At 72.1% G+C, this 85,280-nt stretch carries 64 protein-coding genes and 1 pseudogene; 32 read left to right on the top strand and 33 right to left on the bottom strand.

Features of this window, described 5'->3' with window-relative positions; translation table 11 throughout:
- Nucleotides 1-125 precede the first annotated feature (125 nt).
- Nucleotides 126-1,124, bottom strand: coding sequence for a winged helix-turn-helix domain-containing protein (locus ABZ714_RS22795; RefSeq protein ID WP_358827133.1), 999 nt, complete (start codon nucleotides 1,122-1,124; stop codon nucleotides 126-128).
- A gap of 91 nt (nucleotides 1,125-1,215) precedes the next feature.
- On the opposite strand from ABZ714_RS22795, the gene ABZ714_RS22790 reads away from it, so the two are divergent.
- Nucleotides 1,216-2,544, top strand: coding sequence for an MFS transporter (locus ABZ714_RS22790; RefSeq protein ID WP_358827132.1), 1,329 nt, complete (start codon nucleotides 1,216-1,218; stop codon nucleotides 2,542-2,544).
- Here the strand turns inward: ABZ714_RS22790 and ABZ714_RS22785 are convergent.
- Both ABZ714_RS22785 and ABZ714_RS22780 read right to left on the bottom strand, forming a co-directional pair.
- Nucleotides 2,534-3,043, bottom strand: coding sequence for a DUF5949 family protein (locus ABZ714_RS22785; protein ID WP_358827131.1), 510 nt, complete (start codon nucleotides 3,041-3,043; stop codon nucleotides 2,534-2,536). The genes ABZ714_RS22790 and ABZ714_RS22785 overlap by 11 nt on opposite strands.
- A 45-nt stretch (nucleotides 3,044-3,088) precedes the next feature.
- Entirely contained in the window at nucleotides 3,089-3,688 is a 600-nt protein-coding gene (locus ABZ714_RS22780; RefSeq protein ID WP_358827130.1) for a hypothetical protein, read from the bottom strand.
- A gap of 377 nt (nucleotides 3,689-4,065) precedes the next feature.
- On the opposite strand from ABZ714_RS22780, the gene ABZ714_RS22775 reads away from it, so the two are divergent.
- Nucleotides 4,066-4,332: a hypothetical protein gene (locus ABZ714_RS22775; RefSeq protein WP_358827129.1), complete on the top strand. Its 267-nt coding sequence runs from the start codon at nucleotides 4,066-4,068 to the stop codon at nucleotides 4,330-4,332.
- Between the two features lie 45 nt (nucleotides 4,333-4,377).
- Here the strand turns inward: ABZ714_RS22775 and ABZ714_RS22770 are convergent, their stop codons facing one another.
- The 6 genes from ABZ714_RS22770 to ABZ714_RS22745 all read right to left on the bottom strand — a co-directional run bounded on the left by ABZ714_RS22770 (nucleotide 4,378) and on the right by ABZ714_RS22745 (nucleotide 11,007).
- The gene (locus tag ABZ714_RS22770; RefSeq protein ID WP_358827128.1) at nucleotides 4,378-5,523 is read right to left on the bottom strand and encodes a serine hydrolase domain-containing protein; all 1,146 of its coding nucleotides are present in this window, start codon (nucleotides 5,521-5,523) and stop codon (nucleotides 4,378-4,380) included.
- 204 nt (nucleotides 5,524-5,727) lie between these two features.
- Nucleotides 5,728-6,327, bottom strand: a complete 600-nt coding sequence (locus ABZ714_RS22765; protein ID WP_358827127.1) for a hypothetical protein — start codon at nucleotides 6,325-6,327, stop codon at nucleotides 5,728-5,730.
- A 16-nt stretch (nucleotides 6,328-6,343) separates the two neighbouring features.
- Nucleotides 6,344-7,828 carry a hypothetical protein gene (locus ABZ714_RS22760; RefSeq protein ID WP_358827126.1) on the bottom strand — a complete coding sequence of 495 codons (1,485 nt, stop codon included), beginning with the start codon at nucleotides 7,826-7,828 and terminating at the stop codon, nucleotides 6,344-6,346.
- 18 nt (nucleotides 7,829-7,846) lie between these two features.
- The gene (locus ABZ714_RS22755) at nucleotides 7,847-8,236 is read right to left on the bottom strand and encodes a hypothetical protein (protein ID WP_358827125.1); all 390 of its coding nucleotides are present in this window, start codon (nucleotides 8,234-8,236) and stop codon (nucleotides 7,847-7,849) included.
- Between the two features lie 189 nt (nucleotides 8,237-8,425).
- On the bottom strand, nucleotides 8,426-9,694 hold the full coding sequence (locus tag ABZ714_RS22750) for an FAD-dependent oxidoreductase (protein ID WP_358827124.1): 1,269 nt from the start codon (nucleotides 9,692-9,694) through the stop codon (nucleotides 8,426-8,428).
- A gap of 44 nt (nucleotides 9,695-9,738) precedes the next feature.
- Complete coding sequence (locus ABZ714_RS22745; RefSeq protein ID WP_358827138.1) at nucleotides 9,739-11,007, bottom strand: ATP-grasp domain-containing protein; 1,269 nt, start codon at nucleotides 11,005-11,007, stop codon at nucleotides 9,739-9,741.
- Between the two features lie 182 nt (nucleotides 11,008-11,189).
- On the opposite strand from ABZ714_RS22745, the gene ABZ714_RS22740 reads away from it, so the two are divergent.
- Nucleotides 11,190-12,596: a glycosyl hydrolase gene (locus tag ABZ714_RS22740; RefSeq protein ID WP_358827123.1), complete on the top strand. Its 1,407-nt coding sequence runs from the start codon at nucleotides 11,190-11,192 to the stop codon at nucleotides 12,594-12,596.
- On the opposite strand, the gene ABZ714_RS22735 is transcribed toward ABZ714_RS22740, so the two are convergent.
- The 9 genes from ABZ714_RS22735 to ABZ714_RS22695 form a co-directional block, all read right to left on the bottom strand.
- Nucleotides 12,593-14,053 (bottom strand): GNAT family N-acetyltransferase, encoded by a 1,461-nt coding sequence (locus ABZ714_RS22735; RefSeq protein WP_358827122.1) that lies wholly within the window; start codon nucleotides 14,051-14,053, stop codon nucleotides 12,593-12,595. The two genes, ABZ714_RS22740 and ABZ714_RS22735, sit on opposite strands and share 4 nt — an antisense overlap.
- Complete coding sequence (locus tag ABZ714_RS22730) at nucleotides 14,053-14,775, bottom strand: lipopolysaccharide biosynthesis protein (RefSeq protein WP_358827137.1); 723 nt, start codon at nucleotides 14,773-14,775, stop codon at nucleotides 14,053-14,055. Before ABZ714_RS22730 ends, ABZ714_RS22735 begins: the two co-directional genes overlap by 1 nt.
- A 158-nt stretch (nucleotides 14,776-14,933) precedes the next feature.
- A complete protein-coding gene (locus ABZ714_RS22725; RefSeq protein ID WP_358827121.1) occupies nucleotides 14,934-16,151 on the bottom strand; it encodes a glycosyltransferase in 1,218 nt (405 codons plus the stop codon).
- Nucleotides 16,148-16,825: a polysaccharide deacetylase family protein gene (locus ABZ714_RS22720; protein WP_358827136.1), complete on the bottom strand. Its 678-nt coding sequence runs from the start codon at nucleotides 16,823-16,825 to the stop codon at nucleotides 16,148-16,150. The genes ABZ714_RS22725 and ABZ714_RS22720 overlap by 4 nt, the downstream gene beginning before the upstream one ends.
- Before the next feature lie 331 nt (nucleotides 16,826-17,156).
- A complete protein-coding gene (locus ABZ714_RS22715) occupies nucleotides 17,157-19,028 on the bottom strand; it encodes a lipid II flippase MurJ (RefSeq protein ID WP_358827120.1) in 1,872 nt (623 codons plus the stop codon).
- Nucleotides 19,025-20,527 (bottom strand): O-antigen ligase family protein, encoded by a 1,503-nt coding sequence (locus tag ABZ714_RS22710; protein ID WP_358827119.1) that lies wholly within the window; start codon nucleotides 20,525-20,527, stop codon nucleotides 19,025-19,027. Before ABZ714_RS22710 ends, ABZ714_RS22715 begins: the two co-directional genes overlap by 4 nt.
- A gap of 1 nt (nucleotide 20,528) precedes the next feature.
- Nucleotides 20,529-22,085 (bottom strand): exopolysaccharide biosynthesis polyprenyl glycosylphosphotransferase, encoded by a 1,557-nt coding sequence (locus ABZ714_RS22705; RefSeq protein ID WP_358827118.1) that lies wholly within the window; start codon nucleotides 22,083-22,085, stop codon nucleotides 20,529-20,531.
- The gene (locus ABZ714_RS22700) at nucleotides 22,082-23,320 is read right to left on the bottom strand and encodes a glycosyltransferase family 4 protein (RefSeq protein ID WP_358827117.1); all 1,239 of its coding nucleotides are present in this window, start codon (nucleotides 23,318-23,320) and stop codon (nucleotides 22,082-22,084) included. The genes ABZ714_RS22705 and ABZ714_RS22700 overlap by 4 nt, the downstream gene beginning before the upstream one ends.
- Nucleotides 23,321-23,381: 61 nt before the next feature.
- Entirely contained in the window at nucleotides 23,382-24,491 is a 1,110-nt protein-coding gene (locus ABZ714_RS22695; protein WP_358827116.1) for a DUF3344 domain-containing protein, read from the bottom strand.
- A gap of 280 nt (nucleotides 24,492-24,771) precedes the next feature.
- Between ABZ714_RS22695 and ABZ714_RS22690 the strand changes: the two genes are divergently transcribed.
- The gene (locus tag ABZ714_RS22690) at nucleotides 24,772-25,071 is read left to right on the top strand and encodes a hypothetical protein (RefSeq protein ID WP_358827115.1); all 300 of its coding nucleotides are present in this window, start codon (nucleotides 24,772-24,774) and stop codon (nucleotides 25,069-25,071) included.
- 162 nt (nucleotides 25,072-25,233) lie between these two features.
- Here ABZ714_RS22690 and ABZ714_RS22685 read toward each other — a convergent pair whose 3' ends face one another.
- Nucleotides 25,234-25,473, bottom strand: coding sequence for a chaplin (locus ABZ714_RS22685; protein ID WP_358827114.1), 240 nt, complete (start codon nucleotides 25,471-25,473; stop codon nucleotides 25,234-25,236).
- Nucleotides 25,474-25,739: 266 nt separating this feature from the next.
- Here ABZ714_RS22685 and ABZ714_RS22680 point away from each other — a divergent pair, with 266 nt between their 5' ends.
- From ABZ714_RS22680 to ABZ714_RS22645, 8 genes are all read left to right on the top strand, one after another.
- Nucleotides 25,740-26,144 carry a rodlin gene (locus tag ABZ714_RS22680; RefSeq protein WP_358827113.1) on the top strand — a complete coding sequence of 135 codons (405 nt, stop codon included), beginning with the start codon at nucleotides 25,740-25,742 and terminating at the stop codon, nucleotides 26,142-26,144.
- Nucleotides 26,145-26,807: 663 nt separating this feature from the next.
- Nucleotides 26,808-27,218 (top strand): rodlin, encoded by a 411-nt coding sequence (locus ABZ714_RS22675; RefSeq protein ID WP_358827112.1) that lies wholly within the window; start codon nucleotides 26,808-26,810, stop codon nucleotides 27,216-27,218.
- 234 nt (nucleotides 27,219-27,452) lie between these two features.
- The gene (locus ABZ714_RS22670) at nucleotides 27,453-27,686 is read left to right on the top strand and encodes a chaplin (protein WP_358827111.1); all 234 of its coding nucleotides are present in this window, start codon (nucleotides 27,453-27,455) and stop codon (nucleotides 27,684-27,686) included.
- A 191-nt stretch (nucleotides 27,687-27,877) separates the two neighbouring features.
- Nucleotides 27,878-29,089: a pyridoxal phosphate-dependent aminotransferase gene (locus tag ABZ714_RS22665; protein ID WP_358827110.1), complete on the top strand. Its 1,212-nt coding sequence runs from the start codon at nucleotides 27,878-27,880 to the stop codon at nucleotides 29,087-29,089.
- 99 nt (nucleotides 29,090-29,188) lie between these two features.
- Nucleotides 29,189-29,572 (top strand): hypothetical protein, encoded by a 384-nt coding sequence (locus ABZ714_RS22660; RefSeq protein ID WP_358827109.1) that lies wholly within the window; start codon nucleotides 29,189-29,191, stop codon nucleotides 29,570-29,572.
- A 173-nt stretch (nucleotides 29,573-29,745) separates the two neighbouring features.
- Nucleotides 29,746-30,204, top strand: coding sequence for a hypothetical protein (locus ABZ714_RS22655; RefSeq protein WP_358827108.1), 459 nt, complete (start codon nucleotides 29,746-29,748; stop codon nucleotides 30,202-30,204).
- A gap of 7 nt (nucleotides 30,205-30,211) precedes the next feature.
- Nucleotides 30,212-32,011 (top strand): alpha/beta hydrolase, encoded by a 1,800-nt coding sequence (locus tag ABZ714_RS22650; RefSeq protein WP_358827107.1) that lies wholly within the window; start codon nucleotides 30,212-30,214, stop codon nucleotides 32,009-32,011.
- 58 nt (nucleotides 32,012-32,069) lie between these two features.
- Nucleotides 32,070-32,540: a hypothetical protein gene (locus ABZ714_RS22645; RefSeq protein ID WP_358827106.1), complete on the top strand. Its 471-nt coding sequence runs from the start codon at nucleotides 32,070-32,072 to the stop codon at nucleotides 32,538-32,540.
- Nucleotides 32,541-32,723: 183 nt separating this feature from the next.
- On the opposite strand, the gene ABZ714_RS22640 is transcribed toward ABZ714_RS22645, so the two are convergent.
- Nucleotides 32,724-34,562: a phosphoenolpyruvate carboxykinase (GTP) gene (locus ABZ714_RS22640; protein ID WP_358827135.1), complete on the bottom strand. Its 1,839-nt coding sequence runs from the start codon at nucleotides 34,560-34,562 to the stop codon at nucleotides 32,724-32,726.
- Between the two features lie 260 nt (nucleotides 34,563-34,822).
- Here ABZ714_RS22640 and ABZ714_RS22635 point away from each other — a divergent pair, with 260 nt between their 5' ends.
- The 3 genes from ABZ714_RS22635 (at nucleotide 34,823) to ABZ714_RS22625 (ending at nucleotide 38,007) form a co-directional block, all read left to right on the top strand.
- Nucleotides 34,823-35,518, top strand: coding sequence for a hemolysin III family protein (locus ABZ714_RS22635; RefSeq protein ID WP_358827105.1), 696 nt, complete (start codon nucleotides 34,823-34,825; stop codon nucleotides 35,516-35,518).
- 172 nt (nucleotides 35,519-35,690) lie between these two features.
- Nucleotides 35,691-37,307 (top strand): MFS transporter, encoded by a 1,617-nt coding sequence (locus tag ABZ714_RS22630; RefSeq protein ID WP_358827104.1) that lies wholly within the window; start codon nucleotides 35,691-35,693, stop codon nucleotides 37,305-37,307.
- 4 nt (nucleotides 37,308-37,311) lie between these two features.
- A complete protein-coding gene (locus ABZ714_RS22625) occupies nucleotides 37,312-38,007 on the top strand; it encodes a TetR family transcriptional regulator (RefSeq protein WP_358827103.1) in 696 nt (231 codons plus the stop codon).
- Nucleotides 38,008-38,034: 27 nt separating this feature from the next.
- On the opposite strand, the gene ABZ714_RS22620 is transcribed toward ABZ714_RS22625, so the two are convergent.
- The 5 genes and pseudogenes from ABZ714_RS22620 to ABZ714_RS22600 all read right to left on the bottom strand — a co-directional run bounded on the left by ABZ714_RS22620 (nucleotide 38,035) and on the right by ABZ714_RS22600 (nucleotide 47,421).
- Nucleotides 38,035-40,569: a galactose oxidase early set domain-containing protein gene (locus ABZ714_RS22620; RefSeq protein WP_358827102.1), complete on the bottom strand. Its 2,535-nt coding sequence runs from the start codon at nucleotides 40,567-40,569 to the stop codon at nucleotides 38,035-38,037.
- 343 nt (nucleotides 40,570-40,912) lie between these two features.
- A pseudogene (locus tag ABZ714_RS22615) lies at nucleotides 40,913-41,740 on the bottom strand (polyprenol monophosphomannose synthase); the annotation flags it as partial.
- A complete protein-coding gene (locus ABZ714_RS22610) occupies nucleotides 41,737-43,587 on the bottom strand; it encodes a glycosyltransferase family 39 protein (protein ID WP_358827101.1) in 1,851 nt (616 codons plus the stop codon). The pseudogene ABZ714_RS22615 and the gene ABZ714_RS22610, both read right to left, overlap by 4 nt.
- A complete protein-coding gene (locus ABZ714_RS22605) occupies nucleotides 43,584-44,906 on the bottom strand; it encodes a glycosyltransferase (RefSeq protein WP_358827100.1) in 1,323 nt (440 codons plus the stop codon). Before ABZ714_RS22605 ends, ABZ714_RS22610 begins: the two co-directional genes overlap by 4 nt.
- Nucleotides 44,907-45,408: 502 nt before the next feature.
- On the bottom strand, nucleotides 45,409-47,421 hold the full coding sequence (locus tag ABZ714_RS22600) for a thioredoxin domain-containing protein (protein ID WP_358827099.1): 2,013 nt from the start codon (nucleotides 47,419-47,421) through the stop codon (nucleotides 45,409-45,411).
- Nucleotides 47,422-47,914: 493 nt separating this feature from the next.
- Between ABZ714_RS22600 and ABZ714_RS22595 the strand changes: the two genes are divergently transcribed.
- Together ABZ714_RS22595 and ABZ714_RS22590 are read left to right on the top strand one after the other, a co-directional pair.
- Nucleotides 47,915-49,780, top strand: a complete 1,866-nt coding sequence (locus ABZ714_RS22595) for a DNA/RNA helicase domain-containing protein (protein WP_358827098.1) — start codon at nucleotides 47,915-47,917, stop codon at nucleotides 49,778-49,780.
- Between the two features lie 423 nt (nucleotides 49,781-50,203).
- Nucleotides 50,204-53,464 (top strand): tetratricopeptide repeat protein, encoded by a 3,261-nt coding sequence (locus ABZ714_RS22590; RefSeq protein WP_358827097.1) that lies wholly within the window; start codon nucleotides 50,204-50,206, stop codon nucleotides 53,462-53,464.
- A gap of 212 nt (nucleotides 53,465-53,676) precedes the next feature.
- Here ABZ714_RS22590 and ABZ714_RS22585 read toward each other — a convergent pair whose 3' ends face one another.
- Together ABZ714_RS22585 and mca are read right to left on the bottom strand one after the other, a co-directional pair.
- A complete protein-coding gene (locus ABZ714_RS22585) occupies nucleotides 53,677-53,997 on the bottom strand; it encodes a hypothetical protein (protein ID WP_358827096.1) in 321 nt (106 codons plus the stop codon).
- Nucleotides 53,990-54,871, bottom strand: coding sequence for a mycothiol conjugate amidase Mca (mca, locus tag ABZ714_RS22580; RefSeq protein ID WP_358827095.1), 882 nt, complete (start codon nucleotides 54,869-54,871; stop codon nucleotides 53,990-53,992). The genes ABZ714_RS22585 and mca overlap by 8 nt, the downstream gene beginning before the upstream one ends.
- Nucleotides 54,872-54,977: 106 nt before the next feature.
- Here mca and ABZ714_RS22575 point away from each other — a divergent pair, with 106 nt between their 5' ends.
- Both ABZ714_RS22575 and greA read left to right on the top strand, forming a co-directional pair.
- Complete coding sequence (locus tag ABZ714_RS22575; RefSeq protein ID WP_358827094.1) at nucleotides 54,978-55,382, top strand: DUF4307 domain-containing protein; 405 nt, start codon at nucleotides 54,978-54,980, stop codon at nucleotides 55,380-55,382.
- A gap of 312 nt (nucleotides 55,383-55,694) precedes the next feature.
- Nucleotides 55,695-56,192, top strand: a complete 498-nt coding sequence (greA, locus tag ABZ714_RS22570) for a transcription elongation factor GreA (protein WP_358827093.1) — start codon at nucleotides 55,695-55,697, stop codon at nucleotides 56,190-56,192.
- Nucleotides 56,193-56,298: 106 nt separating this feature from the next.
- Here the strand turns inward: greA and ABZ714_RS22565 are convergent, their stop codons facing one another.
- The 3 genes from ABZ714_RS22565 to ilvA form a co-directional block, all read right to left on the bottom strand.
- Nucleotides 56,299-57,159 (bottom strand): ABC transporter permease, encoded by an 861-nt coding sequence (locus ABZ714_RS22565; protein WP_358827092.1) that lies wholly within the window; start codon nucleotides 57,157-57,159, stop codon nucleotides 56,299-56,301.
- Nucleotides 57,156-58,166 carry an ATP-binding cassette domain-containing protein gene (locus ABZ714_RS22560; RefSeq protein WP_358827091.1) on the bottom strand — a complete coding sequence of 337 codons (1,011 nt, stop codon included), beginning with the start codon at nucleotides 58,164-58,166 and terminating at the stop codon, nucleotides 57,156-57,158. Before ABZ714_RS22560 ends, ABZ714_RS22565 begins: the two co-directional genes overlap by 4 nt.
- Before the next feature lie 327 nt (nucleotides 58,167-58,493).
- The gene (gene ilvA, locus ABZ714_RS22555; RefSeq protein WP_358827090.1) at nucleotides 58,494-59,732 is read right to left on the bottom strand and encodes a threonine ammonia-lyase; all 1,239 of its coding nucleotides are present in this window, start codon (nucleotides 59,730-59,732) and stop codon (nucleotides 58,494-58,496) included.
- Nucleotides 59,733-59,945: 213 nt separating this feature from the next.
- Here ilvA and ABZ714_RS22550 point away from each other — a divergent pair, with 213 nt between their 5' ends.
- The 4 genes from ABZ714_RS22550 (at nucleotide 59,946) to ABZ714_RS22535 (ending at nucleotide 62,014) form a co-directional block, all read left to right on the top strand.
- The gene (locus tag ABZ714_RS22550; RefSeq protein WP_358827089.1) at nucleotides 59,946-60,449 is read left to right on the top strand and encodes a MarR family transcriptional regulator; all 504 of its coding nucleotides are present in this window, start codon (nucleotides 59,946-59,948) and stop codon (nucleotides 60,447-60,449) included.
- Nucleotides 60,450-61,008: 559 nt separating this feature from the next.
- Nucleotides 61,009-61,443: a sigma factor-like helix-turn-helix DNA-binding protein gene (locus tag ABZ714_RS22545; protein ID WP_358827088.1), complete on the top strand. Its 435-nt coding sequence runs from the start codon at nucleotides 61,009-61,011 to the stop codon at nucleotides 61,441-61,443.
- The gene (locus ABZ714_RS22540) at nucleotides 61,440-61,691 is read left to right on the top strand and encodes a hypothetical protein (RefSeq protein WP_358827087.1); all 252 of its coding nucleotides are present in this window, start codon (nucleotides 61,440-61,442) and stop codon (nucleotides 61,689-61,691) included. The genes ABZ714_RS22545 and ABZ714_RS22540 overlap by 4 nt, the downstream gene beginning before the upstream one ends.
- 131 nt (nucleotides 61,692-61,822) lie before the next feature.
- A complete protein-coding gene (locus ABZ714_RS22535) occupies nucleotides 61,823-62,014 on the top strand; it encodes a DUF1059 domain-containing protein (protein WP_358827086.1) in 192 nt (63 codons plus the stop codon).
- A gap of 104 nt (nucleotides 62,015-62,118) precedes the next feature.
- Here ABZ714_RS22535 and ABZ714_RS22530 read toward each other — a convergent pair whose 3' ends face one another.
- Nucleotides 62,119-63,273 carry a cystathionine gamma-synthase gene (locus ABZ714_RS22530; RefSeq protein WP_358827085.1) on the bottom strand — a complete coding sequence of 385 codons (1,155 nt, stop codon included), beginning with the start codon at nucleotides 63,271-63,273 and terminating at the stop codon, nucleotides 62,119-62,121.
- 141 nt (nucleotides 63,274-63,414) lie between these two features.
- On the opposite strand from ABZ714_RS22530, the gene ABZ714_RS22525 reads away from it, so the two are divergent.
- The 8 genes from ABZ714_RS22525 to ABZ714_RS22490 all read left to right on the top strand — a co-directional run bounded on the left by ABZ714_RS22525 (nucleotide 63,415) and on the right by ABZ714_RS22490 (nucleotide 80,927).
- Nucleotides 63,415-64,524 carry a hypothetical protein gene (locus ABZ714_RS22525; RefSeq protein ID WP_358827084.1) on the top strand — a complete coding sequence of 370 codons (1,110 nt, stop codon included), beginning with the start codon at nucleotides 63,415-63,417 and terminating at the stop codon, nucleotides 64,522-64,524.
- 198 nt (nucleotides 64,525-64,722) lie between these two features.
- Nucleotides 64,723-65,388, top strand: a complete 666-nt coding sequence (gene msrA / locus ABZ714_RS22520; protein WP_358827083.1) for a peptide-methionine (S)-S-oxide reductase MsrA — start codon at nucleotides 64,723-64,725, stop codon at nucleotides 65,386-65,388.
- Nucleotides 65,389-65,539: 151 nt separating this feature from the next.
- Nucleotides 65,540-66,373, top strand: coding sequence for a TIGR03620 family F420-dependent LLM class oxidoreductase (locus tag ABZ714_RS22515; protein ID WP_358827082.1), 834 nt, complete (start codon nucleotides 65,540-65,542; stop codon nucleotides 66,371-66,373).
- A 187-nt stretch (nucleotides 66,374-66,560) separates the two neighbouring features.
- Nucleotides 66,561-69,896: a S8 family serine peptidase gene (locus ABZ714_RS22510; protein WP_358827081.1), complete on the top strand. Its 3,336-nt coding sequence runs from the start codon at nucleotides 66,561-66,563 to the stop codon at nucleotides 69,894-69,896.
- 240 nt (nucleotides 69,897-70,136) lie between these two features.
- A complete protein-coding gene (locus ABZ714_RS22505) occupies nucleotides 70,137-73,499 on the top strand; it encodes a S8 family serine peptidase (RefSeq protein WP_358827080.1) in 3,363 nt (1,120 codons plus the stop codon).
- Nucleotides 73,500-73,786: 287 nt separating this feature from the next.
- Nucleotides 73,787-77,032, top strand: a complete 3,246-nt coding sequence (locus tag ABZ714_RS22500; RefSeq protein WP_358827079.1) for a S8 family serine peptidase — start codon at nucleotides 73,787-73,789, stop codon at nucleotides 77,030-77,032.
- 277 nt (nucleotides 77,033-77,309) lie between these two features.
- Nucleotides 77,310-79,109 (top strand): ABC-F family ATP-binding cassette domain-containing protein, encoded by a 1,800-nt coding sequence (locus tag ABZ714_RS22495; RefSeq protein ID WP_358827078.1) that lies wholly within the window; start codon nucleotides 77,310-77,312, stop codon nucleotides 79,107-79,109.
- 33 nt (nucleotides 79,110-79,142) lie between these two features.
- Nucleotides 79,143-80,927, top strand: coding sequence for a hypothetical protein (locus tag ABZ714_RS22490; RefSeq protein ID WP_358827077.1), 1,785 nt, complete (start codon nucleotides 79,143-79,145; stop codon nucleotides 80,925-80,927).
- 96 nt (nucleotides 80,928-81,023) lie between these two features.
- Here ABZ714_RS22490 and ABZ714_RS22485 read toward each other — a convergent pair whose 3' ends face one another.
- Nucleotides 81,024-82,268: an Ig-like domain-containing protein gene (locus ABZ714_RS22485; RefSeq protein ID WP_358827076.1), complete on the bottom strand. Its 1,245-nt coding sequence runs from the start codon at nucleotides 82,266-82,268 to the stop codon at nucleotides 81,024-81,026.
- A gap of 525 nt (nucleotides 82,269-82,793) precedes the next feature.
- On the opposite strand from ABZ714_RS22485, the gene ABZ714_RS22480 reads away from it, so the two are divergent.
- A complete protein-coding gene (locus ABZ714_RS22480; protein WP_358827075.1) occupies nucleotides 82,794-83,126 on the top strand; it encodes a hypothetical protein in 333 nt (110 codons plus the stop codon).
- Nucleotides 83,127-83,178: 52 nt separating this feature from the next.
- On the opposite strand, the gene hutH is transcribed toward ABZ714_RS22480, so the two are convergent.
- Nucleotides 83,179-84,723: a histidine ammonia-lyase gene (gene hutH / locus ABZ714_RS22475; protein WP_358827134.1), complete on the bottom strand. Its 1,545-nt coding sequence runs from the start codon at nucleotides 84,721-84,723 to the stop codon at nucleotides 83,179-83,181.
- Nucleotides 84,724-85,280 lie beyond the last annotated feature (557 nt).

Below are 85,280 nucleotides of genomic sequence, written 5' to 3'. Positions count from 1 at the left end.
CGGGCGGTTCCCCCGCGCCGCGTTGCCGGACCACGCGAGTACGTCCAGTACGAGCCGTGGACCTCCGCCTCGCGACGCACCGCACCTGACGCCGCTGGCCCCGGCAAACCCTTCCGGCCACAGCACTAGCTGCGCTGTCCCGCCGCGCCGGGCCCCACCCCCGCCGCCTCCAGCAGGACCTCGCCCGCCGCCGTGCGGACGTACAGCACCGACCGTCCGGCCCGGCGGCGTTCCAGCAGTCCGGCGTCGAGCAGGACCCGCAGATGCCCGCCCACCGAGCCGAGGCCCTGTCCGGTCACGGCGACCAGCTGGGTGGTGCTCATGGGCGTGCCGAGCAGGGTCAGCACCCGGGCCCGCGCGGTGCCGAGGAGCGCCGCGAGCCCGGCCGGGACGGGGCGCCGGTCGTGGTCCTCGGCGAGTACCCCGAGACAGGGGTAGACGACGGCGTACCGCTCCCGCCCCTCCCAGGAGACCCAGCCCTTCCTCGGGGTGACCGGCATGAACAGCAATTCGGCGTCGGGGGCGATCTCGCGCGGCGGATAGGCGTTCCGGTTGACCTGGAAACCCCGCTCGCCCAGCCACCGCGTGCCCGGCCGCAGCGAGTCCAGTACGGCCGCCCAGCCACCCCGGCCGACCCCGGCGGTGCGGGCGACCATATCGGCCTCCAGGACCCTCCGCCGCCGCTCCCAGTAGGGCCGTACGGTCTCCGTCCAGACCCAGGTCAGCAGTTCGACGGCGCGTTCGGGCAGCCGGTCGGCCCGTTCGAGCACGGCGGGGAGCGGGCCGCCGACGGAGACCCGGAGATCGGCCCTGGCCCGGTCGGGCGCGATCTCCCCGACCCGGGCCACGGTCTCCTCGAAACTCTCCCCGACGCGGGAGGTGGGGCAGACGAAGTCGGCGATCCAGGAGGTGCCGACCGCCGCCCCGACCAGCGGTACGACCACCGGATCGGCCCCGGCCAGGGCGCGGTAGCCGGGCAGATGGGTCCGCAGCCACTCCTGCTCGCCGGGGTGGGTGCCGGTCGCCGAGTGCAGCAGTTGCAGGCTCGCGAAGGTCTCGGCGAACGGCGAGAGCGTGAACCGGCTGCGGGCCAGGGTGTCGGTGTCGATCTGCCACAAGCCCATGCGTAGGACCTTTCACGTGACCTTGCGCGTGACCTTTCGCGTGTCGGCGAAAGAGTAACCGTCTCCGGTCGGCGCTCCGAGACTTCGACGCATGCGCAGCTACCGCACCCTGCTCCGGACCCCCGAGTTCACCCCGTTCCTGCTGTCCTTCGCCGTGTCGGCGGCGGCCCAGACGATCGGCGGACTGGCCCTCGGCACCCTGGTCTTCCGGGCCACGGGCTCGCCGCTGCTGACGGCGATCAGCATGTTCGGGCCGCATCTGGCGCAACTGCTGGGGGGCGCGTTCCTGCTGTCGGGCGCCGACCGGCTGCCGCCGCGCGCGGTCCTGACCGGGCTCTGTCTCGTCTTCGCGGCCGGCACGGCGGTCCAGGCGGTGCCCGGACTTCCGATGGGCGCCGTCTTCGCCGTCGTACTGCTCCAGGGTCTGGTGTCGTCCCTGGGCGCGGGGGCCCGCGGCGGGCTGCTGACCGAGCTGCTGCCCAGGGGCGGCTACGTACTGGGGCGTTCGGTCTACAACATGCTCTGGGGGCTGACGCAGATGGGGGGCTTCGCGACCGGTGGCGCGCTGCTGACCCTGCTCTCCCCCCGGCAGTGTCTGCTGCTGGCGTCGGCGCTCTACCTGGTGGCGGCGGTGGTCACCCGGCTCGGTCTGACCGCCCGCCCGGCGCGGACCACCGGCCGCCCGTCGGCGGCGGCGAGCCGGCGGGCCAACGCCGTGCTGTGGTCGTCGCGCCCCCGGCGGCTGACGTATCTGGCCCTCTGGGTACCCAACGGCCTGGTCGTCGGGGGCAACTCGCTGTACATCGCCTACGCCCCCGGAGCCGCCGGGCCGCTGTACGCCTGCGGGGCGCTGGGTATGTTCCTGGGCGATCTGCTGGTGGGGCGGCTGATACCGCCCGGCCCGCGCCGCCGGCTCCTGATTCCGCTGCGGCTGCTGCTGGCGGCCCCGTACCTCCTCTTCTTTCTGGAGCCGGGAGTGGCCGTGGCGGCCGTGGCGGTCACCGTCTCGTCGGTGGGCTTCGCGGCGGGGCTGATCCTTCAGGAGCGGCTGATGGCCCATACGCCCGACGGGCTCGCGGGGCAGGCCCTCGGGCTGCACTCGACGGGGATGGCCGCGTTGCAGGGGCTCTGTGCCGTCGTCGCGGGCGGGGTCGCCCAACTGGTCGCCCCGGCGACGGCGATGACGGCGATGGCGGTGGCGTCGGTGGCCGTGACGCTGAGCCTGGCGGCGCTGAGCAGGGGCCTGAGCGGGGGCCCGACCACGGAACCGGAGCGGGGGGCGATACCGGTGCCGGGGCCGACGCCGGAACCGGGCTCGGCACCGGGCCCGGCACCGGTCCCGGAATCACCCGCCCCGGGCCCGGCTTCGGACGCGCCCGCGTCGGACGGGGTGCCGCCCGCTCCCCCCGCTAGGACCTGAGCTGGGAGATCCGGACCAGGACATGGCCCGACGACAGCAGGGTGTCCTCGTCCCCGAGGTACCGCTGAAGGGTCTCCTCGGTCACCGGCTCGCCGGGCGCGGCCTCCGGCCAGGGGCGGGAGGCGATGATCAGATGGACATGGCCCCGGCCGTCGGCGGCGGTCAGCCACTCCGGCGGGACCGGGCACTGGGCGCTGAGATGGGGCATGTTGAGCACGGCCTGGCCGCCCTCGACCAGCAGCCTGATCGGGGAATTGACCGAGGTGGGAGTGGCGTCGGAGAGATCACCGATCCGCAGGCCGCATTCCTCGACCATGCCGACCAGGGCGGCCTCGCCCTCCTCGGCGCTGCCGGTGCCGTCCCCGAGGGAATAGACCAGGAGATAGGGCATGTCGTGTCCGGCTTCGGGGTCGCCGGTCCAGGCCAGTACGGAAAGCGTGCCCAAATGGGCGCGGACCACGGAATTCTTCGCGGGCGTGGTGGTGTTGGCAGTCGTCATGGCTCGGCACCCTAGTGCCCCGACCGGCCCCGTCACCTTCGCGATTCACCTGCTCGGCGGAGCCTGAAGCCGCCACTCGACGGCCGATTCCCCCAGGTCACCGTGGAATTCGGTGATATAGGCGGAATCCGGAACGTCGAACAGCAGCCAGCCCCGCTCGGATTCACCCGCCGCAAGAATGTTCCATTCCACCGGGGAGCCCGTGGTGATTTCCCCGCCGGTGACGGCGGGGTGGCGGCCGCCCTTCGTATCGGTCACCCAGGTTCTGGTCCTGCGGGCGTCATAGCGATTTCCGCCGACATTGAGCAGGGCGACCGACACACCGATCCGGCGCCGGCCGTCCGGGGGGCCGGCGACCGCCGCCTTTCCGCCCTTGGCGGGTACGGCGACGGCGGGATCGACATAGGCCCGGACCGACATCCGCAGATGCTCGCCGGAGGCCCGGCCGCCGAGGTCGACGGCGTCACCGAGCCCGGCGACCGCCGCTCCGCCGCCCTTGGTGTCCTGGACCGGGCGGGCGACGGCGGGCGGGTGCACGGGTTCACCGGCGGTACGGTCCGCCCCGGACGCCTGGCAGCCCGTCACCGCCGCGCCGCCCAGCGCGCATACCGACAGCAGTACCAGCGGCCATGCGTTCCGTCGCATCAGTCGCATCATCGGTCCCCTCGTCAAGCCCGTCGCGTGGTCCGGCAGCCCGTTGGCCGTTGCCCGTAAGGCCGCTTTCCGTATGATCACGCCCTTCCGCCCGGGATACCGCCGTACGGACCCTCCACAGGGGTCGTGTCGCGTCACGTGCACCCCAACGAGCCATCGCGCGCTCCCCCGGCGTACGCGGTCCGCGCGCCGACGGGGCGCACGCCCCTCCCCCTCACCCCGTTTCACGCGCCTTTCCGGCGCCGGTGCGCGGAGGCGGAGCCCCCGGGCACCGGCTCACACCGCGCGCCTCGAAAAACCGTTCCTGCGCTACTCCGCGTAGGGGTGTGCACAGTGACTTCGACGGGTGAGCCGCCGTTTGCTGTCGTATGGCAAGGACATCCTCGACTCCCCGATGGCAGCGCGTCCCGACCATTCCGGCCCCCCACGCGTACCCGGAGCAGCCCGCCCACCCGGCGGCACCGACGACCGGCGCGACCCCCATCTACGAAGAACTGCTCCGCGAATGGTCCGCGGCCAACCGCACCCTCCCGGGCGGCCCGGACCTGGAGTGGGCCCGTACGACCCGGTTCCCGCCCCCGCACCCGGACCACCTGCGCTCCTCCTGGCTCCGGCCCACGCCCCGTCCGGCGTGACGTTCCGCCGCCGCCCGGCGCGTTCCCGGCCGCGCCCGCGCACGGTCAGGGCCGACCGGTGACCGCCCGGATCTCCCGCTCGATGAGTTCGTGGAACGGCACATCGTCGTAGTTGGAGAGAATGACCCCGACCCAGCCGGTGTCCGGATAGACGTTCCAGCTGGCGACGCTCCCGGGGTTGGCCCCCGCCCGCCCCTTCAGCCACGCGCCGCCGACCAGGGCGACCGGCATCGTGTAACTCCCGAACGCGGCGTCGGCGGGCACCGGGGCAGAGGCGGTCCGGGCAGTGAGGCCGCCCCCCTGCGGCGGCAGCGGGCGCTGCGGCGCGGTGGCCAATTCGGCGTAGGGCCGGGACAGGACGGTCCCCTCCGTCAGCGCACGGGCGAACCGGACCAGATCCGGCGCGGTGGCGAAGCCGCCGTCGCCCGGGGCGTCGACAAAGCTCCGGCCGGGGTTCTTGCCCGGGTGGAACGGATCGGGGCTGCCCTTGTCCAGATTCCGTACGGCATCCACCCGGGTGCCGTCGGCCTGCCGCATGTAGGAGTGCGCGATGTGCTCATCGGTCAGCCACTGCGGCCGGGTGTAGAACCCCGTACCGGTCATACCGCACCGCGCGAAGATGTTCTCCCGGACGTAGTCCCAGTACGTCATACCGGTCACGGCCTCGATGATCTGCGCCGGTACGACCACCTCGACACCGGCGTGATCGGTGGGCGTCCCGGGCGCGGCCACCGCCTTCGACCGCCGGGCCCACCGCCCGTAGAACTCGCTCACCTCCTCGCGGCTCCGGAAGATCCGTGCCAGTTCCTCGGGCGGGCTCTCCAGACCGGACGTTCCGGTGAGCAGATGATGGATGGTCACCTTGTCGGCGATCTCCGGCGGAAATCCCGTCAGATACCGGCCGACCGTGTCCCAGAGCCGTACCTCGCCCCGCTCCACCAACTGCAACAGGGCCACCGGCCCGAACGGCTTCCCCGCCGACGACAGATTGAACGCGACCCCCTCGTGGTTGCGGATCCCCCGCTCCTTGTCGGCCATCCCGTAACTGCGCGACAGCACGGTCCGCCCCCGGTATGACAAAAGCACCACCCCGGAGAACTTGTCCTCCGCCGCGAGCCGCGCCACATACCGGTCGTACGCCCCACCGGGCCGGGCGCCCGGCGGAATCGACACCGCCTCGGCCCGTGCCACGCCACCACCGCCTACGACGGCCCCTACGACCCCCACCCCACCCCACCCGAGCGCCCGCCGCCGCCCGACACCACGTACGGATTCCCTGCCCATGTCACGCCCCTCGCATCGCCCAACCGGCCGCCGGAGCGCGGCCGTTGATGACTCCACTGAAGACGGTGGGCCGTGACATGGGCGTGAGCGGGTCGCGGTTGACCCGCCGGATCACTTCGGCAGCGGACTGACTCCGGGCTCGAAGTGGGCCCGGACGTAGATCCGGGTCTTGCCGGGCGCGTAGGCGTGGGAGAAGAAGTCCGCGCAGGTCCGAAGATGCTTTCCCTCGACTGTTTTTCCTTCACCATCGGGACAGAGACCAATACGCTGGACACCGGTCTTGAGGGTCTCCGGATCCGGTAGGCCCAACTTCTCGAAAGTATCAGACGGACCGTACTTTTCGGGCGGGGCGATGTTCGCCACCATCGTCAGGTGATCGGGTACCAGCCGTTTCAGATACGCCCCCGCCTCGGCGCCTGGCAGAGTAAAGGCGAGGATACCTTTATCCCAACGCTCCCCCACCCGATAGCCGGCTCGGAGGTCAGTGGCCCCCTCGGGGACTCTGACGCCGATCTCTCCGCTCAGCCACTCCGGAGTCGTGGGCTTGTGCCAACAGCACGCCGGTCCACTCGTATCGGAATTATCCGTTACCTGATCTCCCCACCAGAACAGGAGTCCGATGATTCCCAAGGCGGTACCGAGACAGAAGAGGGAAGCAATGAGCAGGGCACGGAGGGTTCTCGGTGCAACCGTAGGCATATGGTCGGGCATTGAGCGGAACCTTCTGTCAGGGGGTGTCTTTTCGGCCGGAATCGGAGCGTTCCCCCGCCCTCTCGGGGTCGGTCGGCGGTGGTGGCAACGGTTCGCCGCCCGGCGTCACCCCACCCAGGGAGTGGCGCTGCACCGAACCGGACCCCGCCATGTCGAACTCCCGCGCCAGGCCCACCGTATGCTGGCGCCCCATCTCACCGTCCGGAATCTCAAGTCCCTTGATATTTACACCTTTACCCTCGTCCCAGTTGTATCGGTCCCAGACATTGACCTGATATTCGAGATCCACGACCGGCCTTCCCTCCGCATCAGGCGCTACGGTGACCACTCCGGTAGCGTTGAATTGGGTGGAGCCGACGGCGTAGAACCAGTTGGGGTTCTCGTCCTTGTCGAACGAGAAACCCTTCGGCTCGGATTCCACTCGTATCGAGACAGGCTTTCCGCCGTTCTCACGGAACTCCTCCAACGCCTGCTTCCGCCAGCCTTTCCCATGAGCGCCGACGTCAGTCTGGACGGTCTCCAGCAACCGTGGATCATCCCTGAGCATTTTATCGACGGGCAGCTTGAGATCGTCCCCGGAGTTGCCGAGGTAGTGGCGGAAATGGCGAGCCGCGTCAGGGCGATCGAGCAGATCCGCGCCATCGGCCAGGAGGAGCATCTTTTGATTAGTGACGCGCTCACTCCATCCCGCGTCAGCAATCCCGTGCGACCCCATACCCCGGTCCGGCGCCACCTGCTTGGACCTCGGGTCCAGCAGCCCCGCGGCCAGCAGGTCCGTCCGGTGGCGGCCCCACAACTCGGCCCTGGCGTCGGGGCTGAGAGAGTCCCAGAGGCGGCCCAGTTCGGCGCGTTGTCCGGGGTTCGCCTTGTCGCCGAGGGCCGCGAGGCGCATCGCGCGGGGCAGTTGGTCCTCGTCCAGTGACGAGTAGCGGACGTGGCCCGCGTTGTGCGGATCGCCGCCGTGGCTCGCCTTCAGGGCGCGGACCGTCGCGGCGTCGACCTCGGCGGCATGGCTGACGAGGGAGGTGAGGGCGTCCGCGTAGTACCGCTTCAGGTCCTCGGTCCGGGTGGACGGGCCCTCGGCGTCGCAGACCGACTCGGTGACGACCACCGTGCCGTTTCCGCCGTCGCTGACCAGGAGTCCGATATCGGGTTCGGCATTGCGCCGGTCGGGGTTGCCCGCCTTGGCCTCGGCGGTCAGTTCCCTGGCCCTCTTCTGGATCCGGGTCAGCTCGGAGTGGGCGTCGCCGAGGACGGCGTGGATGCTGCGCGCCTGGAGGGAGAGGTCCCCGATCTCCTTGGCCGTCTTCCGGACGAAGTCGCGGGTGACAGAGGCGTTCACCCCCTGCCACCGGGCGTCTTCGGACTTCTTCAGCAGCCCGTCCCGGCTGTCACCGGTCAGTTCCGTGAGCTTGGTGACAACGGTCTTCCAGTCGGAGACCGCGGCCGCGAGGCGCCCGAGGTCCAACTCCATCAGATCGGTATAGGTGAACTTGCCCATGGTGATACGGACCCCTCCCTACCGCACCAGCTTCGAGATCTCCGAGACCGGCAGGGCGGCCCCCGCCCGGTCTCGGATGACGGCCTCGATGTGGGCGTCGTCCGAGGCATGGGACTTCTTGGAGTAGTCCAGATGGTTCGAGATATGGGCGCACATCTGAAGCACCGTCTTGACCTGGGACGTCCATACGGACAGCGTGTTGTACAGCTCACCGCCCGAATCCAGGTTGCGGCCCGACAGCTCGCGCGCGGCCAGGGCCGTGGAGCCCTCACCGCTTCTGCCCGCGCCCTTACCCGCCAGGTCGGCGCCCTTGCGCAGCCGGTCGTGCAGAACGAACGCCTCGTGCCCGACGGCCCCGAGGTCGTCCTGCGTCACCACCAGATCTTCCGAACCCTTGCCCGTGGTCATACCCGCCCCCGTTTCGTCCGCACCGGCTGATCCCCGGCTTGGTTCCAGTGGTTCCAGCACACGGCATGGGAGGCGGGAGTGCCAGTGGATTCCGGTCGAAATGACGGCGGGATCGGTGAGCCGGGAGCCGCCGCCGTCCCCGGGGCCGGATGCGGTACGGCCCCGGGGAGACGGTCTGGAGGAGTCCCCTCAGCGGTCCCGGGCCGGTGCGCGGTCCGTCGGGGCAGGTGTCGGGGCCTGTGACGGGGGCGGGATCCTGCCGGTGGTGGGGCGGAGGTGGTGGAGGACTCCTCGGGTCACCCGGTGGGCCGTGTACGTCGCGCCGTGGATGAAGCGCATCGCCGGGCCGAACGCCGGGGCGCTCAGCAGGCCGGTGAAGAAGAGGCCGGGGCACGACGAGCCGAAGTGGGCGGTCAGGTCGGGGGATCCGCCGGTGCCGAGGGTCGTCAGGCGGGTGCGGAGGGCGGGGTCGAGGAGGGGGAGGCGGTCGAGTTCGGGGACGAAGCCGGTGGCCGCGACGACATGGTCGGCCGTGAGGGTGGCCGGGCCGGTGGCGGCGTCGAGGGTGAGGTGGATCCGGCCGTCGCGGAGGGTGGCGCCCCGGAGCCGGTGGGCGAGGAGTTGGGGGACCGTGTCCTCGTACCGCTCGCGCAGCCACCAGGCGCCCGCCGGGCCGAGGGCGGTCCGGATGATGTGTTCCCGGCGGGGGGCGGGCAGCCGCCGTACGGCCCAGGGCGCGTCGGCGTAGATCCGGCCGCGCCAGCCGGAGCCGAGGGCTGTGACGGGGGTGCGCAGCCGCTTGAGGAGGGGGCGGTCCAGGTCGAGGGGGACGGTGTTCCAGCGGATCCCGGGGGCGCGGGCGACGAGGGTGGGGCGGGCGCCGGACTCGGCGAGCAGGGTGGCGGTCTCCAGGGCGGCCTGGCCCGCGCCGACGACGGTGACGTCCAGGTCGCGGAAGCGGCTCAGGTCGTGGTGGGCGGTGCTGTGGGTGACGTACTCCTTCGGCAGCCGGGCCAGCGGGCCGGGGATCCGGGCGAACGGCAGTACCCCGACGGCGACGACGACGGTCCGGGTGCGGACCGTGTCGCCGTCGAAGGTGGTGACGGTGAAGCCGTCGGCGGCGGCCTCGACCCGGGTGACGGTCCGTTCGTCGAGCTCCGGTACGGCGTGCCGGGCGAACCAGAGCCCGTAGTCGGCGAAGGAGCCGATGGGGATCGGGTGGCCGTGTTCGGTGCGGAAGCCCGCCTCGGCGCCGTATCGGGCGAGGGTCCGGGCCGCCGCCGGGTCGGACAGGTTGGACGCCCACGGCTCCGACTTGAGGAACATCCCGCCGGGCATGTGGTCGCGCCAGGACTCCATCGCCCGGCCGAAGATCTTCGTCCGGGCGCCGGCCGCGCTGAGGTGCGCGGCGGCGGAGAGCCCGTACGGCCCGGCGCCGATGACTACCACGTCGTACATGTAGTTCCTTTGCTTCCTTAAGAGGGGAGGGAACGGGAGAAGGGTCAGGGGAGGACAGTGCGGGCGCGGCGGATCCCTTTGGCCAGGCCCCGGGCGAGCCAGGAGCCCGTCATCGCCAGGAACGGGCGGGGGTCGTCCCCGGCGAACCAGGCGGTCTCGAATCCGGCCGGGTCCGGGGTCCGCCGGATCCCCGGCCCGGCCCGGCGGCCCGGGCCCAGGGCGGCGGTCGCGGCGGCCGCCGCCGACAGCAGGGCGTAGTTCTCGGCGACGAACACCCGGCCCGGCCGCTCCGCCCGGGGCGGCGGCTGCTGGCCGGTCAGATCGCGGTAGAGGGCCCGGACCACATCGGTGCCGTCCGGGTCGGTGAAGAGCCGGAACTGCGCGCCGGGACGGGGGTTGGCGTCCAGCAGGCGGTACGTGCCGTCGGCCCGGTCGCGCCGGAAGTCGAGGTCGATGACGCCCCGGTAGCCGACCGCGTCGACGAGTCGGCGGGCCGCCGCCGCCACCCGTTCGTTGGGCCACCAGCGGCCCTTCGCGGTCAGTCCGGCGCGCGGCGGCCAGGAGAGTTCCTTGCGTCCTGTGCCCCCGGCGAGCAGCCGGCCGTCCCCGGTGGCGAAGCAGCCGTGGAAGAACCAGTCCGCGTCGGGCGCGTCCGGCAGATACCGCTGGAGCAGCAGCCCCGCGCCGCCGGGCGCGCCCCCGGCGTACCGCTCGCCCCTGGCGTACAGCTCGCGGACGGCCGCCGCCGAGCCGACCAGGGTCGTACTGCGCAGTCCGGACGCCGGGGGCAGCAGCCACGGCCGGCTCCATTTGGCGACCAGCGGCACGCCGAGGGCCCGTACGGCCGCCGCCGCTTCGGCCGCGCTCGCGGGGACGACGGTCGGCGGCTGCGGGACGCCCGCCCGTTCGCAGACCGCCGCCAGCGCCGATTTGTCGGCGAGCGATCCGGGCACCCCGGGGTCCTGCCGGGGGAAGAGATAGCGGTCCGCGAGCCGGTTCGCGTACCGGGCGGTGAGGATGGCGCCGAGGTCGTCCATCGGGACGAGGACGGCGGGGGCACCGATCAGGTCCGAGACCCGGAGCAGCAGCTCGGTGAAGCCCGTACCGTCCCGGCCGACCGTGCCGGGGCGGACGGGGTGCGCCCGGTGGAGATGGCGGGAGCGGACCACCGGGCTGGTGGCCGATTCGACGACGGCGTGGACCTCGATCCCGGCCCGCCCGAGGGATCTGACGGCGCCGAGGGTGCCGTGGTGAAAGGGGTTCCGGTCGAGGCGCAGTACGAGCGCGGGGACCCCGGCGTCGAAGGGTGGCATGGACGTCACAACTTTCACCTGGATGGTCGCGCGTATCGCGGGTCTGTTCGCGAATGGCCTACCGGGGGTCGCCCGAGCTGCCTATTCGTAGGACTTTCTTCCTACGGCCGGGCACGGCTGGCGTTTCCGACAGAGCGTCAGTCCGACGGGCCGCCAGTTCACGCCCCGCGCAAGGAGGAGCCATGGTCCGAAGGCACCGACTGACCGGCACCACCGTCGGAACGGTGGCCGCGAGTCTGCTGGTCTCCACCGGCGCCGCCGCGGCGGCGATGGGCGCGGCCCGTACGGACGGGTCGGGGGGCGGCGGGGAGCGGGCGGGCGGTTCCGTCGCCGTCGGCGCCTATGTCGACTACGGCCCGGCGGGTCCGCGCCGGATCGCGGAACTGTCGCGCTGGCTCGGCGGTACGGACCTACGGGTCGGTCATACGTATCTCCCCGGCGACCGGTGGGCCGGGATCGAGGGGCAGGTCGGCTTCCTCGCGGACTGGGCCCGCTGGCGGCTCGCCCGGAGCGACCGGATGTTCGTCCTCAATGTGCCGATGCTGGAGCGGAACGAGGCCCGTGTCCCCGACTACGAGGTACGGCGGCTGCTCCGGGCGGGCGCGCGCGGGCAGTACGACGAACACTTCAGGGCACTGGCCCGGCGGCTGGTCGAGCTGGGTGTCCCGGACACGATCGTGGTCCTCGGCTGGGAGATGAACGGCACCACCTACACCCACCGCTGCGGCCCGGACCCGGAGGCGTGGAAGGCGTACTGGAACCGGATCGTGGCGGCGATGCGCTCCGTCGACGGGCAGGCCTTCCGGTTCGACTTCGCGCCGAACCGGGGGAAGGACGCGGTTCCGTGGACCGCCTGCTACCCGGGGGACGACACGGTCGACATCATCGGCATGGACTCGTACGACCAGGCTCCCGGCCGGACCTTCGAGGAGCAGGCGTCGGCGGAGTACGGGCTCAGGGCGCAGGTCGCCTTCGCGCGGGAGCACGGCAAGGAGATCTCGTACCCGGAGTGGGGGCTGTTCCGCAACGGGGACAACCCGGAGTACATGCGGGGCATGCTCGACTGGATCGACGAGCACCGGCCGCTCTATCAGACCATCACGGACTACTGTCCGCACGGCGTCTGGCAGTGTGATGACAACCCCAAATCGTCGAGTGTGTTCCGTGCCCGGCTGTCCGGCCAGGGGCCCGTTGTGCCTACCGCGCCGCCTGTGCCTTCCGTTCCTCCGGTGCCGTCCGTACCGCCTGTGCCGTCGGCCGCGCCGGAGCCGCCCGCTCCGCCCGTGCCCGCGGAGACCGCGACCCCGGCGCCGACGCCCGTGCCCACGCGGACCCCGGCACCGCCGCCGGTGACGCAGCCGGAAGAACCAGCACCGGCCCCGAAGCCGTCTCCGGCACCTGTGCCGCAGATCGCCCCGCCCGTCCGGTTCAACATGGTCGAGTGGTGCGTCCCGGCACCGCTGAGGCAGTGGGCCGGGCCGTGGGCGCCGAACGGCAAGTTCTGTGTGAAGGTGCCGTGGCCCGTCGGCTGGGGCGCGCCCCGGCACACCGGCGCCGGTACGGGGGCGGCGGAGCGCCCCGCGCGCTAACCGGCATCGCCCCGGTCCACGGCCGCCGCCTGCCAGTCCTTCAGCCGGTCGCGCCATTCGCGCGCGGCCGGGAACCGTTCGGCGACCGTACGGGCGGTACGGTCCCGGAGCCCGGCCTGGGCCGTCCGGAGCCGTAGCAGCGGCTCCAGCGCGGCCGGGGCCATCAGCAGCCGCCGGTTGGTGACCGCCTCCGGCCGCCACTGGTTCTTGTACGGCTCCGCTCCGCGCAGCAGGCTCACCACCCGGCGGCCGGTCCCGGCGGCGAAACCGGTCTCGTGCCGCAGCAGCATCGTGGCGACGTCGACCCGGCGCTCCCGGAGCCCCGGGTCGGCCCCGTAGAGATAGCCGCCGGTCATCCGCTCGGACGCCAGGGTCAGACCGACCGCGACGACCTCCCCGGCCAGCCGGTACTCGGTGAGGGCCGCGTCGCCGTCCCGGACCATCCGGCGGGCCGCGCGGACCAGGTGTTCCGCGAACCGGGGCCGGAGGTGTTCCACGGTCACGCCCCGGCCGCGCCACTGGAGTTCGTGGAGCCGCAGCAGCCGCGCGACCGCGTCCGGTACCTCGTCGGGCCCGGCGGGCACGGCCTCGATCCCCAGCGCGTCGATCTTCCTCAGCTTGGCCCGGGCCCGCTGCGCGCGGGGTGTCGGCAGCCGTTCGACCAGGTCGGTGAGGGGGGCGGCGGGCAGCTCCAGACAGACGGAGTCGGCGAGGGCGCCCCGGGCCCCGGTCCACCGCTCGTACAGCCGCTCGGCGGCGGCCCCGGGTCTGACCTCGCGCAGCTCGACCACGGCGTGCCGGGCGGCCCGTCGCAGCCCCCGCTCCAGCGCGTCGAAGACGGCGTCGGTATCCGAGGGACCGGTGTCCGGGTCCGTGTCGGCGACGAGGACGTCGGTGTAGTCGGAGATCCCGCCGCCGAGCCCGACGAGCAGCGGCATCGGCCGGTGGACCAGCGTCAGCGGCGCGGCGGCCACCAGCCGGCCGTCCCGGCGGACGAGGACGACCCGCAGCGGCCCGCCCCCGCCGTACGACCGCCACCAGGACTCCAGCCAGGCATGGCTCTGGAAGGGGGTGGCGGTGGAGCAGCGCCGCCGGAGGTCGTCCCACTCGTCCCGCAGCCGGGCGAAGTCCCGCCCGTCCCGGCAGAGGGTGACGGCGAACCCCGCCGGAGTGCCGGAGCCGGTACCGGAGCCGGTACGGGTACGGGCGGTGTCGGAGGTACGGCCCGGGGCCGCCGGTCGGGCCGTCCGGCAGCACCCGGCCGCCGGTTCGGAGTCCGGCCCGGACCGCGGCGTACAGCACCCGTCGGCGGGGCCGCCCCCCGAGCCGTCCGACAGGACGCGAAGGCCCGTCCACTCCCCCGTCCCCCACCGGATGCCGTCCGGGGCGCGCCACGGCGGACCGGCCGGGCCCGGGGTCGTACGGGCCGGGCCGGGGCCGCCGGTGGCTTCGGGCATCAGACGCGCTCCAGCCCGGCCGCGGCCGACGGCGCCGCCGCGCCCTCGGTCGCGGGCGCGGGCACCGTCGCGGCGGCCGACGCCGGCCCGGCCACGGAAGCGGTGGTGCCGTCGGCGCCGGGGGCCGCGCGCCGAACCCGGGGGCGTACCAGCAGGACCAGGCCGCCGAGCAGACCACCGGCGGACCCGCCGACCGCGGCACCGACCCGGATCGACGGGGAGACCGTCTCGGCGGGCGGGATGGCCCGGGAGAAGCTCAGCAGCCGTACGCCGGTGTTCTCGGCGACCTGATTGCTGCTCACGAAGACGGCGTCGGCGACGGCGTTGGCGATGTCGGCGGCCTCGCCGCGCCGGTCCGACGTACCGGTGATCGCGATCATCGGCGAGTCGGGGGAGGTCTCCGTACGGACCCGGTCGCGCAGTTCGGCGGCGGGCATCCCGGCGGCCACCCGGGCGTAGGCGATCGTGGAGTCGCTGGTGGCGACCCGTCCGTAGGCCTGGGCGAAGCCGATGGCCGCGCCCGGCTGGGCGTCCTTGCCCTCGGCGACCGCGACGATATAGCTGGTGGCCGCGTACTGGGGGGTGGCCAGCGCGCCGTACGCGCCTCCGGCCAGCGCGCCGGTGACGGCGAGGGCGGGCAGCGGCCACCAGACGGGGAGCCTCCGTACAAAGGACCGCCGCGGACCGGACTCCGGCTCCTTCTCAGGAGTGTCCTGCCCCATATCGTCGGACCGTTCGGCCTTCCCGGCCTTCCCGGACTTCCCGGTCCGGTCCGGCTTTCCGGCGTTCTCGGCCTGCTCGAGCCTCACGGTCTGCTCCGGCTTCCCGGTCCCCTCGTCCGGCTGTTCGGACCGGGGCTCCCGGGGTTCGTGGGACTTCCTCATCGCTGGACTCTCCCGATCGGATCGTGGTCGTGGTCGTGGTGGGACTGCTGCTGCGGAAGGTGCTCGTCGGGGCGCCCGGCACCGACGCCGACGCCGAGCAGACGGTCGTAGAGGGCGGTGACGCGTTCGGCGGTCCGCCGGATGTCGTAGCGGTCGACGCCCGGCGCCGGTACGCGCCCCGGCGGCGGGCCCGCCTTCGCGTCCCGTACGGCCGCGATCAGTCCGGCGTCGTCCGGGCCGACCCGCCGCGCGCCCGGCACCTCGGCGGGCGGCAGATCGGCGACGGCGGGACAGGCCCGGTGGACCACCGGCAGCCCGGCGGCCAGCGCCTCCACGACCGCCAGCCCGAACGCCTCGTCCCGGGACGGGGAGACGAAGAGATCGAGCGCCCCGAGCACCCCGGGCACGGTGAGACCCGGCGCCTCGCCTTCGAAGGCCCCGCAGTCGCCCGGCAGCAGGACCCGGTCCGCCACGCCCAGTCCGGCGGCGAGCCGCACCAGCCGGGCGCGTTCGGGTCCCCCGCCCGCGATCAGGGCGACCGTGCCGGGGACGGCGGCGACCGCCCGGACCACCGAGTCGAAGCGCTTTCCGGGGACGAGCCGGCCGACCCCGCCGATCGCGTACGCCTCCGGGGCGATCCCGAGCCGGGCCCGTACCGCCGCCCGGGCCGCCGGGTCGGACCGGAACAGCGCCGCGTCGATCCCGTTGGGGACCGTCTCGATCCGGGACGGCGGTACGCCCCATCGCGCGAGCCGGGCCGCGACGGTCTCCGAGACCGCGACCGTGGTACCGCCGAGGCGTTCCGTACCGAGGTAGAGCGCGCGGACGCCCCGGGTCAGGGCGCGGCCCTCGATCGCGTCGGCGCCCAGGGAGTGTTCGGTCGCCACGACCGCGCGGACCCCGGCCGCCCGGGCCGCGAGCCTGCCGTAGACGCAGGCCCGGTAGAGATGGGTGTGGACGAGGCCGTAACCGCCGCGCCGGATCAGCCCGGTCAGCCGGGGCAGTGCGGCCAGATCCCGGTTGCCGCGCATCCGGAGGTCCGTGACACGGACCCCGTCGGCCCGCAGACCGGCGGCGACCGGGCCCGGTTCGGTGAGGGTCACCACGTCGCAGGCGTACGGCAGATGGCGGAGCAGCAGCCGCAACTGCTGCTCGGCGCCGCCGGTGCCGAGGCCCGTGATGATCTGGAGCACCCGGGGCCGTACGGCGCTCATCGCAGCCCCGTCCGGTGGCCGATCCGCTTGGCCCAGAGCCGGGCCGAGCGGTCGGCCTGGCTGATGTGCGTACGGGCCAGGGCGTACGGCCCGCCGAGCCCGGCGGGCGGCCGGATGGCGCAGCCGTAGGCGTATCCGGCGGCCCGGACCGCCGCCGCGACCCGGCCGTCGACCGTGCCGTACGGATAGCAGAAGCCCTCGGGGGCGCGGCCGGTCAGCTCGGACAGCCAGGCCCGGCTGCGGGTGGTCTCCTCGCGCAGCGCCTGCCCGTCGAGCCGGGTGAGGTCGACGTGGTAGAGCCCGTGGGAGGCGATCTCGGTACCGGCGGCGACGGCGGTACGGATATCGGCCTCGTCGACCAGGGGGCGGCGCGGTCCTTCCGGGTCCCAGGCGTTGTCGCCGCCGAGCCTGCCGGGCAGGACGAAGAGGGTCGCGGTGCAGCCGTGGCGGCGGAGCACCGGCAGCGCGGCGGCGGCGAAGTCGGCGTAGCCGTCGTCGAAGGTGAGACCGACGAGGCCCCGGCCGCGGCCCTCCGCGCGGGCCCGCAGCAGGGTGGCGACGGACACCCCGGTCAGGCCCCGGGCCGCCAGCCAGCGGAGCTGGAGGTCGAGCCGGTCGGGGGCGACGGTGATGCCGTACGGGTCATGGGCCGGGTCGGCGACCGAGTGGTACATCAGGATCCACGGCGCTCCGGTGGCGTCCCGGCGCGGGGACTGCGTCCGGGTCCCGTCCGCACGGGACGGGCGGGAGCTGTCCGCGTAGGACGGCCGGGTGCTGTTCGCGCAGGCCCCCGCGCCCCTGAGGGCCCGTCCGCCGGGCCCCGTGACGGGTGCGGTCGGGGTTCCTCCGACGGCGGGCGGGCACGGCGGCTCGGCCCGGAACCGGAGGGACGCGGGAAGCAACCGTACGATCCGCCACGGACGGCCCGCCGCCCGGTGCCGGGCCCGCTCGGCGGACGGGACCGGGCGGGCGGCGATCGTCTGGTGGCGCGACGGCGGCGCCGTGTCAGCTGACATGTCGGGCGATCCTCTGTCGGGTGAGAGCCAGCAGATGGACGACTTCGGGGGCTCGGACCGCGAGCCCGGTGACGGCGAAGACGGCGGGGACGAGCAGACAGCCCACGGCCAGGCTCGGCAGCGCCGAGTCGATCGTGCCCGCGGCGAGGCGTCCGGCGGTGGCGGCGCACCCGGCGGCGAGCGCGAGCCGCCCGAGTGCCGGAGTGATGGCCCTGACCCGGATGGCGACGACCCGGGAACCGAGGCCGCGCAGCAGGAGCAGGGCGGTGGTGCTGATGCCCGCCGCGTTGGCCGCGGCGATGCCGTAGACACCCCAGGGGCCGACGGCCGCCGCGCCGACGGCCACGGTCACCGCCAGACCGGCGGCCATCGCGGCGGCCGGATACCAGGTGGGCCGTCCGGCGGAGAAGAACGGCCGGCACAACGCGCCGACCAGGGTGTGGCCGAGGAGCCCGGCCGCGTACACCCGCATCACGGTCGCGGTCGCCTCGGTGTCCCCGGCGCCGAAGGCGCCCCGCTGGAACAGGACCTCGATGATCTGCGGGGCGTAGCCGAGGATCAGGGCCGTACCGAGCAGGACGACGAGGCCCGCGAGCGCGAGATCGTTCTCCACCCGGCGGCGGGCCCGGTCCCGGTCGCCCTCGGCCATGGCCTGCGCGACGGCCGGAAAGGTGACGGTGCAGAACATCAGCGACAGCACCATCGGCATCTGGGCGACCTTCTGGGCGTAGTTCAGATGCGAGATGGCGCCGCTGGGGAGGGACGAGGCGAGAAAGCGCTCCACGAGGACCTGGGACTGGCGGCTGACGGCGAACAGGACGACGGGCGCGAGCAGGGCGAGTCCGAGCCGGATGTGGTCGGGGGCCTCGGGGTCGTCCGGCCGGTCGTCATGGGCGCGGTGTCCCGGCCCCGGGGTGGGGGCCGTGGGGCAGCGCTTCGACTGCGGGCCGTCCGTGGTTGCTCGCGCGGTTCCTCGCGCCCCCGGGTGCCCGGCGTCGGACCCGTCGTCATGGGATCCGGGCCCCGGCGCAGGCGGATGCGGGCCGTCCGTGGTGGCTCGTGTCCCTGAGGGCTCCGCCGGGACGCCCTTGCGGGGACGGGGGAAGGACGTGCGAGGAGGTGCGGCGCGGCGGGGGGTGACCCGGCGGGCGAAGGACGGGAGCTGGACCAGGATCATCAGCGCGCCGCCGAGCGCGACCCCGGCCGCCGCCGCGCGGACCCCCCACAGGGAGTGCAGGGCGACGGTGGTCGCGATGATGCCCGCGTTGTACGCGACGTAGACCCCGGCGGGCGGTACGAAACTGCCGTGGGCCCGCAGCGCCGCGCTGAAGTAGCCCGCGACCCCGAACGTCAGCACCGTCAGGGCCGTCAGCCGGGTGCAGTCGACCGCCAGTCCGGGATCGGCGAACCCGGGCGCGAGGGCGGCCACGAACTGCGGGGCGAAGGCCACCAGGAGCAGGGTCGCCGCGGCGAGTACGGCGAACAGCCGGGGGAAGGTGTGGCGGACGAGTTCGCGGACCGGGTCCTCCGGGCCCGGTGGGGGGAGCGCCCCAGCGGCCGGGCCGACGGCCGTACGCCGGGCCAGGGCGTGGCTGAACGCCGGTACCAGCAGCAGCGCCATCGCGTCCTCGATCAGCAGGGTCGCCGCCATCTCGGGCACGGTCCAGGAGATGAGGAAGGCGTCGCTTTCGACGCTCGCGCCGTAGATCCGGGCGATCGCCTGGTCGCGGACGAGACCCAGCAGGGCGCCCGCCAGGGTCAGTCCGGCGGTGACGGCGGCGGCCCGGGCGAGCGCGTTGCCGAGCCGGGAGGGCTCGGTCCGGGTGGTGGACGTACCGTCGCGGGTATCCACGCCCGTCATCCGGCCGTCCCGGACGCGGACACCCCGGCGGGCGGCGGCGGTACGGAAGGCCCGGACGCGGCGGCCGTACGGTCACCCGCGCCCGGCTGCGGCACCCGCGCGCCACCCGAACCGACACCCGGGCCTGCGGCTTCCCCGCCCGTGCCCGCCGGTTCCGGCTCGCCCAGCGGGGCCAGCGCCCACCGGGCCGCCAGGCCGAAGACGATGCCGGTGAGGACCGTGGAGGGGCCGCCGATGTCCGCGTAGAGGAAGTCCACCGTCTGCCAGAGCGTCAGCGCCACCGCCGCCAGGCCGCAGTCCAGCGCGCCGCGCCGGGCCACCAGCCGGCGGACGCCGCCGACCAGCAGGGCGGCCCAGCTGCCCGCGAAGGCCGTCGCCCCGATCAGGCCCTGTTCGCTCAGGACGAGGAGGTACATGTTGTGCGGGGAGAGCAGCGGCTGGCGCAGGAACTCCCGGCCCGCGCCCGCCGTGTCGCTGCCCGAGGAGAGGCCGATCCCGGCGTGCGAGTCGCGGTGGTCGGGGAAGCCCTTCAGGCCGACGCCGGTGAGCGGGCGCTCCCGCCACATGCTCCCGGCCGCCGCCCACATGGTGTACCGGTCGGTGACCGAGCGGTCCGGGGTGTCCGTGACGCGGGTGATGCTGCCGAGCCGGTCGCCGATCATCGCGGAGCCGACCCCGAGGCCGCCGACCAGGACGACGGTCGCGGCGGCGGCGACCGCGAGCACGGTCAGGGCCCGCCGCACCCCGGCGAGCAGCAGCATCGCCAGCGCCGCGACGGCGGTGGCGATCCACGCGCCGCGGCTGAAGGAGAGCCCCAGGGGGACGACGAGGAGGACCGCGGCGCCCGCGGCGGCCGGGCGGAGCCGGACCGGGGCGCCGGGGGGCGTCCGCAGGGCGAGGGCGGCGGCGGCGAGGAGCCCGTAGGCGACCACCGTGGCCATGCCCATGACGTCGGTGGGGCCGAAGGTGCCGACGGCCCGGACGTCCTCGCCCATATAGGAGGCGCCGGTGCCGGTGGCGTACTGGTGCACCCCGATCGCGCCCTGGACCAGGGCCAGGACGACCAGCGCGCCGGTGACCGCGCGGAAGTCGCGGGCGTCGCGGACCAGCAGGACGACGGCGGCCGGGACGAGGACGAAGACCTGGAGGTAGCGGACGAAGCCGGGCAGCGCGGCGGTCGGGTCGACGGCGGTGACGGTGGCGACGGCGATCGCCGCGGCGGGCGCGCCGACGACGAGCGCGGCGGTACGGCTCAGGGGCCTGGCCCTGGTCCGCAGCACCCGGGCCAGACAGCAGACGACCAGGACGCCGGAGGCGATGTCGGCGGGTCCGACGCCCCCGCCGCCGGAGGCGCCCGAGGGCAGCGGGACGGCGAGCAGGAGCACCGTCACGATCAGCGGCAGCAGCTCCCACGGAATCGGCCTGGGGCCCGGGGGTGGCGGCGTCGGGGTCGGGGCGCCGGCCCGGCGCGGTCGGGGCAGGGCCCGCGGAGCGGCCATGTCAGCTGCCTCCGAGCCGGAACAGGGAGACGGCGGTCCGCGCCATGATGCAGAGGTCCTGCCAGGGCGACCAGGTCTCGATGTAGTGGTTGTCGAAGCGGGCCCGCTCCTCGATGGAGGTGTCGCCGCGCAGTCCGTGGATCTGGGCGAGGCCGGTGAGTCCGACGGGCATCCGGTGGCGGGCCGCGTAGCCGGGGTGGAGATGGCTGAACCGGCCGACGTAGTAGGGGCGCTCGGGCCGTGGCCCGACCAGGCTCATATCGCCGCGGACCACGTTCCACAGCTGCGGGAGTTCGTCGAGGGACGTCCGGCGGAGCAGACTGCCGGTGGCGTTCATCCGGTGGTCGAAGGCGATGTTCCAGCGGGTGGCGGACTCGTGTTCGTCGGCGGGCGCGAGGGTGCGGAACTTCAGCAGGGTGAAGGGGCGGCCGTCGAGGCCGATCCGCTCCTGTCGGAAGATCACCCCGGGGCCGCCGGTGAGACGTACGGCGAGGGCGCAGGCGGCGAGTACGGGCGCGGCGGCCAGCAGCGCGAGACCGGCGAGCACGGTGTCGATGACGCGTTTCACGGCCCGGGCGACGGGCCGGTGGAGCCCGCCGCGCAGGGGTTGGACGGCGAAGCCCCACAGATGGTCGGGGCCGGCGGCGCGGCGCCACAGATTGCCCCCGGCGGCGCCGCCGTCGATCAGCCACTGCCGGACACCGTGGGCGGCGAACAGGGCGACGAGGGCGGAGGATTCGTGGTCGGCGCCGGGCTGCTCGGTGAAGACGGCGTCCCGCACGGCGTTCTGGACGACGGCCCGGCGGACGTCCTCGGCGGTGGTCAGCAGCGGCAGGGCCGGGCCGCAGGTCCGTTCGGGGTGGTCGCCGCCGGGTGCCGGGACGGGTACGACGGCGGGCGCCGGGACGGGCGCGAAGGGCTGCGCGGCGCCGACCAGGCCGACCGGCCGCATCCCGTAGCCGGGGTGGTCGGCGAGGGCGGCGGTGACCCGGGGGACGAACGGTCCGGCGCCGACGACGAGTACGGAGCGGGGGCGGCGGGCCCCGGCCCGGCGGCGGGCCTCGTACAGCAGGGCGCGGGCGGTACAGCACAGCACGGCCTGTACGGCGGCGGCGAGCAGCAGGGCGCCCCAGCCGAGGGCGCGTTCGGGGGCGTAGGCGGTGGCGGTCTCGTTGAGGACCAGCCACTGGAGGAGCGCGAGCAGGGCCAGGTTCGGCAGTTCGGCGAGGGCGGACGGGGAGAGCCGGGGCCGGTACAGGCCGCGGCAGGCGTGGACGGCGGGCTGGAGCAGTACGGCGGCGGCGACCCCGGCCGCGGGCCACGGCGGCGACGGCGCCAGCAGCGGGGTCAGGGCGAGGGCCGCGGCGTCGGCGGCGAACAGGCCCGCCCCGGGGCCGAGTCCGGTTCCGGCGCGCCGCCGGACGGCCCGGCCCGCCGCGCGACGCCGGTGCCGGGCGGCACGGCGCGGCGGACGCAGGGCCGCGGCGCCCGCAGTGGACACCGTGGGCACCGGGACGGCACGGTGCTGGTGGGGTGCGGGGGCGCTCTCCGTCGTCATCGCCTGATGCGCTTCCTCGTCGAAGTGGGGGGCGAGTTGAGCAGGTCCTGGTAGAGGCCGGAGACGGCGGCGGCCGTCCGGCGGACGTCGCCGGTCGCCCGGGTGTGGTCCCGGGCCTCCCGGCCGAGGCGGTCCCGCAGCCCCGGGTCCGCCAGCAGGGCGCCGAGCGCGGCGGCGAGGGCCCGGGGATCCTCCGGCGGTACGAGGGCGTGGGTGTCGTGGCCGGGCGGCAGGCTCTCCCGGGCGCCGCTGACATCGGTCACCACCACGGGCCGTCCGCAGGCCATGGCCTCCAGCGGGGCGAGGGCCATGCCCTCCCAGCGGGACGGGAGGACGACGACGTCGGCGGCGCGCAGCCAGGGCCGGACGTCGCGGATGGCACCCGCGAAGCGGACCCCGGGCGGGGCGAGCCGGGTGAGCGCGGACCGGTCGGGGCCGTCACCGACGAGGACGAGCCGGGCCCCGGGCGCGGCTGCCCTGACCTCGGGCCAGGCGGCCAGCAGGACGTCCTGGCCCTTCTGGCGGCAGAGCCGGCCGACGCAGAGCACGACGGGGGCGTCGTCGGGGACGCCGGTGAGTTCGGGCAGAGCGGCGCGCTCCCGCCGCCGGTCCCGGCCCGCCGTACCGCCGTCGCCGTTGTTCGTACGGTCGTCGTGGACGGTGGGCGGCGGCGGCTCGCCCGGTCCGAAGCGGCCGAGGTCGACACCGTTGCGGATGACGGCCCAGCGGGCGGCGATCCCGGCGTTCTCCCCGGCCCGCCGCTCGGTCTCGCTGACGCAGAGCGTCCGGGTCGACCAGCGGGTGCCGTACCGCTCCCAGACCCGGGACAGTTCGGCGGCCCGGCCCTCGACGGCCTCGAACGACCAGGCGTGCGGCTGGAAGACGGTCGGCACCCGGCCGCGGACCGCGAGCCGGGCCACGAGCCCCGCCTTGGCGCTGTGGGCGTGGACGAGGTCGGGGCGGCTGCGGCGGATCAGCCGGGCGGCGGTCCACAGTTCCCGGGGCAGTCCGGGCCCGGGGGCCCGGACCGCGGGCCAGTCGTGTACCCGGGCCCCGGCCTCGGCGGCGCGCTCGGCGAGTTCGCCGCCCGGCGGGCAGGCGACCTCGGCCCGCAGTCCGTCGGCGATCTGCGCCCGGACGAGGTCGGTGACCACGCGGGCGACTCCCCCTTCCACCGGCTGCACCAGGTGGAGGACGGTCAGTGGGCTCGGCTCGGTCCGGGTTCTGTACGGCACGTGCGGCTCTCTTGGTACGAGGGGTGGATCAGGCTCGGGGCGAGCAGCGCCGCGGGGGACGTCAGCGGCGGGTGTCTGCCTGTACGAAGAGAACGCCGAGGGAGTATCCGAGGTTTTCGGTCTCGAAGCGGAAACTCAAACTGGTGACCCCGGACACCAGTGCGGCACCGATGTCGAGAACATCGGAGTCGTAGCCGAGGGTGTTCTTATGGGCGGGTTGTCTGACGATCTCGGTTCCGGGCCCCGTGATGGTGGAGTTCATCAGGTCCCCGGCCGGGTTGTCGGCGTTTTCGAGTTCGAAGGTCTTTCCGGTATTCGTACGAATGCGGGCCCGGTCGCCGGTCACTCCGCGGTCCCCGTCGTATCCCGCGATGCCCGCGATTCCCTTCGCCCCGGCCGGTACCCGCAGCCCGTCGAGGGTGATCTCGTACGAGGGGTGTTCGGCGTTCAGGGTCTGGAAGCCGTCCCAGAGGGAGAGGTGGCGCAGCGGCTCCGCCGGGTCCTCGTAGGCGACGGCGAGGGTCCAGCCGCCCCAGGCGCCGGTCCTGGAGTGGCCCATGGCGACATTGATCTGGGCCACGGTCCACAGTCCCGCCCCGGCCTGCCGGACCAGCGGGGTGATGTCGGCGGACGCCTGGAAGGCGTCGGCGCCGTCGGCGTCCCGGTGCGCGATCGTGGTGTCGGCGAGGACCTCTTTGTAGCGGCCCCCGGGCTCGGCGACGAGTACCCGGCCGTTGTCCTCCGGCGGCTTCTGCTCGCCGACCCGCAGGTTGCCGCCCCAGTACAGCCGGGCATAGCTGACCCTGGCACCGGCCGGGAGCGCCAGCCGGGCCCGGCTGGAGTTGTAGGTATTGGGGTCGTCGTCCTCGTCCGTGTAGAACATCTCGTAGTCGCCGTTGACCCCCCGGCCGCCGCCCTGGGGGGTGGCGCAGGGCGCCGCCCCGGTGGTCTCGGGGGTCCGGCAGGTGATGGCCGCGTTGGCGGTCCGGACGATCCCCCCGTGCTGGACGGCGTGGTAGCGCTGGACGAAGGGGATCCGGGGCGACTCGGGCTGGTCCGAGACCCCGGCCGCGCCCACCCCCTGGGCGGTGAGACCGAGCAGGGCCGCGGCCGTCAGCAGGAGTACGGCCCCGCGGGTGCCACGGCCCGGGATACCCGACGCGTTCGACATGGGGTGCCTCTCCCACTCGGTCAACCTGACAAAAACAGGAGTTGGCACTTTGGCAGATGAACCGTCGGTAATCACGCCGGACGCGCCTGTATTACCGGCTCGGCAACGTACGGACCACCCGAAAGAGACTTTCGAGTGATCGGGCGCATCCTTTTCCGGAGCCGCTCGTTATGACGGTTTCGGTTTCCCGGCCGGGACCGGGCGATAACCCCGGGGCCCGGGTCTCGTTGTCCAGGGCGAAGGCGGCGAACTCCGCCGCCGGAGAAAGGGATGCGAAAAGATGAAGTATGCGAGGGTGGCCGCGCTCGTCGTCGGTTCGGTGGCCGCGATCGGCGCGGCGGGGCCCGCGACGGCCGCGACCGCGACTCCGTCGGCCATGCCCCCGATGAGCCTCAACGGCGGTCTCAACCAGATCGTGAGCGAGACGCCGCTGCTCAACGGCGGCAGCGGGAACGCGGTCAAGGACGTCGCGGACACGGCGATGCAGCTCAACAGCTTTAAGGGCCAGGCGCCCGAGAAGGTGCTGCAGACGGCGGCCGGCGCCACGCCGATGCTGGGCGGGATCAGCCTCGGCAACTGAGGCCGTCGACCGCGCGCCGGGGCGCTGTCCGGGGGCCGTACGGGCGGCTCCGGGGCGGCGCCCCGGTCCGTCCCGGCCCGACGGCACGGGCCCGGGAAAAGGAAAGGGTGGTGCCCCCGGCGGGAAGCCGGGGGCACCACCCGTTGTCGCCGACGCGGTACGTCAGCCGTTGACGCAGGTGTTGCCGAAGGCCGGGTTGAGCAGCCCGATGACGTTGATCGAGTTGCCGCAGACATTGACCGGCACGTGGACCGGGACCTGCACCACGTTCCCGGACAGGACGCCCGGGGAGTTCGCGGCGGCGCCGTTCGCGTTGCTGCTGGCGAACGCGCTACCAGCGGCGGCACCGGCGGCGAGACCGGCGGTGGCGAGCACCACAGCGGCCTTCTTGGCAGTCTTCATGGGATATAGCACCTTCTGTTCGAATTTCTGCGTTATGCCCCGCGTGAAGGGCTCACACAGATCGAAACGGCCGATGCCCGGTGGAGACACGGGCGACACCTCGGGGGACCCCCGTTCGGCCCAATGGAGCCGGGGACCGGCGCGGTTCCGCGTCAGCGTCCCGGGGCCGGGTGAGCCGTTGGGGTGAACCGGGAGAACCAAACTTCGGGGGGCTCTGTTGTCAGGGCGCTCCGGTAGTGGGCATCCACGACACAGAAGGACGGAACATGCTCAAGAAGGTTATGGCGACTGCGGCGGTCTCCCTCTCCGTGGTCGGCGCGGGCGCCACGCAGGCTATGGCCATCGGCGATCACGAGGGCACCACCTCGGTCAGCGGCAACAACGCGTCGCAGAGCTACGGCAACTCCGAGACCTACGGCGACATGAGCCCCCAGCTCGGCCTGGTCCAGGGTTCCCTCAACAAGCCCTGTGTCGGTCTGCCGCTCAAGGCCAACGCCGGCTCCCTCGTGGGCATTCTGGTGCCGGTCGCCGTCCAGGACATCCCGATCCTGTCGGCCCCGCAGAACCAGCAGTGCACCGAGAACTCGACGCAGGCCAAGGGCGACGAGCCGCTGTCGCACATCCTCAGCAACATCCCGGTCCTCTCGGGCAACGGCGTGGCCAACAGCTGACGCCCGCCGCGGACGCGGCACGGAAACCCCGGCATCCTCGCGGTGCCGGGGTTTCCCCCTTTTCCGCCGGCCGGCTCCGACCGCCCACGGGCTCGCGACAGCTTTCCGCAAGCCGGAATCCCGAACTGCGGACCGGAATACCATCCGGAATCCGATCACTGTCGCACGGATTCCGGACGTACGACCTCCGGCCGTTTCGCCCTCTTCCGCCTCCGCCGTACGGGATCCCGCCGACCGGATCCCCGAGCCTCGCGGAATCGATTCATCGAAAACTCTGCACCGAATGCCTCATCCTTTCGACGGAAATCATTCGGCGGAGCTTCACCCGGCAAACGGGTGAATCGGTGGCCGCCCGACCGTGCCGTGGTGCTTGAATATCCGCGCGGACCGTGGAATCGGATCCGTGCCGGATGTCTGTCTCCAGCCGGCGGCGCATTGCGTCGTGGGGCAGTCGTGCTTCCAGTTGGCCTGGCACATCCGGAGAAGCGCCACGCTCCGCCGCCGTCGGAGGAGGGCCGCCCCGGCGATCCTCCTCCGATTATTCCGGGCGTCGACCATTCGGCCGCCCTCAGGCTTTCGGGTGAAGGCGCGGAACCAAACGGATCGAGGGCAGTTGATCAGTCTGCTCCACGATCGATCGTCATAGCGAAAAGGGAACATCAAGTGATCAAGAAGATTCTGGCTACCGCTGCGGTCACCGCTTCGATGGTGGGCGCCGGCGCCACGATGGCCGCTCCGGCCATGGCCATCGGCAACGACTCGGGCACCACGTCCTTCAGCGGCAACGGCGCCTCGCAGACCTACGGCAACTCCGCCACCCACGGTGACATGAGCCCGCAGATGGCGCTCGTCCAGGGGTCGCTGAACAAGCCCTGCATCGGCCTGCCGGCGAAGGTCAACGCCGGTTCCCTGATCGGTGTCATCCCGATCGCCGTCCAGGACGTCCCGATCCTGTCGGCCCCGCAGAACCAGCAGTGCACCGAGAACTCGACGCAGGCCAAGGGCGACGAGCCGCTGTCGCACATCCTCAGCAACATCCCGGTCCTCTCGGGCAACGGCGCCGGCAACAACTGAGCCGACCGACCCGCGAGTGGTGCCCCCGAGCGCTCGGCGCCCGGGGGCACCCCCCTTTTCCCGGTCCGGACCCTCGCATACGAGTGACTTTTCCCTTGGTCGCTATAGCCGAGGTTCCCGGACGGGAACGCAGTCGTTACAAGATCTGCGGGGGCGCCATGGAACAGGGAACTGTCGGCGCGGCGCGCGAGAGTCGTGCCCGCGTTCGGCACCACCGCTGAAAGGATCGAGAAAATGAAGCACAAGAAGGCTGCCGCCCTCGTCGCGGGCATTCTGCTGGCGCTTGGCTCTGCGGCTCCGGCCATGGCCGACTCGAACGCCAATGGCGCCGCCGCCAACTCCCCCGGCGTCCTGTCCGGCAATGTGATCCAGGTTCCGGTACACGTTCCCATCAATGTCTGCGGTAACACCGTGAACATCATCGCGCTGCTGAACCCGACCCTGGGCAACGTCTGCGCCAACACCTGACACCCGCGCCGGCCGATCGCCGTGCCGCCTTCTCCGGCGTTGCCCGGTGGCGTGCGGCGCCGTTCGGTGTGTATGTCGCCGGAAGGGCTCCCGGGCTTCCCGCCCGGGAGCCCTTCCGGGCGCCGGGGAGACGGTCGCGACGTGGGCTAAAACACTCGGCGATCTTCGACCGGCCGCCGTAAGCTCCGCACATGCAGGTGATCCAGTCGACGAAGCTCGCCAATGTCTGTTACGAGATCCGCGGTCCGGTGCTGGAGGAGGCGATGCGGCTGGAGGCAGCCGGTCACCGCATCCTCAAGCTCAACACCGGCAACCCCGCGGCATTCGGTTTCGATTGCCCGCCGGAGATTCTGGAGGACATCCTCCGCAATCTCGGCGACGCGCACGGGTACGGCGACGCGAAGGGCCTGCTCTCGGCGCGGCGCGCGGTGATGCAGCACTACCAGACCAAGGGCGTCCCGCTCGATGTCGAGGACATCTATCTGGGCAACGGGGTCTCCGAGCTGATCCAGATGTCGATGCAGGCCCTGCTCGACGACGGTGACGAGGTCCTGGTCCCGGCGCCGGACTATCCCCTCTGGACCGCCTCGGTCTCGCTGGCCGGGGGCACCGCGGTGCACTACCGCTGCGACGAGCAGTCCGAGTGGATGCCCGACCTGGCCGATCTGGAGCGGAAGATCACCGACCGCACCAAGGCCATCGTGATCATCAACCCGAACAATCCGACCGGCGCGGTCTACGACGACGAGATGCTCCGGTCGCTGACCGAGATCGCCCGCCGCCACCGGCTGGTCGTCTGCTCCGACGAGATCTACGACAAGATCCTCTACGACGGCGCCACCCACACCCCGACCGCCGCGATCGCCCCCGATCTGATGGTCCTCACCTTCAACGGGCTCTCCAAGAACTACCGGGTCGCCGGATACCGCTCCGGCTGGCTGGCGGTCTGCGGCCCGAAGACGCACGCCTCCTCGTACATCGAGGGTCTGACGATCCTCGCCAATATGCGGCTCTGCGCGAATATGCCGTCACAGCACGCGGTGGCCACGGCGCTCGGCGGCCGGCAGTCGATCGAGGACCTCGTCCTGCCCGGCGGCCGGATCCTGGAGCAGCGCGACGCCGCCTACGAGGCGCTGACCCGGATCCCCGGGGTGAGCTGCGTCAAGCCGAAGGGAGCGCTCTATCTCTTCCCCCGGCTCGACCCGGACGTCTACAAGATCAAGGACGACCGGCAGATGGTGCTCGATCTGCTGCGGGCCGAGAAGATCATGGTGGTCCACGGGACCGGCTTCAACTGGCCGGAACCCGACCACTTCCGGATCGTGACGCTGCCCGCCGTCAACGACCTCACCGACGCGGTGACCCGGATCGGCTCCTTCCTGGACGGCTACGGGCAGCACTGATCCGTTCCGGCAGCTCGGAGCCCCTTTTCCGACTTCGGCGAACTTTAGACTGAATCCAAGGTAGGATGGTCTCCTGACAGTGAGCAGGAGGCCATCTTCATGTACGAGCCGATCCGCACCAGGTCTGTCCACTCGATGGCCGAAAGCCCCGCGTACCCTCATCGATCGCGCGAGGACGAGCTGGACATTCAGCTCGCCGGCCATCTCTCCGCACTGCTGGCCGTTACCGACGAGCTGGCCCTGGCCACCGCCGCCGACCGGATAGCGACCGAGGTCGCCCGGCTGCGCGGGGCACCGCCCGCCCGGCACACCGCCCTGAGCGGAACCGATCCGGCGGCGCTGCACCGCAGGGCGCATGCCCTGGCCGGGCGGGCGCTGGTCGTGGCCGCGTCCCGGGCGGACACCACGGTGGCGATCCTGGCCGCCGAGCGGATGGACGCGCATGCCGCGTCCATCGACGAACTGCGCCTGGCCGTCGCCTGAGGCGTACCGCCGGGGAAACCGGGAACCGCAGAGAACCGAGCCCCCGTCACCCGCTGCGGGGGGCGGGGTCTCGGCGATATCCACAGGCACCGGCGGCGCCTCCGTACGGCCGGTAGGGTCGGGGAAATTCTGCAGAGGTACGTGTCAGTGGTACAGCGGCCGGGGGAGCACGCATGGCATGGGACGAGTGGGAGCAGATCAAGGCGGATGTGGCGGAGCGGAACGCGCCCGGAATGCGGCTGAACGGGTTACCACCGGACGACAGCGGCCCCGCGACGAGCCTGGTCACGGGCGGGGTGCAGTCCAGTCGGCAGGCGTGGCTGGCGGCGGGGGACGGTATCGGCTCCTTACGGACGGGTATCGGCACGGCGTCAGGCAAGGCGGAACAGGGGCAAACCGGGCTCGGGGCGACCGACGGCTGTATGACGGCGGCGGCCCAGCAGGAGGTCTATGCCTCCTGGAAGAAGTACACCGAGGAGGTCGGCCGCCGCTGCGGCAGCCTCCAGGGGATTCTGGAGAAGGTCGGCCGGGATCTGCTGCTGACCGATGAAGCCGTGAAGGCCGAGGTCGACAAGGTCCGGGCGGAGTTCTCCGACCGCGACGACGTCGTCGGCGCACCGACGGGCCGGTGACGGCGCCGTGGATCTGAAGACCCTGAGGGCCCTGAAGCCCGCCGAGTTCGAGGGCGCCGCCGACGGCTACCGCGCCCTCGCGGATATGGCGCAGTCGGCGAAGGACCAGATCGAAAGCGGCGTGATCACCGGGATGCGCAAGGCCGGTCTGAAGGGCGAGGCCCTGGACGCGGCGCTGGGCGAGATCCGGGAGCTGGCCAAGAACTTCCAGTACACCCAGGTCGAATGCGGTGTGATCAGTACGGCGCTCAATGGCTTCGCCTTCGATCTGGCCGCCGCCAAGCAGAAGCTGGACGCGGCGCTCTCGGACGCCGAGGCCCGGAAGTTCTCGGTGAACGACGACGGGACGGTGACCTATCCGGCAGGCCCGGACAAGGTCGACGGGAAGATCCCCGAAGGGGGCTCGGCCCGGAGTTCCGGGATCGACCACCCGGTGTCCTACGGCATCGCTCGCCAGGCCGCCTATATCGACCCCAACCCGTACGCGGGTCCCGCCTATGACATCGCGGTACAGATCACCAGGGCGCTGGCGGAGGCCACCGCCGCCGACGGGAAGTGGGCTCCGAAGCTCCGGGCCCTGAAGGCGGACGACGATCTGACCGTCTCGGCCCGGGACTGGACGGACACCACGGCCGACACCGGTGGGGTCCGGGAAGCGGCCGGTACGTATCTGGCGACGATCGAGGGCGCGCCGAAGGACGCCTCCCCGGCCCGGAACGCGGAGTGGTGGCGCGGTCTGACGGACGAGGAGCGGAACGCGCTGATCTCGATGAACCCGGCGGGTATCGGCGCGCTGGACGGACTGCCGTCCGATGTCCGGGACGAGGCGAACCGTACGGTACTGGCGCAGAAGCAGGGCGAGTACCGGCTGTCGCTGAGCCAGATCCCACCCGCGCCGGAGAACAAGTACACCTGGATCAACGGGGGTCGGCTCCCGGTGAAGGTACGGACGGACGAATACCAGGATTGGTACAAGAAATACGGCAAGGATCACGAGCGGCTGACCAAGGCCCTCAAGGGGATGGACCGGATCGACGAGCGCTTCGGCGACACGGGGACGCAGGGGCTGCCGCAGGCGTATCTGCTGGGCTTCAGCCCCGAAGGCGACGGACGCGCGATCGTCGCCAATGGAAATCCCGATACGGCCGATCATACGGCGGTCTACGTCCCCGGTACCGGGGCGAGCCTGGAGAAGGCCGGGGGCGACATCAGCCGGATGACGACCATGTGGGAGGCCGCGAACACCGCCGCCAAGGGCCAGTCCGTCGCCACCATCACCTGGATCGGCTATGACGCACCCGACCACCCCGTGAAGGACGCCCCCTTCAGTCACTACGCCAATGACGCGGCACCGGCCCTCAACCGGTTCCTCGACGGGATCGATTCCTCCAGAACCGCCGAAGGACCGGGGCACACCACGGTCATCGGCCATTCCTACGGCTCGACGGTGATCGGTTCGGCCGCCCGGCAGGGCGATCTCAACGCCGATGACGTGGTGGTCGCGGGCAGTCCGGGCATGCAGGTGGGCAAGGCCGAGGAGTTGGACGTGCCGAAGGGCCGGGTCTGGAACCAGGAGGCACCCGGGGACATCGTGCCCGATATCGGCGGCTTCTCCCACGGCGGCGTCCAGATCATCGGCAATCACGTGGCTTCCGGGATCGTCCCCAGCGACGGCCTGTTCGGGGCGAACCAGATGACCACGGACACCAGGGACCACAGCGACTACTGGAAGGCCGGGACCCGGTCACTGCAGAACCAGGCGGAGGTTGTCGTCGGCAACTACGGAAACGTGAAGCTTGAAGACTAGGAAACCGGTCGCAGCGCTCTCGCTGGGACTGACACTCACTCTGATCACGGGATGCGGCATGGGTGACGGAACGCCGGAGGAGGATCCTCTTCCTTCCTCGGGCATCAGCACGATCAGTGATGCCAGGAACGAGACGGAGATGGTCGGCGCGGAGCTGCTCGGCCTGATCAGGACCGAGGGGGAACACTCCCCCGGCGGGGTCAGGATCACCGAGTGCGGCGACGGGAAGGACCCGGAGAAGTACTTCCAGACCTTCCATCCGATGAACTTCTTCCCGAAGGCGCCCGAGAAGCTGGCGGGTGTGATGGAGCAGCTCAAGGCAGAGCTGCCCGCCCTCGGCTGGAAGATCGTCCAGTACGAGTACGACACCAGCCAGAACAAGAATCTCAATCTGACCGCCGACCACGACGAGAAGCGGTTCAGCGTGAATATCGTCCACAAGGCGAAGGACAAGCGGCCGAGCCTGACCTTGCATGTGATCTCCGGCTGTTACGAGGTGCCCGAGGGCGAGAAGGTCGAGGGCTACTGAGCCCCGCCCGTACCCACCCGTAGCCGGGACACACCTCGGCCCCCGGTGCCTGGTCGGTAGGCGCCGGGGGCCGGGGGCGGCGGACCGGGAGGACAACTCCACAGGTCAGGGCGGTGTGGTCGGCAGGACCGCCGCTCGGGGACGGACGCGTTCGTGCGCGCCCGTCCCCGGTCTCGGGGTGGGTCAGCCCAGGCGGGCCACCAGGGCGCGGTACTCGTCCCACAGCTCCTTGGGCGTGTGGTCGCCGAAGGTGTTGAGGTGCTCGGGGACCAGGGCCGCCTCCTCGCGCCAGATCTCCGGGTCGACCTTCAGCAGGAAGTCCAGGTCCCCGGCGGAGAGTTCCAGGCCGTCGGTGTCCAGGGCGTCGGCGGTGGGCAGTACGCCGATCGGGGTCTTGACGCCCTCGGCGCGGCCGTCGAGACGCTCGACGATCCACTTCAGGACCCGGCTGTTCTCGCCGAAGCCGGGCCAGACGAACTCGCCCCGGTCGTTCTTGCGGAACCAGTTGACGTAGTAGATCTTCGGCAGCTTGGCCGCGTCGGCGCTCTGGCCGACCTTGATCCAGTGGGCCATGTAGTCGCCCATGTTGTAGCCGCAGAACGGCAGCATGGCGAAGGGGTCGCGGCGCAGCTCGCCGACCTTGCCCTCGGCGGCGGCGGTCTTCTCGGAGGCCACGTTGGCGCCGAGGAAGACGCCGTGCTGCCAGCTGAAGGACTCGGTGACCAGGGGTACGGCGGAGGCGCGGCGGCCACCGAAGAGGATCGCCGAGATCGGTACGCCCCTGGGGTCCTCCCACTCGGGGGCGACGGTCGGGCACTGCGCGGCGGGTACGGTGAACCGGGCGTTGGGGTGCGCGGCCGGGGTGCCGGTCGCGGGCGTCCAGTCGTTGCCCTTCCAGTCGGTGAGGTGGGCCGGGGTGTCCTCGGTCATCCCCTCCCACCAGATGTCGTTGTCGTCGGTGAGGGCGACATTGGTGAAGACGGCGTTGCCCCAGAGGGTCTTCATGGCGTTGGCGTTGGTGTGCTCGCCGGTGCCGGGGGCGACGCCGAAGAAGCCCGCCTCGGGGTTGATGGCGTACAGCTGGCCGTCCTCGCCGAACCGCATCCAGGCGATGTCGTCGCCGATGGTCTCCACGGTCCAGCCGGGGATCGTCGGCTCCAGCATGGCGAGGTTCGTCTTGCCGCAGGCGGACGGGAAGGCGGCGGCGACGTACTTCGGGGCGCCCTGCGGCGGGGTGAGCTTGAGGATCAGCATGTGCTCGGCGAGCCAGCCCTCGTCACGGGCCATCACGGAGGCGATCCGCAGGGCGTAGCACTTCTTGCCCAGCAGGGCGTTGCCGCCGTAGCCGGAGCCGTAGGACCAGATCTCCCGGGTCTCGGGGAAGTGCGAGATGTACTTGGTGCTGTTGCACGGCCACGGGACGTCGGCCTGGCCGTCGGCGAGCGGGGCGCCGAGGGTGTGGACGGCCTTGACGAAGAAGCCGTCGGAGCCGAGTTCGTCGAGGACGGGCCGGCCCATCCGGGTCATGGTCCGCATGGAGACCGCGACGTAGGCGGAGTCGGTGATCTCGACGCCGATCGCGGAGAGCGGGGAGCCCAGCGGGCCCATGCAGAACGGGACGACGTACATGGTCCGGCCGCGCATCGAGCCCCGGAAGATGCCGTCGGCGCCGGTGAAGATCTCCTTCATCTCCGCCGGGGCCTTCCAGTGGTTGGTCGGTCCGGCGTCCGCCTCCTTCTCGGAGCAGATGAAGGTGCGGTCCTCGACCCGGGCGACATCCGTGGGGTCGGACGCGGCGTAGTACGAGTTGGGGCGCTTGACGGGGTCCAGCTTGGTGAAGGTGCCCTTGGCCACCAGCTCCTCGCACAGACGCTCGTACTCCGACTCGGAGCCGTCGCACCAGACGATCCGGTCGGGCTGGGTGATCGACGCGATCTCGTCGACCCAGGCGATGAGCTCCTGGTGGTTGGTGGGGAGGGTGCCGAGGGCCCCGGGGCTGTGGGGGGCGTTCCCGGAGAGCACAGCGTCGCGCGCCACGATCGCTCCTTGTCGAGGGTTCTTGGTGAACTGTCTGCCCCGTGGGGGCTGCGACCCGGATGCCGTACCGCGCTCATCCGGTGCCGACCGCACTCATCTGATCATCGGGTGGCGAGTGCCCATCTGTCCAGGGGTCCTCTCACGTGAGCATCGCCACGTGTGACGATGCCCTCGCGCGGGGCTCTTCCGATACCGCCATCCGGGCGGGCGTACCGGACGGAGCGGGCGCTGGCTACCATCCCCTTATGACGCTTGCCGCGCCCGACGCGCCCGACGCGACCCCGGCGACCGCGATACCGTCGCCACTTCCGGTGAAGCCGAAACTGCGCGGCTGGCTGCACGCCGGAATGTTCCCGGCCGTCCTGGTCGCCGGACTCGCCCTGACCGCCTTCGCGGGCTCGCCGCGCGCCCGGCTGGCCTGTGCGATCTACACCCTGACCGCCTGCCTTCTGTTCGGGGTCAGCGCCCTCTACCACCGGGGGAACTGGTCGGCGCGCGGGGAGGCCGTACTGCGCCGGCTCGACCACGCCAATATCTTCCTGATCATCGCGGGCACCTATACCCCGCTGACGATGCTCCTGCTCCCGGATTCCACCGCCCGGCCCCTCCTGTGGGCGGTCTGGGCGGCGGCGGTGGCGGGGATAGCGTTCCGGGTGTTCTGGGTGGGAGCGCCCCGCTGGCTCTACACGCCCTGCTACATCGCGATGGGCTGGGTCGCGGTCTTCTTCCTCCCCGACTTCCTGCGGGCGGGCGGGATAGCGGTCCTGATCTGCGTGATCGTCGGCGGACTCCTCTACAGCGCCGGAGGGGTGGTGTACGGGATCAAGCGGCCCAACCCGTCACCCCGCTGGTTCGGCTTCCACGAGGTCTTCCACTCCTTCACCCTGGCGGCCTTCGTCGCCCACTACGTGGGCATCTCCCTCATCGCCTACCAGGCATAGACGGCCGGGTCCGACGACCCGGATCACCACCACCGCCGGACGGCCGTGGCGCACAGCGCGCCACGGCCGTCCGGCGTTTTCGCATTCCGTACGGCACCCACCGCCTCGGCCGCCTTGACCTCGACACGATTCTGAGAGTTACTGTCATTTGACAGCAACTCTCGTATCTTCTGTGGAGGTGATCGGTGTGGACCGGCGCTGGTGGGCCCTGGGCGCGCTCGTGACGAGCATGCTGGTACTCGGCTTCGATCTGACGATCCTCAATGTCGCCCTGCCGGCGATCGCCGACGATCTGGGCGCCTCCACCGGCGAGGCGCAGTGGACCGCCGACGCGTATGTCGTCTTCTTCGCCGCCCTGATGCTCCCGGCCGGGCTCGTCGGTGACCGGTTCGGCCGCCGCCGTACCCTGCTGGCCGGGCTCGGGATCTTTCTCGCGGGCTCGGTGCTCGGCGCGCTCGCGGACGACGTCGCCACCGTCATCGCGGCCCGGGCGGTGATGGGCGTCGGCGGCGCCTTCGTGATGCCGCTGGCGCTCTCCGTACTGCCCACCCTCTTCACCGAGCCCGCCGAGCGGACCAAGGCCGTCGGCGCCGTCTCGGCCGCCTCGGCGCTGGGGATGCCGCTCGGGCCGATCCTCGGCGGCTGGCTGCTGGACCACTACTGGTGGGGCTCGATCTTCCTGCTCAACGTGCCGATGGTGGCGCTCGGGATCGCCGCGTGCCTGCTGCTGCTCCCCGAGTCCCGGGACCCGGCCGCGCCCCGGGTCGACCCGTTGGCGACCGCCGCGACCGTCCTCGGCCTCGGCGCGCTGGTCTTCGGGGTGATCGAGGCACCGGTTCGCGGCTGGGGCGATCCGCTGGTGGTCGGCGCGTTCGCGCTCGGGGCGGCGGCCGTCGCCGGACTCGTCGGCCGGGAGCGGCGTTCCGTACGGCCCATGCTGGATCCGGCGCTCCTCTCCGACCGGGCCTTTCTGCTCCCGGCGCTCACCGCGACCCTGGTCACCCTGGTCGCGTCCGGGCTGCTGTTCACCCTGCCGCTCCAGTTGCAGACCGTGCTCGGGTACGACGCGCTGGGGACCGGGGTCCGGCTGCTGCCGCTGATGCTCGGGCCGGTCGCGGCGGCGAAGGCCGTACCGCCGCTGGCCGCGCGGTTCGGCCCGTACGCCGTGATGTCGGCCGGTCTGGTGGTCATCTCCTTCGCCGCGTTCCTCGGCAGCCGGGGCGGCCCGGACGACGGCTACGGCTTCGTCGCGCTCTGGCTCTCGGTGCTGTCGCTGGGCTTCGGCTTCGCCATCGTGTCCGCCATGGACACGGCCCTCGGCTCGCTTCCCACCGACCGCGCGGGCAGCGGCTCCGGACTGCTGATGACGCTCCGCCAGGCGGGGGCGGCGATCGGGGTGGCGGTCTTCGGATCCTTGCTGGCCTCCGTCTTCGCGGCCCGGCTGGACACCTCCCGGCTGCCGGAGGCGGTCGCGGAACGGGCCGAGGAGTCGGTGGTCGCGGCCCACCGGGTCGCCGCCGAACTGGGCGATCCGGCGCTGACCGGGGCCGCCGCCGACGCCTTCTCCCGGGGCATGTCCCTGACCCTGCTGGTCTGCGGGATCGCCGCGCTGGCGGCGGCGCCGGCGGTGGCGGCGCTCGCCCCGGCGCGGAAGGGCACGGACCGGGAAGCGGTGCGCCGGAAGGGCACGGACCCTGCGGCGCACCCGGCGGGACCGGATCCGGCGGACAGGTCGGGCCGGGAGGGCCGTACGGCCGTGGATACGCCGGGGACAGATGCCCCACAATGACCCCATGACCGTCATCGCACCCGGATCCGCAGGCCGACCGTCGTCCCCCGGCGCGCGGGGGCCGTCGGCCGGGGAGCCGGACGCGCCGCCGCAGCTGGGTCTGCGCGAGCGGAAGAAGCTGAAGACCCGGATCGCGATCCGCGAGGCGACGTACCGGCTGATCGCCGAACAGGGGTACGAGGCGACCACCGTCGAGCAGATCGCCAGGGCGGCCGAGGTCTCCCCCTCGACGGTCTTCCGCTACTTCCCCACCAAGGAGGACATCGTCCTCACCGACGAGTTCGATCCGGTGCTGGAGCGGCTGCTGCGGGCCCGGCCCGCCGACGAGGACCCGCTGGAGTCGCTGATGATCGTCTTCCGGGAGGGGTTCGCCGTGTTCGCCGCCTCCGACGGGGACGCGGTCGTCGAACGCACCCGGCTGATCCTGGAGGTCCCGGCGGTACGGGCCCGGATGACCGAGACCATGGCGGAGACCTCGCAGGTGCTGATCAGGGCGCTCGCCGACCGCGACGGGGTCGACCGGGACGATCTGCGCCCCCGGGTCTTCGCCGCCGCGGTGACGGGCGTACTGCGCGAAGCGCTGCTGGTGTGGGCCGAGCGGGGCCACGGGGGCGATCTGATGGCCGTGGTGGACGAGGCCCTCGGGCAGCTCCGCGGTGGTCTGCGGCTGCGTCCCGAGGGCCCCTCCCCTACCCGTTAGCCCCGCCGGGGCGGGGGCCTTCGGCGGTCAGTGGCCGCCGCCGTGCCCCTGCGAGCTCTCCTCCTGCTGCCGAGGCTCGGGCTTCGGCCGAGGTTTGGGCTCGGGCTTCGGTACGGACCGCAGATCCCCCTTTCCGCAGGCCCGCCCGTCCTTGTTCCGGTCCAGACCCAGCGGATCCGCCCGGCCGTTGGCCTTCAGCGCCCCGAAGTCCCGTTGCGCCAGCCACTCGCAGCGGGCCTCCGGGGTCGCCGCCACCGACTTCGGGAACGTCACGGGAACGCAGACGCCCGGGGTCCCGTACGCCGGTTCACAGCCCGCGATCTTCGGGCTGACCGGTGCCGAGTCCCGCTTCCTCAGCTTCGGCTTCGCGGGCTTCTCCAGCGCGTCCGCGAACTCGTGCACATTGGGCGCGGGCGCGTGGCCGTGGTGCCCGCTCGCCTTCGCCGCCGCGGCGGCACCGCCGAGCTGGACCCACTTGGCCACCGAAGGCACCCCGTTGGCGTCCACCGCGAAGAGCATGTACCAGCCGGGGGGCGCCAGATTGGGGTTGCTGGTGACATTGAGATCGATCTGGTTGCCCCCGTGGACGGTCAGCGGCAGATCCACGAACCGCTGGTTGGGGTCGGAGGAGTGGGTGACCGCCGCGGGCCGGATCAGCTCCGCCTTGGCGATCGGCCGGTTGACGGTGATCCGCTGGGTGTCGCCGTAGTTCCAGCGGTTGTCCGGCACCGCGGTGATCTCCGGCCGGGCGCCCCTGAAGAGATACGGCGGGCTGTAGACGGACACATTGTGGTTCCAGCTGTTGTTCCCCGGGTTGTCGCCGACCGACATCACCCGGCCGTCGGGCAGCAGGAACGACGACGAGTGGTAGCCGCGCGGGATCGGGTCCCTCGCCATGTTCGCCTGGTACGTGTTGGTCACCGGGTCGAACATGGACGCCTCGAACACCGGATCGGCCCGGTCGTGGAGTCCGCCGCCGGTCTCGAACACCTTCCCGTCCGGCAGCAGTACGGCGGAGACGTACATCTTGCCCTCGGCGCCCCGCTGCGGGCGGCGGCCCTGCCCCTGGTCGACCTCGCCCTGCGGCAGCAGCGGGCCCGCCCGGTAGCGGGGGCTGGGCTCCTTGAGGTCGATGATGTCGGTGAGCCGGTTGGCGACCGGGTTCCGCTCGTTGTTGCCGCCGCCGATGGTCAGGACCCGCTGGTCCTGCGCGGGCGGCAGCAGCACACTCGCCGACTGGTCGCGTTCGTCCTTGTTCTGGAGCCCGGGGACGTCGGTGATGGTGTTGCGGTCGTAGTCGTAGATCGAGGCGCCGGTGCCCGGGGTGCCGTTGCCGAAGACATGGCTGCCCGAGTAGAAGAGCCGGCCGTCCTGCATCAGAATCATCGACGGATACAGGCCCCAGTACGACCAGGTCTGGTTGACCTGGTTGATCGGCAGCCAGCGGTTCTGCGCGGCGGAGAACTTCTCCGCCGTCACATTGCCGGTGGAGTCCTCCTTCAGCCCGCCGAAGGAGATCACGTCACCGTTGCCGAGTACGGTCGCCGACGGATACCAGTGGCCGTCGTGCATGTCGTTGGTACGGATGTACCGCTCGGTGTCCGGATCGAAGAGGTACGAGTCCTTCAGGCCCTGGTAGCCGAGCCTGCCGTCGGCCGTCGGATAGCCCTTGTTCCCGCTCATGATCAGGATCTTGCCGTCGGCGAGCTGCGCGTGACCGGCGCAGAACAGATCGGCCGGGGTGGGAATCTGCCGCCAGGAACCGTTGGCCGGGTCGTACACGGCCGAGGTGAACGTCCCCGCCGCGAAGGCCAGCGGGTCGTTGCCGGAGCCCGCGATCACCAGCACCTTGCCGTTCTTCAGCACCACCGAGTGCATCGAACGGACCGGGTTCTGGGTCGGCAGTACGTCCCAGCGGCCCCGGGCGCACTCCTCGGCCGTACCGGTACAGCCCGGCTGCGGTACCGGGACCCCGACCTCCTCCATCACATAGTCGTCGGTGGTCACGGAGCCGATCCCGTACACGGACACGCCCCAGGCGATCCGGTCGGTGCCCGGCGGGATCGCCGGGGTGCGCACCTCGGCCCGCGCGTAGGCGGTCGGGCTGGCCGGCGGGGACATCAGATCCGTCCAGTACTGCCAGCCGTTGACGGTGTCACGCCGGAAGAGGGTGACGGCGGTGTCGGGTGTGGTGCTCTTGTACCAGAGGGAGAGGTCGTACTGACGGCCCGGGACGACGGCCGGGGCGCAGAGCGAGCTCTCGGAGATCAGCGCCTTGCGGTCGCCGGACACCCGGCGGGTCAGCGACACCTTCATGGCGGCGGATCCGGTCCGGGCGTCGGCGACGGTCTGGTACGTGACGTCGTTGTCGCCCCAGCCCGCCTTCTGCCAGCACTCGGGCAGACCGTCGCCACCCGGTCCCCCGGGGGTCTCGAAGCCGGGGTTGCGGATCAGATTGGGCCCGGCGGTCGCGGGCGTGGGCGAGGTGACGAGGAGCGCGGCGCTCATCGCCGCGACGGCCAGCAGCGCGGAGGCTCTGCGGCGGCGTATCGCTGGTGGCATGCGGTCCTCCTTCCCTGTTGCGTTCGGTGCTCTCGCACATCGGTGCCGTCCCGGAGGCGGCTCTCACGGGACGGGGCGGCGGCCGGGGCTCACCGGGCCGCCGAGTCTGGGCCGGGCCGCCGGGGTCGGTGGACGGGCCGGGCGGCGGGTTCGAGTTCGGTTCGGGGTCGTAGAAGATCTCGGCGGCACGGCGCCGGAGCCGTACGCCGTACGCCGCACGCCGGGCCACGGGCTCGGAACGCGTACGGCGGGTCAGTTCGGGTCAGCACACGGCTCAGGCGGTACGGCGGAACGCCCGGCCCTCCCCGGCCGCGTGCGGCGGACCGGCGGCCGGTGCCCCGGCGGCGGAGCACCGCAGTCCGATCAGATGCCGGAGAAAGCGGATGCCTTCCTTCGGGCTGGACTTGGACTCGCCCGCGTACCGCTCCCGGAAGACGAACGGCACCTCGGCGACGGCCCGGGGCCGGAGCCGTACCGCCAGCTCCAGCAGGATCTTGTAGCCCAGCGGGCGCAGCGACCCGGTGTCGACGGCCGCCGTGACGGCGGTCCTGCGGATCGCGAAGAAGCCGCTCATCGGGTCGCTGATGCCGCGCAGGGCGCGCGGGAAGAGGGCCTTGGTGAGCCAGGTGGCGGTCCGGGAGACCACGACGCGGTAGCCGCCGGCCAGGCCCGCCCGGCTGCCGCCGGGCAGGGCGCGGCTGGCGACGACGAGATCGGCGCCCGTGGTCTCGCCGGTGGCGACCAGTTCGGGGACGAGGTCGGGCGGATGCTGGAGATCGGCGTCCATGACGACGATCCACTCGGAGTCGGCGGCCCGCAGGCCCTCGACGACGGCGCCGCCGAGCCCGCCGTGGGGCGTGTCGCGGTGGATCAGGGTGACGGGAAAGGGCCGGTCGCCGGCGGCGCCCCGGATCACCTCGGGGGTGTCGTCGGTGGAGTCGTCCACGAAGACCACGGCACAGGGCCGCCGGGCGGGCAGCGATTCGCCGAGCCGGTGGAGGAGTTCGCGGATGTTCCCGGACTCGTTGAAGGTGGGGACGACGACGGTGACGGTGGTGGCGACGGCGGGTGCCGGTTCGGCCGGATCCCCCGGTCCGGGTTCCGGGTGCGTTCCGGCGCCGGGGGCGGGTGCCGTGTGCTCTCCGGTGGTCGTACGGGGGCGGCCGGTCACAGAGCTCCTCCGGCGGTCGGCGGCCTGCCCGTACCGGGGGCGGTGCCGGTGGTGCCCGCCCGGTCGTCCACCCGGCGGATCTCGATCCGGTCGTCCCCGGTGCCGTAGACCTCGACGACGGTGGAGTTGGCCAGGGCGGCCTCGACCGTGGGCAGCGTGGGCGCGTCCCGGCGGACCGTCAGGGACGAGACGACGTAGTCGATGTCGCGCCAGCCGCGCGGCATGGCCTCGATCACCTCGGGGTCGAGATCGGCCTTGTAGAACCAGATCACGCCGGTGCCCGGCTCGTAGCCGTCGTGGACGAGGTCGAGCCAGAGGGCGTCGTCCACCAGGACCCGGGTGGCCGCCGGGTCGTCGATCTCGGTCTCGAACCAGGCGGCGGCGGCCCGGTAGTGCCGGTTGGCGTCCTGGGTGAGGGCGTCGTGGTTGCCCTCCGCCCAGGCGGGGACGACGGCGACGGCGACCGCCAGAGCCAGGGCCGCGACCAGGGTGCGGCGCGGACCGGGCCGGAACCGGCGGGCCGTCGTCGTACCGGCCCCGGGCTCCCCGGTCTTCGGCCCCTCCGCCGCCTCGGCTTCGGTACCGGGCTCCGCGAGCGGGCCGGCGGCGGCCCGGCCCCGGTACAGGATCGCGTGTACGAGGCCGGCCGCCGCGCCCGCGAGGACCAGCGCCAGGAACGGCAGCGCCTGGATCACGTACATGGCGGGCAGATAGCCGTCGGGCCGGAACGCCACCAGGGCCAGGATCGCCACGGCGAGCGCCGGCCCGGCGACCGCGCGGGCGGTGACCGAACGGCGGCGTACCACCAGCAGCAGTACGGCGGCGGCGACCCCGGCGAGCGGCAGGATCGGGTCGTAGTAGAGCCACGACTCGTACGTCTTGTGGGAGCCGGAGCCCACGTCGAGGATGAAACCGGAGCCGGGGCGGCTGAGCTGGTAGCGGATGCCGTCGAAGAGGGAGACGTGGTTCCCGCTGGCGAACAGCTCGTTGTTGAGGAGCGCGTACAGCGGATAGGAGAGGCCGACCAGCGCACAGGACGTGATGGCCCCGGTCACCACGAACTTGCGGGTCTGGCGGTGGCTGTGGGTCCAGAGCGTGACCAGCAGGGCGGGCAGGACCAGCAGCATCGTCTCCTTGGAGAGTACGGAGACGGCGCCCGCGAGTCCGGCGGCGAACTGGTGCCACAGATGGCGGCTCGGGGAGGCCGCGAGGCAGAACGCCAGCAGCATCCACAGCACGGCGATGTTGTCGAGGAACAGCTCCCGCTGGAAGTGGACCGAGAGCGGGGAGAGGCCGAAGGCGGCCATGGCGACCCCCGCGGCCCAGCGGGGCAGAAAGAGACGCCGGGCGAGGACATAGACCAGTACGGCGCTGATGGCGCTGATCAGCAGCATCGTGTACCGCATGGTCGCCACGTTCATCGACTCGGGCGAGAACAGGGCCGGGAGGTAGGTGAGTCCGGCGATCTGGAGCCAGCCGAGGGGCGGATGGTCGTACCAGTAGGTGTAGTGGGCCAGGCCCTCGCCCTGCTGGACGGCCCATGCCTGGGAGAGATAGGTGCCTTCGTCGTCGGAGAGGGCGGGAAAGCCGGTGATGTTCCAGCCCTGGACGAGGACGATCACCACCAGCAGGCCGAGGCAGATGGCGAGGTCGGGGCGGGAGGAGCGGAAGCGTATGACGGGTCTGGGCTCGGTCCGTAACCGGGTGGTACGGGTGGTACGGGCGCCGGGCGCGGCAGACGGGACGGGCGCGGGCTTGGTCGCAGTCGAAGGCGCGGGCCGGGAGGCGGCCCGGTCCGACGTCGTCTCCGGAGCCGTCTCGTCGGGGCTGGGGAGGGTCGTGGTCACCGGCGGGCGTCCTCTCGGGTCTCGGCACCGACGGCTGTCGCGGCGGACACTGCCGTAGCTGCTGTCGCGGGAGGCGCGTCTTCGGTGAGATGGGCGCCGATATGACTGGTCAGCTCCCATTCGTTACGGCCCCGCTGCTCCCGCCAGACGGCCCGCAGCGCCGCACCGGCCAGCAGGATCTGGTAGAAGGGTCCGCCGAAGACGAGCTTGAGGTAGTGCACGAACCGGACCCGGAGCCCGTACTGCTTGCCGAAGTCATGGAGTCCGACCACCTCGAAGATGAAGGTGATCACGGCGGTGACGGCGGGCAGGAAGGAGACCATCGCGGCACCGACGGAGACGTCGAAGAAGAGCGCGATGGCGACATTGAGCGGAATGATCACACCGGTGAACGCCTGCAGGAAGGGTGTCATCAGGGTGTAGCGGGCGAGGGCCCGCTGTCTGCGGCCCGGGAGCTGCTTCCAGTCCTTCTTCCGGTAGACCTGGAGGAATCCCTGGTTCCAGCGGGTGCGCTGCTTCAGCAGGCTGATCAGGGTGTCGGGGGTCTCCTCACGGGTGACCATGTCGCTGTCGTAGGCGACGACGACCTTCTTGCCGACGGAGGAGAGGCGTACGCCCAGATCGCAGTCCTCGGCCAGGCACTCGGGATCCCAGCCGTCGGCCTCCCGCAGGACCTCGGTCCGGACGAAGACGGTGTTGCCGCCGAGCGGGATGAAGCCCTTCTCCGCGTGGAGGTGGAGCCTGCTGCGGAACCAGAAGAAGTACTCCAGGCAGTTGCGCAGGCTGTACCAGCTGGAGTGGAAGTTGATCAGCTGGACGCCGCCCTGGACGACATCGGCGCCGGTGGTGGTGAAGGCGTGGTCGACATGGGCGAGGAGTTCGGGGTGGACCTGGTCCTCCGCGTCGAAGACGCCCACGATGTCGCCCCGGCAGTGCGGCAGGGCGGTGTTCAGCGCCTTCGGCTTGTTCTTCTTCTCATGGGTGTCGGTGATCACCCGGACCCGCAGCGGATCGCGTTCGGCGGCGCGTACCGCGACGGCGGTGGTCTCCGGATCGTCGTGGCCGACGATCACGATGATCTCGTAGTTGCTGTGGCTCGACTCCAGCAGCCGCTCGATGGTGTGCTGGAGGACCGCCTGTTCGTGCCGGGCCGGCAGCAGGAGGGAGAAGGAGAGCCCGACCTCGCCGTCGGGCCGGTCGAAGCTGGTGGAGGCGAGTATCTCCGGGGTACGCCAGGCGTGCATTTGCCACCAGAGCGTGAAGACCGCCATCCCGAACAGGGCCAGTGATACGGCCACGACGAACACCGATAAGAGCACGAAGTCCCCCCTTGGAACCCCCTGCGCGAGCGGCGTCAGGACCCCCCTGCCGGCGAACGCGCCGATGACACCGGAGGAGTCCGCACACTCCCCTATGTACGCCCCCGGCTACCCATGGTTGCTGCTAAGCGGACCTTAATGGCGGAATGTGAAAGTCCGGTGCCGATTCGACACTTGCTCTCGAAACGGAAACCTCCGACATCCTTCCAGCCATGGCATGTCCACTACCGATCACAGAGTGGCGGGCGATTCGACTCCGTGTCAGTAGTTGCCGAAAGTCTGTCCGGTTTCCGTCCTGGCCGAGGTGATGGGGGGTGTGGCGATCGAGCACGACGATAGACGTCCGGGACTGATGTGACAGGTGGGGCGTGATGTCATCCTGCCGTTACCGGCGGTACGAAGGAATACGGACAGCGTTCGACCGAAAGCCCCGGCCGCACTAAGGCAACCGGGGCCACACCAGCCGTTCACCAACCCCACACAGACGCGCGCCCCGCGCCCCCTACCCCGCAGACCCGCCCACCTGCTCGGCCAGGGCGGCCGGATCGGTGACCGGCATCCGACAGGTGAAACCCCGGCAGACGTACGCCGCCGCCGCACCGTCCACCAGCGGCCGGTGCCGCAGCAACGGGAACTCCTCCCCGTCCGGCTCACCCGCCGCGACCACCGCACCGGGGGCGGTCGCCAGCAGAGCCGTACGGTGCAGGGCTCGGGCGGCCGGATCACCGGCGAGGCCCACCACGGCGATCTCCCGGGGCCCGTCGAGCAGCGCCTCGGCGGCGGCCAGGCCCCAGCCGATGAACCGGGGGGCCCGCGGGCCGAGCGCCTTCACCACACCCAGCGCCCGCTCGGCGGCGGTCCGATGGGGCTCGGAGCCGGTATGCGCGGCGTACGAGAGCAGAGCCCCGGCGGCGGCCGTCCAGCCGGAGGGGGTCGCGTTGTCGGTGGGGTCCTGCGGGCGGCGGATCAGCGGCTCGGCGTCGTGCGCGGTATCGAACAAGGTGCCGTTCTCGCCGGTGAACCGGTCGATGACCAGATCGAGCAGTACGCCCGCGAAGTCGAGCCAGACGCCCTCGCCGGTGACGCCCGCGAGGGTCACGAAGCCCTCGGCGACATCCGCGTAGTCCTCCAGGACCCCGGCGTTGGCGCTCGCCACTCCGTCCTTGGAGGTACGGGTGAGCCGGGCGCCGTCGTCCATATGCACCCGGACCAGCAGATCGGCCGCCTCGGTGGCCCGCTCCACCAGATCGGGCCGGTCGAAGAAGGCGCCGGTCTCGGCGAGGGCGGCGATCGCCAGCCCGTTCCAGGCGGCGACGACCTTGTCGTCCCGCTCCGGCCGGTGCCGCGCCGCCCGCGCCGCCAGCAGCCGGGCCCGCAGCTCCGGATCGTCCTCGCCCGGCAGCCGCAGCACGGAGGAGCCCTCCTCGAAGGTGCCGTCCTCGGTCACCCCGAACAACTCGGCGGCCCGCCGCCCGTCCTCCTCGCCCAGGGCCTCCACGAGCTGGCCGGGGGTCCACACATAGAACGCGCCCTCGGCGTGCCGCCCGGCCGGATCGTGACTGTCGGCATCCAGCGCCGACGCGAAGCCGCCCTCGGCGGTCCGCAGCTCACGCACCAGGAAATCGGCGGTCTCCAACGCCACCCGCCGGGCGAGCGGGGAACCGGTGGCCCGCCACCAATGCGCGTACACCCGGCAGAGCAGCGCGTTGTCGTACAACATCTTCTCGAAGTGCGGCACGACCCACTCGCGATCCACGGAGTACCGGGCGAAACCGCCGCCGAGCTGGTCGTAGAGCCCGCCCCTGGCCATCGCCTCACAGGTCCCGTCGACCATGTCGAGCGCCCCGCGCGCCCCGGTCCTGGCGTGATGCCGCAGCAGAAACTCCAGCACCATGGCCGGCGGAAACTTGGGCGCGCCCCCGAACCCGCCGTACCGCTCGTCGTACTCCCGGGTCAGCCCCAGCAGCGCCGCCGCGAGCTCGTCCTCCCCCGGCACACCCTCCCCGCCGTGCGCCAACGCCCGCCCGGCCAGATCCCGGGTGATCCGCCCGGCGACCTCCCCGACCTCCTCCCGCCGCTCCGTCCACGCCGCGGCGACCCCCTCCAGCACCTGCCGGAACGACGGCATCCCGTGCCGCGGCTCGGGCGGAAAGTAGGTCCCGAAGTAGAACGGCTCCCCGTCGGCGGTCAAAAACACGGTCATCGGCCACCCGCCCTGCCCGGTGGCGGCCTGCACGGCCTCCATGTACACGGCATCCACATCGGGCCGCTCTTCCCGGTCGACCTTCACGGCCACGAAGCGCTCGTTGAGATACTCCGCGACGGCCTCGTCCTCGAAGGATTCGTGCGCCATGACGTGACACCAGTGACAGGAGCTGTACCCCACACTCAGCAACACGGGCACGTCCCGCCGCCGCGCCTCCTCGAACGCCTCCGGCGACCAGGGCCACCAGTCGACGGGATTCTCAGCGTGCTGAAGGAGATAGGGCGAGGTCACACCAGCCAGCCGGTTCATGCGTGCCAGCCTCTCACGCGGCCCCGCCCCGACGGCTCAGCCAGCAGCCCCCTGCCCTGCATGGCCGAATCGCGCCCATACCCCGGTACACGGCGAATGCGAATCACCCGAATTACCCCGGATCACCCTTGTGGGCGATGGGGCTTCCGCCCCCATGAGGGGGTTCCGAATCCACCTCAGATCACCGGCGTGCGCGAACACGCCTTAGTGATTCGACATTGAAGGTTTTCTCGATGAAGATCGCCTCCATCGAGAGCGGGGCAGCGGGGCCCGTGCCACCGATTCGCCCGGGACCGAGACCGAGACGTCGTGGGCCCCCCTCGGCCAATCTTGCACGCGTGGACCGAAGAATCGATTCTGCTAAGTTCCAGGTGACCTTGCTCGTAAGAGCTTCCACTCACTTTTGGAGGTAGGCGGTATGGCGGTCGGGGGCGGCTGGAAGCCACTGGAGGCGTTCTGGCCCGCATATCGCCTTGCCCGGGAACGTCACCGGTTGGCCCAGAAGATCAGCGAGTGTTACACCGCAGCACACCCGAAAGACAAGCCGCCGAAGCCATCGGACGTGAAGTCCTGGCGTGAAAGCGTCTACGAGCTCGCGACCACCTTGGACCAACGCGGTCTCGGCGATGTCTGGATGTTCATCGAGTACCTCGCCGACGGCGCGATGAACCCCGTCGACGTGATCCTCGCGGGACAACACCCTTCGGGGCGGCTCAGCTACGCGGTCATCGAACTCAAACAGTGGAGCAGTATCGAGCGGTCGACGGCGGCGAAACCCGCGGGGCTCTGTGCGAGCTGCAAGACGGCGGGGAACGTTACGCTCTGCCAGATGTGTGCCAGGGATCGGGTCTACGCGCCGTTCCAGGGGTACGAGAAGCACGTCAAGCACCCCGCCATCCAGGTCAACACCAATATGGACGACCTGCGCAGGCACCACAGCATGTTCGACGACCGCTATGTCAATCTGACGGGCGCGGCCTACCTGCACAATCTCAAGGACCCGGCCTATCAGTGGATCAGCCGGGTGTCCCCTCGCCCCGGAATCCCCACTTTCACGCAGCGACAGCCACTGGATCTGGAGAAGTTCCTGGTCGCGAACTTCAGCCCGGCCTCCGGCGCGGAGGCCGCACAGGAGTTGCTCGGACGTCGGCGTACCAGTTCGCTCCTGACGGACGAGATCGGAGCGATCGTCAACGGGCACTCCCGCTTCAGCCTCGTCGAGCACCAGTTGAAGGCCGTCCGGGCGATCGCCGACGCCAATACGGCTGTCGGATCACCTGGCGCGAAGAAGGTCTTCGTCATCGAGGGACGCGCGGGCAGCGGCAAGTCGCTCGTCGCCCTCACCGCTCTTGAGGAGGCGCTGCAGGCGGGGCACTCAGCTGCCTTCGTATCCGGCGGCATCGCTTCCCGCGACACCTTCAAGAGAGCCGCCAAAGGGCGCCAGAAGGCCTTTATGACGGTGAAGGGGGTCGCCGACAAGGTCGAGCCCGACGAGTTGGACCTGATCGTCTGCGACGAGGCCCACCGCCTCAGCGAGCGGCCGAAGACCGGTTCCTTCCACATGCGGTCCACCGGACCGAGCTCCGTGGAGGTGCTCGTCAGCCGCGCTCGCGTGCCGGTCTTCTTCATCGACGGCGACCAACGCCTCTTCCCGGAGGAGATCTGGTCTCCGGAGCGACTCGAGGCCGAGATCCAGAGCCTCGGCGTGGAGATCGTGCCGATCACCCTGGACCGGGTGCTGCGCACCATCGGCAGTTCGACCTACGACACCTGGGCCCATCGGCTCATGGCAGGGGATCCCATCGAGTGGTGTCCCGATGATGCCACCGATCCCGAGCCTTTCGAGCTCTACTACGCCGAGAGCGCCGCCTCGATGGAGGCGTTCCTCCTGAGCAGGGATCCGGCGGGCACGAGCGCCCGGATGAGCGCCGGGATGTGCTGGGACTGGACCGACGACACCGGCACCCACCCCGATGTCAATCCCGATCCCGGCTGGGCCCGTCCCTGGAACGCCGGCGACACCCACAGCACCCCGGGTGTGCCCAAGCGGAAGTTCTGGGCGACCGATCCCGGTGGCTTCGGACAGATCGGGTGCGTACACACGGCCCAGGGGCTCGAGTACGAGTGGGGTGGCGTGATCATGGGTCCCGACCTCACCTGGGAGGACGAGGCCTGGGTCGCCCACCGCGAGTACGTGAAGAGCAAGGCATCACGCATCGAGGACCACGGCGAACTCACCCGGGCGTTGCGCAACGCCTACGGCGTGCTGATGTCTCGTTCCATCCGTGGAACGGTGCTCTATTCCGTCGATCCCGTCACAAGGCAGCTCTTCGCCGACCTCGGGGTGCCGAGGCTCTGAGCGACCCGTCGCCCTCGCTCCGGGCCTGTGCCCCGCCACTGAATCCAGGCCCGGCATGGTCGAACCGATGACCTTCGAAGGCCAGTCCTGGACGGGGGACGACCGCTCGAATTGATGCACGTCAACTCGGACGCGGTCGCCGAGGAGGACGTACGGCGGATCCGGTACATGATCGCGGCACTCCGCGCTACGGCGACTGACGGGCCCGGCACCGGCCGTACGGCACGCGGCCCGGCCTCCGCGATCTTCCCCTCGCGTAGGCGTGGGCATGACGTCATTGGGTAGGGCGGGTACGAGGTCCGGGCTCCGGGGTGTGTTCCGGTGTTCGCGTGTGGTGGCGATGGTGCCCGGGCGCGGCCGGGAGGTCCGGTCGGGAACGGGGCCGGACCGCCAGGTGATCGGAAACGTGAAGAGGGGGCGGCCATGCGGGAGAGCCATCGGGCCGAGGCCGAGCGGTTGTTGGCGCGTGCGGTGGAGGAGGAGGCGCGGCGGGGGGACGGGGCGGGTGACGGTCGGATACTGCTGGCCCGGGCGCGGGCCTCACTCGATGCGATGGCCGGGACCGTGGCGGAGGAGTACGCCGCGTACGAGGAGGCTCTGAGCGCGGCCGAGGCGGCGAGGCCTCCGTTGTCGGACCGGTTGGCGTGGCGGAATCTGTCGACTCCCGTGCTGGTCACGGCCGTTGCCGCCGTCTCCGCCGTGGGGGCCGATCTGGTCATGGACACCTCTACGGGTACGGCGCTGGGCGCGGGGGCCGTGGTCGCGGTAGCGGGTGCGGCGACGACCGTGCTGAAGGTCACCGCGTCGCACTGGCCCGCCGCCCATCGGACGGCGGGCGCGCTGGGGCAGCCGGGCGGTGCCGAGCAGTTGCGGTTGCAGTGGCTGACGGCGCTGGAGGTACGGGGCATCCGCCCGTATCTGGAGCAGCAGCGGATGCTGACCGCGTCCCGGGCCCGGCCGGCCCGGCCGACCGGGGCGGCGGCCGGGGCCGTGGACCGGCTGCGCGGGGCCGATCGCAGTGCCGCCGCGCGCCGGCGGGCCGTACTGGACCAGTCGTTCCGGCATCTGCCGGTGTCGCAGGGCCCGTTCGCGGGCCGCCGGGACGCCGTGGAGCGGATCGGGCAGTGGGTCCGTACCGCCCGGGCCGCGACGGAGACCAAGCCGACGATCGTGGTGCTGTACGGGCGGCAGGGCGCGGGCCGGACGACCCTCGCGCTGCGGGCCGCGGAGCATCTGAAGGACCAGTTCCGGGGCGCGTGCGTGGTCGATCTGCGCGGTAACAGCGGCCGTCCGCTGACCACCCGGGACGCGCTGCTGCATCTGCTGAACCGGCTGGGCGCGCCCCGTGAGCAGCTGCTCTTCCGGGAGCGGTCCTCCGCCGAGCAGCAGGTGCGGCGGCTGGCCGAGCTGTACCACCAGCATCTGACGGGGCTCGCGGTGACGGTGGTACTGGACGACGCCAGCGATCCGGAGCAGGTGCGGACTCTGGTGCCGGAGCGGTCGGACAGTCTGGTGCTGGTGACCGCGCGGGAGCGGCTGGCGCTGCCGGAGGGGCCGGACGCCCCCGCCTGGGTGCATCAGCTCGCGGTGGACGGTCTGGACGACGCGGGCGCGGAGGAGTTGCTGCGCGAGCTGGCCTCCGGCGGCGGAGAAGAGGCCGGAAAGGAAGCGGCGCCGTACGACGCCCGGGGCACCGAGCGGATCCGCGAGCTGTGCGGCGGTCTTCCGCTGGCGCTGCGGGTCGCCGGGTCGTCGCTGGGGACGCGTTCCGCCGGGCGGCTCGCCGACGATCTGGCCGCCCTCGACCGGGACGATCCGCTGGAGCGGGCCCTGTGGCTGCGCTACTCCGACCAGTCCGACGAGGCCCGGCGGCTGCTGCGGCGGCTCGCCCTGGCGGGCCGGGCGTCCCTGGGGGCCGCCGCCGCGGCCGCCCTGCTGGCGACCGACCGGACGGCCGCCCAGGCGCTGTTGCGGGAGCTGGCGGGCGCCGGTCTGATCGACCGGGTGCGGTCGTCCCGCTACCGGCTGCACGAGTCGGTACGGACCTTCGCCCGGGAGCGGCTCTTCGCCGAGGAGGCGGCGGCCGAGCGGACCGCCGCGCAGGAGCGGCTGATCCAGAACTACGCGGATCTCGCCGGGGCCGTGATCCGGATGGTCGACGGCAAGCTCTCCACCCGGGCCGGGAAGTTCGACGCGCACGGTTTCTCGTCGCTGGAGTCGGCGCTGCGCTGGCTGGACGACGAGTCCAGCTTCATCACCTCGGCGCTGCGGTACGCGGAGGGCGTGGACCAGCAGACCGTACTCAATCTGCTGGGCGCCCTCGCCGACTACTGCCTGCTCCGCGGCGACCTCTACCGGCTCGGCGAGATCTCCGAGCTGACCCAGGCCGTCGACCAGGGGCTGCTGGACCGGGCCGTGCGGCTGCGGACGGGTATCGCGGCGCGTCAGCTCGGCGAGCTGGACAAGGCGCGGACGACATTGTCGTCGGTGGTCGGGCTCTACCGCGACGCCCGGAACGAGGCGGGGGCGGCACTGGCGCTCTGCTCCCTCGGGATCACCCTCCACCACCAGGGCAATCTCGTCGAGGCCGCGGCCAAGCTGAACGAGGCGATCGCCCTCCAGGGCTCCCCCGAGCAGGCCGAGGACCGGGCCTGGTCGCTGCACGCGCTGGCGGCCGTCCGCCGGGACCAGGCGCATCTCGCGGAGGCGCTGACCCTGCTGGACACGGCCCTGCGGCTGCACCGGGAGGGCGAGTCGCTGCACGGCGAGGCGTGGACCCACTTCCAGCTCGGCCAGGTGTGTCTGCGGATGGGCGACGTACCGCGCGCGGACGAGGAGCTGCGGACGGCGCTGGACCAGTACGGGCGGACCCGGGACGGGCGCGGCGAGGCGTGGGCGCTGACCCAGCTCGCCCGGGCCCGGCTGGTGGACGGCGATCCGGTGGTGGCCGTCGACGAGCTGCGGCGGGCGCTGGCCAGGCACCGGGAGAACGAGGACGCCCGCGGCGAGGCGTGGACCCTGTACTACCTGGGGCAGGCGCTGGAGGAGGGCGGCGAGCGGGACGAGGCGCTGCGGGAGCTGGAGCGGGCCAGGACGATGTTCTCCCGGATGCGGGACGTCTACGGGCTGGCCTGCGCCCGGCACCACTCGGGGCGGCTGACCCGGGACATCCGGGCCGCCAGGACCGGCAACCTCCGCAACTCCGGCTTCGCCCGTCAGCTCCTGGTGGACGCGCGGGCCGACTTCAAGCGGATCGGGGTCGCCCACGGGGAGGCGTGGACCTGTCTGGAGCTGGCGCTGATCGACGCGGGCAACAGCCGGGAGACGCAGGCGCTGGCGCTCTGCGACGAGGCGGTCGCGCTCTTCGACTCGTACCGCGACGCCCGGGGCGCCGACTGGGCCCGGCTGCTGCGCTGCACCCTGCTGCCGTACGCCTCACCGGGCGGTACGGAGGTCGGTACGGTCGTCGCCCAGGAGGAGCTGGCCCGGATGCGGGCCGCCGCCCACCCGGCCCGCGACGGCAAGCTGGAGGACTGCGCCCAGGCGCTGGCGGTGATGCTGGAGCGGGGCGTACGGCTGGAGGACGGCTGGCAGGCGTGGCATCTGGGCCTGATCCCGAACCGTCACGCGCGTGAGGTGATGGGCGTCCCGGTGCCGTCCCCCGACGCGGCACGGGAGGACTGAGCGGGGCGGCCCCGGCCGGTCGGGCCGGTCGGGCCGGTCTCTACGGCTCCGGAGGCGGCGTACGCGTAGTCCGCTACGGCTCCGGAGCCCGCGTCGCCCGTACGCCTGCCGGGACGCGAGCCGCGCGTACCGGAACGGCGGCTTCACGGGTCCGCCCGCGCCCCTCGGGGGTGCGGGCGGACCGGTGCGACCCCGGCGGTACGCCGGCTCCGCTACGCCTTCTTCGCGGCTGCCCCGCCGCTGACGCCGCCGGACTCGGCGGTCGCGGCCGCCGGGGCGGCCGTCGCGGACGCCGTGGCCTTCGCCGCCGCCGTCGACGGTGCCGCGGCCGCGGCACCGGCCGACGTCTGGTCGAAGTTGATGCGGTTCATGTGCCGGGTCATGGACTTCATCAGGAACCACACGCCCACGGCGAGTCCCGCGAACACCAGGAAGCCGAGAACGCCGGGGGTGACCTTGTTCTTGTCCAGCTCCTTGGCGAGGTCCGCCGCGTGCATCATTGCCAGATTTGCGCTTGGGGTCATATCAGGCATTGTCGCGGATGCCCGCGAAGAGGTCGTCCTCGGGGAGGGAAGTAGCGACGAGCGTCTTCGCCAGCTCGTACTCCTCCGTCGGCCAGACCTCCTTCTGAAGGTCCAGCGGCACCCGGAACCAGCCGCCGTCGGGGTCGATCTGGGTGGCGTGGGCGATCAGCGCCTTGTCCCGGATCTCGAAGAACTCCGCGCACGGGACGTGCGTGGTCAGGGTCCGCTCGGCGCGCTCGAACTCCTCCCAGCGCTCCAGCCACTCCCCGTACGGCGACTCCAGGCCGCGGGCGAGCAGCGCCTCGTGCAGGGCGACCGTACGGGGGCGGTTGAAGCCCTGGTTGTAGTAGAGCTTCAGCGGCTGGTAGACCGGGCCGAACTCGTCCTCGGGGAAGCGCTCGGCGTCCGCCGCGCCCTCGAAGGCGACCATGGTGATCTTGTGGGTCATGATGTGGTCGGGGTGCGGATAGCCGCCGTTCTCGTCATAGGTGGTGATCACCTGCGGCCGGAACGAGCGGATGGAACGGACCAGGGGCCCAGCGGCCTCCTCGACGTCCTCCAGGGCGAAGCAGCCCTCGGGGAGCGGGGGCAGCGGATCGCCCTCGGGCAGTCCGGAGTCGACGAATCCGAGCCATTCCTGCTGGACGCCGAGGATCTCCCGGGCCTCGTCCATCTCACGGCGGCGGACCTCGTGGATATTGGCCTCGATATAGGCGTCGCCCTGGAGCTTGGGGTTGAGGATGGAGCCGCGCTCACCGCCCGTGCAGGTCACGACCAGCACGTCCACCCCCTCGGACACATACTTGGCCATCGTCGCCGCGCCCTTGCTCGACTCGTCGTCGGGGTGGGCGTGCACGGCCATCAGTCGCAGCTGCTCAGTCAAGACGGGATCCTCAGTGATTGGTCGGTCGGCACGGCTTCTATAGTGACCGAATCGGGAGGCGGAAAATTCCGCTCCGCCCGATTCGGACTGTGCGGGAGGAATCACCATGAGCGGCGTGCGCGAGCAGCTTCCCGAGGGCCGTTACGGGCACTCGGCGGACCAGCGCTCCGACCGCCGTCTCAAGGTCCTGGGCGGCGCGCTGGGCGCGGTGCTCATCGCCGTGGTGGGCTGGTTCGGCTACGACTACATCGCCGGCCAGAAGATCAGTGCCGAGATGATCAAGTTCGATGTGACCTCGGACTCGGAGGTCCAGGTCCATCTGGAGATCCGCAAGGACGCGGACGCGACCGGTAGCTGTACGGTCCGGTCCCGTTCGGAGGACGGCGCCGAGGTCGGCCGGCTCGACGTCCGGATCGACCAGCGGGGCGAGTCCCGGATCGACCAGGTGTACAAGATCCGTACGCTCTCCCGAGGTACGACCGCGGAGCTGGTCCGGTGCGACACCGCGTGACCGCTTCCGCACCCGGCCCGGTGAGCCGGTGCGCCGGCCCGGCCCGGCGGCGGGCGACCGGATGACGACCTGCTGACGCCGTCACGGCGTCCGGTCCGGGTCCCGGCAGTGGTCCAGTGGCCGACCATCGGAAGAAACCATCGCGCGTTCGACCCCAGATCATTCTCTGACCTGCGTTGATGTGATTCTGATGGCTTTTGTTCTCCCCCTTTCAGCACGAAATTGTTAGGGTCGTGGTTTCGCCCTCCCGTAGAGGCACATGCTTCTGGGTAGGGCGAAGCTTTGTATCCCATGTACCGACGAGGAGCACCTGTGACCCAGACCAGTGAGAACGTCACCTGGCTGACCCAGGAGGCGTACAACCAGCTCAGGGCCGAGCTGGAGTATCTGTCTGGTCCCGCGCGCACCGAGATCGCCAAGAAGATCGAGGCGGCTCGCGAGGAGGGCGACCTGCGGGAGAACGGCGGGTACCACGCGGCCAAGGAGGAGCAGGGCAAGCAGGAGCTCCGGGTACGGCAGCTGACGCAGCTCCTGGAGTCCGCGAAGGTCGGCGAGGCGCCGCCGGACGACGGCGTCGTCGAGCCCGGCATGGTCGTGACGATCGCCTTCGACGGCGACGAGGACGACACTCTGACCTTCCTGATGGCGTCGCGCGAGTACGCGAGCTCGAACATCGAGACGTACTCCCCGCAGTCGCCGCTCGGCACCGGCGTCAACGGCAAGAAGGTCGGCGACACGGCGGAGTACGAACTCCCCAACGGCAAGACGGCCTCCGTGACGATCCTCGCCGCCAAGCCCTACACCGGCTGACGGCGACGACGCCCACCGCCCACAGACATGACGATGCCCCCGGGGTTCCCGGGGGCATCGTCGTATCCGGGGCGCGACGGCCCCGTGAAGCGTGGCGTCAGATTTCTCAGAGGGTCGCCGAGCGGTACTTGCGGACCGCGAGGGTGCGGAAGACGACGATGATCAGGATCGACCAGAGCAGGGACGCCAGGACCGGGTTCTGCATGGGCCAGGCGTCGGGGACCGGGTAGCCGGGCGGGAGGTTGCCGAAGAGTTCGCGGCAGGCCTGGACCGTGGCGCTGAAGGGGTTCCAGTTCGCGATGGTCTGGAGGAACGTGGGCATGTTCTCCGGGGGGACGAAGGCGTTGGAGATGAACGTCAGGGGGAAGAGCCAGATCAGTCCGCCGGAGGTGGCGGCCTCGGGGGTGCGGACCGAGAGGCCGATCAGGGCGCCGATCCAGGTGAAGGCGTAGCCCAGCAGGAGCAGCAGGCCGAAGGCCGCGGCCGCCTTGGGGATGCCCTCGTGGGCGCGCCAGCCGACGAGGAGGGCGACGATCATCAGGACGACCAGGGTGAGCGCCGTCTGGACCAGGTCCGCGAGGGTGCGGCCGGTGAGGACGGCGCCGCGGGCCATCGGGAGCGAGCGGAACCGGTCGATCAGGCCGCGGTGCATGTCGTCGGCGATACCCGCCCCGGCTCCCGCCGTGGCGAAGGTGACCGTCTGGGCGAAGATGCCCGCCATCAGGAACTCGCGGTAGCCGGAGGAGCTGAGGCCGGCGCCGGGGACGCTGATCGAGCCGCCGAAGACGTAGCTGAACAGGACGACGAACATCACCGGCTGGATCAGGCCGAAGAGGACGACTTCGGGGATCCGGACCATCCGGATCAGATTCCGCTGGGCGATGACCAGGGAGTCGGTGATCGACTGGACGACGCCGCCGCGCGGCTGGGGCGCGTAGGTACCGGTGATGCCGGGGGCGGTGGTCACTTGGCGGCCTCCTGACGACCGTGGCGGGAGCCGGTCCCCCCGGCGGGGTCCGGTGTCTCGTCGTCCGCTTCGGCCTTGTGGCCGGTGAGGGAGATGAAGACGTCGTCGAGGGTGGGGCGGCGGAGGCCGATGTCGTCGATCTCCACACCCCGGGCGTCGAGTTCGCGGATGGCGTCGGCGAGCAGTTTGGCGCCGCCCGCCACCGGGACGGTGAGTTTTCGGGTGTGCTTGACCACGGCGACCTCGTCCTTGCCGATGGCGGCCAGCACCACATGGGCGGCGGCTATGTCGTCCTGGTGGTGGACGACGACCTCGACGCGCTCGCCGCCGGTACGGGCCTTGAGCTGGTCGGCGGTGCCGCGGGCGATCACCCGGCCGTGGTCGACCACACAGATCTCGTCGGCCAGGTGGTCGGCCTCCTCCAGATACTGGGTGGTCAGCAGCAGGGTCGTCCCCCCGGCCACCAACTCCTCGATGACGGTCCACAACTGCTGGCGGTTGCGGGGGTCGAGTCCGGTCGTGGGCTCGTCCATGAACATCACGGGCGGCGAGACGACGAGCGCCGCGGCCAGGTCGAGCCTTCGCCGCATGCCGCCGGAGTAGGTCTTGGCGGGACGGTCGGCCGCGTCCGCCAGATTGAAGCGTTCCAGCAGTTCGCCCGCCCGGGCCTTCGCCGCGCGGGAGCTCATCTGGTAGAGCCTGCCGACCATCCGGAGGTTCTCCCGGCCGGTCAGATACTCGTCGACCGCGGCGAACTGGCCGGAGAGCCCGATCGCGCGGCGGACCTCGTTGGGGTGTTCGAGTACGTCGATTCCGGCGACGACGGCCCGGCCCCGGTCGGGCCTGAGCAGGGTGGTCAGGACGCGCACGGTGGTGGTCTTCCCGGCTCCGTTCGGGCCGAGCAGTCCGAGGACCGTGCCTTCGGGGACGTCGAGATCGACGCCGTCCAGAGCCTTGACCTCACCGAAGGTCTTCACCAGCCCCTCGGCGTAGATGGCGCCTGGCATATGGGTCTCCCCGTAGTGAGCGGACGGTGGATCGCGCATCGCTTGAGATGTTCAGGTTTGCAGTACTTTGCGGCTTTTTCCACCGCGCGGCATGCGGCTTGAGCGGCACCGGCGGGTCCCGGAGCGGCGCGACAGGGCCACACGATATTGCGATGTATCGCGTTTCTCAAGTTTGTAAACGCGATACATCGTGGCGAGGTGTCGCGGCGGGAACGGCGAACGCCCCGCGCCACAAGGGGCGCGGGGCGTTCGTCCGGGTGCCGCCGGGGGCGTACGACGGCGGGGCGTACGGCTCCGGTGCCGTACGGGCGCGAGCGGCGGGCGCGGTCAGCCCATCACCGTCACCACATACCCCTCCTGCCGCAGCGCCGCCGCCACCTGCTCGCAGTGCTCCGGGCCCTTCGTCTCCAGTTGCAGCTCCACCTCCACCTCCGTCAGGCCGAGCCGCGGATCCGTCCGGACATGGCTGACGTCGAGCACATTCGCGTCCAGTACCGACAGCGCCCCGAGCAGCGCCGCCAGCGCCCCCGGCCGGTCGGTCAGCCGGAGCCGGAGCGACAGATAGCGGCCGCCCGCCGCCATCCCGTGCCGGAGGATCCGCTGGAGGAGCAACGGGTCCACGTTCCCGCCGGACAGCACCGCCACCACCGGTCCGGCCGCGAACGCCGCCGGGTCCGACAGCAGCGCCGCCACCGGGCTCGCCCCGGCCGGCTCCACCACCAGCTTCGCCCGCTCCAGACAGAGCAGCAGCGCCGTGGACAGCTCGTCCTCGGAGACCGTACGGACCTCGTCCACCAGCTCCTCGACGATCCCGAACGTCAGATCCCCGGGCCGCCCCACCCTGATCCCGTCGGCCATCGTCACCGGGGCACGGACCGCGACCGGCCGCCCCGCCGCCAGCGACGGCGGAAACGCCGCCGCGCCCTCCGCCTGCACCCCGACGATCCGCACATCGGGCCGGACCGCCTTCACCGCGACCGCGATCCCCGCCGCCAGACCGCCGCCGCCGATCCCGACCAGGATCGTCCGCACCTCCGGGCACTGCTCCAGGATCTCCAGACCCACCGTGCCCTGGCCCGCGATGACGTCCGGATGGTCGAAGGGGTGGATGAAGACCGCGCCGGTGTCACGGGCGTACGCCTCCGCCGCCTCCAGCGTCTCCTCGATCACCTGACCGTGGAGCCGGACATCCGCTCCGTAGTCACGCGTGGCGGCGACCTTCGGCAGCGGCGCGCCCTGCGGCATGAAGACCGTCGCGCGGACCCCCAGCAGGGACGAGGCCAGCGCCACCCCCTGGGCATGGTTCCCGGCCGACGCCGCCACGACGCCCGCCGCGCGTTCCTCGGGCCGCAGCCCGGAGATCCGGACGTACGCCCCCCGGAGCTTGAAGGACCCCGTGCGCTGGAGGTTCTCGCACTTGAACTGGACCGGCGCCCCCACCAGCCGGGACAGATGGCGGCTGCCCTCCATCGCGGTCATCCGGGCCACACCGGAGAGCATCTTCCGGGCCCCCCGGACGTCGTCGAGGATGACCGGCGGAAAGGTGTGACGCGGACGGAAGCTCATGACTCCCAGTCTCGCAGCTCACGGGGGCGCGCTCCGCGTCGCGGCGGCAGCGGACGACGGCGAGGACACCCCCGTCCCCGCCTCGGCGCGCCCCCGGCGGACATCCGTATACCGCTTCTCCGCCGGTTTTCTCAGGCCCCGTACGGAGTGCCCCGGGGCCGCGTACTCTGTCCCCCACCAATCGACCGCTCCCGCACGAGAGAGCCCTTTGCCATGCCCACTTCTCAGGACATGACGACCCGTCTAGATCCCGGCCTCCTCGATGCCCTCCAACACCAAGTCGCCCTTTTCGCAAGGCGGGCGGAGCAAACCCGGCTCGCGGGGATGGGGCAGGTCCGCAACTCGATGGACCGTGCCGCGTATCTGCTGCTCAACCGGCTGGACCGGGAAGGTCCGATGGGCGTCAAGGCGCTCGCGGCCGGGATGGGCATCGACTCGTCCACGGTCACCCGCCAGGTCGCTCCCCTCGTGGACACCGGCCTGGTCAAGCGGACCTCGCACCCCGAGGACGGCCGGGCCGTCGTACTGCAGCTCTCCCCGCGCGGGCAGGCCCGCCTAGAGGAGGTCCGCTCGTCGCGGCGGGCACTGATGGCCCAGGTGACGGACGGCTGGTCGGATTCCGAGAGGGAGTCCTTCACGTCCTTGCTGACCCGTTTCAACCGGGCGCTGTCGGCCCGCCAGACGGGAACGGAGGTGCCGCCCCCGGCCACCGGCTGACCCTCTGCCCCGAACTCCGCGGGCCCGTCGGTCCGTTCGGCCCCCTCGGCCGTACGCCCCTCGTCCGCAGCCGCGGTCCGCCGCGATCCGGCCGTTCTCACGGGCATCACCCCCACTATCCGCACCATCCGCACGACGCGTTCCGCGCGTCCCACGCGCCCCACGCGCCCCACGCGTACGGTCCGCGGCAGCCGCGCGGCCGAGCCCGCAGCACCGGCGATTCGACCCTGGTACGCCGACCACCTGGGTCCGCCGGACATCCGGCCCGGCCGCGCGTCCTTCTTCCCCTCGGCCGTTCACGACCGTTCGACGCCATTCCGAGTCATCCGAAGCCACCCGTGGCCCACGGTACTTTTTCGGACCTCTTCGGACCTCTTCGGACCTCTTCGGAGCTTCCCGGGGTCCTTCCCGGCACTCTTCCGGGCCATTTCCGAACTCCCGGCCGGGCCACTGCCAAAGCCCTTCACCGCCCCGGCCGGCCGTGCGGATGCCCGACGACGTCTTGACCCCGCCGGGTGACCTGTCCCTAGATGAGGACATGACCGAGCGGCGGCTCTCCATGAGAAGCCACCGTGCCCGGGAGTTCGAGGGGTTCACCACGGGCGCGGGCGGCCGGCTGCTGCACGCCGCGACCCTGCTCACCGCCGAGCCCCCGGACCGCAATCCGGAGGCCCGCCGATTGCTGACGGCCGCCCTGGCCAGGACATACGCCGAGTGGGACCGGGTCCGCGACGAGGATCCGTACGACCTGGCCCGGCGGGAACTGGCCGTCCGGTTCGCCCAGCGGTCCTGGCGCTTCCACCGGAGCAGGGGCGGGCTGCTGGGCTCGCTCACCCCGCGCGAGCGGCTGGTACTGGTGCTCCGGCTCTGCGAGGGGGTGCCCGAGGAGCAGACCGGGGCGCTGCTCGGGCTCTCCGCCGAGCGGGTCGGATCGGTCTGCCGCCGCGCGGTCACGGCCCTGCACCGGCCGGGCACGGAGGCGGAGGCGGGATGATCCGGCAGACCCGTAAGCAGGAGGACGTCCGGCGGATGCTGGGCGGCGCCCCGGGCGCGCTGCCGCCGGAGCTGACGGGGCGCGCCGTCGAACTCGGCGAGCGGATCGCCCGGCGGCGGCGCACGGTCAGATTCGCGGGGTGGATGCTGCTCTTCGCACTGGCCGCCGCGTTCACCGTCTGGGCGGTGGTGGTCGAACCCTGGCACGCGCCGCCCGAGGAGCCGACGACCCTCGTGGAGGGATTCTGACGTCCGTCGGCGAATGGTCACGCGCCCCGAGGCATCGACCATTGAGTGATTTGAACAGAAAATTCCCTTTTGCTCGGCCTGAAGTGCCTATCCTGGAACAAGCGGTTGACAGACGCCCCGAGGAGGTCGTCATGGCCAGGAAAGTCGCCGATTGCCGCAAGTACCCCAGTGAGTCGGGCTGCACGCTGACCATCGCCGGCGAGGAGGACGAGGTCGTCCGGGCGGCGACGGAGCACGCGGTCTCCGTCCACGGCCACGAGGACTCCGCCGAACTGCGGGAGCAGGTCCGGGGTCTGCTGGAGGACGAGAAGGTCCCCGCCTGAGAGCATCGCCCGAGCCCGCCCGAGGACGGCGCCTTCCGCCGGGCCGTACGGTTTCGTACGCCCCGGCGTCCGAGCCGACGCCCGGGGGCGGGCCCTCCGGCGATTCAGCCCAGGGCCTGCTGGAGGTCGGCGAGCAGATCGTCCACGGCCTCGATGCCCACGGAGAGCCGGACCAGGTCCGCGGGCACTTCCAGCGCAGACCCGGCCACGGAGGCATGGGTCATCCGGCCGGGGTGCTCGATCAGCGATTCGACCCCGCCCAGGGACTCACCGAGGGTGAAGAGCCGGGCGCGGTCGCAGACCTCGACCGCCGCCGTCTCGCCGCCCTCGACCCGGAACGAGATCATCCCGCCGAACGCCTTCATCTGCTTGGCGGCGATCTCGTGCCCCGGGTGGTCCGGCAGGCCGGGATAGAGCACCGACGTCACCTTGGGGTGACGGAGCAGCATCTCGGCGATCCGGCCCGCGTTCGCACTGTGGCGGTCCATCCGGACCGGCAGCGTCTTGATGCCCCGCAGCACCAGCCAGGAGTCGAACGGACCGGCGACCGCGCCCATCGCGTTCTGGTGGTAGGCCAGCTCGTCGCCGACGGTCTCGTCGGCGGCGATCAGGGCACCGCCGACCACGTCCGAGTGACCGCCCATGTACTTGGTGAGGGAGTGGACCACGACATCGGCGCCGAGCGCGATGGGCTGCTGGAGATAAGGGGTGGCGAAGGTGTTGTCCACCACGAGGCGGGCGCCCGCGGCATGCGCGATCCCGGCGACCGCGGCGATGTCGGTGATCCCGAGCAGCGGGTTGGACGGGGTCTCCACCCAGATCAGCTTGGTCTTCGGGGTGATCGCGGCCCGGACGGCGGCCGGATCCGAGGTGTCGGCCACGGACCACTCCACGCCCCAGCGGGCCACGACCTTGGCGAAGAGGCGGAAGGTGCCGCCGTAAGCGTCGTTCGGGATCACCACATGGTCGCCGGGGACGAGCAGGGCGCGCAGCAGGCAGTCCTCGGCGGCCAGGCCGGAGGCGAAGGCCAGACCGCGGCGGCCGCCCTCCAGCGCGGCCAGGTTCTCCTCCAGTGCCGTACGCGTGGGGTTGCCGCTGCGGCTGTACTCGTAACCACCGCGGAGCCCGCCGACGCCGTCCTGCTTGTACGTCGACACCTGGTAGATCGGCGGGACGACCGCGCCGGTCAGCGGGTCGGCCGTGTTCCCCGCGTGGATGGCGAGGGTTTCGAGGTGCTGGTAGCTGTGCTGGTCGCTCATGAGGCCCGAGAGTAGCCCCGCCGGGGCCGGGCGGCCCCCGCCTGTGGACAACCCCCGGAATGTGGACAACTCCGTCCCACGATGCGGAGAACCCGGCGGTGGGGAGGATTCGCTTCGCGCGGCGTCCGGGACAATGGGTGCATGGAGATTCTGTGGTTCCTGCTCGCGATCGGTCTGCTGGTCGCCGTCGTCGCGCCGTTCGTGCGCCGCCGGCGCGGCGGCGCGGGCCTTCAGCTCGTCGATCCCCGCTCCCCGGACGCCGCCAATCCGGAGGAGTACGGCTTTCTGCGCCAGGAGGAGCAGGACATCCGGCTGCCGGGGCCGGACCAGGATCTCCTCGATGTGCTCGATGTGGTGCAGCAGACCCAGAGCTGGCGGGCGGCGGCCCAGCTCCTGTCGGGCACCCCGGCGGCGGGCGAGGTCCGCTGGCAGCGGGTGCAGGCGTTCGCGGGCGCGGCGGCGCTGGAGCTGCGGCAGAAGCCCGGGGTCGGCGGATCATGGCTGCGCGCCTGGCGTTCCGAGGCGCCGAAGGACGTGGGCGCCGCGCAGGTGCACGCGGAGTTCCTGGTCCAGCAGGCGTGGCGGTCGTCGGCCGTCGGCGAGGACGACTTCCGGATGATCCTGGAGGAGGCGCGTACGGTCTGTGAGGAGGCCGCGTCGCTGGCCCCGGACGACCCGGTGCCGTACATCACCGAGCTGGCCGTCGCCCGCGGCCTGGGCTACGGGCACGACCAGTTCGACCAGGTGTGGGCGAAGGTCATCGACCGGGCGCCGAACCATATGGGCGCGCATCTGGCGGCCCTGCACTATCTGTGCGAGAAGTGGCACGGCTCCCGTGTGGAGGCGGACCACTTCGCGACCACGGCGGCGGCCCGCGCCCCTCAGGGCTCCCTGCTGGCGGCCCTGCCGCTGTTCGCGGTCTACGAGCACGTCCCCGATCTGGTGATCATGCAGAATTTCCACCAGTCCGCGGTGGTGTCCAAGGCCGTCGACGGCGCGCTGTACGCGGTGCATTCGGCCCGGCCCGACGATCCGATGCTGGCGCATGTCCGTCATCTGCTGACGCTGTTCCTGATCCGCTCGGAGCGCTGGGCGGAGGCGATGGCCCAGCTGGTCCGGATCGACGGCCATGTCGGTGCCCTGCCGTGGACGATGAGCGACGACCCCGCCGCCGAGTACACGCTCTACCGCAATCTGGCGGTCGCGGGCTTCGAGGCGAACGGCGGCACCCCTGCGATGCTGCACGGCTGACGGCCCCCGCCGCCCCCGTCCCGGCCGCTGCCCGGTCCCGGCTCCGGCTCCGGCTCCGGCTCCGGCTCCGGTCCACCCGTACGGTCCGGCCGTCCCCGGGGGTGGCGCGGTGCGGTCGGCCGGGCACACGATGTTTCCGGAATGTCCGCCGCGTCCGCGGCGTTCTTCCGGATACCGACCTCCCGAGGAGGAATCCGCATGTTCCTGTCCCGCCGCGTCCCCGTTCTGCCCACCCCGGAGGAGGCGCTGCCCGGCCGCCCCGCCCCGGAGTTCCCGGTCCCGGAGCGCCATACGGTCCTGGGCAATCCGCTGCTGGGCCCGTATCCGGAGGGGCTGGAGACCGCGGACTTCGGTCTGGGCTGTTTCTGGGGCGCCGAGCGGAAGTTCTGGCAGACCCCCGGGGTCTGGACGACCCTCGTCGGCTACCAGGGCGGCCATACGCCCAATCCCTCCTACGAGGAGACCTGCTCGGGCCGTACCGGCCACACCGAGGCGGTCCGGGTGGTCTTCGATCCCGCCGTCGTCTCCTACGACCAGCTCCTGAAGCTCTTCTGGGAGTCACACGACCCCACCCAGGGCTTCCGCCAGGGCAATGACGTCGGTACGCAGTACCGCTCGGCGATCTACACCCACTCCCCCGCCCAGGCTGAGGCCGCCGAGGCGTCCCGGGCCGCGTACCAGCGGGTCCTGACCGCCTCCGGCTACGGGACGATCACCACGGAGATCCTTCCGGCGGACGGCCGCCCGCTGTATCCGGCAGAGGGATATCACCAGCAGTACTTGGACAAGAATCCGGCCGGATACTGCGGGATCGGCGGCACCGGCGTCAGCTGTCCGGTGGGGGTGGCCCCGGCCGAGGGCTGAACCGCCGGGCCGGAGCCGAGCCGCCGGGGCGGGCCGCCGCCCCGCGCGGCGGCTCCCGCCGCCTCTCCTGAGCCGGGCCGTTGACCTCAAGTCCGGTTGAGCACATAGCTTCGCCGCATTCGAAACGAACCGTGATGAGAGGTGGCGGCGGATGAACGCGCTCGGCTCGGGGCCCATCGGGGTCACCCTGGACGTCCGGCCCGACGGGGGACATCTCGACGACGCCGTCCTGCTGGAGAGCCTCGGCTTCTCGACGATCTGGATCACCGGCGGCCAGTTGAGGGACGGACTGGATCCGCTGCGGGACGTCGTCCGGGCCACCGGGACGGTCTCCGTGGGCAGTGCGATCATCCCCGCCTGGGGATACGCGCCGGACGAGGTGATCGCGCTCTACCGGGACGTCGAGTCCACGCATCCGGGCCGGTTGATCACGGGGCTGGGCGGGGTGCAGGGGGCCCGTCCGCTGAAGACCATGAACGCGTATCTCGACCGGCTGGACGGCGCCCGGCCGCCCGTACCCGCGAGTGCGCGGATGCTCTCGGCGCTGGGCCCGAGGATGCTGGAGCTGGCCCGGGACCGCGCGGCCGGGGCGCTGCCGCTGATGGTCACACCCGAGTACACGGGACAGGCCCGGGGGATCCTCGGGGAGGCGGCGGCGCTGGCCGTGATGGAGTTCGTCGTCCTCGAAGAGGATCCGCGGACGGCCAGGGACGCGGCCCGGGAGCCCGTCGCCTTCCTGTCCGAGGTCGGCGGCTATCCGCAGAACCTGCGCCGGATGGGCTTCACCGACGAGGACATCGCGGGGCAGAGCGACCGGATGATCGACGCGCTGGTCGCCTGGGGCGATGCCGACGCCGTCGGCGAACGGGTGGGGCGCCATCTCCACGCGGGCGCCGACCAGGTGGTGCTGGTCGTCCAGCCGACCACCCCGGATACCGTCCCCCGCCGGGAGTGGCACGAACTGGCCGAAGCGCTCATCCGCTGAACTCCACTGAACTCTCCCGAACTCCCGCGCCCGCCGCCGCTGTACCGGGATCGCGGCAGAGAGATCGCTAATCTGTCCGAATCATAGGCAACCCTTTTCACTCCATTGAGCGACCGCAACACCCCTGGTGATACTGCCCGGACCCGAAAGGCAAGGGCTTTCGATCACCTCAGGGGAGAGCATGCGAATGCGCTTCAGAAGATCGTTACTCATATCGGTCGCCGTCGTGACGGGCGCGGCGCTCACCGTCGGAGCGGGCGCGCCACCGGGCGGCGGATCGCCGGGCGGCCGGGGCGGGGACGGAACCGGGAAAGCCCGGGGGCCGGGAGCGGTGGCGCATATCGTCACCCTGATCACCGGCGACCGGGTCCATGTCGGGGCCAAGGGCGAGGTCATCGCCGTCCGGCGGGCCGAGGGGCGGGAGGGGATGCCCTTCCGGACGCACCGCAGCGGGGGGCACACCTATGTCGTACCGCATGACGCCCAGCGGCTGATCTCGGCCGGGAAGGTCGACCGGCAGCTGTTCGACATCACCGGGCTGACCGGCGCGGACGCCCGGCGGGCCTACCGGGACGGGGTGAAGCTGATCGTCAGCTACGGCGGGGCGTCCGCCGGGGCGGCGAAGGCGGGGGTACGGGCGTCGGCCGGGGTCAAGGAGCGGCGCGGGCTGCCCGCGGTGAACGCGGAGGCCCTGACCGTCGAGCCGCGCAACGCCACCGCCGTGTGGGACGCGCTGACCAGCGGCCCCCGCGGCGACGCGAAGTCCACCACGGCCGGGGTGACGAAGATCTGGCTGGACGCCGTGGTCAAGGCGAGCCTCGACAAGACGACGCGGCAGATCGGGGCCCCGGCCGCGTGGGCGGGGTCGCACGACGGCACCGGGGTGAAGCTCGCCGTCCTGGACACCGGGATCGACGACACCCACCCCGATCTCGCGGGCCGGGTCGTCGCGGAGCGCGACTTCTCCGATTCCGCCGACGCGAAGGACCGCAACGGCCACGGCACCCATGTCGCGTCCACGGCCGCCGGACGGGGCGTCAAGGACGCCAAGTTCAAGGGAGTGGCGCCCGGCGCGACCCTGATCAACGGCAAGGTCCTCAACGACTTCGGCGGCGGCAGCTGGTCCGGGATCATGGCGGGGATCGACTGGGCCGTCGCCCAGGGCGCCGATGTGGTGAATATGAGCCTCGGCGGCTACGACAGCTACGGCGTCGACCCGGTCGAGGCCCTGGTCAACAAGTACGCGGCCGAAAAGGGTGTGCTCTTCGCGATCGCCGCGGGCAACTCCGGATCCGGCGGCTCCACCGTCGGCACCCCGGGGACCGCCGCGGGCGCGCTGACCGTGGGTGCCGTCGACGACAACGACGAGCTGGCGCAATTCTCCAGCCGCGGCCCCCGGGCCGACGACGGCGGAATCAAGCCGGATGTGACCGCCCCCGGGGTGGATGTGACCGCCGCCGCCGCGGCCGGAACCGGGGGCCAGAACCCGCCCGGCTATACCGGTATGAGCGGTACGTCGATGGCGTCACCGCATGTCGCGGGCGCCGCCGCGATCCTCAAGCAGAAGAACCCCACCTGGACCGGGGCGCGGATCAAGGCCGCCCTCGCCGGGTCGGCGAAGCCGGGCCCGTACAGCGTCTGGGAGCAGGGCACCGGCCGGATCTCGGTGGACCGGGCGATCGCGCAGCAGGTGGTCGCCGAGCCGACATCGCTGACCGTGGGCACCCACCACTGGCCCCACGACGACGCGGCGCCCGCCACCGAGCGGCTGACCTACCGCAACGACGGCCCGACGGACATCGACCTCGATCTGGCCGTCACCGGCGCCAAGGGCCCCGACGGCCAGGCGGCGCCCGCCGGTCTGTTCAAGCTGGGGACACAGCGGATCACGGTCCCCGCGGGCGGTACCGCGACCACCGACGTGACCTCGGACATCGCGGTTCCCGGCGCGGTCGACGGCCGCTACCAGGCGGTGGTCACGGCGACCGGCGACGGCGGCCGTACGGCGCTGCGCACGGCGGTCGCCACGGAGCGGGAGCCGGAGTCGTACGCCGTCACCGTCAAGGTGATCGGCCGGGACGGCGCGCCCGACCCGACCGCGGTCGCGTCCGTCGGCCGGATCACGCAGGACGGCGGGGAGGAGTACATCCCGGTCGACATGAGCTCCGGTGAGCGGACCGTACGGCTCCCCAAGGGCGAGTACGTCCTCTCCGGCGACACCCACCGGGAGTCCGGTCCGCACGCGGGATACGACGTCCTGGTCCAGCCCCGGCTCGTGGTGGACCGTGACACGACGGTCGTCCTGGACGCCAGGACCACCAAACCGGTCGGTCTCACCGTGCCGGACAGCACGGTGACCGGGACGAGCAACGCCCTGCTCTACGAGGTGAAGCAGGCTCAGGGCAGTTACCCCGGGATCGCCATGGGGCCGCCCGGCACCACCCGGAGCGCGCATGTCGGTTCGGCGCTGCCCGCCGGTTCGATGACCACCTGGGTCCACGGCAACTGGCAGAAGCCCGGTACCGACTACAACACCGCGACCCGCGTGGCGGACGGCACCCGCTTCCCCACCGGTGTGACCAAGCGGTACAAGAAGGCCGACTTCGCCAAGGCGGATGTGGGTCTGGGCGCCTCCGTGCCCGGCAAGTGGAGCGACTACACCGCCTATGCCATATTCCCCGGCATCACGGGTCTGGGCGCGATCACCGTCGACCCGGCGCAGGGCCGCCGGACGAGCTGGCTGACCACCGGTGACGGCATGACCTGGGATATGTCGTACTCGCAGCTGAAGTCCCAGGACCCGTTCCAGTTCCCGGAGTCGGCCCACGCCTTGCCCGAGGCGCGGTCCCTGAAGGCGGGCAAGACGTACCGGTTCGACTTCAACACCGGTGCCCACAGTCCGGCTCTGGCCCCGGACTTCGGGGTGTTCCGGGCCGGTGACACGCTCCGGGGCTATCTGCCCTTCTTCTCCGACGGCCGGGGCAATCTGGACGTCTTCTCGGACTTCGCCACGGCCAGGACGACGCTCCACCGGGGTTCGACCGAGATCGGCGCGATCGACGCGCCGCCGTCCTTCGGGGATCCGTTCACGCTGCCCGCCGACCCGGCGACGTACACCCTGGCGACATCGGTCACCAGGTCGCCGCAGGTGGCCCGGGTCGGTACCCGGGTGGACGCCTCCTGGACGTTCCGTTCGCAGCGGACCGACGCAGATACCGAGCAGCCGTTCTCGGTCGTACGGTTCACCCCGAATGTGGCGCTGGACTCCACGGCCCCGGCCGGGCGGACCCAGACCTTCCCGGTCACCGTGCAGGGCTCGGCCGCCGGGAAGAACCTGAAGTCGCTGGCCGTCCAGGTCTCCTACGACGGTGGGAAGAAGTGGCAGAAGGTCACCGTGGAGAAGGGGCGGATCACGGTGAAGAACCCGGCCAAGGGCAAGGGCATCGTCCTGCGGGCCCAGGTCGCCGACAAGTCCGGCAACAAGGCTTCGGTGACCATACACAACGCCTATCTCGGCCGGTGACCACCGGACGCGGATAGCGCACCAGACCGCCCGTCGGGACCCCGATCCGTCCGGGGTTCCGGCGGGCTTCTTCGTTTCCTCTCCGAGGCCCGACAGCCCACTATCACTTGGTGATTACGTAATCTCTCACTATCACGGCCGTCGTTCTGTTGGCCTCGACCCTCGACCCGGACATGCTTCCCGGGTCGGGGGAGGGACCTCCTCCCCCGGCATCCCGCTGTCGTACTCCTGGGGGGAGCCATGCGACAACACCGTGGAAAACGCCATGGGAAATACCGTGGCAAAGTACTGGGCTCCGGTGTCGCGATCACACTGGGACTGGCCCTGACAGCCAGCCTGACCAGCACCGCGACTGCTGAGGCGCCGAAGCCCGGCGGCGGCGCCGGAACAGTCGGCAAATTTTCCGACGGCGCTTCGAAGAGCACCGCGCACACCCTGGCCCTGATCACCGGCGACCGGGTCACCGTCGACGCGAAGGGCCGGCTGACAGATGTCGTACCCGCCCGGGGCCGGGAGGGCATAGCCATCCGCTCGGTCACCGATCGCGGCCGCAACTACGCGATTCCGTACGACGCCGAGCGGCTGATCGCCGCCGGGAAGGTCGACCGGCGGCTCTTCGACCTGACCGACCTCGCCCGCCCCGAGGCCCGCCGGATCCACCGGGACGGCCTCAGAGTCATCGTGGCGTACGGGGGTTCCTCGGCCCGGTCCGCGAAGGCGGGCGTCCGGGCGGCGGACGGCGGGACCGTACGGCGGAGCCTGCCGACCCTGAACGCGGACGCCGTCACCGTGGCACCCGACGGGGGCCCGGCGCTCTGGAACGCGCTGACCGACCCCGGCGCCGGTACCGCCGCGGCGAAGGCCGCCGCCGGGGTGGAGAAGATCTGGCTGGACGCCGTCGTCAAACCCGGCCTGGACCGGACCACGACACAGATAGGCGCCCCGGCCGCCTGGTCGCGCTCGTACGACGGCACCGGGGTCAAGATCGCCGTCCTGGACACCGGGATCGACGACACCCACCCCGATCTCGCGGGCCGGGTCGTCGCGGAGCGCGACTTCTCCGGCTCCGCCGACGCCAAGGACCGCCACGGCCACGGCACCCATGTCGCGTCCACGGCCGCCGGACGGGGCGTCAAGGACGCCCGGTTCAAAGGGGTGGCCCCCGGCGCGACCCTGATCAACGGCAAGGTCCTCGCCGACAACGGCGGGGGCGCGTACTCCGATCTCGTCGCGGGTATGGAGTGGGCCGTCGCCCAGGGCGCCGATGTGGTGAATCTGAGCCTCGGCGGGGAGGACACCCCCGGTATCGACCCGCTGGAGGAGGCGGTGAACCGGCTGTCGGCCCAGCGGGGCGTGCTGTTCGCCGTCGCGGCGGGCAACTGGGGCCCCGGGGCGGGCACGGTCAACTCCCCCGGCAGCGCAGAAGCCGCCCTCACCGTGGGAGCCGTCGACGACAACGACGTACTCGCCGAGTTCTCCTCCCGGGGGCCGAGGTCCTGGGGCGGCGGTCCGGTGAAGCCCGATGTCACCGCGCCGGGCGTGGCCGTGACCGCGGCCGCCGCGACCGGCACGGCACCGCAGGACCCGCCGGGATACGCCACGCACGACGGTACGTCGATCGCGACACCCCATGTCGCGGGCGCGGCGGCCGTCCTCAAGCAGAAGAACCCCACCTGGACCGGTGACCGGATCAAGGCCCTGCTGACGGGTACGGCGAAGCCGGGCGCTTACACCCCGCACGAGCAGGGTGCGGGCCGGATCGCCGTCGACCGGGCGATTGACCAGTCCGTCGTCGCCGAGCCCGCCTCGCTCTCCCTCGGCACCCAGCTGTGGCCGCATCAGGACGACGCCCCGGTCAGCCGGACGATCACCTACCGCAACACGGGTACGGCCCCGGTCGCCCTCGACCTCTCCGTCGACGCCCGGAACCCGGCGGGGGGCCCGGCTCCCGCCGGTTTCCTCACCCTCGACACGGCGCAGGTGACCGTCCCCGCGGGCGGTACCGCGTCCGTCGGGCTGACCGCGGACACCCGCGTCGAGGGCGGCGACGACGGCCACTACTCGGCCGCCGTCACCGCCACCGGGGGCGGCGCCGGCCCCGTCCGGGTACCCGTCGTCCTGGAACGCGAGGTGGAGTCGTACGACCTCACCCTGAACGCCGTCGGCCGGGACGGGGCGACCGCCACCGGCTTCACCTCCACCGTCTTCGCCTTCACCGGCCGGGACGCGGGCCAATCCCGTACCCCCGACCTCGCCTCGGGGACGGCGAAGGTCCGGCTCCCGAAGGGCCGCTACGCCCTGGAGGGCTTCTCGCCAACGGCCGAGGGGCCGCACGCCGGTTACGACCAGCTCATCCGGCCCGAGCTGGTGATGGACCGGGATGTCGCGGTCGTGCTGGACGCCCGCGAGGCCCGGCCGGTCCGGATCTCCGTACCCGACCCGGCGGCGGCCCCGTACTGGCGCGATGTCATCTCGTCCCTGGAACGGGACGGGCTTCGGTTCTACCGGAGCCTCTTCGTGAACCAGGCCGCGGAGGTGAGGACCGCGCATCTGGGTCCGGACGCGAGCGGCGGCACCCTCCAGCAGTCCTTCAGCAACTCCTGGGTGAACGGCGCGAACGAGTACCACACCGCGCATGTCGTGACCGGGAACCGCTTCACCACCGGAACGACACGGACGTTCACGGCGGACGAGTTCGCGACGGTCGAACTCGGTCTCGGGATGCCCGTCGGCAACCGGCAGGCCGCGTTGAACGTCGGCGGGGCTCTGCCGGGTGGCCACTTCTCCAAGTACTCCCGGGCGCGGACGGGGCCCGAGCGGCTGACCGTACGGCTCTCCACCGGGCACGGGATCCAATGGCGGCTGGGGATGTCCCAGCACATCCCGGACGTCTTCGGCGGGATCGAATCCGTCTACCACCGGGAGCAGCAGGCGTACGCGGCGGGCGAGACGTACCGGATCGACTTCAACACCGCAGCCCACGGCCCGCTCACCGACGAGACCTCGGGCGTCTTCCGGGACGGGAACACGATCCGGGCCTGGATGCAGACCCTCGCCGACGGCCACGGCCACCGCGGCTCGAATGTGATCAGCGGCGCCCGGACGACCCTGCACCGGGGTACGACCCTCGTCGCCGATCTGCCCCAGTCCCTGTTCTGGCGGGAGCCGGTCACCGTCCCCGCCGCCGACGGCCTCTACACCCTGAAGACGTCCGTGACCCGCGACCCGGTGGTCTCCCGGATCGCGAGCAAGGTCGAGGGCGTCTGGACGTTCCGGTCCGCGCAGACGGCCCAGCGGACCAAACTGCCGCTGTCGGTAGTCCGGTTCGCGCCCGCGACCGCACTCGACGGTACGGCGCCGGCGGGCCGGCTCCAGACCTTCCCGGTCACCGTGCAGGGCCCGGCCGCCGGACCGAATCCGAAGGCGCTCGCCGTCTTCGCCTCGACCGCCGGGGCGGCCTGGCAGTGGATCCCGGTGGTCGACGGCAAGGTGACGATCGAGAACCCGGAGGCGGGCAAGTCCCTCTCGCTCCGGGCCGTCGTGGCCGACGAGCAGGGCAACACGGGAACGGTCACGATCCACGACGCGTACTTCGGCAAGTAGCCCCGGTGATAAGGGTGTCGCACCGATATCACGCACGTCATAACCGGTAGCCCGGCCGTCCGCACGGCAGGCTCCGGGGAGGGGGCGCCGACGACCGGGTCGGCGCCCCCTCCGACCCGGGGAGCGCCATGCCCGAAGAGCCAGCACACACCGCGCCGGCGGAACGAAAACCAGGACACTTACGACGGAAGTACGGAACGGCGGTCGCCACGGCCCTCGTCGTGGCCCTCACGGCGGGCCCGACCGGCCCCGCCACGCCGAACGGCCCCGTGGAAAAGACCGGTCCAGTGGCGGCCAAGGCGGGAAAGGCCGCCGCCGAGCGGCACACCGTCGGACTCGTCACCGGCGACCGGATCACCGTCGACGCCCGGGGCAGGCTGACCGGCGTACAACCGGCGCCCGGCCGGGAGCGGATCCCCGTCCGGACCTTCACCGACCGGGGCCGGACCTACGCCGTCCCGCACGACGCGGAGCGGCTGATCGCGGCCGGAAAGCTCGACCTCCGGTTCTTCGACACGGCGGCCCTGATCCGCCCATCGGCGCGCAAGGCGTACGCGAAGGGCGTCCGGGCCGTCGTCCGGTACACCGATCCGGGAGCCCCGGCCGCGCGGCCGGGGGCGCGTACCGCCGTCCGTACCGCCGGAGGTACGACCGTACGGCGCGGCCTCCCGGCCCTGAACGCCGAGGCCGTCACCGCCGCGCCCGGCTCGGGCGCGGCGCTCTGGCGGGCCCTGACCGGGACCACCGCGCGCGGGGCCGTCACCACCGCCCCCGGTGTCGACCGGATCTGGCTCGACGCCGTCACCGAACCCACCCTCGACCGGACCACGGCGCGGATCGGGGCCCCGGCCGCCTGGGCGGGCTCGTACGACGGTACGGGGGTGAAGATCGCCGTCCTGGACTCCGGGATCGACGCGGGCCACCCGGACTTCGCGGGCCGGATCGGCGAGGCCGCCGACCTCACCGGCGGAAACGACCCGCAGGACAGGACCGGGCACGGCACTCATGTCGCCTCCATCGCCCTGGGGTCGGGGGCGAAGTCGGGCGGGAAGTACCGGGGCGTCGCTCCCGGCGCGACCCTGCTCAGCGCCAAGTTCCACGGGGTCGACTCGTTCGAGTCCGATCTGATGGTGGCCGTCGACTGGGCCGTCGCGCGGGGCGCGGACATCGTCAACATCAGCCAAGGCACCCTCGACTCGCCCGGGATCGAGCCCCTCGAAGCGCTGATCAACCGGTACTCGGCGGAGCGGGGAACCCTCTTCGTCGTCGCGGCGGGCAACTTCGGCCCCGGCACCGGCACGCTCACCTCGCCCGGCAGCGCCGAGGCCGCCCTGACCGTGGGCGCCGTCGACGATCACGACGCACTCGCGGACACCTCCGGCCGGGGCCCCCGGATCGGCGACGGCGGCATCAAACCGGATGTCACGGCCCCCGGTGTGAGCGTACTGGCGGCGGCCGCCGCGAACACGGCGCCGGAGGAAGTCCCCGGCTACGTCGCCGAATCGGGTACGTCGATGGCCGCGCCGCACGTCGCGGGCGCGGCGGCCCTGCTGAAGCAGAAGCACCCCGACTGGACCGGACAGCGGATCAAGGCCGCCCTGATGGCGTCCGCGAAGCCGGGCCCGTACCCCCTCCACGAGCAGGGCGCGGGCCGGGTCGCCGTCGACCGGGCGCTGACCCTGCCGCCGGTCACGGCCGGACCCACCGTCCTCGACCTGGGCACCCGGCGCTGGCCGCACCACGACGACACCCCGGTCAGCCGGACGATCACCTACCGCAACGAGGGCCCGGCCGCCCTCGACCTCGATCTGACGGTCGGCGGTACGGGACCCGGCGGCGCGCCCCTGCCCGCCGGATTCCTCACCACCGGCGCGAGCCGGATCACCGTCCCGGCGGGCGGTACGGCGACCGTGGACGTCACCGCCGACACCCGGATCGACGGTGGCGGCGACGGCCGCTACTCGGCCGAGGTGGTGGCGAGCCCGGTCACCACCGGGGCGACGGGCACGGCGAACCCGGGGGCCACCCCGGTCCGTACCCCCGTCACCGTGGACCGGGAAGTGGAGTCGTACGACGTCACCCTGCGGGCCATCGGCCGGGACGGCGCCCCTGCCACCGGCCTCACCGCCGGGATCACCCCCTTCACCGGGCCGGACGCCGGACTCCGGACCACCCCCGATCTGGCCGGCGGGACCGCCACCGTCCGGCTCCCCGGGAACGAGTACGCCCTCGACGCGCTCTCCGAAGGCTCCGCCACCGGCGCGCCCTCCGATCTGCTGCTCCGCCCCCGGCTGACCCTCGACCGGGACACCACCGTCGACCTCGACGCCCGGGAGGCCCGGCCGGTCGACATCACCGTGCCCGGTACCGGTGTCCGGCCGGCCGGCATCTTCCTCGGCTACGAGGTGACCCGGAACGGCCGGACCGTCGAAGGGCAGGTCCTCCTGCACGGCGCCGCCCCACTGCGGACCGCCCACCTGGGACCCGACGACCCGGCCGGCGGTCTGCGCCAGTACTGGCGGAACGTCTGGAGCGGACCGGGCGCCGACTACCACACCTTCGCCGACCTGCCGGGGCTGCGGCGGTTCGCCACCGGCCACACCCGGCACTACCGGCCGGGCGAACTGGCCCGGATCCGGGTCGGCCTCGGCGCGACCGGTACCGGTACGGAGAGCAGTCTCTCCGGCACCGCCCGCCTGCGCGACGGCCGTTCGTTCGAGTGGTCGGTCGGCCACCCCGCCGGGACGCGCCGGGACGTCCTGCTCTCCACCGGGCCCGGGGTCCGCTGGCGGCTGGAGAGCCGTCTGAGGCGGGACGGGGTCCAGATCTCGACGCACCGGATCGCCGAGGACACGGCCTTCGCGCCGGGCCGGACGTACCGGACCGACTTCAATACCGGGGTCCACTCCCCGTCGGTCGGACCGGGCCACGGGAAGATCACCCGGAACCGGAACTCGATGATCGCCCTGATCCCGTCCCTCACCGACGGCCGGGGCAACCCGGGGGAAGCCCACACCTCCACCGCCACGACGACCCTGCGCCGGAACGGGGAGCTGATCGCCGACCTCGCCGACGACCTGTGGTGGAGCGGGCCGGTGACCGTACCGGCGGCGGCCGGGTCGTACACCCTGGCCACCTCGATCACCCGTGACCCGGCGGTCGCCGATGTCGCCACCCGGATCGACGGCCGCTGGACGTTCGACTCGGCGGAGACCGCCGCCCCGGCGGAGCTGCCGCTCTCCACGGTCCGCTTCCGGCCCGCCGTGGACCTCGCGTCGCGCGCCCCGGCCGGACGGCTCCAGACCTTCCCGGTCACCGTCGAGGGCCCGGCGGCCGGGCGCGGGCTCGCGTCCCTCGCCGTCTCCGTCTCGTACGACGGCGGTACGACCTGGCGGCCGGTGACCGTCACCGGTGGCCGGATCACCGTCCGCAATCCGGCGGCGGGCCGGGGCCTCGCCCTGCGCGCCGAGATCGCCGGCCGGCAGGGCGATACGGCGGCCGTCACCGTCCACGACGCCTATCGCGGCGGGTAACCGCACGTCCACGCCCCGGGGCCGGGAAAACCGTTCGGCGGTCCGCCCGGCCCCCGGGTACCGTGGAGCCATGGGTTCACACCTGCACTACTTCTTCCTCTGATCGGGACCGCGGCCGCCACCGCGTCGAGCGACGACTGACCGCTCCGCGGGCGTACCGCTCCGGCCTGCCCTTCTCCGGCCGAGCCGCGCGGAACTTTGTCCCGGGCCCGCCCTCACCGGCCCGCCCCGGACCGTTTCCCGCGCCGCCGGACCCCTCCTTCATCAGGGAAGACCCATGCGCGACCGCGCCCCGTCGACCATGTCCGCGTCGACCACCGCCGTGTCCGGCCCACCCGTTTCCAGTCCCGCGTCCGGTTCGGGGCACGGCTCCGCGTCCGGCGGCCGGGCCCAGCTCACCGTCCGGGACGTCTCCAAGGCTTACGGCCCGCGGCCCGTGCTCGACCGGATCTCCCTCACCGTCCGCCCCGGTGAGCGGGCCGCCGTCATCGGCGAGAACGGCTCCGGCAAGTCCACCCTGCTCCGGCTGCTCGCGGGCGACGAGACCCCCGACGACGGGGAGATCACCGTCGTCGCCCCCGGCGGAACCGGGCATCTCGCCCAGACCCTCGACCGGGGATCCGGCCTCGGCCCCGACCACACCGTGCGGGACGCCGTCGACGCCGCCCTCGCCGGCCTCCGGGAGATCGAACGGCGGCTGCGGGCCGCCGAGGCGGAGCTGGGCGCCGATCCGGACGAGGAGCGGCTGACCGCGTACGGCGAACTGCTCACCGCCTTCGAGGAGCGCGGCGGCTACGAGGCCGACGCCCGGGTCGACGCCGCCCTCCACGGCCTGGGGATCGGCGGCATCGGCCGGGACCGGGCCCTCGGCACCCTCTCCGGCGGCGAACGGTCCCGGCTCGCCCTCGGCTGCGTCCTCGCCGCCGACCCCGAGCTGCTGCTGCTCGACGAGCCGACGAACCATCTCGACCGGCGGGCCGTGGAGTGGCTGGAGAACCGGCTGCGGGCCCACCGCGGCACGGTCGTCGCCGTCACCCACGACCGGGCGTTCCTCGAAGGGGTCGCCACCACCGTGCTCGAAGTCGACCGGGACACCCGGGACGTCCGGCGGTACGGCGACGGCTGGACCGGCTACCGGGCGGCGAAGGCCGCGGCCCGCCGCCGCTGGGAGCAGGACCACCAGGAGTATCTGGCCGAGCTGGCCAGGACTGAGGAGGAGGTCGAGGCCGCCGGACGGCGCCTGGCGACCAGCGGCAAGGACCCCGGCCAGGGCTTCGGCAAGCACCGCAGATCGCACGAGGCCAAGCTCTCCGGCCGGATCCGGGCGGCCCGGCAGCGGCTGGACCGGCTGCGCCGGAACCCGGTGGCGGCCCCGCCGGAACCCCTCCGCTTCCGGGCCGCCCCGGTCACGTCGTCGGCGCTCGCGGCGCCCGGAGCGGTCTCCGAGGCGGTCCCCCAGCCGGCCGCCGGTACGGACCCCGGTAGTACGGCCGCCGGGCCCGTGGTCGAGCTGGCGGACATCGCCGTCGCCGACCGGCTGCGGCTGGCCCGGCTGTCCGTGGCACCCGGCGACCGGCTGCTGGTGACCGGACCGAACGGGGCCGGGAAGACGACCCTGCTCCGGGTGCTCGCCGGTGAGCTGCGCCCGGACCGGGGGACCGTCCACCGCCCGGCCCGGATCCGGGTCGGCTATCTCCCGCAGGAACTGCCGCCGGTGCCGTCGCCCCGGTCGCTGCTGGCGGCGTACGCGGCGGGCCGCCCCGGCCACCCCGACGAGTACGAGGCCGAACTCCTCGGGCTCGGTCTGTTCCGCGCGGACGATCTGACCGTGCCGGTCGGCGCGCTCTCCGTCGGCCAGCAGCGCCGGCTGGCGCTGGCCCGGCTGGTCGTCGCCCCGGCGGATCTCCTCGTCCTCGACGAACCGACCAACCATGTGGCGTTGAGCCTGGTGGAGGAGTTGGAGGAGGCCCTGGGCCGGTACGAGGGCGCGATCGTCGCGGTCTCCCACGACCGGCGCTTCCGCGCGGGCTTCGGCGGGGACCGGCTGGAGCTGAGGGACGGCCGCCGGGCCGGCTGACCCGGGAACGCGGTTAGGGTCGTGTCCGTGGGGATGAGCGAACAGCGGACCACGGCCGACCCGACCACGGCCGACAGCGGTAGCGACGACGGTACGAATCCGGAGGCGGCGACGGCCGCCGGAACGACGGCGGGCGGCGCGGCGACGCCGGACGGCAGAGCGACGGCGGACACGGGCACGGGCACGGCTTCCGCCGCCGGCCGGCGACGCCTCTGGCTCGTACCGCTGATCGCGACCGGTCTCGTCGTCCCGCTGTACGTCCTGTGGGCGGGGTGGCTGGCCACCGGCGGCGGTGATCTCGCGGCCCAGCTCCACTGGACCGGTTTCGCCGAGGCGCACCCCTCGTCCGCGTACAACCTGTCGTGGTACGGCGGCACCCACACCGCGAACTACAGCCTGCTCGCCCCGCCGCTGATGGCCCTCTTCGGAGTCCGGGCCGTCTCGGTGGCCGCCGGGCTCGTCGGCACCTGGGCGATGGCGCTGCTCTTCGTCCGCAGCGGGGTGCGCTATCCGGTGTGGCCCGCGATCGCGGGCGCGCTGGCCCTCTGGGCGAATATCGCCTCAGGCCGGACGACCTTCGCCCTGGGCACCGGGATCGGTCTGGTCGCCCTGGTCTTCCTCCAGCGGAAGCTGCTCGCGGTCGCCGCCGTCGGCGCGGCGCTGGCCACGGCGGCCAGCCCGGTGGCCGGACTGTTCCTGGTCGTCGTGGGCGCGGCGTATCTGCTGGAGCGGCGGTGGCGCCCGGCCGCCGCGCTGCTGGTACCGCCCGCCCTGGTGGTCGGGGTGACGACGGTCCTCTTCCCCTTCGGCGGGGAGATGCCGATGCAGACCAACAAGCTGTGGATGCCGCTGTGGGTGTCGGCCGCACTGGTCCTGGCGGCCCCGCGCGGCCGGGAGTGGCGGCTGGTCCGCCGGGGCGCGGCGGTCTACGCCCTCGGGGTGGTCCTGACCTACTTCACGCCCTCGCCCATCGGCCGCAATGTGGAGCGGCTCGCGGGCCTCGCCGGGCCGCCGGTCCTGGTCGCGGCGCTGATCGCGGCGGTCTGCGCGCTGGGCGGCTGGGCGGCGGTCCGGGAGGCGGTCCGGCGCACCGGGCGGGCGGCCCTGGTGCCCGTGGTGCCGGTGGTGGCGCTGACGGCGATGCTGGCGGTCAACGCGCACTGGCTGGGCGACAAGACCGAGGACGATCTCGTCGTCTCCAACAAGGTGCCGGTCTGGGCGAAGGAGACCGACGCGCTGGTCCGGGAGCTGGCGCGGCTGGGCGCCGACCGGACCCGGGTCGAGGTGGTGCCCGCGCGCAACCATCGCGAGGCGACCGTACTCGCCCCGCACGTCAACATGGCCCGGGGCTGGAACCGGCAGCTCGACGTCGAGCGGGGGCGCCTCTTCTACGACGGGTCGCTGAACGAGACGACGTACCGGGAGTGGCTGGACCGCTGGGCCGTCGGCTTCGTGGTGCTGCACCAAGGGCGGCCGGACGGGCCCGCCGAGGCGGAGGCCGCCCTGGTCCGTAGCGGCCCCGCCTATCTGAAGCGGGTGTGGCGGGACGACAACTGGTCGGTGTACCGGGTCCGGGACGCGGTACCGCTGGTCTCCGCGCCCGCCGAGGTCGTCGACCAGGACCGGGCCGAGATGACCGTACGGATGCCGGCCGCCGGGTCGGTGGCGGTACGGGTGGCCCACTCGCCGTGGCTGCGGGCGGAGGGCGCGTGCCTGGAGCCCGACGGGGAGTACACCCGGCTGACGGTGAAGGAGGCGGGCGAGTACCGGCTGCACTCCCGGTACCGGCTGCCGTGGACGGCGGACCCCGGCTGCTGACGGCGGCCCGTACGACGACGAAGGCGGCACCCCGGGAGGGTGCCGCCTTCGTCGTCGCTACGTCGCCGTAGGCGTCGGTACGGGGTAAGGGGTGGATCAGAGCTCGGAGCCCTTCTTCCAGGCCGCCCAGTCCATGTTCCAGCCGTTCAGTCCGTTGTCCGGCTTGATGGTCTCGTCCTTGGAGTTCTTGACGATCACGACATCACCGATCAGGGAGTTGTCGAAGAACCAGGCGCCGGGCTGGTTGGGGTCGTTGGCGCCCTTCTTGTCGTTCAGACCGACACAGCCGTGGCTGGTGTTCTGACCGCCGAAGACCGAGTCGGAGCCCCAGTAGTTGCCGTGGATGAAGGTGCCGGAGGTGGAGAGCCGCATGGCGTGCGGAACGTCCGGGATGTCGTACTCGCCGCCGAAGCCGACGGTCGCGCCGTTCATCCGGGTCTCCTTGAACTTCTCGGAGATCACCATCTGACCGTTGTACGTCGGGGTGGCCGCGGCGCCCGCGGAGATCGGGATGGTCCGGATCGTCTTGCCGTTCCGCTGGATCACCATCTGCTTCGACTTGGCGTCGACGGTGGAGACCTGGTTACGGCCGATCTTGAAGGTCACGGTCTTCTGCTGGACGCCGGTGACGCCCGGCGCGCCCTCGACCCCGTCCAGGGCGAGCTTCAGGGTGACCGTGGACCCCTCCTTCCAGTACTGCTCGGGCCGGAAGTCGATCCGCTGCGAGTTGAACCAGTGGCCGACGATCTCCTGACCGCCGGTCGACGTCACGGTGATCCCGGACTGGACGGCCTTGCGGTCCTTGATCGGCTTGTTGAAGTTGATCGACACCGGCATGCCGACCCCGACGGTCTGCCCGTCCTCCGGGGTGAAGGTGCCGATGAAGCTGTTGCCGGGCGAGACGGTCGTGAACGAGCCGTTCTCGTGGACGGTCAGGCCCTTGTCGTCCTTCGCGGTCGCGGTCACCTTGTACGAGGTCGACCGCTTCAGCGGCTTCGCGGGGGTCCAGCTCTTCCCGTCGGCGGCGATCTTCCCCTCGACGGGGTTGCCCTCCGAGGTGACCATCTTGACCTCGGTCAGGGTGCCGTCCACGACGGAGACCTTGGAGTTGTTGATACTGCCGTTCTTCGAGCCGTTCTTGGGCTCGATGGCTATTCGGGCCTTCGAGACCTCCTTGGCGGCGGCCTGGTCGACCTGGTCCTGAGCGCTCTTGCCCCCGTCGCCCTTACCGCTGTCGCCGTCGCCGCTACAACCGGCGAGCACCATCACACCACCGAGCACAGCGGACGCGACCATCAGCCCCCGGCGCCGCTTGCTGTCCGTCATCACACGCTTCTCCATTGTCGCCTGTCCCCCAGTCCCCTGACCGAACAGTGGGGAACACATCCGTTACCAGGCGTTCGGTTCCACATTCTTTTGGTGATGTGGTGAACACCACTCGTGATTTTTCGGCCGCTCCCCCGGATTCCCCGGACGGGCCGCCTCCCGCCACGGTACGCGTGATCCGTACCGGGACGCCCTGGCGGGTTCCCCACCTCCCGGCGGGGACCCGATTTCCTCCGGAGGCGGCGGGTTCACTAGCATCGGCGCACCGCGACCGGCCGCGCCGGGTCCGCGTCCTCCGTCCCCCATGTCGCCCCGCGCGCCCGGGACTTCCCGGCATCCCTTTCGTACGCCCCCGGTCAACCGACCGGCCCGTTCGGCCATCCTTCCGGTCGACCGGGTCCGTTCCGGTCCCACCCTGTTCAACCTGTTCAACCTGTTCAACCTGCTCAACCCGTTCGACCTGTTCGACCTGTTCGGCCTGTTCGACCCAAGGCCCGTCCCAGGCTTCCCCCCAGGCTTGCCCCAAGGAGGATCACGTCCGTGTCGATCGCCCGTCGACCACTGCTGACCGCCGTCGCCGCGGGAGCACTGCTCTGCGCGCTCTGGTTCGTCCCGTCCGCGAACGCGAACGCGGCACCGGCGCCGGAACGGCCCCGGACCGGCTGGACGTACGGCGTCACCGGGCCCGGCGGCGGCGAACAGTCGCCACCGCGCCTGGCGGACACCGGCAGCTTCGACTCGACGCCGTACATCATCGGCGGTACGGGCTTCCTGGCGGTGGGCATCGCGTTCGTCACCTACGCGGTACGCCGCGGCCACTCCCCCGCTCCTGCCCCGTCCGGCGCCGAACAGGGGGCGCCGCCGCGGCACTGACAGCCGGGCGCGCGGGCCCCGCGCGCCTTATGTGCCGGGGCGGCGGACCGGCTCAGCCCAGGGGGCCCGTGACGGGCTCCACCGCCGCGATCAGCCGACCGTCCCGGACGAACTCCTCCGCCGCCGCGAGATCCGGGGCGAGGAAACGGTCCGGCCCCGGCCCGCCGACCCCCGCGTCCCGCAGGGCGGCCACGGCCGCCCGGGTCGCGGGCGCCGGAACCAGCCCCTCACGCAGCTCGATCGCGCGGGCGGCGGCGTACAGCTCGATCCCGATGATCCGCCCCAGCGCGTCCACGGCGGTCCGCAGCTTGCGCGCCGCCGACCAGCCCATGGAGACATGGTCCTCCTGCATCGCCGACGACGGGATCGAGTCCACGGACGCCGGGACCGCGAGCCGCTTCATCTCGGAGACCAGCGCCGCCTGGGTGTACTGGGCGATCATCAGCCCCGAGTCGACACCCGGATCGTCGGCGAGAAACGGCGGCAGACCATGACTGCGGTTCTTGTCGAGCAGCCGGTCCGTACGGCGCTCCGCGATGGAGCCCAGATCGGCGGCGGCGATCGCGAGGAAATCGAGGACGTACGCGACCGGCGCGCCGTGGAAGTTGCCGTTGGACTCCACCCGGCCCGCCTCCGGCAGCACCACCGGATTGTCCACGGCGGCGGCGAGTTCGCGGTCCGCGACCAGCCGGGCGTGATCGAGCGTGTCCCGGCCCGCGCCCGCGACCTGCGGGGCACAGCGGACGGAGTACGCGTCCTGGACCCGCGGCGCCTCGTCCTGCTGGTAGTGCCCGGTGAGCCCCGAACCCTTCAGCACGGCCGCCATATTGGCGGCCGCCACCGCCTGGCCCGGATGCGGCCGGATCGCGTGCAGCTCCGGCGCCAGCACCCGCTCCGTCCCCAGCAGCGCCTCCAGGGAGAGCGCGGCGGTGATGTCAGCGGACGTGTGCAGCCGACGGAGGTCGTCGATCGCCAGCAGCAGCATCCCCAGCATGCCGTCCGTACCGTTGAGCAGGGCCAGGCCCTCCTTCTCCCGCAGCACCACCGGCTCGATCCCGTGCTCGGCGAGCAACTCCCCGGCGGGCCGCACCCGCCCGTCGGGCCCCTCCGCGTCCCCCTCCCCCATCAGGGCCAGCGCGCAGTGGGAGAGCGGCGCGAGATCCCCGGAGCAGCCGAGGGAGCCGTACTCGTGGACCACGGGCGTGATCCCGGCGTTGAGCACGGCGGCCATGGTGCGGGCGATCTCCGGCCGTACGCCGGTATGCCCCGAACACACGGTCTTCAGCCGCAGGAACATCAGCGCCCGGACCACCTCCCGCTCCACCGGCGGCCCCGAACCGGCCGCGTGCGAACGCACGATGTTCCGCTGCAGGGCGGCGCGCAGCTCCGGCCCGATATGCCGGGTCGCCAGCGCGCCGAACCCGGTGGACACGCCGTACACCGGCTCGGGCTTGGCCGCGAGCGCGTCCACGACGGCCCGCGCGACCCCGAGCGCGGCCTCGGCCTCGGCCGAGATCACCACCCGGGCACCGTGCCGGGCGACGGCCACGACATCGGCTGAACTGGTACCGGACGTCCCCACCACGACGGTATGCATATCCATATTCAGCAGCGTACGTATTGAATGTCGCCATGTCATCAGTGGTTGTGGGGTTCTCGGCGCGGGGGCGCCTCCCGTTGTGGGGTTCCTGGTCCCCGGGCCCCCGGAGTGGGGGTTGCCTGTGGCCAGGCGGGGCCGTTCGCGCCTCAGGCGCCGGCGGGGCTGTGGAGGATGTGACCGTCACTCCAGCGGTATGCGGGCGGTCTTGTTCAGCGTCGGGAGGGTCGGTGGCCTCCGGGCTCACCTCCTCACGGACGGCGGAAGTGAGCCTCTTGAGAGGGAGACCCGTTTCTTATCCGCCGTCCTCCCCCAAAGCTGCCTTTGGGGGGACCCCCAGGGGGCGACCCTGCACCCCCCGACCACGTGCACTGGTCATATCTCCTGGGGCTGGAGCCCGTCCCGGGGAGGGGAAGGGTGCGACCTGGGGTTTGTCGGTCCACCCGCGCCCCGGTGATGGGCTGGTCGCGCAGTTCCCCGCGCCCCTGACGGGGCCCGTCCTCTTACGAGGTCGGTGAATGGGGAGGTGGTTAGGGGCGCGCAGTTCCCCGCGCCCC

This window comes from Streptomyces sp. NPDC006798, from assembly GCF_040635975.1.
Taxonomy (GTDB): domain Bacteria; phylum Actinomycetota; class Actinomycetes; order Streptomycetales; family Streptomycetaceae; genus Streptomyces.
The sequence above is the reverse complement of the archived record's forward strand: the minus strand, read 5'-3'. Positions and strand labels throughout refer to the sequence as shown.

What these genes read in the sequence shown, in the direction of transcription:
- ABZ714_RS22795 (WP_358827133.1), bottom strand. Translation starts at nt 1,124, where the DNA reads ATGGGCTTGTGGCAGATCGACACCGACACCCTGGCCCGCAGCCGGTTC.
- ABZ714_RS22790 (WP_358827132.1), top strand. Translation starts at nt 1,216, where the DNA reads ATGCGCAGCTACCGCACCCTGCTCCGGACCCCCGAGTTCACCCCGTTC.
- ABZ714_RS22785 (WP_358827131.1), bottom strand. Translation starts at nt 3,043, where the DNA reads ATGACGACTGCCAACACCACCACGCCCGCGAAGAATTCCGTGGTCCGC.
- ABZ714_RS22780 (WP_358827130.1), bottom strand. Translation starts at nt 3,688, where the DNA reads ATGCGACGGAACGCATGGCCGCTGGTACTGCTGTCGGTATGCGCGCTG.
- ABZ714_RS22775 (WP_358827129.1), top strand. Translation starts at nt 4,066, where the DNA reads ATGGCAAGGACATCCTCGACTCCCCGATGGCAGCGCGTCCCGACCATT.
- ABZ714_RS22765 (WP_358827127.1), bottom strand. Translation starts at nt 6,327, where the DNA reads ATGCCCGACCATATGCCTACGGTTGCACCGAGAACCCTCCGTGCCCTG.
- ABZ714_RS22760 (WP_358827126.1), bottom strand. Translation starts at nt 7,828, where the DNA reads ATGGGCAAGTTCACCTATACCGATCTGATGGAGTTGGACCTCGGGCGC.
- ABZ714_RS22755 (WP_358827125.1), bottom strand. Translation starts at nt 8,236, where the DNA reads ATGACCACGGGCAAGGGTTCGGAAGATCTGGTGGTGACGCAGGACGAC.
- ABZ714_RS22750 (WP_358827124.1), bottom strand. Translation starts at nt 9,694, where the DNA reads ATGTACGACGTGGTAGTCATCGGCGCCGGGCCGTACGGGCTCTCCGCC.
- ABZ714_RS22745 (WP_358827138.1), bottom strand. Translation starts at nt 11,007, where the DNA reads ATGCCACCCTTCGACGCCGGGGTCCCCGCGCTCGTACTGCGCCTCGAC.
- ABZ714_RS22740 (WP_358827123.1), top strand. Translation starts at nt 11,190, where the DNA reads ATGGTCCGAAGGCACCGACTGACCGGCACCACCGTCGGAACGGTGGCC.
- ABZ714_RS22735 (WP_358827122.1), bottom strand. Translation starts at nt 14,053, where the DNA reads ATGCCCGAAGCCACCGGCGGCCCCGGCCCGGCCCGTACGACCCCGGGC.
- ABZ714_RS22730 (WP_358827137.1), bottom strand. Translation starts at nt 14,775, where the DNA reads ATGGGGCAGGACACTCCTGAGAAGGAGCCGGAGTCCGGTCCGCGGCGG.
- ABZ714_RS22725 (WP_358827121.1), bottom strand. Translation starts at nt 16,151, where the DNA reads ATGAGCGCCGTACGGCCCCGGGTGCTCCAGATCATCACGGGCCTCGGC.
- ABZ714_RS22720 (WP_358827136.1), bottom strand. Translation starts at nt 16,825, where the DNA reads ATGTACCACTCGGTCGCCGACCCGGCCCATGACCCGTACGGCATCACC.
- ABZ714_RS22715 (WP_358827120.1), bottom strand. Translation starts at nt 19,028, where the DNA reads ATGACGGGCGTGGATACCCGCGACGGTACGTCCACCACCCGGACCGAG.
- ABZ714_RS22710 (WP_358827119.1), bottom strand. Translation starts at nt 20,527, where the DNA reads ATGGCCGCTCCGCGGGCCCTGCCCCGACCGCGCCGGGCCGGCGCCCCG.
- ABZ714_RS22705 (WP_358827118.1), bottom strand. Translation starts at nt 22,085, where the DNA reads ATGACGACGGAGAGCGCCCCCGCACCCCACCAGCACCGTGCCGTCCCG.
- ABZ714_RS22695 (WP_358827116.1), bottom strand. Translation starts at nt 24,491, where the DNA reads ATGTCGAACGCGTCGGGTATCCCGGGCCGTGGCACCCGCGGGGCCGTA.
- ABZ714_RS22690 (WP_358827115.1), top strand. Translation starts at nt 24,772, where the DNA reads ATGAAGTATGCGAGGGTGGCCGCGCTCGTCGTCGGTTCGGTGGCCGCG.
- ABZ714_RS22685 (WP_358827114.1), bottom strand. Translation starts at nt 25,473, where the DNA reads ATGAAGACTGCCAAGAAGGCCGCTGTGGTGCTCGCCACCGCCGGTCTC.
- ABZ714_RS22680 (WP_358827113.1), top strand. Translation starts at nt 25,740, where the DNA reads ATGCTCAAGAAGGTTATGGCGACTGCGGCGGTCTCCCTCTCCGTGGTC.
- ABZ714_RS22670 (WP_358827111.1), top strand. Translation starts at nt 27,453, where the DNA reads ATGAAGCACAAGAAGGCTGCCGCCCTCGTCGCGGGCATTCTGCTGGCG.
- ABZ714_RS22665 (WP_358827110.1), top strand. Translation starts at nt 27,878, where the DNA reads ATGCAGGTGATCCAGTCGACGAAGCTCGCCAATGTCTGTTACGAGATC.
- ABZ714_RS22660 (WP_358827109.1), top strand. Translation starts at nt 29,189, where the DNA reads ATGTACGAGCCGATCCGCACCAGGTCTGTCCACTCGATGGCCGAAAGC.
- ABZ714_RS22655 (WP_358827108.1), top strand. Translation starts at nt 29,746, where the DNA reads ATGGCATGGGACGAGTGGGAGCAGATCAAGGCGGATGTGGCGGAGCGG.
- ABZ714_RS22645 (WP_358827106.1), top strand. Translation starts at nt 32,070, where the DNA reads ATGGGTGACGGAACGCCGGAGGAGGATCCTCTTCCTTCCTCGGGCATC.
- ABZ714_RS22635 (WP_358827105.1), top strand. Translation starts at nt 34,823, where the DNA reads ATGACGCTTGCCGCGCCCGACGCGCCCGACGCGACCCCGGCGACCGCG.
- ABZ714_RS22625 (WP_358827103.1), top strand. Translation starts at nt 37,312, where the DNA reads ATGACCGTCATCGCACCCGGATCCGCAGGCCGACCGTCGTCCCCCGGC.
- ABZ714_RS22620 (WP_358827102.1), bottom strand. Translation starts at nt 40,569, where the DNA reads ATGCCACCAGCGATACGCCGCCGCAGAGCCTCCGCGCTGCTGGCCGTC.
- ABZ714_RS22600 (WP_358827099.1), bottom strand. Translation starts at nt 47,421, where the DNA reads ATGAACCGGCTGGCTGGTGTGACCTCGCCCTATCTCCTTCAGCACGCT.
- ABZ714_RS22590 (WP_358827097.1), top strand. Translation starts at nt 50,204, where the DNA reads ATGCGGGAGAGCCATCGGGCCGAGGCCGAGCGGTTGTTGGCGCGTGCG.
- ABZ714_RS22585 (WP_358827096.1), bottom strand. Translation starts at nt 53,997, where the DNA reads ATGCCTGATATGACCCCAAGCGCAAATCTGGCAATGATGCACGCGGCG.
- ABZ714_RS22575 (WP_358827094.1), top strand. Translation starts at nt 54,978, where the DNA reads ATGAGCGGCGTGCGCGAGCAGCTTCCCGAGGGCCGTTACGGGCACTCG.
- ABZ714_RS22560 (WP_358827091.1), bottom strand. Translation starts at nt 58,166, where the DNA reads ATGCCAGGCGCCATCTACGCCGAGGGGCTGGTGAAGACCTTCGGTGAG.
- ilvA (WP_358827090.1), bottom strand. Translation starts at nt 59,732, where the DNA reads ATGAGCTTCCGTCCGCGTCACACCTTTCCGCCGGTCATCCTCGACGAC.
- ABZ714_RS22550 (WP_358827089.1), top strand. Translation starts at nt 59,946, where the DNA reads ATGCCCACTTCTCAGGACATGACGACCCGTCTAGATCCCGGCCTCCTC.
- ABZ714_RS22545 (WP_358827088.1), top strand. Translation starts at nt 61,009, where the DNA reads ATGAGAAGCCACCGTGCCCGGGAGTTCGAGGGGTTCACCACGGGCGCG.
- ABZ714_RS22540 (WP_358827087.1), top strand. Translation starts at nt 61,440, where the DNA reads ATGATCCGGCAGACCCGTAAGCAGGAGGACGTCCGGCGGATGCTGGGC.
- ABZ714_RS22535 (WP_358827086.1), top strand. Translation starts at nt 61,823, where the DNA reads ATGGCCAGGAAAGTCGCCGATTGCCGCAAGTACCCCAGTGAGTCGGGC.
- ABZ714_RS22530 (WP_358827085.1), bottom strand. Translation starts at nt 63,273, where the DNA reads ATGAGCGACCAGCACAGCTACCAGCACCTCGAAACCCTCGCCATCCAC.
- ABZ714_RS22525 (WP_358827084.1), top strand. Translation starts at nt 63,415, where the DNA reads ATGGAGATTCTGTGGTTCCTGCTCGCGATCGGTCTGCTGGTCGCCGTC.
- msrA (WP_358827083.1), top strand. Translation starts at nt 64,723, where the DNA reads ATGTTCCTGTCCCGCCGCGTCCCCGTTCTGCCCACCCCGGAGGAGGCG.
- ABZ714_RS22515 (WP_358827082.1), top strand. Translation starts at nt 65,540, where the DNA reads ATGAACGCGCTCGGCTCGGGGCCCATCGGGGTCACCCTGGACGTCCGG.
- ABZ714_RS22510 (WP_358827081.1), top strand. Translation starts at nt 66,561, where the DNA reads ATGCGCTTCAGAAGATCGTTACTCATATCGGTCGCCGTCGTGACGGGC.
- ABZ714_RS22505 (WP_358827080.1), top strand. Translation starts at nt 70,137, where the DNA reads ATGCGACAACACCGTGGAAAACGCCATGGGAAATACCGTGGCAAAGTA.
- ABZ714_RS22495 (WP_358827078.1), top strand. Translation starts at nt 77,310, where the DNA reads ATGCGCGACCGCGCCCCGTCGACCATGTCCGCGTCGACCACCGCCGTG.
- ABZ714_RS22490 (WP_358827077.1), top strand. Translation starts at nt 79,143, where the DNA reads ATGAGCGAACAGCGGACCACGGCCGACCCGACCACGGCCGACAGCGGT.
- ABZ714_RS22485 (WP_358827076.1), bottom strand. Translation starts at nt 82,268, where the DNA reads ATGGAGAAGCGTGTGATGACGGACAGCAAGCGGCGCCGGGGGCTGATG.
- hutH (WP_358827134.1), bottom strand. Translation starts at nt 84,723, where the DNA reads ATGCATACCGTCGTGGTGGGGACGTCCGGTACCAGTTCAGCCGATGTC.